Origin of the sequence: Chitinophaga sp. CF118 (genome assembly GCF_900112615.1) — a bacterium.
GTDB lineage: Bacteria > Bacteroidota > Bacteroidia > Chitinophagales > Chitinophagaceae > Chitinophaga.
Map to the genome: position 1 here is coordinate 1,326,441 of NZ_FOMK01000001.1, position 115,343 is coordinate 1,441,783.

At 41.6% G+C, this 115,343-nt stretch carries 69 protein-coding genes and 2 pseudogenes (1 of these 71 only partly in view); 22 read left to right on the forward strand and 49 right to left on the reverse strand.

All coding sequences use genetic code 11. From position 1 onward, the window contains the following. The 4 genes from BM176_RS05185 to BM176_RS05200 form a co-directional block, all read right to left on the reverse strand. On the reverse strand, positions 1–966 hold the 5' portion of the coding sequence (locus tag BM176_RS05185) for an outer membrane beta-barrel protein (protein WP_090100282.1). 1,644 nt of this gene lie to the left of the window's left edge; 966 of the gene's 2,610 nt are visible here — the first part of the coding sequence; the start codon lies at positions 964–966; its stop codon lies beyond the left edge, outside the window. Between the two features lie 122 nt (positions 967–1,088). After that, positions 1,089–2,282 (reverse strand): acyltransferase family protein, encoded by a 1,194-nt coding sequence (locus BM176_RS05190; RefSeq protein ID WP_090100284.1) that lies wholly within the window; start codon positions 2,280–2,282, stop codon positions 1,089–1,091. A gap of 98 nt (positions 2,283–2,380) precedes the next feature. Next, on the reverse strand, positions 2,381–3,019 hold the full coding sequence (locus BM176_RS05195) for a hypothetical protein (RefSeq protein ID WP_090100286.1): 639 nt from the start codon (positions 3,017–3,019) through the stop codon (positions 2,381–2,383). Between the two features lie 296 nt (positions 3,020–3,315). Next, a complete protein-coding gene (locus tag BM176_RS05200) occupies positions 3,316–3,696 on the reverse strand; it encodes an HPF/RaiA family ribosome-associated protein (RefSeq protein WP_090100288.1) in 381 nt (126 codons plus the stop codon). A gap of 194 nt (positions 3,697–3,890) precedes the next feature. Between BM176_RS05200 and BM176_RS05205 the strand changes: the two genes are divergently transcribed. Beyond that, complete coding sequence (locus BM176_RS05205) at positions 3,891–6,338, forward strand: glycosyl hydrolase family 8 (protein WP_090100290.1); 2,448 nt, start codon at positions 3,891–3,893, stop codon at positions 6,336–6,338. Between the two features lie 195 nt (positions 6,339–6,533). Continuing rightward, complete coding sequence (locus BM176_RS05210; RefSeq protein ID WP_090100291.1) at positions 6,534–7,421, forward strand: right-handed parallel beta-helix repeat-containing protein; 888 nt, start codon at positions 6,534–6,536, stop codon at positions 7,419–7,421. Positions 7,422–7,482: 61 nt separating this feature from the next. On the opposite strand, the gene BM176_RS05215 is transcribed toward BM176_RS05210, so the two are convergent. The 6 genes from BM176_RS05215 to BM176_RS05240 form a co-directional block, all read right to left on the reverse strand. Then, positions 7,483–8,322: an ankyrin repeat domain-containing protein gene (locus tag BM176_RS05215; protein WP_090100293.1), complete on the reverse strand. Its 840-nt coding sequence runs from the start codon at positions 8,320–8,322 to the stop codon at positions 7,483–7,485. 194 nt (positions 8,323–8,516) lie between these two features. Beyond that, entirely contained in the window at positions 8,517–9,047 is a 531-nt protein-coding gene (locus BM176_RS05220) for a hypothetical protein (protein ID WP_090100294.1), read from the reverse strand. 6 nt (positions 9,048–9,053) lie between these two features. Further along, a complete protein-coding gene (locus BM176_RS05225) occupies positions 9,054–11,327 on the reverse strand; it encodes a GH92 family glycosyl hydrolase (protein ID WP_090100296.1) in 2,274 nt (757 codons plus the stop codon). Between the two features lie 8 nt (positions 11,328–11,335). After that, positions 11,336–12,400 (reverse strand): phosphatidylinositol-specific phospholipase C1-like protein, encoded by a 1,065-nt coding sequence (locus BM176_RS05230; protein WP_090100298.1) that lies wholly within the window; start codon positions 12,398–12,400, stop codon positions 11,336–11,338. A 136-nt stretch (positions 12,401–12,536) separates the two neighbouring features. After that, the gene (locus BM176_RS05235) at positions 12,537–14,129 is read right to left on the reverse strand and encodes a RagB/SusD family nutrient uptake outer membrane protein (RefSeq protein WP_177230302.1); all 1,593 of its coding nucleotides are present in this window, start codon (positions 14,127–14,129) and stop codon (positions 12,537–12,539) included. A gap of 20 nt (positions 14,130–14,149) precedes the next feature. Beyond that, positions 14,150–17,149, reverse strand: coding sequence for a SusC/RagA family TonB-linked outer membrane protein (locus BM176_RS05240; RefSeq protein ID WP_218162149.1), 3,000 nt, complete (start codon positions 17,147–17,149; stop codon positions 14,150–14,152). 286 nt (positions 17,150–17,435) lie between these two features. Between BM176_RS05240 and BM176_RS05245 the strand changes: the two genes are divergently transcribed. The 5 genes from BM176_RS05245 to BM176_RS05260 all read left to right on the forward strand — a co-directional run bounded on the left by BM176_RS05245 (position 17,436) and on the right by BM176_RS05260 (position 21,286). Then, the gene (locus BM176_RS05245; RefSeq protein ID WP_090100302.1) at positions 17,436–18,293 is read left to right on the forward strand and encodes a PKD domain-containing protein; all 858 of its coding nucleotides are present in this window, start codon (positions 17,436–17,438) and stop codon (positions 18,291–18,293) included. An 85-nt stretch (positions 18,294–18,378) separates the two neighbouring features. Further along, the gene (locus BM176_RS05250; RefSeq protein WP_218162150.1) at positions 18,379–19,731 is read left to right on the forward strand and encodes an AAA family ATPase; all 1,353 of its coding nucleotides are present in this window, start codon (positions 18,379–18,381) and stop codon (positions 19,729–19,731) included. Beyond that, a complete protein-coding gene (locus BM176_RS32110; RefSeq protein ID WP_143097716.1) occupies positions 19,716–19,946 on the forward strand; it encodes an RloB domain-containing protein in 231 nt (76 codons plus the stop codon). Before BM176_RS05250 ends, BM176_RS32110 begins: the two co-directional genes overlap by 16 nt. Next, positions 19,898–20,407 (forward strand): RloB family protein, encoded by a 510-nt coding sequence (locus BM176_RS05255; protein WP_090100304.1) that lies wholly within the window; start codon positions 19,898–19,900, stop codon positions 20,405–20,407. Before BM176_RS32110 ends, BM176_RS05255 begins: the two co-directional genes overlap by 49 nt. A 315-nt stretch (positions 20,408–20,722) precedes the next feature. Next, positions 20,723–21,286 (forward strand): hypothetical protein, encoded by a 564-nt coding sequence (locus tag BM176_RS05260; RefSeq protein WP_090100306.1) that lies wholly within the window; start codon positions 20,723–20,725, stop codon positions 21,284–21,286. A 125-nt stretch (positions 21,287–21,411) separates the two neighbouring features. Here the strand turns inward: BM176_RS05260 and BM176_RS05265 are convergent, their stop codons facing one another. The 15 genes and pseudogenes from BM176_RS05265 to BM176_RS05325 all read right to left on the reverse strand — a co-directional run bounded on the left by BM176_RS05265 (position 21,412) and on the right by BM176_RS05325 (position 80,064). Then, positions 21,412–22,212 (reverse strand): DUF4249 domain-containing protein, encoded by an 801-nt coding sequence (locus BM176_RS05265; RefSeq protein WP_255373439.1) that lies wholly within the window; start codon positions 22,210–22,212, stop codon positions 21,412–21,414. A 1-nt stretch (position 22,213) separates the two neighbouring features. After that, complete coding sequence (locus BM176_RS05270) at positions 22,214–24,529, reverse strand: TonB-dependent receptor (RefSeq protein ID WP_090100308.1); 2,316 nt, start codon at positions 24,527–24,529, stop codon at positions 22,214–22,216. 67 nt (positions 24,530–24,596) lie between these two features. Then, positions 24,597–24,848: a P-loop NTPase family protein gene (locus BM176_RS05275; protein ID WP_090100310.1), complete on the reverse strand. Its 252-nt coding sequence runs from the start codon at positions 24,846–24,848 to the stop codon at positions 24,597–24,599. A 359-nt stretch (positions 24,849–25,207) separates the two neighbouring features. Continuing rightward, complete coding sequence (locus tag BM176_RS05280) at positions 25,208–26,194, reverse strand: acyltransferase domain-containing protein (RefSeq protein ID WP_143097717.1); 987 nt, start codon at positions 26,192–26,194, stop codon at positions 25,208–25,210. A 10-nt stretch (positions 26,195–26,204) separates the two neighbouring features. After that, complete coding sequence (locus BM176_RS05285; RefSeq protein ID WP_090100314.1) at positions 26,205–26,951, reverse strand: polyketide synthase; 747 nt, start codon at positions 26,949–26,951, stop codon at positions 26,205–26,207. Continuing rightward, the gene (locus BM176_RS05290; RefSeq protein WP_255373440.1) at positions 26,936–27,652 is read right to left on the reverse strand and encodes an enoyl-CoA hydratase/isomerase; all 717 of its coding nucleotides are present in this window, start codon (positions 27,650–27,652) and stop codon (positions 26,936–26,938) included. Before BM176_RS05290 ends, BM176_RS05285 begins: the two co-directional genes overlap by 16 nt. A 71-nt stretch (positions 27,653–27,723) precedes the next feature. Next, positions 27,724–28,968, reverse strand: a complete 1,245-nt coding sequence (locus BM176_RS05295) for a hydroxymethylglutaryl-CoA synthase family protein (protein ID WP_090100317.1) — start codon at positions 28,966–28,968, stop codon at positions 27,724–27,726. 10 nt (positions 28,969–28,978) lie between these two features. Continuing rightward, the gene (locus BM176_RS05300) at positions 28,979–30,226 is read right to left on the reverse strand and encodes a beta-ketoacyl synthase N-terminal-like domain-containing protein (RefSeq protein ID WP_090100319.1); all 1,248 of its coding nucleotides are present in this window, start codon (positions 30,224–30,226) and stop codon (positions 28,979–28,981) included. Continuing rightward, the gene (locus BM176_RS05305; RefSeq protein WP_090100321.1) at positions 30,223–30,465 is read right to left on the reverse strand and encodes a phosphopantetheine-binding protein; all 243 of its coding nucleotides are present in this window, start codon (positions 30,463–30,465) and stop codon (positions 30,223–30,225) included. The genes BM176_RS05300 and BM176_RS05305 overlap by 4 nt, the downstream gene beginning before the upstream one ends. 13 nt (positions 30,466–30,478) lie before the next feature. Beyond that, on the reverse strand, positions 30,479–32,707 hold the full coding sequence (gene fabD / locus BM176_RS05310) for an ACP S-malonyltransferase (protein ID WP_090100323.1): 2,229 nt from the start codon (positions 32,705–32,707) through the stop codon (positions 30,479–30,481). A gap of 22 nt (positions 32,708–32,729) precedes the next feature. Continuing rightward, positions 32,730–54,596 (reverse strand): non-ribosomal peptide synthetase, encoded by a 21,867-nt coding sequence (locus BM176_RS05315; RefSeq protein WP_090100325.1) that lies wholly within the window; start codon positions 54,594–54,596, stop codon positions 32,730–32,732. A gap of 1 nt (position 54,597) precedes the next feature. Continuing rightward, on the reverse strand, positions 54,598–57,729 hold the full coding sequence (locus tag BM176_RS33090) for an SDR family NAD(P)-dependent oxidoreductase (protein ID WP_369823714.1): 3,132 nt from the start codon (positions 57,727–57,729) through the stop codon (positions 54,598–54,600). After that, a pseudogene (locus BM176_RS33095) lies at positions 57,730–58,557 on the reverse strand (beta-ketoacyl synthase N-terminal-like domain-containing protein); the annotation flags it as partial. It abuts the gene before it with no gap. A gap of 21 nt (positions 58,558–58,578) precedes the next feature. After that, a pseudogene (locus tag BM176_RS05320) lies at positions 58,579–72,333 on the reverse strand (SDR family NAD(P)-dependent oxidoreductase); the annotation flags it as partial. 9 nt (positions 72,334–72,342) lie between these two features. Beyond that, positions 72,343–80,064 (reverse strand): SDR family NAD(P)-dependent oxidoreductase, encoded by a 7,722-nt coding sequence (locus tag BM176_RS05325; RefSeq protein ID WP_143097718.1) that lies wholly within the window; start codon positions 80,062–80,064, stop codon positions 72,343–72,345. A gap of 936 nt (positions 80,065–81,000) precedes the next feature. Here BM176_RS05325 and BM176_RS32870 point away from each other — a divergent pair. Both BM176_RS32870 and BM176_RS05335 read left to right on the forward strand, forming a co-directional pair. Next, positions 81,001–81,657, forward strand: coding sequence for a sensor histidine kinase (locus BM176_RS32870; RefSeq protein WP_255373441.1), 657 nt, complete (start codon positions 81,001–81,003; stop codon positions 81,655–81,657). Further along, complete coding sequence (locus BM176_RS05335; protein ID WP_090100333.1) at positions 81,654–82,376, forward strand: LytR/AlgR family response regulator transcription factor; 723 nt, start codon at positions 81,654–81,656, stop codon at positions 82,374–82,376. Before BM176_RS32870 ends, BM176_RS05335 begins: the two co-directional genes overlap by 4 nt. On the opposite strand, the gene BM176_RS05340 is transcribed toward BM176_RS05335, so the two are convergent. The 17 genes from BM176_RS05340 to BM176_RS05420 all read right to left on the reverse strand — a co-directional run bounded on the left by BM176_RS05340 (position 82,362) and on the right by BM176_RS05420 (position 99,320). Next, entirely contained in the window at positions 82,362–82,772 is a 411-nt protein-coding gene (locus tag BM176_RS05340) for an ACT domain-containing protein (protein WP_090100335.1), read from the reverse strand. The genes BM176_RS05335 and BM176_RS05340 overlap by 15 nt on opposite strands. A 75-nt stretch (positions 82,773–82,847) precedes the next feature. Next, positions 82,848–83,699 (reverse strand): NAD(P)-dependent oxidoreductase, encoded by an 852-nt coding sequence (locus tag BM176_RS05345; RefSeq protein WP_090100336.1) that lies wholly within the window; start codon positions 83,697–83,699, stop codon positions 82,848–82,850. 94 nt (positions 83,700–83,793) lie between these two features. Next, complete coding sequence (locus BM176_RS05350) at positions 83,794–84,234, reverse strand: SRPBCC family protein (RefSeq protein WP_090100338.1); 441 nt, start codon at positions 84,232–84,234, stop codon at positions 83,794–83,796. A 90-nt stretch (positions 84,235–84,324) separates the two neighbouring features. After that, a complete protein-coding gene (locus BM176_RS05355) occupies positions 84,325–85,761 on the reverse strand; it encodes an NADH-quinone oxidoreductase subunit N (protein WP_090100339.1) in 1,437 nt (478 codons plus the stop codon). Continuing rightward, positions 85,754–87,229: a complex I subunit 4 family protein gene (locus BM176_RS05360; protein WP_090100341.1), complete on the reverse strand. Its 1,476-nt coding sequence runs from the start codon at positions 87,227–87,229 to the stop codon at positions 85,754–85,756. Before BM176_RS05360 ends, BM176_RS05355 begins: the two co-directional genes overlap by 8 nt. Continuing rightward, entirely contained in the window at positions 87,226–89,115 is a 1,890-nt protein-coding gene (nuoL, locus tag BM176_RS05365; RefSeq protein ID WP_090100343.1) for an NADH-quinone oxidoreductase subunit L, read from the reverse strand. Before nuoL ends, BM176_RS05360 begins: the two co-directional genes overlap by 4 nt. 7 nt (positions 89,116–89,122) lie before the next feature. Next, positions 89,123–89,431, reverse strand: coding sequence for an NADH-quinone oxidoreductase subunit NuoK (nuoK, locus tag BM176_RS05370; protein ID WP_090100345.1), 309 nt, complete (start codon positions 89,429–89,431; stop codon positions 89,123–89,125). Between the two features lie 3 nt (positions 89,432–89,434). Then, entirely contained in the window at positions 89,435–89,959 is a 525-nt protein-coding gene (nuoJ, locus tag BM176_RS05375) for an NADH-quinone oxidoreductase subunit J (protein WP_090100347.1), read from the reverse strand. Between the two features lie 14 nt (positions 89,960–89,973). Then, the gene (gene nuoI, locus BM176_RS05380) at positions 89,974–90,489 is read right to left on the reverse strand and encodes an NADH-quinone oxidoreductase subunit NuoI (RefSeq protein ID WP_090100349.1); all 516 of its coding nucleotides are present in this window, start codon (positions 90,487–90,489) and stop codon (positions 89,974–89,976) included. A gap of 12 nt (positions 90,490–90,501) precedes the next feature. Then, complete coding sequence (gene nuoH, locus BM176_RS05385; RefSeq protein WP_255373442.1) at positions 90,502–91,449, reverse strand: NADH-quinone oxidoreductase subunit NuoH; 948 nt, start codon at positions 91,447–91,449, stop codon at positions 90,502–90,504. Between the two features lie 15 nt (positions 91,450–91,464). Next, positions 91,465–94,152 carry an NADH-quinone oxidoreductase subunit NuoG gene (gene nuoG / locus BM176_RS05390; protein ID WP_090100353.1) on the reverse strand — a complete coding sequence of 896 codons (2,688 nt, stop codon included), beginning with the start codon at positions 94,150–94,152 and terminating at the stop codon, positions 91,465–91,467. 9 nt (positions 94,153–94,161) lie between these two features. Then, the gene (gene nuoF, locus BM176_RS05395; RefSeq protein ID WP_090100355.1) at positions 94,162–95,439 is read right to left on the reverse strand and encodes an NADH-quinone oxidoreductase subunit NuoF; all 1,278 of its coding nucleotides are present in this window, start codon (positions 95,437–95,439) and stop codon (positions 94,162–94,164) included. Between the two features lie 5 nt (positions 95,440–95,444). Then, positions 95,445–95,909 carry an NADH-quinone oxidoreductase subunit NuoE gene (nuoE, locus tag BM176_RS05400; protein WP_090100357.1) on the reverse strand — a complete coding sequence of 155 codons (465 nt, stop codon included), beginning with the start codon at positions 95,907–95,909 and terminating at the stop codon, positions 95,445–95,447. Positions 95,910–95,924: 15 nt separating this feature from the next. Further along, positions 95,925–97,661, reverse strand: coding sequence for an NADH-quinone oxidoreductase subunit C/D (nuoC, locus tag BM176_RS05405; RefSeq protein ID WP_090100359.1), 1,737 nt, complete (start codon positions 97,659–97,661; stop codon positions 95,925–95,927). A 44-nt stretch (positions 97,662–97,705) separates the two neighbouring features. Beyond that, positions 97,706–98,344: an NADH-quinone oxidoreductase subunit B gene (locus BM176_RS05410; RefSeq protein ID WP_090100361.1), complete on the reverse strand. Its 639-nt coding sequence runs from the start codon at positions 98,342–98,344 to the stop codon at positions 97,706–97,708. Continuing rightward, positions 98,325–98,762, reverse strand: a complete 438-nt coding sequence (locus BM176_RS05415; RefSeq protein ID WP_090100363.1) for an NADH-quinone oxidoreductase subunit A — start codon at positions 98,760–98,762, stop codon at positions 98,325–98,327. The genes BM176_RS05410 and BM176_RS05415 overlap by 20 nt, the downstream gene beginning before the upstream one ends. A gap of 126 nt (positions 98,763–98,888) precedes the next feature. Further along, on the reverse strand, positions 98,889–99,320 hold the full coding sequence (locus BM176_RS05420) for a CBS domain-containing protein (protein ID WP_090100365.1): 432 nt from the start codon (positions 99,318–99,320) through the stop codon (positions 98,889–98,891). A gap of 254 nt (positions 99,321–99,574) precedes the next feature. Between BM176_RS05420 and BM176_RS05425 the strand changes: the two genes are divergently transcribed. Further along, the gene (locus tag BM176_RS05425; RefSeq protein ID WP_090100368.1) at positions 99,575–100,357 is read left to right on the forward strand and encodes an MBL fold metallo-hydrolase; all 783 of its coding nucleotides are present in this window, start codon (positions 99,575–99,577) and stop codon (positions 100,355–100,357) included. Positions 100,358–100,565: 208 nt separating this feature from the next. Here the strand turns inward: BM176_RS05425 and BM176_RS05430 are convergent, their stop codons facing one another. Further along, the gene (locus tag BM176_RS05430; protein ID WP_090100371.1) at positions 100,566–101,108 is read right to left on the reverse strand and encodes a DinB family protein; all 543 of its coding nucleotides are present in this window, start codon (positions 101,106–101,108) and stop codon (positions 100,566–100,568) included. 186 nt (positions 101,109–101,294) lie between these two features. Here BM176_RS05430 and BM176_RS05435 point away from each other — a divergent pair, with 186 nt between their 5' ends. The 3 genes from BM176_RS05435 to BM176_RS05445 all read left to right on the forward strand — a co-directional run bounded on the left by BM176_RS05435 (position 101,295) and on the right by BM176_RS05445 (position 103,106). After that, positions 101,295–101,567 (forward strand): DUF4242 domain-containing protein, encoded by a 273-nt coding sequence (locus tag BM176_RS05435; RefSeq protein ID WP_090100373.1) that lies wholly within the window; start codon positions 101,295–101,297, stop codon positions 101,565–101,567. Between the two features lie 100 nt (positions 101,568–101,667). Next, entirely contained in the window at positions 101,668–102,366 is a 699-nt protein-coding gene (locus BM176_RS05440; RefSeq protein ID WP_090100375.1) for a DUF2461 domain-containing protein, read from the forward strand. A 164-nt stretch (positions 102,367–102,530) separates the two neighbouring features. Then, positions 102,531–103,106, forward strand: a complete 576-nt coding sequence (locus BM176_RS05445; RefSeq protein WP_143097719.1) for a hypothetical protein — start codon at positions 102,531–102,533, stop codon at positions 103,104–103,106. Positions 103,107–103,243: 137 nt separating this feature from the next. On the opposite strand, the gene BM176_RS05450 is transcribed toward BM176_RS05445, so the two are convergent. Then, positions 103,244–104,185 carry an NADP-dependent oxidoreductase gene (locus BM176_RS05450; RefSeq protein WP_090100379.1) on the reverse strand — a complete coding sequence of 314 codons (942 nt, stop codon included), beginning with the start codon at positions 104,183–104,185 and terminating at the stop codon, positions 103,244–103,246. A 494-nt stretch (positions 104,186–104,679) separates the two neighbouring features. Here BM176_RS05450 and BM176_RS32380 point away from each other — a divergent pair, with 494 nt between their 5' ends. Further along, positions 104,680–105,165, forward strand: a complete 486-nt coding sequence (locus tag BM176_RS32380; RefSeq protein ID WP_177230304.1) for a helix-turn-helix domain-containing protein — start codon at positions 104,680–104,682, stop codon at positions 105,163–105,165. A 107-nt stretch (positions 105,166–105,272) separates the two neighbouring features. Here BM176_RS32380 and BM176_RS05460 read toward each other — a convergent pair whose 3' ends face one another. The 3 genes from BM176_RS05460 to BM176_RS05475 all read right to left on the reverse strand — a co-directional run bounded on the left by BM176_RS05460 (position 105,273) and on the right by BM176_RS05475 (position 109,467). Next, the gene (locus tag BM176_RS05460; protein WP_090100383.1) at positions 105,273–107,516 is read right to left on the reverse strand and encodes a pectate lyase family protein; all 2,244 of its coding nucleotides are present in this window, start codon (positions 107,514–107,516) and stop codon (positions 105,273–105,275) included. A gap of 348 nt (positions 107,517–107,864) precedes the next feature. After that, on the reverse strand, positions 107,865–108,800 hold the full coding sequence (locus tag BM176_RS05470; protein ID WP_090100387.1) for a hypothetical protein: 936 nt from the start codon (positions 108,798–108,800) through the stop codon (positions 107,865–107,867). 97 nt (positions 108,801–108,897) lie between these two features. Continuing rightward, positions 108,898–109,467, reverse strand: coding sequence for a Crp/Fnr family transcriptional regulator (locus BM176_RS05475; protein ID WP_090100389.1), 570 nt, complete (start codon positions 109,465–109,467; stop codon positions 108,898–108,900). A 182-nt stretch (positions 109,468–109,649) separates the two neighbouring features. Between BM176_RS05475 and BM176_RS05480 the strand changes: the two genes are divergently transcribed. Both BM176_RS05480 and BM176_RS05485 read left to right on the forward strand, forming a co-directional pair. Continuing rightward, a complete protein-coding gene (locus BM176_RS05480) occupies positions 109,650–110,075 on the forward strand; it encodes a MarR family winged helix-turn-helix transcriptional regulator (RefSeq protein WP_090100391.1) in 426 nt (141 codons plus the stop codon). An 8-nt stretch (positions 110,076–110,083) separates the two neighbouring features. Further along, positions 110,084–110,647 (forward strand): cysteine hydrolase family protein, encoded by a 564-nt coding sequence (locus tag BM176_RS05485; protein ID WP_090100392.1) that lies wholly within the window; start codon positions 110,084–110,086, stop codon positions 110,645–110,647. A gap of 11 nt (positions 110,648–110,658) precedes the next feature. Here BM176_RS05485 and BM176_RS05490 read toward each other — a convergent pair whose 3' ends face one another. Then, the gene (locus tag BM176_RS05490; RefSeq protein WP_090100394.1) at positions 110,659–111,468 is read right to left on the reverse strand and encodes an MOSC domain-containing protein; all 810 of its coding nucleotides are present in this window, start codon (positions 111,466–111,468) and stop codon (positions 110,659–110,661) included. 184 nt (positions 111,469–111,652) lie between these two features. Between BM176_RS05490 and BM176_RS05495 the strand changes: the two genes are divergently transcribed. From BM176_RS05495 to BM176_RS05520, 6 genes are all read left to right on the forward strand, one after another. Beyond that, complete coding sequence (locus BM176_RS05495) at positions 111,653–111,973, forward strand: ArsR/SmtB family transcription factor (RefSeq protein ID WP_090100396.1); 321 nt, start codon at positions 111,653–111,655, stop codon at positions 111,971–111,973. A 1-nt stretch (position 111,974) separates the two neighbouring features. Further along, positions 111,975–112,439, forward strand: coding sequence for an SRPBCC family protein (locus tag BM176_RS05500; RefSeq protein ID WP_090100398.1), 465 nt, complete (start codon positions 111,975–111,977; stop codon positions 112,437–112,439). Positions 112,440–112,445: 6 nt separating this feature from the next. Then, positions 112,446–112,835, forward strand: coding sequence for a DoxX family protein (locus tag BM176_RS05505; protein WP_090100400.1), 390 nt, complete (start codon positions 112,446–112,448; stop codon positions 112,833–112,835). Continuing rightward, positions 112,832–113,419, forward strand: coding sequence for a YdeI/OmpD-associated family protein (locus BM176_RS05510; RefSeq protein WP_090100402.1), 588 nt, complete (start codon positions 112,832–112,834; stop codon positions 113,417–113,419). Before BM176_RS05505 ends, BM176_RS05510 begins: the two co-directional genes overlap by 4 nt. Positions 113,420–113,488: 69 nt before the next feature. Next, positions 113,489–114,064 carry a DUF4256 domain-containing protein gene (locus BM176_RS05515; protein WP_090100404.1) on the forward strand — a complete coding sequence of 192 codons (576 nt, stop codon included), beginning with the start codon at positions 113,489–113,491 and terminating at the stop codon, positions 114,062–114,064. 142 nt (positions 114,065–114,206) lie between these two features. Then, positions 114,207–114,533 carry a DMT family transporter gene (locus BM176_RS05520; protein ID WP_090101667.1) on the forward strand — a complete coding sequence of 109 codons (327 nt, stop codon included), beginning with the start codon at positions 114,207–114,209 and terminating at the stop codon, positions 114,531–114,533. Positions 114,534–114,616: 83 nt separating this feature from the next. On the opposite strand, the gene BM176_RS05525 is transcribed toward BM176_RS05520, so the two are convergent. Then, entirely contained in the window at positions 114,617–115,303 is a 687-nt protein-coding gene (locus tag BM176_RS05525) for a hypothetical protein (RefSeq protein ID WP_090100406.1), read from the reverse strand. Positions 115,304–115,343 lie beyond the last annotated feature (40 nt).

Here is a 115,343-nt window from a genome sequence, read left to right on the forward strand (position 1 = left end):
GGTAACGGTCTGCACAGTGCTGGAAGACAGCTGGCTACTTTTACTATGTCCGATACCAAAGCCAGTGTTTATAGTAAATGCTTTACTGATGTTATTCCGGTAATTAACATTCCCTGCAGAGTTGGTCACTTTTCCCGTCTGAGAACTCGTGTTGTTACTATTGCCTATTAAAGAGAATTGTTGCTGCTCGCTGAAGTAGTTCGTCATAACACCCAGGTTATGCCTCCCATCGTTACCCGCACCAGCTATTGCCTTCCCCTGGTAAACCTTACTCAGGTCCGACTTGGTTTGTATATTAAGGATATGCTGAGGTTCCCCGGTTTTCCTGCCGGTAGCCCTTGCCATATCTCCATAATCATCGATCAGTTGTAGTTTATCGATTAAATCTACAGGTAACAGGCGCGTCAGGGTTTTGATATCATTCACCATAAAATCTTTCCCATTGATTCTGATTTTGGTGATCTTCTTGCCTAAAGATGTGATGTTTCCATCCTGGTCCACTTCCATTCCCGGCAATCTCTTTAGCAAGTCTTCCACAACTGAATTGGGCCTTAACTTATACCCATCTGCCCTATATTCAATGGTATCCTCTTTCATGATCATAGCCGACGCCTTTCCCTTAATGATCACCTCATTCAGGTTGTTCGTCCTCATTGTCATAGTGATTGATGGAAGATCGATAGCCTCACCCGCCTCCTTATAGGAGAATTCCCTGTACCAGGGGTTATATCCCATAACGGTAATGCGCAATGTGAAAATGGTTTGTTTTACCTTAGGGAAGTTGAATATCCCTGCTTCATTACTGGCGGTATGTAAAGTATCCTTCCCTGCGATGAGTAATATATTTGCCCCAATCATTTGCTGACCGGTACTATCCTTTATCACTCCTGAAACCTTATAGGTCGTTTGCGCCCACAGGGAATGCAGGCTGAACAGCAATGATATGAATAGTAAGACCTTTTTCATATGGGGAAATAAGATGCACAATGGAGATACTCCAAATTAGTATTTAAGAGTTTTTAAAATTCCACTACCGGGCGACCTGTAAATTATAAGTATCTGGGAGTACAATGATTCCTTCAATGAAATTAACTTTTATTAATGAGATCAACGTTTAAGAATGCGACAGGTTTAACAATATTACTTGTCGTTTTCTTGTATAAAATATAGTCCCTGATATGTAGAAATGGTTTTTCAACTGCATATCTCATCACTAATGCTCCTAATATTGTAGTAATCATGCAAATAAAAAACATCACATGTCCCTTCTCTGCTATTCCCCATTTGCTGCACAGCAGTTGAGTTAAATGGATCACTCCTTTATGACTCAGGTAAATGGAATACGATAAAATAGCTATGCGCGATGAAATCCTTGAATTAAGCCGGTAAAGAACACATGACGGGCTGATCGCGGCCATCACAATTGCACCATAAGCGATCGCGACTAAAGGAAATCCAAAAATGGTAGCGTTAAAAGATCCGGGATCCTCACATAAGAAGTATGCTCCTGCCAGCAACAACAATCCTATAATCAATATAACATTCCCATACCTGGTAACTCTTTCCCTGATTGCCGGCCAGAACTGGAATACCCCAGCGATACTTACACCTACCAAAAGCCCGTCTAACCGGTTATAAGTAGGATAATAGATCGCTCTGTACCAGGCTACCCAGGAATCGTCTGCCTCCAGGAATGGTACTACCAGTTTCACCCAACTGATGTACCTCAGCACAAATCCTGTAATAAACAATGCAATGATCAGCCATGCAGATTTGCGTCCCACTTTAAAATAGAGCAACGCTGTTATAATCAAAGGCAGTAATAAATAAAACTGTTCTTCTATACAGAGAGACCAGGCATGTGAGAATGTACCGGTCGTTTTGAGATTCAATCCCAGGTTCTGTGTGAATGTCAGGAACTTCCATAACGGAGGTAGCGCTTCCCGTTCTCTGAATACCGGAATACAAAAGTAAAGTGCCACCACAACCAGGTAAGCCGGAATTATCCTGAAGAATCTTTTAAGAAAGAACTCTTTTAAGGAAATGCCTTTCCCCTGTGCGATCTTGCTGAATAATTGTGCAGAGATTAAATATCCGCTGAGTACAAAAAAGAGATCAACGCCCGTCCATCCAAAAGCGAATGCCTGATCCATCCATTCCGGATGTTTAAAGATCCTATAGTGGAATAGGATAACGAAAGTTATTGCAAATGTTCTGAGGTGATCTAATCCTAATAGTTTGGTATTCTCCGGTTTGCCGGGCAATGATATTGATTGAGACATATACTGAGGAAGAACGCTTTCCGGGCGAAAAATACGAAATCCCCTATTCAACTATCAGCAAAGCTGGATGAAGCAGCAGTAATTTTGATAAGCGGAGTTTATTGATTTTGAATGACTAACGTTTCATGTTCGAATGTTAATACCAGGAGTTCACGTAATCTTAAATAGAACAGTTCTTCCCGTAAAGGGGATATAACAGGAGTATGCTTAAGTTCCTTTTGGAGGGCATCTAATTCATCCCAGATAAGTCCCTTATTGAAAAAGGCGGATGTTCCGGATTCATACTTATCCAGCCAATGTTGTGTTTGTGATGTTTCTTCTTCCAGTCTTTTAATGATTTCCATCGAATATTCGCAACGTTGAAGTTCATAAGTACCAGGTTGCAGGTATATCGTATGCATATCTGTGTTCATCAGATAAACACTATACTCCCCTTCATTGAAAGAAATTCGTTCCTGACCATTTAACTGAAATTCTATGTTACCAGATAACATACAATCAATAACACCCCTCGTCTTACTAACCGAAGTTAATAATGTTACAGGCTTTTTTACATAAAAAACGATGTTTCTCAGAGTACATCCTTTCATATAACGTTCGTGATACATGATATCAATAAAACTTGAAGTGAGCAACTGAGGTTTCGCAAACTCACTGATAAAACGGCAATAATTTAAAGGGATAACGTCGTTTAGTTTTAATGACTCACCGGGAATATCCGCAATTTTAAATTTCATTGTGTAAATTATTTGTGGAATGAGAAGGTTACTAAAGATCCTTAAATTGACTGAACTACTGCAACAGTCATGTTAAATTTTACAATTATTCTAATACCACCTCAATGTTAAGTTTTTGCTTCCACATCATTATAGCAGTATGAGAAACTATATTGGTAGTATGGTTTCGTAAAACAACATGAAAACAGTGGCTAACATTGATTGCTTCTACGATAAGAAAAATAATACCCTACATTTCAAATAACAAAAAAGCCTCCTGGCAGTTTTCCTACCAGGAGGCTTTTTTATCAAAATAATTATTTCACTACATCTTCCAGATCTACATCTTTATCATCTGGATTCTCTGCAATCATCGCATCCTGGATCTTCACCACATCGGCTTGCTGATTATGCACCTGTTTCTCTTTATTTTTATTTACCTGTTGTTTCAAAACATCCACACATTCATTTACAGATGTTTCGAACCAGGGACTATTTTTCTTTACGAACAGATCATGTCCCGGAATTTCGAGGCGGATTTCACAAAAGTTATTTTGGGGATCCGAATCAGCACCTTTAAACAATATTACATTTGCTCTTACTATTCTATCGCTCTTAACTGTCTTGAGTTTTTCTGTAATAAAACTCTCTATAGAATTACTGGCTTTAAAGCCCAGGGATTGAATGATTATATCCATAATAATACCTTTATATCTATAGAAACACTTATTATGCCAATATGTTTATGCCAAAAAATAATGGTTAAAAAGTATTCATAAAAATGTTCAATAATATTAGATTAATTAGTATTTTACAATTGATTGAAAACCTATAACCGGGAACCATATCATTTGTATTAGTAGAGAAACCTTACCCTTAAAATAGAACCATTATGAACAAGTTTTACGCCTTATTGGCAACAGGTGCCCTATGCGCCGTCAGTAATCTTGTGCCGGCTCAGAACAAGCCCTTCCCACAAGCCATTACTTACCCAAATTGTATCAAGCCCAACAATGTAACACAGGCAGAAATGAATGCCAGCGTGGCGAGTTATTACACCTACTGGAAAGCTACTTATCTTAATAACCACCTGGCTAGCTTGCCAGGTGGTTATTATGTAAGAGGAGAAATCAGTGGTGATGATGAAGGCTATACGCCGTTGGGTACTTCCGAAGGACATGGCTACGGTATGGTCATCACTGCTCTCATGGCAGGTTATGATGCGAATGCTAAAACTATCTTCGACGGATTGTACAAAACAGCCCGTGCCTATCACAGCTCTATCAACACAAACCTGATGGGCTGGGTTGTTGCTGATGCTTCCGGCGCACAAGGGCATTTTGATTCTGCTACCGATGGTGATATGGATATTGCCTATTCGCTCATTCTGGCTCATTACCAATGGGGTTCCAATGGAACAATCAATTACCTTGCTGAAGCTAAAAAGATGATCACAAACGGCCTTAAAGTGGCAAATGTGACCTCTACCAACCGCCTCAACCTGGGCGACTGGGACACCAAAAGCGCATTAAACACCCGCCCGTCCGACTGGATGCTGAGCCACATGCGCGCGTTCGCTCAGGAAACTGGCGATGCTTCCTGGACTTCACTTATCAATAACTTATACAGTGTTTACAACCAGTTCAGCGCTACCTACTCTCCATCTACCGGTCTGATCTCCGATTTCGTGGTGAAAAATCCTCCGGAGCCAGCTCCTCAGAATTTCATCGATGAAGGTCCGCAAACAAACGAGTATAATTATAATGCCTGCCGCGTTCCTTTACGAGTGGTAATGGATTACGCATTATATCAATCGTCCAGCGCATATACGATTTCTAACAAGATAGCTTCCTGGATCATCACTAAAAGTGGCGGTAATCCTTCCAGCATCAAAGATGGCTACCAATTGAACGGCACAATTTCCGGTTCAGATCCGGAAGCAGTATTCGTTGCTCCCTTTGTGGCTGCTTCTGTTGTGAACGCAAATAACCAGGCTTTCCTTAACAGCGGATGGACTTTCCTCAAAACAAAAAAATCCGGTTATTACAGCGATAGCTACAGCTTGTTATGCCAGCTGTTTATTTCCGGTAACTGGTGGAAACCTGATACGACAGTCGTGACTCCTGCATGCGACCCTGCAACTGCCAGCAGCGATGATGGTAACGTGGCTACGAATGTTCTGGATAATGACTTTACTACCCGTTGGTCCGCTTCGGGTGATGGTCAGTATATTCAATTCTGTCTTGGTACTGCATCTACTGTAACGGGTGTTGATATCGCTTTCTACAGTGGAGATACAAGACGTGCACTGTTCGACATACAAACCAGCACAGACGGTTCTTCCTGGACTACCGTTGCTTCCGGATTACAAAGCAGTGGTACATCTACAGCATTGGAAAGCTTTACATTTACAGCTACTACAGCTAAATATGTGAAGATCGTGGGACACGGCAACAGTGTGAATGCATGGAACAGCATTACTGAAGTGAAAATAAAAACAAATTCCACTTCCTCACAAACTACCTTAACTGCGTTAAAAGATGCGTATGTAAGAAATGGTGATTATGCTGATATAACTTATGGAACTACAGATCCGTTAGTGTTGGCAACCAAACTGAATACAGCGACTCCTACCGGTTATGACAGACAGGCTTACATTGGATTTGATCTGAGCAGCATAAGTGGAACTATCTCCAGCGTGGTTTTAAAAGTATATGGTAAACTGGAAGATCTGAGATCGACCAACATTCCTATCGGTGTATATTCTGTTTCTAATACTACGTGGACAGAAGCAGGACTTACCTGGAATAATAAACCCGCCGCCGCTACAACTGCATTAAGCACTGTGACAGTCACAGATTCTATTCCCCGTTATTATAACTGGGACATTACTGCTTATGTGAAAAGCGAAATAGCTGCTGGCCGTTCCGCTATCTCCCTTGCGTTGATTGATAATGCTATCAGTACGCCAAGGTTAGTGTGGAACTCTAAGGAGACTGGAAATAATGCGCCGCAATTAGTAGTAACCACTACTACAGCTGCTGCTAAAACAACAACGGCAATTACTACGCTTGAGAAATTAACAACACAAAAACTCAGCGTATATCCTACACCGTTTAATAGTAATGCTACAATTGCTTTCACATTGAAAGATGCGGGCTTTACTACTTTGGCAGTATACGATGTAAGTGGCAAACCGATCAACGTTGTACTAAAGGAAAACCTGGCAGCAGGTAACTATACAAGGTCATTCTCTGCAAGCAACATCCCAGCCGGTTTATATGTGTTAAAACTAATACATAATGGCACATTGACTACAAAGAAAGTGATCAAAAACTAACCAACAAACGCCTGATGGAGATAATCCGTCAGGCGTTTCCTGTCCTAACTATTCCAATATAGCACACGCAATCGTTGCCGGCATCGATTGCATAAATAAATTCTGTCCATACTATTAACTTCTGCTTATTTATCCTTGACCTTTGATCCCGATACAACTCAATTTTTGTTTAATCCACGTAAAATTCCAAATGTTATGAAAACTCCACTAGCGATCATGCTGTTGGCTGTAGTACTTTCCAGCTGCGGAAAAAACACTCAGCTTGCTCCTGAATTAACAGAACGCCCCCTTACAACAGCCGCACTTGTAAATGTTGCTGCTGTTAGCGTAACGGTCACTACTGAATCTGCATTAAAAGCTGCTATCGCAGCTGCAGCTCCCGGTGATATCATTACAATCAGCGGTACAATTAAATTAACAAGCACTTTGCAATGCCTCAAGAGTGGTACTTCCAGTGCCAAGATCAACTTCACCGGCGGTACACTTGATTGCTCCGGTATTACCTCCGCCGACTGGGGTGTGAAAGTAAATGGCAGCTACTGGAACATTACCAATATGACCATCAAAAATGCACCTGACTGCGGACTGGTATTCCAGACCGGTGGAAACAACTACGTGAACAACGTAAAAACCACGGGCAATAAAGATACCGGCATCCAGGTGTACAATGGGGCTTACAATGTAAGTGTCAATAATTGCACATCTTCCGGCAACAACGACTCTCAGAATGCAGGTGAAAATGCAGATGGTTTTGCCTGCAAATTATCCGGCGGTTCAGGAAACCAGTTCAATGGATGTACTGCTACCTCAAATGCAGATGATGGCTTTGATCTGTACGGACAACAATACCCTGTGAAAATAACAGGTTCAACTGCCAACAGCAATGGAATTGGCGCTAATGGCGATGGGAATGGTTTCAAACTGGGTAGCTCAGGATTGAGCGTTGCACATACAATAACCAGCTGTTCTGCAAGTAATAACAAACCAGGATGGGGCTTTACAAGAAATGGTAATGCGAAAGGTGTGATTAAATATAGCGGACTTACCGGTTCTGGAAATGGTGCCGGACTCAGCGATCTGTAATAGGAAGCATCAGCAATCTGTCATAGCATTAGGAGGTTGTACCAGAAGTACAGCCTCTTAATTATGATTTTGCACCTGCGGCTCTCAACAAAGCGGCTATCTCATCCTGCTTCCATTCAATTGCATTCTCCAACGCAGTTCTCCCATTATCATCTGTTATGTTATAATCTGCATTATTCGCCAGCAGTAATTTAATCATCTCTATCTCTCTGCTCCGGCAGGCGGCCATCAAGGCGGTATCACAGTATTTGCTCTTATCATTTACCATTGCTCCTTTTTCAATCAGATACTTTGCGACCCTTACATTTCCACGTGCAGCAAGGCTCATCAGGATCGTTTCATCGTCGTGGGTTTTAACATTCACATCGGCATGATGCTCCACCAACAGTTGAACTATTTCTAAATGATCATTTAACGAAGCATATGCCAGTGGTGTTAATCCTTCTTTACTTGCTACATTCACAACGGCATTTTTATCCAGCAACAATTTCACTATTGTCTCATCTCCACGACTGGAACTATACATCAACGGTGTTACTTTATCCCTGTTCACTGTATTTACGTTTGCATTATGTTTGATCAATAACACAGCAATCTCATCATATCCTCTGAAAGAAGCAATCGCTAAAGCCGTTTCTCCCAATTTATTTGTTACATCTACCTGGGCTTTATGGTCTATAAGAAACTTTGCCACATCCGGAAAACCCATACTCACAGCCCATATCAGAGGTGTATTACCTTCTTCATCTTTTGTATCAATGTTAGTACCGCTATTCAATGCACGTTGTATCCCGCTAAAATCTTTTTGTTTTGTAGCGCTGATCAGATTATTGTCACCATGTTTATTACAGGCGAAAAGAAAGAGTACAGCAATAAATGCCATTGATGAACGGATATGCATGGTTTTTCATTTTGGGTTATATATCGCTAATATATAGTATCTAGATGCGATTATTTCTCAGTGGGATGGAATAGAAAAGGTTTGATATCTGATGGGGGCAACAGGAAAGGGCTATATTATGCGGGAGTTCTATTTAAAAAATAATTTTTAATGTACTGAGGATCGATTAATCAATCCTCAGTACATTAAAACTATTACTTTACACTATTCAGCAAACAATTAATTCCAAACGGACTTCCCTGGATCTTACATACCAAAGGAAAACCCGGATCATTGAGAATCCACCATTCTGTAGTTTCATCTTTTGCCGTAACATGCAATACCTTCTGACCGGCTATCAAACTATCATCTTTAAAATCATACACAGTATTGTCATACATAAACTGGTGATCCTTTACCAGCTTCCCGAAAGCATCAGTCGAGATCAAAAAGAATGTTTCATGTTCCCCAAGCTGAATAACACCACCAGCAACAGGTTGTATAAAATTCATTTTATCTCCATGTTGCAATGCTGTTGGTACCATTGTATAAGTACCAGTTGCAAGGCCACGGATCTTCCAGCCCAACGTCAATGTATCTGTAAAACGTAACACCGAAAATTCAATGGGCACTGTTTGTCCATGCAGGTTAAAAGTATAATTAAAAGTAGTGCCTTGTTTTACCTGCTGACTATAAGCCTGCACAAAAAACAACTGCAGGATGAGTAAATAAATAATTCTTTTCATCGTGTATTAGTTTATAGCAGGAGGTAATATTGTTGTTCCCCATGAGGAAGGTTTTGCATCCATTTCAAAGATCAGCTCACCACCCTGTACAATATCTGCATGTTCTATCCAGGCCTGCTCCAGCTTCTTACCATTTAAGGTAACCGACTTCACATAACTGTTAGTATCAGAAAGATTTTTAGCAATGATCCTGAAATCTTTTCCATTCTCCTGATGTAAAGTAACAGATTGTAATAACGGTGCATTCAGTAAATAATAAGACTGTCCCGCATTTGGATACAATCCCATCATATGAAACGCTAACCAGGAAGACATCGCTCCGGAATCATCATTACCAGGTAATCCTATATGTGTCGTATTATAATTACTGCTGATGATCTTCCTGATTCTCTGGCTGCTCAGATCCGGATGACCAATCCAATGATACAAACAAGGGGTCAGGAAAGAAGGCTCATTCGCCACATTATAAAAACGTTTCTCAAATAAGGTATCCAGTCTGCGACGAAAAGCATCTGCCCCGCCGGATTTGGCGATGATAGCCGGTACCTGGTGTGGGATACTCAGCGAATATTCCCAGGAGGTAGCTTCATAGAAAAAGGCGCACCAATGACATACATACCAGGGAAATTCCCTGCTCAATGGGGAATAAACAAAAGTAGGATGCTGGTTTTTAGCCTCACCATAAGGAATAGAATCCAGCCATTTCCCGGATGCATCTTTTGGCATAATGAATCCCTTTGCACCATGATCTGTATAATCATCCCGCCATAGATTTTGCCAGTTTCCCGATTGTTTGATAAAACGGTCATAGATCGCTGGCTTGTTCAATCCTTTGGCCACCACAGCAATACAATAGTCATTATACGCATAGTCAAGAGTACGGTTACCGGATCTCGCAAAACTATAAGATACATAACCCAGGCGGTTGTAATCTGTAAGCCCGCCACGGCCTTCTTTTTCCTCATTACCTCCGGGAGGAACATTCGCATCCTGCAACATGGCATTCAATCCCTGTGTATAATCAATGCCTTTTAATCCTTTTACAAAAGCATCGGCAATCAATACCTCTGCATTTGAACCTCCCTGAGTGCGACCATTATAATTACCACTGCGTGAATCCGGCATATAGCCGTCATGTTTATAGATATTCAGCAGCGCATTTACAATCTCTACTTCTCTTTTGGGAGATATTAAAGTGATTAAAGGATTGGAGGAACGGTAAGTATCCCATATGGCATAGAAATCATCGTAGTAAGGCTGATCACTGATCCATAAAGGGTTTTCATTTGTTCTGTCCACAGGCATCAGCATGGTATGGTACAATGCTGTGTAGAACAACTTCTTTTGTTCGATGGTTGAAGCAGGATCAATTACGATACGCCCTAACAGATCTTCCCATTTTTGCCGGGTTTGCTGTAATACCTGTTCAAAGCTCCAGTGAGGAATTTCCGTAGTGATATTCTCTTTTGCTTTTAAAGAGCTGATAAAAGAAATGCCCACTTTTACTTTTAAGGAGTCACTATTATTTCCAAATGTAAGCAGCGCACCTGTTTTCTCACCGGAATCAAATTGTAGTTTCTTCCCTGGATAAAGCTGCTTTCCTTTCCAGGTTACATATGCGCTCAACGGCTGATCAAACACCGCATCAAAATAAACAGTATATGCCGCGCCGTTATTCCATCCTCCTCTTATTCTGCTATACCCTCTTACTTCATTATCCGATACCACTTCTATTTCAGATCCTACAAACTGTTGCGCTTCCCTGGCATCAGGAACCGGCTGTTCTCCTAAAAAGAAACCAGCATCTATCTGTAATGATTTCTTTTCTTTCGGCTGATAAGTGAAGCGGTAAAGGCTTACTTTTTCCGCAGCAGTGACCTCTGCTTTGATCTCGTGCTTTTTCAAAGTAACACCATAGTATCCCAATGTAGCTGTTTCATTTTCCCGTAAAGAAGACTGATCCAGTTTATCCGGATTTCCGGAGAAAGGCATAATAAGAATGTTCCCATACTTTGGTCCGCCGCCGGTACCGCTCACGTGTACCTGTCCGAAACCATTAACAGGTACCGGGGCGGGTAACCAGCCACTGTTGGGCTGGGAGCTGCAATCCGGACTGGGTTTGATCATCCCGAAAGGACAGGAAGGACCAATGAATACGCGGCCAAGTCCTTCCGATCCTATCATTGGATCTACATACTCATAAAGATGTTGCTGTGCCATTAACGTGGTACTTATAGAAAATGCCCCCGCTAATAATATGGCCCCTCTGAAAGAAAGCATATGCTGATTTATTTACTGAATACAGGATCTAATCTGAAATATTTACTATCACCATCAAAGCTGATCACATAATCTGATTTGAAATGCGTACTCTTCCTGTAATAATCTGTTGTAATGATTTGTGCACCGGAATTACAGGCAGCGATAAAACCGGACCTGTCATTTTCACGGGCTTCTTTGGTATCAGAATCTGCACGGGTGCGGATAATGTATCCTTTTTCTACCAGGGTTTTTATTTCCTGAAACCGCGGATTATTTCTGATCATCATAGCAGCTTCGGGTGTACCGGGATCTGCATTGGCAAACAATACACGTCCTTTTAAAGAAGGATGACCGGCTATATAAAGATCTCTTTTGTTTTTATTGTCGTCCAGCACGATCAGGAATTTACCTTTTGCTTTTGAAAGCGTAGGCCAGTTGTCGTGCAGTACAGCATCTTCCAATGTATTATATTTCCCTCTTACCATATCTGGTGTGAGCAACTGTGCTACTCCCAGATCTTCCCTGATTGTACTATCCAGCAGATCAAAAGTTGCAGCGGTGAATTTCTCTGGTACTGTCATTTCATGATTGGGTGCATCTCCATCTTTAGGTTCCATTGTAATAAATACAGGAGGATGACCGGGATGTTTTTCAGACCATGCTTTCAGTTCATGCAAACAACGTCTGAGTGTTAAACAATCACTGCGAAAATCCAGATCAGGCACATGTAATACTTTAAATCCAGGCTCGTTCATCACGCCTTCCGGATCGAATGGCGGCTGACCAGGAGCCCATTGTAATCCTTTGGGATGTGCATATTTTCCACCCTTTTCATCTGCATATACATCGATCTCCAGATTTAATAATCCCGTTTCCAGTTGTTCTGTTAATGAGATATGTTCATAGTCGATCTTGCTGGCAGAAACAGAATCCCTTTTACTGAACATGCTGAATAAAGCAGGATCGATAGCCTTCTTATAGCTGTTGTGCGAACCTATTACCTGTATTTTGTTGATGTGCACATTATCTGGTACACCTTTGTCCAAAACGGGTGTAACAACCATCAGTGTCAAACCTAATAATACTTTCATTGGATAAATTTTAAAGTTTGTTACGATTCTCTCTGATTAACACTTTAGCCCTAAATCAAAAAGAATTGATAATATCCTGTGCTGGTGAGCCCAGGACATTATCAATTCTTAAAACTAAATCATTCATCACTATCAGTTACTGGTCATATCCAGGATTCTGGATAAGGTTACCATTCAGTCTGATTTCAGTAATAGGTATAGGATAGATTCTTCTTCTGATATCTTTGTTCATGCTCAGCACATCATTTGGCAGCGGGTATTCCACTTCAAATTTACCAAAGCGGATCAGGTCATTCCTTCTCCATCCTTCCCATGAAAATTCACGGGCACGTTCATCTAATAATGTATCCAGTGTGAGATTAGTTACAGTAGGAGCACCAGCACGTGTACGCAATAAATTCACCAGGTATTCGGGAGTCTGTACTGCACCATTCACAGTGGTAGCAGCAGCGCCACGCATAATAGCTTCTGCTTTCATCAGCATTACATCTGCTAAACGGAATACAGGCACATCGTTTCCATTCAAACGAGTTAACTGGATGATCTGCGCATCAGGATAATATTTGATAGAACGTACACCGGATGCCTGACTTGCCTGGGTATTACCTAAGTCCATTGGTTTAGGTGGTACCAGAATCAGTGCTTTTGTGATAGTTATCTGTGTTGTACTGTTAGGATAATATACCGGCTGACTGGTAAAGCCACCAGCTCCATCCGGATAAAACTGTGGACCTACCAACCATGTTCTTGTTCTTGCATCACCGGCAAGATTAAAGCGGTCATAGAATTCCGGAGTAGTACTCATCGCAATACTTAAACCCACATTAAATCCATAAGCCTGCGCCAGGTAATAGTAAAAACCAAAACGGGTAAACTGATTACCGGCAATCTGCTGATCGTAAGGAACAGCAAAGATCGTTTCTGTGATCGCTGGACCATTATTCGGTAAGAAGATATCACGGTAGTTGGTATTCAGGGAATAGTTACGATTCGTTTGCACACTATCAGCCATGGCTACAACTTCAGGATAACGTGATACGCCTGTATATACTTCTGCATTCAGGTACATTTTAGCGAGCAATGCAAAAGCCATTCCTTTGGTAGGATGACCATACTGCAGCACATTTGTAGCTGCATTATCAGATTTGGCAGGTAACAGCTTTATAAGATCCAGCAATTCTGATTCAATATATTCAAATACTTTTTTCCTTGGCTGTGTACCTGGCAATTCATCTACAGGGAAAGTAGTGATCAGAGGAACGTTACCATAAGTATCCATCATAAAGAAGTAATATAAAGCGCGCATTCCTCTCACTTCTGCAATATCTGCTGCTTTAGAAACTGAATCGAGTGATGAAGCTCTTAATACGCTGATCAGGCGGTTACAATTATTAATACCACCAAAGCCCCACTGCCAGATACCAGTCACATAAGGATGATCGATAGTCCAGGTATGATAATGCATTTGACGGTACTGACCACCATCATCAAAGTTACCATCTCTTCCAGGGATGATAGCTTCATCTGTAGAAAGCTCCTGCATACGCCAGTAGTTGATGGCATAGTTGGAAGCAAGATTGGAATACATCGTTCCCAGTAACGCCGCATAATCCAGCGTTGTATTGGGGAAGTTACCGTTTACATACTGGGAGTCTACAGACACATCCAGTTTCCGGCAGGCACTAACAGTAACCAATACGGTCAAGGCTATTAAATATATTTTTCTCATGGTTGCAATCTTTAACTTAATTAAAATGAGGCATTCACACCAATAATGAACGTGCGTGTTTTAGGATAGAAATCTTTATTATCAATCCCTGGTGTTAAACCACCCATATTTATTTCCGGATCAATACCGCGGTATTTGGTGATTACGAAAAGGTTATTACCTGATACATAAAAACGAAGGCTCTTGATATTCTGTGTATGTGGCTTGATAGTATATCCAAGGGTAGCATTATCCATACGCAGATAAGAACCGCTCTCTAAGAAACGGTCGGAGATAAAGTATGCGTTGATATCATTGTAAGATTCACCTTCCGTAAAGTGGGGAATATTCTGAATCTTTGAATCTACCGGGTTATTCAATCCTGCCAGTGTAGCATTCAGAATCTTGTTACCCATAACACCGCGTACCAGGAAACTCAGATCAAAGTTCTTATAGTAGAAGTTGTTCGTCCATCCGTAAATCAGTGTAGGCTGCGCATTACCGTTAATTCTTGTATCTGTAGATAATGGTTGAACAGCTGTAGTAGTACCATCTGCCTTCTCATAAGTACTTACACCATTTGCATTTTTACCCAGGTAATGCCATAAGTTGAAAGTACCTAAAGCGTAACCCGGCTGAACGATCTGGCTATAAAGGAAACTCTGTCCTTTACCACCCAGTTGTGCTGTCTGGATATAATTAATCTTAAACTTATCGTTAGATAAATTCTCAATTACGTTTTTATTATGTGCTGCGTTAACAGATGTTCTCCAGGTAAAAGATTTTGTTCTAACAGGCGTACCGCTCAGTACAATTTCAATACCACTGTTTTTGATACTACCTACGTTTGCAGTATAGGTTGGTACAAAATACTGTGTTGTAGAAACAGGATACTGATCATAAATCAGATCGGATGTTTTCTTGATGTAGTAATCTACCGAACCACTTATCCTGTCTTTGAAAATACCGAAGTCAATACCGATGTTGGTAGTTGCAGTACTTTCCCATTTCAGATCAGGATTCTCGTTACGCACGGGACCGATTGCATTGGTGATATTACCATTGTATAAGAACTTGGAATTAGTAGCCGCAGAGCCATAGATGAGCAGGGAAGAGAACGCATTAAAACCTGCGCTGTTACCGGAAACACCATAACCCGCTCTTAATTTCAATACGCTGATAGCCTTAATTTTCTCCATGAACTTTTCACTACTGATATTCCATCCTGCAGAAATAGCAGGGAAATATCCCCAACGGTTATTTACACCAAATGCAGAAGAACCATCATTTCTCAATGAAGCCTGGAACAGATATTTTTCGTTATAAGAATACTGAATACGACCGTAGTAAGAAATCAGTCTTAATGTAGAAATAGGATTGTTATCAAAAGCTATCTGTGAAGTATTAGCCGGGTTTGATAAATACAGGTTGTTATATCCTAATGCATCATTTGAGAAATTCTGGGTAGTAATACCAAATCCATCATTTGATTTATCCTGCTGATAAGTATAACCTGCCAGTAATTTCATGCTATGCAATCCGAACACCCTGTCGTAGTTGAAATAAGATTCCAGTACACTGCTTGTATTCAGATAGGATTTTCTTGTTGCCAGTCCGTTAAAGTTCACTGCCAGACCGGATTTACTATTGTAATAGCTGTTAAAATTATTCTGATCGCGCTGTGTAGAAACTGATAAAGTATATTTCAATCCTTTGATGATATCTACCTGTGCTATACCGTTCACCATCGACTTACTATCGTCCGTTACCAGCTTGTTATTATCAACGAGAGACAGTGGATTTAAAGTACCACTACCAGTTCTCGCATAAAACTCTTTATAAGAACCATCTGCATTAAAAGGAGCTACGGTTGGCAGATAAAACAGTCTGTTAGATAATACATTCGTTTGCGAAATATCATCGCTTTTCGTATGACTGTTCGTGATAGTAAGACCCAATTTCAACCGATTGTTAAAGAAACGCTGATTAATATATCCTCTCAGGATAGTACGTTCCAATGAGGTATTCTTCAGGATACCGTCGTTCTTCAGATAGTTAGCACTGGCACCATAATCGGTAGTAGCAGTTGCGCCGCCATAAGAAACGTTGTGATTATGGGAATAACCTTTTCTTTCGGTCAGCTTTTGCCAGTCAGTATTTGAACCATCATCATTCAGAACGGGGATTAAGGTTTGTCCGTTTTTCTTGAGGTAAGCGCGCAGTTCATCGCCACTCAGCATATCGATACTTTTAGACACATTTTCTACGGCACCATAAGCACTGTAGGAAAGTCTTGCCTGTCCGGGTTTTGCCCTCCGGGTAGTAACGATGATTACACCATTCGCAGCACGCGCACCGTAGATAGCGGTAGCAGAGGCATCTTTCAGTACATCTATACTTTCAATATCAGCAGGCGCCAGCAGATCTATAGAAGCACCAGGCACACCATCTATCACATAAAATGGCTCCATTGCACCACCGGTAGTACGGATGGTAGAAGGTCCTCTCAATATAACAGCAGGAGCTGAATTCGGGTCACCACTTTTGGTTACATTCAAACCAGCAACCTTACCCTGTAAGAGTTCAGCAGGAGAGGTCAGTACACCCTGGTTAAACTCTTCTGATTTAATAGTGGTAATAGAACCGGTCACATCTTTTTTGCTGGATGTACCATATCCTATTACAACAACATCCTTTAACTGTTTGGTATCAGTAACCATTGTTACATTGATTACATTCTGAGTACCGGCTTTCACCTCTTTTGGAACTTCGCCCATAAGTGTAAAAGAGAGAATCGCATCAGGACTATTCACCACAATTGAATACGCACCATTGGCATTGGTAACAGTACCTGTAGTAGTACCTTTTACGGTAACGGTTACACCGGGCAATGGAGCATTGCTTTCGTCGGTAACGATCCCTTTAATGGTATTGCCTTCTTTTTGTTGGGCAAACGATGCTACAGCTAAGAGCATCACAAAAAGCCAGGTGAAAGCCGCTTTAGTTGTGGTACAACAAAAGGGTCTTAGTAAATTGTACATTTCCTTCATGTAATTTAATTGTTAAGGATTGCTGATGAAGTCTGAATTGCATTGTCTAATAGGGTATACGTTCGCCGGCCCCCTCTCCCCTTGCTCTTAACAATTAGTTCATATAAGGAGATTAAGGAGGTTGTGTCTTTAAACCAGGATTACGGCTTACGTGGAACTCTATCGGGCTACAGGGTTATCCTGGTATTTCACCTTTCTATTTGTCCAAATTACGGAAAAGCGATTGATTCGCAGGGTATTTCCTATTTTTGATATCTCTTGATAAGATAAGGTTATAATGAAACAGATTATATTAATTGCATTGGGGCTGATTACACTCAGTGCCTGCAAAAAAGACAGCCCGTCATCATCCGGTAATAAATATATCAGTAAAGTATTTGATTACCTTCCGGCTCCGGGCCAGTTCGTGAATGAAGAAGGTGCTGGTACTCCGGCAGCTGCTCAATTGTTGATTGGTAATAAAAATAATCTGGTATCCCTGGGAGGATATGGCGGATATATTGTATTCGGCTTTGATCATTCCATTGCTAACAGCGAAGGTTATGATATTGCTATTTATGGCAATGCGGTTAATGGTGCTTATGAATGGTCCGAACCGGGCATTGTTATGGTGAGTCAGGATACAAATGGCAATGGGCTGCCTGATGATAATTGGTATGAACTGGCCGGCAGTCAGTACGACAGTACCACTACGCTTAAAAACTACAGCATCACTTATTACAATCCCAGGGCAACTGCCGATGTAACATGGAAAGATAACAAGGGCAATACAGGAGTTGTGTTAGTTAATGCATCTCATCAACATTCTTATTATCCTTCCTTTGCTTCAAACCAGGATTCTATCACCTTTACAGGAACTTTGTTAAGAAGCACATTCACAAATAACGGTGGCATTTATATAAATTCCGGATTTGCCTGGGGCTATAGCGACAACTACTCCGCAAAAGATAATTACCAGGCTAATCATTACAACTCTTTTGATATAGACTGGGCAGTAGATGCAAACGGAAATAAAGTAACCCTCAAAACGGCAGATTTCGTAAAAGTATATACAGGACAGAACAACCAGGGGACTGCTGCTATGGGGGAAGTTTCAACGGAATTTGGCGGCGCAGCCGATCTGCATGTGAGATAAATTAAACAAAAAGCATACATAATTAGAGCCATCTGCATTCCGCAGGTGGCTTTTTTTGCCATAAAATGAGAGATTATCTCATTTTATGGCATTTTCAGTGTTTTTTAGTATATTTGAGAAAATATCTCAAAACAGACATATTATGTTACTAGAGTTCTCAGTTAGCAACTATTTATCTTTCAAGGCTAAAACTACTTTAAGCCTTGCTGCTACATCAATTAAAGAACACGTGGACAGTAATATCTTTTCTTCTGAACGTCAAAACCTTCTTAAAGGCGCTGTAATATATGGGGCAAACGCAAGTGGTAAAAGCAATTTTATAAAAGCAATGTCCACAATGAAACGTATGGTGTTGCAATCATTTGACCAATCATCTGCAGATGAGTTGGATATTACTCCATTTCTATTAAGTACCGAAACAGAGAAAGCACCATCCTCATTTGAAATCATATTTCTTATTGATAATATAAAGTATCGTTATGGATTTGAAGTAGACGATCATAATGTACATGCTGAATGGCTTTTTGAAACTCAAAAGCAAACGGAAAAGCCATTATTTATTCGCGAAAAAGATGGGATTGAGGTAATGGTAAAGGCATATCCTGAAGGAAAAGATTTGGAAGAACGGACAAGAGAAAATGCATTATTTCTTGCTGTAGTTGACCAGTTTAACGGGAAAATTGCCAAGCGGATTATGAAATGGTTTAACAATTTTATCACTATTTCCGGTCTAAGCCACGAGGGATATAAAGCGGTAACATTTGCTATGCTGGAAAATAAGAAAACGCAAAATCTCTTACTTGACTTTTATAGAAAGCTGGATATGGGATTTGATAATATTACCATTTCGAAGAATCCCTTTGACTCAAAAGAATTGCCAGGCGACTTGCCTGAAGGACTGCTTAAACAATTAATCACCGATTTGGAAGGTTCTTTCAGAATAGACATTAAAACCATCCATAAAAAGTATGATGCAAAAAATAAAGTAGTTGGGAATATAGAATTTGACATGAGAAGCCAGGAATCTTCAGGTACAAATAAATTATTTAATATTTCAGGCCCGGTGTTCGATGTTTTAAATGATGGAGGTGCACTTGTAGTGGATGAATTAGATGCAAGTCTCCATCCCTTGCTTACGCTGGCTATCACAAGGCTTTTTAATTCCAGTGAGTTCAACCGCAACAATGCCCAATTGATTTTTGCTACACATGATACCAATCTGTTATGCTATGGCAATTATCGCAGAGATCAGATTTATTTTATTGAAAAAAATCAATACGGTGCTTCTGAAATATATTCCCTGGTAGAATATAAAGAGGAAGGCAAAACCATTCGCAAGGACCGCTCTTTTGAAAAAGATTATATTGAAGGTCGTTATGGTGCTATTCCGTTTATTGGCAATCTTTCAAATATTATAACGGAATGGCAAGAAAAATAAAAATCCCCAATGAACGCTTAAAACGTTTTGAAAGAGAGGAACAGAAAAGAAAAAAAGATGTAAGAAGCAAAAGGAAATATTACCTCATTGTTTGTGAAGGAGCGAAAACTGAACCTAATTATTTTGAGGGTTTAAAGGATGATTTACCAAAAGGTGTACTTACTCATTGCCAGAAGATATTGAAGGAACGGGCAGAAATACACAGTCACTGGTAGATGAAGCACTTCGCTTAAAGCAATTATATGAAAAGGAATATAACAGGCCCGTTGACAGACTATGGACTGTTTTTGACAGAGACAGTTTCTCAGCAAGTGATTTTAATAATGCGGTGTTACGCTGTCAAAATTCGAAACCAGCAATAGGTTGTGCATGGAGCAATGAAGCATTTGAGTTATGGTATCTACTGCATTTTCATTATTATAATCATAACATGAGCAGAAAAGATTACCAGGGATTGATTGAGGATAACTTAAGACCGTTCGTTGGCGATGATTATAAATATCAAAAGAACAGTAAAGTGATGTATGACCTGCTCAAAGAACATGGGAGTTTGGAAAATGCAATTCGTAATGCAAAACGTCTGGCCGGTAATTTTGAGAATAGACAGGATTATGCCAATCATAATCCTTGTACAACAGTGTGGCAACTGGTGGAAGAACTAATGGAATTAAAATAATCATGTTTCCCCCCTTCTCATTATCAAACTAAAATAGACAACCCAAGGGTTAGATAATCCGGATCCTGGTTTACAGATCAAGAGCCATGGGAGAGCCAATCTGGTCCAAAAATCCTATATGCTTATATCCTGCTAAGCCCATTCCTATAAGGTTCTACCTAGGTTCCTATATGCTTAGCTTATAGGAACCATATAAGTAGCTTATAGGAATGTAGGTCGCACCTTATAAGAAATACCCGCAACCCCTTTATTTTCAATGGATTTTTAGTAAATTGTAATAGATATCTCTATTTTTAACCAAACTCTCAAAGAACCATGGCTATTGGAAATAACAATTTAATACTCAGCCACTTATCTGGAACTATTGGTAACCAGATAACAGTAAGACAAGTAGCAGGAGCTACAATCGTATCTAAAAAGCAAAAAAAGAAAACAAAGAGGTCTTCAGAGAAGCAGCTGGAAACACAGGATGTTTTTAAAGATGCATCCTATATTGCGAAACAGTTACTTCTGGATCCCGATCTGGAAGCATTTTACGCTTCTGTAGCAGGCCCCAGGCAAACAGCTTATAATATGGCATTGATGGATGCATATGAGCCACCTGAGATAACAAACATCACTACTGATCAATACATCGGGAATCCAGGTGACAAAATCATTGTCCGGGCTATTGATAAGTTGAGGGTGTACCAGGTAGTTGTGACCATCTATACTGCCGAAGGCACCTTGCTAGAGGAAGGGAATGCCATATTAGGCCGGAATGGTAAAGACTGGACCTATACCGCTACAAAAGAGCATGTGGTCTCTAAAGGGGCTAAAATCCAGACAATGGCAGAAGATATTCCCGCCAATAAGACTTACCGTGAGGTAATATTCTAAGAAATGAGGGTTATTATCAGCAAAAAGATAATAACCCTCATTTTATAACACTTCAACTAAAAAAAAATGCCCGACCCAATAAATTGGATCGGACATTTTTTATATACCTACAACTACAACGCTCTTTATGGTACTACGATAGTTCTTTCTTCTGTCGTATGTGCGCTGAAATATCCTAATGCGCCACCTGTAATATTAGTAACAGGGTTAGCTGGTGTGGCATTATTACTATTACCACTGGCGGCTTCTAAACTCGACCAGTATTTATACCCTGCAGGATCGATACATTCCATAACAACTCTTATGGTATCGCCTGTTTTTATTTTATTCTCGTCCTCATCATCGTCATCATTAAATGACAATAACGACGTAGTAATCTCATTACCATCTGTATAATCATCATTTCTCACAAATATGGTGCTTTCCCGCACGCCATTTTTGTACTGGATAAAATGATAACCATTACCCTTGCCCTCAGGATCTTTATACATTAAAGTAGCTACTTTTTTGACATCGCCGAACAAAGACTGATCATCTATGTAGATGCTGTCAATAGGCACCAGTACAGGTATTGTAGAAGGTGCGGTGAAAGTGAGGTCTCCAATATTTACAGTTAAAGTATATGTATGCCCGATAGTCCCATTGATGGCAGTTGTTTCATACACACCGGTGCTTGTTTCGGTTAATACTACAGGTGTTCCTCCATTATCGCTCACAGTAACTGTTGCGCCGCTAACACCCGGGAAGGTATTGTCTTCATCAAAATCTTTCGTCTGGGTAATCTTCACCTGGCAGGTGCCCGGTTCATTGGTAATATTCCCTTCTATCACATATTTCTTTGCTACACTATCCAGGTTTACATCAATAACCTTCTCACAGGAAGTAATGAATACCAGCAGTATTGCCATATTTATCAATAGCTTCATCTTATCTGAATTTAAAGTTGTAGGAAATGGAAGGAATAAATTTGAATAATGCCGTCTGCACAGCTTCTGTTTTAGAAGCGTCATCTTTATTGGTGCGGAACGTGATTGTATAAGCATTCTCACGACCATAAGCATTATACAGACTGAATGCCAGTTCTGAACTCCAGTGTTTCCTTACCTTTAATTGTTTTGTAGCACCGATATCAAGACGGTGATAATTAGGCATCCGGTAACCATTACGTTGTGTATAGTAATAATATACTTCGTTGCCCACTGTATACTTTCCACTTGGGAAGGATACAGCATCGCCAGTGTAATAGATCCAGTTAGCAGATAATGTCCACTTTTCATTCAGCTGATACATGGCAACAATTGCAATGTCATGCGTTCTGTCCTGCCGTGCATTGTACCAGGCACCACTATTAATACCGTCAATTTTCCTTTCTGTTTTGGATAAAGTATAACTAACCCATCCTGTCAGTTTACCTGCCTTTTTCTTCAATAACCATTCTACACCGTATGCCCGGCCTTTACCAAACAGCAATTGTGTTTCTATTGATCCATTTACAAATACATCGGCACCATCTCTGTAATCTATCTGGTGCTGCATGGTTTTATAATACGTTTCTACTGTCAGTTCATATTTATTACCCGCCAGGTTCTTATAGTAACCCAGTGATACCTGATCAGATATTTCTGGCTTGATGATATTCGTACTGGCTACCCATTTATCCGTAGGACTGGAAGTAGTTGAGTTAGAGATCAGGTGAAGGTTCTGCACATTACGAACATAAGATGCTTTTATGGAAGCACTGCTGTTTAACTGATAACTCATAGCCAGACGAGGTTCCAGGTTGAGGTAAGTCTTCACAAATTCACCGGACTTGTAATGCATAGTATCTTTTACATTACCATCCTTATCCAGGTTATAAAAATCACCTCCACCCAATATGCTGAATGCGGTTACACGCAATCCATAAGAAACATTAAATTTCTCTGTGGTTTTCCATACATCTGATAGGTACAATGCATTCTCCCATGAATATCTTTTCTGAAAGTCTTCACTGTTGAAGCTGGAGCCTGCCGAAGAAGTAATATCTCCGGGACGCATGGTATGATAGATAGAATTCAATCCAATACGAACGTTATGTTTATCACTGGCATACCATTGTATTTCTTCTTTGATATTCCAATCCCTTATCTGCGAATATAATTTCACATCATTGGCTCCATTTTTAATACTGATCTCATAACTATAATTACTGAAGATGAGTGATGTATTGGAGAATAATTTACTGTTGATGATATGATTCCAACGCAGTGTGCCTGTTCCATTTCCCCATTTCAAACCGAAGTTATCTCCTACTCCTAATTTATCAGCACCGAAATATCCTGACAGATAAATCTTATCACGATCTCCCAACTGATAATTTATTTTACCATTAAGGTCATAGAAATACAGCTTATTATTATTGAGTGTAGTATCGCTTGATAACTTCAGAAACATATCTGCATAAGTTCTTCTACCGGAAATCAGGAAAGAAGATTTACCTTTTTGTACAGGTCCTTCTACATTCAGTTTAGAAGATATCAGACCAATACCGCCACTTACATTATAGTCCTGATCATTACCATCATTCATTTTAATATCCAGTACAGAGGATAACCTGCCACCATATTGTGCAGGCATACCACCTTTATATACTGTTACATCCTTGATGGCATCTGAATTAAAAGTAGAAAAGAAACCTAGCAGGTGAGACGCATTATATACAGGAGCCTCATCCAGCAATATCAGATTCTGATCTGCAGCACCTCCACGAACAAAAAAACCGGCATTACCCTCCCCGGCAGATTTAATGCCTGGTAAAAGCTGTATTGCTTTCATTACATCCCTTTCGCCCAACAGCATCGGGATGTTCTTCATTTCTTTGGTTGTTAATTTCTCTATCCCCATCTGTGTGCCTTTGATACTTCTCCCCTGAGTAGTACCATTAATAACTACTTCATTCAGAGTACTGGAAGACTCTTCGAGTGCAAGATTGATGATAGTATCCCTGGTCAGCACAATATTTAGTGATGCAGTTTGCAGGCCCATTGAACTTATCTCAATAGTATGGGCTCCTTTAGGTAGGGTAAGGGAATAAAAGCCATATTCATTGGTAACGGTACCGGTGTTTTTACTCCGGACAGATGCCCCAATAAGGCTTTCTCCATTCTTACGGGCTTTCAAAGTACCACTGATGGTATGCTTTTGCTGGGCAAATGTGAACGTACCCGGTAGCAATAGCACTATCAACAGGATTAGTTTATTCATAGTATATCTGATTTGTTAAAGACTAAATTTATTTGTGCTTACAGTAACACCTTCCTGTAAATGTGATCTATTCGTTGGCTATGGCTATACGCTGTTGCTGGCCACTTGACAATTTGGAAGAAGGCTTTAACACCTGATCCTGTAAGCGCGGCAAAGTTAGTTTTTCACAAGCTCTTTCCTTTGTTTCTTTATAAGAATATTCTCTTAATCGTAATGCCGGCATCATCATAATGTTAAGATGGGTAAATCTTCTTTTAAGACGGATATCTCTGCGTAATATTGTAACTTTTATATTTTTTCTGACAATTCTTACTCCCATCGGGCATCAGGGCTGTTTATAACAAGTAATGCCCTAAAGATTTCTTCCATTATTCTCCGGTTATATCCTGTCTATACCTTCTGATAAGGATACAAAACTATTTTTTTGGCGGCCTGCCATTCCCGGAATTATAGCAAATGCACTAACTTTTATAGCAAACAGGGTCTAAGGCATAAAAGATTAGTATAATACATATCCACTTTTGTATAAAACAGCTATCTCTCCACTTTATATTTGTAGAAGCAGGTACTGCTGTGCGCAGCGGAAAGTTATGGGAAGACTATGATCTGAACAAACCAGCTTTAGGCAACACGAAACTTGAAACGTTTGCAAAGGAGTTTGCGGCTAAGTTTTAATCATTAGCAGGAGCTAATACTATTGGAGCTGCTCTCAAAGCTCCGTATTAGCTCCTGTAGTTTCTCCAACTGATCCAGTTCACGGCCGAAAGGGGTCATTAATGGTAAGGTTACAGACGATGACGTTTTGGATAGATTGTATTTAATAAAAGTAGCGGCAGTACCAGAAGGTCCAAGATCAATATAAAGGCAGGGCTGTTTACTTTCAAGAAACCTGACCATAACAGGAAAATTGGAATATGCACGCACAACTTCCCAAAAGTAATTATCAGGTATGACAGGCATGGGGTTACCTGTTATACCAGATATAAATCCTTTTTCAGGGGCCAGCAGGGAGATGCCCCCTGTATAGTAATCAAATCCATTCCGGCCACTGTCTATGAGTGGTGAATGGAAAGGATAGCTGACGGCTAAACGTAAATAGTTAATATCCTGCTTTTCCAGCAGCAACTGAAAACGATCAAGATCGGCGGCAGTACCTGATAATGTAAAGTGGCCAGGGAAATTATCAGCCGCCAGGTAAAGACCATGCTGCTGATAAAGGATTTTTAATGAGCTATCATGTTGATGAATAACAGCTATCATCCCTCCCTGCACATCATTTCTGACTATAGATCTGGCCTGCTCTATTGCCGCTTCTATTGCCATCCCGGCAGACCAGATTCCGCTGACTACTCCTGCGGCAAACTCTCCCAGGCTATTGCCGGATACAAAATCAGGTTGAATACCTATCTCTTTTAACACACAATACATAGCAATCTCTATTGCCACAATAGCCGGGTGTGTAATAAGCAAATCATCAAAGGGAGTACCTGTAAAATTATATAATTCATCCACCAGAGATCTTCCCAGCTGTTGCTGAACAAACAGATCACTTTGTAAAAGACTCTGCCTGAAAACAGGATTATGCTCAAAAAGCTGTCTTCCCATTCCACGGTAGTGACTCCCCTGACCGGAAAACAGGTATACTATCTTCATTTTATTTTCCACATCAGCAGATTTACTTCCCAAAAAGAGATTCGATCAACATGGGTACTTCCGGCTGTCTGAAAGTGATCTGATGCATAGCCAGCTCTTTTTCAATAATTCCGGGCAATATTGAATTGATGGTCTCATTTTTATGTGCCTTGAGCATCATGAGGGATAATCTTGTTTTTTCTGCAAGACAGAATGCCAGCTCTATAGCTTCCTTCAATACATCTGCTTTAGGTACTACTCTTAATGGAATACCACGTTCTTTCAATTCTGCCCCTCTGAAATTCCTGGCAGAAAATAACATTTCATTACCGATGGCTTCTCCCAGTTTTAATGGAACAATCATCGTGGCACCCATGCCCGGCGTAAAGCCGTATTTCATGAAATTAGTGGTGTAAATATTCTCTTTGCCAAGGATAGGAAAGTCTGCATATAAACCAAATACAAATCCGCCGCCGATACCATGTCCCTGCATTGCTGCAACAACGGGTAACTTACAATCCAGCGGCAGACTGGCAAAGTTGAGGTCATTGAATGTTATTTCGCCTTTACAGATCCGGAATAATTCACGTTGCGAACCTCCGCAACAAAAATAATTATCATAACCGGTAAGTACAACTACCTTATAAGTTGGATGTTCATCAATCTGTTTGAATACTTTGATTAAAGCTTCTATTAATTCTATTGAAAATACATTACGGGCTTCACGATCTTCCATTGTTACCTGGACAACATCATTTCCCAACTCTGTTAACCTTAAGACTTCTCCCATGGAAATTTTTCGTTTTTAATGAAGTTCTGAATATTTAGCTGCACCTTCTCAGAGCTTACCAGGGAAGTGATTTTATCAACAGCCAGTTGTTGCGTTTCTTCACTGATAATCCAGAGGGCAGACATATATTGTTTAAGCGACAGAATAGTGGCGGTATCCAGTCGTGTTAAACGCAACAGATTTTTCCTTACACTATCACTTATATTGGTAGTCAGTTCATCTGCCAGTCCAATCTGCCAGGCTCTCTCTGCCGTTACTCCCTGCGTGGTAAGGGTGAGCCACATCGCTTTCTGATAACCTATCCTCCTTATTAAAAAAGGCAATACGCAGGCTGGTAATAATCCGAATAGTGCCTCAGATAATCCAAAAGTAACTCCGGGATCAGCAATCACTATATCACTGGCTGCAACCAAACCAATTCCTCCAGCATTCACCTTACCTTCAACTTTAGCTATAATGACTTTAGAGCAACCGGAAAAATGTTTCAGTAAATTGTAGTAGCCATTAGGGTCATTCCCTACAATTGCTTCCGCCGAACCTTCGCTTGCAGCATTAAAGTCCATGCCTGTGCAGAAATGATCCGGCAGCCCTTCCAGCACCACCACTTTTACCTCTTCATCTGTTTCTACCAGTTGTAATACCTCCATCATTTCCTGCATCAACAGGGCATTCAGACTATTATTAGCTAGGGGTCTGTACATTTGAAGATATAATACCCCTTTCTGGGTACGTATTTTAATACAGCTGTATGTCTGTTCCATTAACTGCATCATTATACCCATTTATATATTCTGTGATAATTTTTGATCTCAGTAAAGATGAGACGGCCTTTGCCTTCCACATGACTGAATGCGCGGGGAAATTGAGAGGAATCTATTTTAAGATCCCTGGTTCCGAATTTTTGTTCTCCATTCGTTTCAAAGGTATGATGATACTCATCCATTGATAACATGTAACGATCATTCAGATGTTTGGTTAAATTAGATTCACGCAGTTTTTCCTGTGACTGTGCAGTAACAATACCGCTGTAAAATTCTGAAGAACAGCCGGAGCCATAAGAGAATAAGCCAACCCTTTTAGGCTTATCAAAATCTCCATTATCAATTGTACTTGCCAATGCAAGATGAGCTGTTGCCCCCATGATATTCCCTACCCGCTGACAATAAGCCAGTGATGGCTTTACTCTTCTGTTAAAGTCTGCTTCTATCTGCTCAGTAGCAGCCCGTTTAAACTTACGCATATTGGAGCGATGTGCTCCTTTTACCATTCCTCCAAATGGAGTGTGAAAAGCAAGGTATTCGAAAGTAGAAACATAGTCAGCTCCTTCTACTCTTTTCTGATATTCCCTGAATGCATTTTCACAACAATCCAGATAAGATAATAATGAAAGATCAGCATCTCCGGCTTCCTGATCCGGAACCGGCCTGCAGGTATCCATTACTTCATAACCGTAATAACCGTTGGCTCCTTTATCAACCTGGAAAATAACAGGATAATCACTGATGAGCATAGCTACTGCCCCAGAGCCGGTGCTGGGTTCAGCAAAAGAAGCTTCCATAGAACCATCTACAAGACTCATCCTGGAAATATCTGTACAGATAACCAATACTTTTCTTCCCGGAGAAACCTGGGCATAGATAAAGTTGAGCGCCATCTGAAAACCTGCCGTTCCGGAGTAGCAGGCATTCTTAATCTCTATTAAACGGCAATTCCTGTTCAATCCTAAATAATGATGGATATAGGTACTCATAGACTTTCCAAAGTCTATCCCTGATTCTGTGCAGGTGATCACCATATCGATACGATCTCTCTCTTCCTGTGAAAGTTTATCAATAATTGGCTTTGCAGCATTTACACCATTGGATATAGGGTCCTCATAAGGCATAGGCACCGTTTTTTCTACCATCAGCAGGTTCTCAAACCTGTCGATATTTAAATTCCTTACCTTCGCCAGTTCAACAACATTCAATGCTGCAGATCCGCAATAAATATTCATAGCCTCTATTCCAGCTTTCATAACTTTTATTTTATCTCTTAATAATAATGGATGTATTTATACCTCCGAAACCAAAGCTGTTATTAACAGCATAACTGATATCTGCAGAAACAGCCTTTTCTCTTACCCAATTAATCTGAGAGGAAATCGGATTTGTAAGGTTATTATTTACATGCAAAAAACCTTCCTTCATCTGGATAAGGCAGCTGATAGCCTCCACCAGCCCGGCAGCAGACAAAGCATGTCCAATTAAAGATTTGGTACTGTTGGCGCTTACGCCTTCCAATCCTACAGCCAGTAAGGCCGCTACTTCCGCTTTATCCCCTGCCAGAGAAGCGGTACCATGTGTATTTACATAATCAATCTGAGCAGCTGTAAGTCCGGCAGATTTCAATGCAGCTTTCATTGCCTTTTCCTCTCCGGCAGCAGCAGGTTCTGGTCCTCTGCTGGCATCCAGATTTGCGCCATAACCGGCAATGGTTCCATAAGCCTTTCTTTGTCTGTCAGCTGCATGCCGGGCAGATTCAAGTATCAGACAACCGGCAGATTGTCCATATACAAAACCGGCATGCCCGGTGTCAAATGGCCGGCAAATCTGTTCGGGAAACTGCCCCTCATTTATAACGGCCATTGCACCTAATGCGGTAAATCCCTGCCATTCATAAATGGATAATTCCATGAAGGGGGCTACAACTAATACGATATCATATTCTCCACTGCCAATCAGCCGGCAGCCCTGAATAATACCCATATTACCACTGGCAGAGGCGGCACTGATAGCATGACCTTCTCCGGAGATCTTTAGTATAGCAGAGATAGCACTCATGCAGTCTGTATCAAAGAAATTGAATCCATAATTCGGATTCATGAATTGCAATTTCTCTCTGCATTTATCCCGTACCACTTCCAGTGAAGCCTGTTGCGTATTACTGCCCGCCGATACAATAGCTATTCTGTCCGGGCTGATGCCTGCATCCGCCAAACCTGCATCTGCCCACGCTTCCAGCGCACAATACACTCCTGCAGATGCACTCCCGGAAATATGCCGCAGACCCTTTGCTTTATCAATCAGTGTTTTATCAAGATTGAGTTCATCAAGTGAAAAATTCTCCATTCCTTTCGCCACAGGAAATCTGAATAAACGGTTGCCCTGTTCAAATGTGGCTATTGAGAAACTGGTTGTTCCTTCCCTTAAAGCATCTGTATAACGGCTCACTCCTATACCAACGGGCGTAATCACCCCCATGCCGGTTACCTGCACCTCATTACCTTCTTTCATCGCTGCTGCTTTTGAATAATCAGATCTGCCAGTTCATTAACGGTCTGTGCACTTACAAATTCAATGCGGGAAACTTCAAGATCCAGCCGCTCCAGCGTGAGCATGATCAATTCTGCACGGTCGATAGAATTTGCTCCCATGTCTACAAAAGTTTCATCCAGTGAAACGGATCCTTCTGATAGTTCCGGAATAATTTCTACCAGGTTTCCGACAATCAGTTTTACAATTTGTTCTTTCATATGGTTCTATTTTTTACGCGTTAATAATAGCAAGCATTCCTTTTAATAATTGTGCAGTATCTTCCATCATCTTTATACCAATTTCATCCACATGACGGTTGCGCCAGTTTTCCAGGGCAGTCCCTTTAACCCATTGGTTAAAAGCGCCTAATGCAGGACCGGTATGCACCTGAAAATCCACTTTATTTTCTATATTACCATCAAACGCAAGCCTGCCGCTATAACCAAAGTACCAACGGAAAACCAATGCCATCTTAATTCTTCCCTGCTGTTCCGCTTTGATAATCTCAGCATTTTCACCTTTACTGTTATAATACTTTTTCGTTTCCTCCCATATCTCGGCAAGGCTCCTTTTGAAATAATTCTTTTCCAGTTGCTGAATAACTTTTTCAGGAATTTCTTCTAAAGAATTATACTGATTATAAAGGGCATATAATTTATTGGCTCTCACAGGAAACAATACTCCTTTCTTCAACACCTGAATCTTTGCTCCAATCTCAAACATATCACCCGCAGGTGCATAATCAGTATCCTGCACATTCATATCCTGCAGTATATCTTTTACAGCATCACTTGTACCTGCTTCTACCGTGCACTGATTGATAGAACCGGAAAGAATAAAATCTGCCCCCATTACATAAGCACAGGCGGCTGCCTGTGGTGTACCAATTCCTCCTGCCAAACCAACCCTGATCTTATAACTATATTCTTTTTCAATTTCTTTTCTCAGCTGTTGAATGGCAGGTAACAACACCAGTGCAATTCCACCATCTGTATGTCCACCGGAATCAGCCTCCACACAGATATCATGACTAACAGGCACAAGCCGGGCAAGCACAGACTGTTCTTCTGTAATTTGTCCATCATCCAGTAATCTCTTCACCAGTTTTTCCGGCGCAGGACGCATAAATACTTCCGCTACTTCCGGTCTTGAAATTTTGGCGAGTATCTTATGATCACAGATCACTTCACCATTGATTCCTTTTCTCAACCCTTTCAGCCGGAACAGCACCAACGCAACTGTAATCTGCATAAATGCCGATGCCTCTATATTTTTGATTCCATACTCCATGAACAGTTGAATCGTTTTCAATTCAAAAGAAGGATCATTCAGATTATGAAGCATATTCATTCCATATGGCTGACCGTTTTTCAACTGTGCCTGAATTTCCCGGATATTCTTTTCTATCTCTGAAAGAGACAATCCTCCTGTACCCAGAAAGGACATCATGCCGGCATTTCCCATGCGGATCACCAGCTGGCTGGAAGCAATTCCTCTATACATCGCGCCCGCGAGATAAGTATATTTTATACCATAATCTTCCCGGAACATTTTATTACCCAGGCGCATTGCCAGCGGTACAGTATTATCATTCACAGGTGCAGCCTTTTCTTCAACAATAGGGGTACAACTACCTGCAATCTCATTTACCATTTTAGTAAGAATCACACTCCCGGTTTCATCATAAGCGGTTACACCTTTTCCCATCAGAAAACGTATCGTATCTGTCCATTGAACGGCACTTGAGATCTGTACACTCAGCAAGGATGCTATCTGATCATTTTCGTATGGCCTTGCCGTTACGTTTGAGATTACCGGAAGCTGTAAAGGAGAAAATGCAAAATCTTTCAGGAAAACGGCAAATTCTGCAGCAGCAGATTCCATATACCTGGAGTGAAAAGGGGCACTTACAAATAACGGAATAATCTTAATCCCACGGCTATCAAAATCCTTTACCACTTTATTAATATCGGCTTGCTGACCAGAGATCACCACTTGTGTGGGTGTATTATAATTCGCTACGTCAATGCCGGTGTATCCACCATCCGATAACATTTTCTTCAGGGTTTCTACAGTACATCCCAGAATAGCAGCCATACCTCCTCCCGATGCGGCAGCCATCAGTGCGCCTCTTTTCTGCACCAGCTTAAGGCCTGTTTCAAAATCAAATGCACCTGCTGCTAAAAGCGCATTATACTCTCCCAGACTATGTCCTGCCAGGTAAGCTGCATCATTATTACGATGCTGATTATAATATTGCAAAGCATTCACCACAAATAATGCAGGCTGTGTATAAGCGGTATTACCCAGCTTACGTTCCGGGTCTTTTACACAAAGTTCTTCCAGATCATATCCTAACAAAGCGGAAGCCTGCTCCGTTTCCCTGCTGAATAATTTAAATAACTCCTTACCCATTCCTTTATACTGTGATCCCTGCCCGGGAAACATAATAGCTTTCATATACCTGATGACTTTAGTGAATTTATAGTTTTGCAATCCATGATGAGCACCAGGGTTCGTTGATCATTGAGAAATGATCTCCCGCTGATGAAACCATCGTGACTTTATTAAAATAATTATACCAGCTGGTATCCCCATTCTGTTCCCATTTTCCTCCAAGCAATTGTGAGTTATCCGCTTTTACAAAGCGTAATGGCTGATCCAGTTGTATATCAGGTGTATAATGAGCTGACAGTGATGTATTATACACTTCCCACATATTCAGAATCATCTGTGCAGGTAATACATTCACTATACTGCAGATGAAAGGCAAACGCTCTAACACCGGCCTGGCAGTCATTGTAGCACACAATTGTTCAATGGCTTTTTCATCCGTGGAAATACCACTGAAACTAATCAGACCTTTGAAGTATAATACCATCCGAACAATCTCTTCTTCATCTGAAAGCGTAAGCGGATTAGTATAACAATCCAGCAGTGTTACCATATCAACACTCCCGATGTGTTTAAGCATTTCATAAATAACAATTCCCGCATAACTGTGCCCCATCAGTTGGATCTTTCCATTAACAGGTACCTGCGCCATAAGGCTAATGTTATGTTGTGCCATCTCCTCTATAGTCTTATAAGCAGGTGCATCTCCATACATTCCTTTCATCTGCAAACCATACACAGCACCGCTTCCCGGCAACTGTGCAGATAAATTAAGATATGCTTCAGTTGCCCCAAGTGCTCCCGGTATAATAAAAGTGACAGACTCATGATGACCTTCGCGGAGTAAAATAATGTGAGGATCCCTGTCAGATATAACAGTTACTCCCTGTTGCCTTTCTTTGATCAGCAATTTCATTTGTGAGATTGTATTACGCTTCATAATATCTATGAGTTGTAATGCAATTCCTTCAAATTGCCTGTTAATTCTATCTGCCAGCTGTATCATCAATAATGAATTACCTCCCAGTTCGAAAAAGTCATCCGTTACCCCAACTTTTTCTGCACGTAAAAGTTCCTGCCAGATAAGAGCCAGTTCTTTTTCTATTTCATCCTGAGGTTCAACATACCTGTTTACGTTCAGTGAATGCTGATCAGTTGCCGGTAATAAACTCCTGTCCACTTTTCCATTTTCCGTAAGTGTGATTGCGTTGATGGGAATGATCATGGATGGAACCATATATTCGGGCAAATAACATTTTAAATATTCCCGTATAGCCTCTTTATCAAATTCATGTTCAGGAACTACATAACAAGCCAGTCGTTTATTACGGTTGCCATCATCAATGGCCAGCACTACACATTCGCGTACCAGCGGCGATTGTTGCAATAATGTTTCGATCTCTCCTAATTCAACCCTGTATCCATTAATTTTAACCTGACCGTCCTGCCTGCCAAGAAACACGATATATCCGTCAGGATGTTGAAATCCGCGATCTCCGGTTCTATACAATGGCTGATTGAGCAAAGGATGATACATAAAACTTGCAGCCGTTTTTTCCGGGTCCTTATGATATCCCTTTGCAACACCAATACCCCCGATGTAAATATCTCCGGGTACATTCAGCGGAGCCGGAGACAGGCTGCTATCAAGAACATACATGGACTGATTACCTAACGGATATCCATATGGGATACTTTTCCAGGAAGGATCTACTTTATCTACCGGATAATAAATAGACCATATTGAACCCTCTGTGGCACCACCAAGACTGATCACCTTACTGCCAGGATTTAATCTGCGTATCCTATCCGGCAGATCAAGTGGAATCCAGTCTCCACTCATAAAATATAAACGCAAACCGGACAGATCATTTCCTCCTTTTGCCTCCTGATGATCTATTAATAATTTCACCAGTTGAGGAACGGAATTCCATATGGTTACTCCCGCATCGGCAACATAACGTGACCATGCAGCCGGCGTATATCTTTCACTTTCAGCAGGCAGCACCAGTGTTGCACCACATGCAAAAGTGCCGAAGATATCATATACAGACAGGTCAAAATTGAGATCTGAAATACCAAAAATCTTATCGTTTGCCGTGATCCCAAAACGTGCATTCATATCATATAACGTATTCACAGCACCCCGGTGATCAATCATAACACCTTTGGGTTTACCTGTAGAACCTGAAGTAAAAATGATATAAGCCAATGCTGTATCCTGCGTTCTGACAGGTACATATTTCAACTTCTCTCCGGCAAACACCTTTTCATCCAGCAGGATCAATTTAACACCGGGTGGACAATCCACCTTCTCCATATACTCTTCCTGCACTAAAACAAACTGCGATTCTGTTTGTATAATCAATTCATTTAACCTTGCAACAGGGAGATTACCTTTAACAGGAATATAGTGCCCGCCGGCCATTAAAATGCCCAGCACGCCCCATATTTGTTCCAGACTTTTATGTGAAACAATGGATACCGGTGCATTTAATGGGAGCCCTGCCTTTTTAAGATAATTAGCTAAGCGGCAGGCCTTATTATGTAATTGCCTGTAAGAGATCTTTTCTCCGTTATATACTACCGCAATATGGTCAGGTGTTTTTTCTACCTGCTCATCAAATAAACTGGTGAGTGTTTTATGCTGGGGATAAACAACCGCTGTATTATTCCTTTCTACCAACAGATGATGCCACTCTTTTTCCGGTAGCATCCGGTAATCCTTCAATGCTCCTGTTGGTTCTGACAATATACCGGTAAGCAATTCATGGAAATATTGAAGATGCCGGTGGATAGCAGTAGAGGTAAATGCACCCTGGTTATATTTAAGTAAAATAACCAGTTCATCGCGCAGATCATGTACCTCCATTGCATATACGAATGCAGTTTCCTGGTAAGGTTCATCCAGTAGTTCAACATCGGGGTGAACATTCAGTACGGTATCAAAGATATTCAGATAGGAATAACATACCCCAAACAACTGCTCATCCCCATATCGCTGACTCAGATTCAAAGCTGCAACCAGCCGTGGAAAAGGATAGGCTACATGATCTATACTGCTGATGAATGCCTGTTTCATTTCTTTCACCAGTTCATCAAAATGCATAGCAGGCCGGATTTTTGTCCGGCTTACCATCATGTTCACATAATAACCGATACTGCGCTCATGCTCTTTTTTAGGTCTTCCTGCCGTAGGGCTCAGCGTTAGAATATCTTCATTCCCACTCAACCTATAAAGCAATACATTAAAAATGCCCTGCAATAAAATAGAAGAATTGATATTTAATTCTTTTGATCTTTTTTTAAGTAATATCAGTTCTTCCTTTCCCAGCTGAAGCCTTTCACTGCCAATTCTTCTGTCGGGCGCATCCTTTACAGGATATAGATCATAGGGTAAGGATAACAACGGCAGGTTCCCCGCCAGCATAGATTGCCAGTATGCAGCACTTTGGTTTCCCTCCCTGCTTCGCAGATATGCCTGTTCCCATGCAGAGAAATCAAAACAGGCCATATCAGGTGTTAATGGCTGAATTGCAATACCTTTTTCCAGGCTCTTATACTTATCAAAAAATGAAGAATGGAATAAGGTAGCGGAGATACCGTCAAATATAATATGATGAATAACAAAAAGAATATACGTTTTGTCCATTGACTGATCATACCTTGTATACGCTCTTACCAAAAGGTCCCGCTCTAAATTAAAAGGTATTCTCAACCACTGCTGAAACATTGTTTTTATATCCTGTGTTTCGCCCAGTGTTGCATGATCATAAGATAAAGATGTTAGCTCTTTTTTTATTTTATACGTCAGCACACCCGTCTGCGCATCACGAACAATATTAGTGTTCAACACGGGATATTCCTTCAATAACAACGAGAGGGCTTCCCGGAAATTTTCAGGCGACACTTTTCCTGACAGCGTAAATGCAACAGGTACATTGTAACTCGTATTACCGGGTTCCAGTTGTTGAATAAACCACAACCCCTGCTGCCCTTCGGACAAAGGATATACGGGGAAAGCATGATCTTTCTTATTGTTCCATGCCCCCTCCAGCAAATCAAAGAAGGCTCCGAAATTATCTGCACCAAATACCTGCCCTATTCTTATATCCAGCTCAAGGGTTTCATTAACTTCCCGGATAAAACGAATCACTTTTACCGAATCAAAATTATAATCTACTGGAGATAAAGTCCTGTCAATGTCTGTTAGCTCTATATCAAATATTGTTTTTACAAGCGCTGATAATTGAGCCTGATACCCTGGTGATGTGGCAACAGTATCCGTTACCGGTATGTCTGTAACTTCCGGTTGTTTAACCAGATCCGGGATACTACCATTCGCTGATTTGTATTCTTCCAGGATGATGTGTGCATTCACACCTCCTACTGCATAACTATTCAATGCAGCCCTCCGGGGATAACTACCATTTTTCCAGTATACAGCGTCCTGCTCCAGTAACATTGCATGCCCGGGATCCAGTTCTTTATTAACAGCTGTCAATCCTGGAATGCCCGGGATTGTTTTATGCTGAAACGCCTTTATTACCTTAATCAGAGAAGCCATTCCTGAAGCCAGTTCGGGATGCCCTACAGTAGGTTTCACGCTGCTGATCCGCCATTTCTTATCCGGATTAGTGCTTAATTCACTATATGCGTTACTGATAGCACCTACTTCAATAGCATCAGCCATACGGTTTGCAATACCATGTGCTTCTACATAATCAATAGTTGCCGGGTTAACTCCTGAGTTAGCAAAACTTCTGCTGATCGCTTCTTTAATACCTTTAGCGCTGGGGGCTTCAAGTGAAAATCCTCTTCCATCATGATATACCGCACTTCCTTTTATAATGGCAAGAACATGTTTATTATCTTTCTTTGCCTGTTGCAGGGATGTTATGATCAATACTCCGGCACCTTCGCTCCTTACAAATCCGGCACCATTATCACAAAAACTTCTTGTCAGCTCATCAGGGCTTAACAAGTCCGATAATCCTATAATGGCGTTACCCTTGTAATCTTTTTCAGATACCACATTCACACCACCTATAATAGCCTGTTCACACTCACCTAAACGAATACTTTGCAATGCTCTGTGCAATGCTACGTATACGCTTGTACAGTAGGTGTTGATCATTTCACTGGGGCCCTTAAGATTCAGCTGGAAGGAAATTTTGTTAGGGATCAGGTAAGCCATATGACTGTCATGGCGCAAACGATCCAGATCAGCGTCATCCAGAAATACCTGTTGTGCACCGATAAATACTCCTGTAGTAAGCGCACACAGACCAGTGCCTGTAATATTATAAGTGTGCATTGCCTGTCCCAGCGCACTAAAGATCAGTTGCTGCTGACGGCTCATGAGCATAAATGCCTCAGGGGTTATGCCCAGCTTTTCTTTATAGATGTCCTGATAAGTAGCAGAGACTGCTCCATATTGGAAGGATGTTCCAATGGGAGCCCCTTTCATAGATGCGCCTGTTTTTACCTTATTCCAGAGTTCATCCGGATGTTCAGCTTCTGCAAAAAGTCCTCCCAACGCCACAATGGCCATATCACTGTTATCTGTTATTACCTGCTCTTCAGGGCTTGCAAATCGTACAGGTGTTTCAGTTATTATATCAGGCACCTGATTACTGCCCGATTCAACCGCCCTTGCTGCTAACGACAGGATATCCGGATAATTAAAAACATCTATCACTACCAGGGCTGTATGTAAACGTTCATTAATCCTGTTTACCAGTTTAACAGCCACGATAGAATCCATCCCATATTGCTGAAAGGGTGTATCTTCTTCTATTCTATCTAAGGGGAGTTTTAATTCATCTGCTAATATTTCCCGGATCATTCCTACTGCAGCCAGCTGTTGTTCATCCTGCTCGTCTTTATTCCCTGCAGGTATTGTTCCTTTTCCTGGTTTGCTATTGAAACTTTCAGCCGTTATACCGGCTTTTCCATAAGCCACAATGCCCTGTTGAAAAGTACTTTCCAGTAAAATATCAAAAGCCAGGAGGCCCTGCTGAACTGGTAGCGGCAGGATACCCCATCTGTGTTCCATTTGCTGCTCATATGCAGCGTCTACCTGCATACCTCCGTCCTTCCATAAAGGCCAGTTAATGCTCAACGTTTTACCCTTCCGTTTTCCCTTTGTTCTTTTTTCCTCACGGGAAAAAGCAAAATTATCCAGCCAGGCATTGGCCGCAGCATAATCCGCCTGACCAATATTTCCTATTACACCTGCTACCGAAGAAAAAACCACCATGAAATCCAGCGCGTCATCTTTTGTTACTTCATCCAGATTGGAAGCACCTGCAATTTTAGGTGCTAATACCTCACTGATCTCTGCGTTGGTTTTATTTATAATAAAGCTATCACGTGTGGTACCTGCACTATGGATAATACCATCCAGCTGGTTGTAATTCTTTCTGATAGTATTGATCAGTGCCTCTACTGCTGCTTTATCTGTAATATCACAGGAATAGTATTCAGTATTGGGTATTTTAGCCAGTGCTGCCAGCTTCTCTTCTGTAAGCCTGCTCCTTCCTGTAAGTATGATACGTGTGTTTGGAATGCGGCTGATATGAGCAGCGAAAATCAATCCAAGTCCGCCGGCACCACCTGTTATCAGGTATACCCCTCCTTCTTTTATCTTCACACCTTTTGCAGCAGTACTGTTTGCCGGAATTGCCTGAAGTGTTTTCACTTCCCGTATTCCATTCCTGTAACGGACTTCTCTGTCGGGCGACTGCAATTCCGCTTCCAGTATATTTACCAGTTCTCCAAGGTGAGCTACAGATAAATTTTCCACACCAACAACCGTTCCCGTTACTGATGCAAACTCCTGCGTTGCAGTATTCAGTAAACCCGTAATGAATCCGTATTCAGCGTACTCTGTTGTGTTGCAGACAACCAATATCCGGGTAGCACGTTTGCTCATTAAAAGCGCCTTCACCTTTTCCATCACGCTAACAAAATATATTTCCGCACTACCTTCTGCCAATACATCCACTTCAACTCCCATCATGGCCTGTAGTTTATCTGATAGTCCTATGGGAGCCCCTACCAGCAATACCAATGATGATGCAGCATTATCTGTAGCTGTTATTTCACGTGCCTGCCAATTATTCCCAAACATGTGAGTAACGGCCATGCCTGTATTATCCGCAGGCAGACTTACAAAATCTCTGAAGGATAACAGCACTTCTCCTGAAACATCCAGCAAATCAATATCATAACGGCCACTCATTCGGCCTGCCGGGCCCTCCGGTCTTCTCACATAACACCAGCAGGTATCCGTCAGCTCTTTGTAAATAGCTATTTCCTTTATACCAAAAGGAAGTAACAATGCCTGCGACCCCTGTGATAAACTAAGTCCGGCACATGTTTGTAATGCAGAATCAAGGATACCAGGTGTTAATACATATCCTTCTTCCCTTGACAATGATATCCTGGATAATACTTCTTTATCACTGTACCAAAGTCGCTCTATGCCCTGAAAACTACGACCATGCTCTATCCCGCTGCTACGCAGTAATTCATACAATTGCAGACCGCTTACAGACTCCTGCAGACGGGTACGGATGGCCATAATATCCTGTGCAGCAGGAACATTTTGAACACCAGTACTCAATGTGCCTTTACTATGCACCACTTTAGTTCCTTTATTGCGGGTATATATTTCATAACCTGTATCACTACCCGATGGGAATAACCCGGTAAATACACTTTCAGGAGTACCATTTACATGTAAAGGACGTAACCATGTAATATCTTTTATCAGTGTAACAGGAGCCCCGATGGAATATTTTCCTGCAGCCCTCGCCAACTCGAGATATGCTACACCTGGAAATATCTTTTCTGCTCTCACTTTATGATCATGCAGGAAAGATTCTTTACCTGAATAAATACTGGTAAACTGCTGCTCCTTTAGTGTGGAAGTATTTTCATGCAATAAAGGATGAAGTTTATTAACATCCCCTGTAGCAGCCATCTGCACAGCTGCCGGTATCCAGTAGCTTTCTTTTGCAAAAGGATAACCAGGCAAACTGATTCTATGAGGAGTATGATCAGGGTATAACAATGTCCAGTCTACCGCTACGCCCCTTACCCATAATTGGGCCAGTGAGGAAAGCTGTTGATTTTTCAATGCAGAGATCACTTCATTTTCCAACAGTTGGTCTGCCCGGTATTTTCTAACATTGCCGGTAAACAGCCCGGCTGTTTTATTCTGCAGGTAACTATCCAATTGAACCAACAGTTCATTCCGGTCTTTTGCAATGATTCCCAACCGCTCTTCCAGCGCAGCTCTGCCAATTTGTAAAGTATATGCAAGGGCAGCAGGCGATACAACAGGATTGCTGTGTAAATAATCACGCAACCGCTCCACCTGTTCCTGTAGCCTGTTTTTATCTTTCGCAGACAATACAACTAACACCGGTTTCGTACTCCCGGCATTCATTGTTTCCGAAGTATTGAACTCTTCAATCACCACATGGGCATTGGTTCCGCTAAAACCAAAACTACTGATCGCAGCCTTTCTTGGCATCCCATTTATTGTTTGCCAGTCCTTTAAGGAGGTATTTACATAAAACGGAGTATTGCTAAGATCCAGATGTTCATTAAGCAACTGATAGTTAAGCGTAGGCGGTAACTGGCGATTCCGGAGAGATAACAATACTTTAATCACAGCTGCTATACCGGATGCGGTAAGTGTATGTCCTATATTACTTTTCACACTTCCAATTCCACAATAACCAACGTTGTCATTACCCGGACTAAAAGATGCTATCAGTGCTTTTACTTCTATTGGATCCCCCAGTTTTGTGCCGGTACCATGCGCTTCTACATAATTGATAGATGCAGGATCAATTCCAAACTTTTCATAAACACCCCGTTCAAGTATTACCTGGGCATCTTTGCTGGGCGCAGTAATTCCATTTGTAGCACCATCCTGATTTACACCCCAGCCTTTTATTACACCGTAAATATGATCACCATCAGCCACTGCCTCATCCAGCCTTTTAAGAATCACAACACCAACACCTTCTGCAGGTACAAATCCATTGGCACGGTTGTCAAACGTATAACATTTTCCATCCGGACTAAGCATACCAGCTTTACTTGCCATGATATGCATTACCGGAGTAGAGAGTACACTTACTCCGCCAGCAATAGCCATATCACTATTACGCATTACAAGGCTGTCACATGCCTGTGCTAATGCCACCAATGCACTTGAGCAGGCAGTATCAATAGATACACAAGGACCTTTCAGATTCAACAGATAAGAGATACGGGCACTTAAAATAGAACTACTTCCTCCCGTCATAACATGCGCATCCAGGTTATCATATGCCAGTTGCTGACCAGTATGATAATCGCCGGTGGTAACACCTGTAAATACACCACAACGTTTGTTAGCCAGTCCTTTTGGATCATACCCTGCATCTTCAATCGCCTTCCAGCATTCTTCCAGGAATATCCTTTGCTGGGGGTCCATCATTTCGGCTTCCTTTGGAGAGATATTAAAAAATAAGGGATCGAACTTATCGATATCTTCCAGTACGCCCATCCACTTACAATAGGCTTTACCTTTTGCACTTGTATCTTCACTGTAATAAGATGATTGCGGCCAGCGTGTGTCAGGAATTTCCGTCACACTATTTTTACCTGCTTTCAGATTCTCCCAAAAAGCAGTGGTATCCGGAGCTCCCGGCATTCTTGCAGCCATTCCCACTACTGCAATATCAGCGTAGTCAATATGTTTTGCCGTTGCAGGCACCGCATGACTCACAGCTGTCCTGGAGCTTTTAAAAGAGTGCGCATTCCGTTGCTGTGCCTGTAAACGTTGTTTCAGTTTCCCACTCAGATCATCGATTGTAGTTGCAGTATGACTGATGATCACCTTCCCGATATGTGCGCCTGTTTCTACAAACGCCATTGCCTCTCCAATAGCAGATAATGGATAGATCCGGCTTACTACCGGGTACACTGCACCCGATTCAATCATCTCCACCATAGTAGTTAATGCTTCCTTCACAGTATACATACCGTTACTGCCAGAAAGGAACAATCTTCTGAGATCAATACTCTTGATCTCCTGGTTATCGGTTAAGCGGGACAAATCAAGTTTACTACTTGTTTTCAGCCCCTGCACCGCCAGTTCCGCATAACGTCCGCCGGAAGCTAACAGGTTAAGTCCCGTCTGAATCATACTTCCGGATAACATATTTAATACAACATCAAAACCTTTGCCCTGTGTATGCTGACGCATATCCTGTTCAAACGTTTCCCGTTTGTAGTTTCCTGCATGATACACCCCAACATCCCGCAGAAATGCCATCTTCTCCTCTCTACCGGAAGAACCATAACTGATTGCCCCCAGCAGATTTGCCAGTTGTAAGGCCATAAGCCCACAGCCACCCGCCGCTGTCTGTATCAGCAGTTTTTCGTTTTCTTTTAACCCTGCGTGTTGCAAAGCATAATATGTTGTAATGAAAACAACCGGTAAACTACAGGCTTCTTCAAAAGAAATATTCGCGGGCTTTTTCACAACAAGTTCTGCCGGTACATTCACATAACTGCAATGCCCTCCCATATTTTTACCTGTCAGTGCAATCACGTTAATCCCGGTTTCAATACCGGCTACATCCTTACCCACCTTCATAACAGTTCCGGATACTTCAAAACCCGGGATAAAAGGATAAGGAGGAATAGTAGGATAAAACCCTTTTATACACATGATATCCGGAAAGTTGATGCTGGAAGCCATCACCTTTATCTGTACTTCTCCTGCTGCAGGATCGGGAATAAATACCTGTTGCAAAGATGTCATATTGATATCCTGTACTCCGTTTACCAGGTACCCGAGCGCATTACCATTTTTTATAACAGGCGCAGGTTTACTTTCTGCAACAGGGGCAGTTGCCATCTGTTTTAAGGGAACCGCATTCTTTTCTTTTGCGGATGTACCTGTTAACTGTTTCAGCACAAAGTCTGTCAATGCAGCTACTGATGGATGATCATACAGGTCTGTTGCAGACATATTAATCCCGAATGATTTGTTGATGGCTCTTACATATTCTACTCCGGTAATAGAATCCAGTCCGTAATCAATAAATTTCCGGTCCATCTGTATTTCCTCGTCGAGATACAATGCTTCCTGTAGCAGTAAAGCCAGCTGTGGCCCTACTTCCTGTTTCATCAATGACGGCAAAACAGGAGACACTTCAAGAACATCTGCTACTTCCTCTTCAGCAATGTCCGGCAGATATGATGTTTTCACCAATGGCTCAACGTGGTTCTCTGTAACTGCTGCTGTTGTCTGATATTGCAGTACAAATTCCGTTAAACGCGTAACAGTTGGATGATCATACAGATCTGTTGCAGACAGATTTATCCCAAATGCCTTATTGATACTTTTAACATACTCCACCGCTGTAATGGAATCAAGTCCATAATCATTGAACTTCGTTTCCGTACCAATTTCTTCTTCCAGATATAGTGATTCCTTTAAAAGGTCTGCGAGTGTATTCCGTACTTCAGCAGCTGATAATTTATCAGAAAGTGTAGCCGTAATAGTTTTATTCATTGTAATGACGGGTAATGGTAATGGAGCAGGTACTATGAAAGGTTCAGGAATATTCACCACCTGCTGCTGCCAGATATTTTCAAGGACGATCTTTGTTTCAGGTTTATTTTCAGGACTGAACAAATCATCTTCCAGCTTTATCTTTCCTGTTGACAATGCAGGCGGAGCAATGATCACTTCCGGAGCCGGAGGCGCAATAGCAGTATGAACAGGAGTAACCGGCTGTTTTGTATGATTATCAAACCAATAACGGTTCCTTTCAAAAGCATAACCCGGTAAACTAATCTTACGCGGATGCGGGCCCGTATAAATGAGATTCCAGTCCAGCGTTACGCCTGCACACCATAAATCCGGCAGGGCTTCATAATGACCTTCATTTATAAGTTTGCTCACCAGTTCTGCTCCCAGCATTCCCTGTAATAATTGCAATTGCTTTTTACCTGAGGTTACATTTCCCCTGGTCATACCTTCATTTCCCTGAAGATATTCCCTGAGATATTCCTGTAACTGCTCCACACTATTTACCGTAACGCTCAGTCGTTCCTCCATGGCTACACGTCCCACTTGCAATGTATAAGCCATATCATACAGATTGGTATCAGGATGATTGTTCAGGTACCGGGATAGCTGCGCCACCTGCTCCTTCAGACTTGATTCATTACGGGCAGATAATACAATTATTGCGGGCACCTCCATCGTGTTATCTGCTGAAACAGGTGGCTGATATTCTTCAATAATCACGTGTGCATTAGCGCCACCAAATCCAAAACTACTGATACCGGCTATACGGGGTTTATTATGAACCGTATTCCAGGATGTTGTTTCCTGTTGCAGGTAAAAAGGACTGCCTTCCAGTTTAAGATAACTATTGGGTGTTTTTAAATGAGGATTTCCTGGTAATACCTGATGTTGCAATGCAAGTAATACTTTCATCACACCTGCTATTCCGGCAGCTGCTTCCAGATGTCCGATATTAGACTTTACACTTCCTAAAGCACAATAGGGGCTTTCCGGTTGCGGCAGTTTATGATCTTTATATAATTCCTTAAATGCCAGCTTCAGTGCTTCTGTTTCAATAGGATCCCCTAACGGAGTACCAGTGCCATGCGTTTCAATATAACTTACATCACGCGGATCTACTCCTGCATTCCTGTATGCTTTCAGCAATAGTTCTTTCTGAGCTACCGGGTTAGGAGAAGTAAGGGTATTGGCTTTACCTCCATGATTTTCCGCAGTACCGCGGATCACTCCGTAAATATGATCCCCGTCTTCAATAGCTTTATCCAGTGATTTTAAAATAATGATACCTACACCTTCTCCTCTAACATATCCATTTGCATCCTGATCAAATGTTTTACAACGACCATCCGGGCTCAACATTCCTGCCTGTGTAAGTGGCAATAATGTTTCAGGAACCAGATCCAGACTTACTCCACCTGCAATCACAATTTCACAGTTTCCATAACTGATCTGTTCCACAGCCCTGTGAATAGCTACCAGGGAACTGGAACAGGCAGTATCTACCGGCTGACTGGGGCCATGTAAATTAAAGAGATACGAGATACGGTTAGCCAGTATAGAATGTGAAATACCTGTAGCCAGTAATGCTTCATGCGTTAAATGATGATGCTGTACCAGCGAAGCATAATCATTAAAATAAGCACCTATGAATACACCGGTATCTGAGCCCGACAATTCTTTTATATTAATACCAGCATCTTCCAGCGCATGATATACTGCTTCCAGTGTGATCCTTTGCTGAGGATCCATCAACGTAGCTTCCTTGGGCGAAATACTGAAGAATAGTGGATCAAAACTATCTATGTTATCTATAAATCCACCCCATCTTGCCCTTGTTTTAGATTTATCCTGCTGTGGATCGCCATCATATTTTTTCCAGTCCCACCTGTTAGCCGGAACTTCCACAACCAGGTCCCTATTAGCTTCCAAATGCTTCCAGAATGTTTCCAGATCTGCAGATCCGGGGAAACGTCCATTCATTCCTATCACAGCTACAGCCTTTCGTGAAGACTGCGATTGAGCAACAACAGGCTGCCTGCGTACCACCTGAGGATGGACTTCATTCAATACCTGTCTGCCTGCGGATGTATGCCTGCGCTCTGCATTTTCGCTATGTTCTTCCACAAGGAATGCAGCAAGATCTGCTACAGTAGGATAATTATAAAATACAGTAGGCGTTAATTCCAGTTCGTAATATTCATTCAGCCGGGCTGTGAATTTCGTTAGCAGGATAGAGTCTAACCCATAACTGCCCAACTCTTCATCCGGTTTAATACTGCTTACAGGCAGCTTCAGTAACTGCCCCACCATCTCCTGTAACTTCTGTGCCGTTTTCCCCTGTAGTATGGTTCTATCAATGCCTGTCTTTTCTTTCTTTGAACGCGTAAATGATTTTATTAAGCGTTCCTCCTGCCCATACAATACAATGATCTGCTGATGCGCCAGTTCCAATATTTTCTCAAAAGCCAGCATCCCTTTTTCAACCGGCAGCGATTTAAGTCCCCATACACGTTCCATCCAGCTATCGCTGTCCTGGTGATACATTCCCCCTTCTTTCCATACCGGCCAGTTAATGCTAATGGTCCGTCCTTTTTTCAAACCAGCAGCAACTTCCATATTACGCTGCTGTGCATATATATTCAGCCAGGCATTAGCGATGGCATAATGTGATTGCTCTATTCCTAATACACCATCCAGCGTACCTGAAACTGAAGAAAAATAAGTAACAAAATCAAGCGGTTCATCCTTAGTGGCCTCATCCAGATTAACCGTTCCCGTTATCTTAGGCAGCAACACAGGAGAAGTTATCAGATCATCAATATGAGTTAGTACGGAACTACTGAAAGAAGGTGATACGCCTGCTGCATGAATAATTCCATTTAAAGAACCGTATTCTCTTTTAATCATGCTGATCAACGCTGTCACATCCTCCTTATTACTCACATCGCATGGATAATAAACAGCGCCGGGTATAGCATTTATCCAGGTCTTTGCTGCATCCGCAGCACTTCTTCCTGTAAGAACCAAACGAATGTTCTTATTTAACCCGGACAGATATGTTGCAAATATTTTACCCAGTCCGCCACTACCTCCGGTGATCAGGTATACACCTTCAGTTTTCAGTGGCAATGCATGGATCGTTGGTTCCTTTGTTGTTACTTGCTGTAATACTTTCGCCTCCCTGCTGCCATTCAGATAACGCACTTCAATATCCCGGCTACCAATTTCTTTTTCCAGTATAACATTCAGGGATGCTACCGGCATGTCATAACTATCTATCCCAAGTACCTGTCCACTTAACGGGTGATTTCCAAGCTGAAAAGTTCTGAATAATCCTGCTGCAAAACTACAATTACCGGCATTCGCATTTTCATGCAATAAGGTGATACGGACAGGCTGTTTATAAGTGATTGCCTCCTGAACGATCTTATATAAAGCAATCGTGAATGCTATTGGAGACAGGTTTTCAATGACATGTAATCCTGTTCTTTCAGGGAACAGTCCTGAAGCCGTCACTACGATGATCTCACGTACCGCTTTTGATACCTGGCGGGACTGTACAGGCATTATTTCCCATTGTGCAGAAAGTAATACCAACTGATCCGGAAGGGTATGGCGTTCTTCCATATGGTATTGAGGCAGTTCATCTTCCTGGTCAGGCACCCAATATCGCTGACGGGCAAACGGATAACCCGGCAGACTGATTTTTTCCGGTTTATTATCCGGATAAAGCAGATTCCAGTCTATCTTCCCTCCTTTTACCCATAATTGAGCAATAGCAGAAAGTTCTTTGTTCTCTATAGCATAATTTATATAAGCATTACCGGCACCTCCTTTTAACAGAAAATCAGTTTTATCTCTTTTTACATTACCTGTAAATACATCTGCTGTTTTACCACTGAGATATTCCGTTAACCGTTTTTCCAGATCATTTTTATCATTCACTACTATTGCAAAACGTTCTTCCATTGCTTCCCTACCCACCTGTAAAGTGTATGCAATGGAATGGATATTTACAGCAGGGTGAGCCTGGATATAGTCCAGTAAATGTTTGGCCTGCTCCTTCATCTGATCCTCCTGTTTTGCAGAAAGCAGTATGATAGCCGGTGATGTATTCACAAAGGCAGCTGTAATTGCCTGTTGATATTCTTCAATAATGATATGCGCATTTGCACCTCCAAATCCGAAGCTACTGATCCCTGCAATTCTTGCCTGATCACTATTGATAGTCCAGGGTGTAGTATTTTTCCGCAGATAAAAAGGGCTGCCTTCCAATTGCAGATATTCATTTGGAACCTGCAGATGAGGATTACCGGGTAATGTCTGATGTTGTAATGACAACAACACCTTCATTACACCCGCTATTCCTGCAGCAGCTTCCAGATGTCCGATATTTGTTTTTACACTCCCGATACCACAATAAGGTTTTTCGGGCAATGGCAACTGACGCTCTTTGTATAATTCTTCAAATGCCAGTTTCAATCCTTCAGTTTCAATAGGATCTCCCAATGGCGTACCTGTGCCATGTGCTTCTATATAACTCACATTTCTGGGATCTATGTTCGCTGTACGATAAGCTTTCAATAGCAGGTCTCTCTGTGCAAGCGGGTTAGGAGACGTTAATGTATTGGCCTTCCCACCATGATTCACTGCGGTACCACGAATAACACCATAAATATGATCTCCGTCTGCAATGGCTTTACTGAGTGGTTTTAAGATCACAATACCAATTCCCTCTCCTCTCACATAACCATTGGCCCGCTGATCGAAAGTGCGGCATCTGCCATCCGGACTTAGCATTCCGGACTGGCTAAGGGGCATCAATGTTTCAGGAATAAGATCGAGACTTACACCTCCTGCAATAACGAGATTACAGGAACCATTATGGATGTTTTCTACTGCCCGGTGAATAGCTACCAGGGAACTGGAACAGGCAGTATCTACCGGTTCACTGGGGCCATGCAGATTAAACAGGTATGAAATTCTGTTTGTAAGAATAGAATGTGATAATCCTGTAGCTGCCTGAGCTTCCTGGATACTGTTATTACGTTGAATGAGTGATGCATAATCATCAAAATAAGACCCGATAAAGATTCCTGTGTTGGTGCCTGAAAGACTTTTCACATCTATTCCTGCATCTTCCAGTGCATGATATACAGCCTCCATTGTCAGGCGTTGCTGAGGATCCATGAGTTCAGCTTCTTTAGGAGAGATGCCAAAAAACAAAGGATCAAACTTATCTGTATCATGAATAAACCCGCCCCATTTTGCTCTTGTTTTACCTTTATCTATCATCGGATCTCCATCATACTTTTTCCAGTCCCATCTTTCTGCCGGTACCTCTACAATCAGGTCCCTGTTGGCTGCCAGATGTTCCCAGAAATCATCCAGGTTCTTTGATCCCGGGAAACGCCCGCTGATACCAATTATAGCTACACCTTCCCGTTCAATGACCGGAGATATTGGTGCGGCAGAAATAATACGCTCCTTAACAGGCGCTGGTGATAGCCTTAACGCAGTAACAGCAGGATGCCGCAGTAATAGTTTTTCTGCATGATTTCCCTGCAGAAAAGTTATCAGCTCTTCCAGCGTGCGGTAATTATAAAAGACCGTAGGTTTCAGCTGAAGACCATAATAATCATTCAATTCAGCTGCAAACTTTGTTAATGAAACGGAATCAAATCCGTACTCTCCTAATTCTACAGTGGGATCAATATCATTTACCGGTAGTTTCAGCAATATAGAGATCATCTCCAGTATCTTTCCTGTTACCTGCCTGGACAAATCAGGAGAAAGTTGTTCCTGTTGTCCTTCATTGATTGCTGCAAAAGAACTGATCAATCTGTCCGGTTCTCCGTATAACACCATTACCTGCGCTGCATCCTGTTGCATAATAGTTTCAAAAGCCGCTAAGCCTGTTTGAGCAGATAATGATTTTATGTCCCATACCTTCTCCATCCAGCTATCACTGTCTTTGTGATACATGCCACTATCTTCCCACACCGGCCAGTTGATGCTTATGGTCCTTCCTCTTTTTATGCCATTTGCAACTTCTCTATTTCTCTTATGCGCATAACTGTTCAGATATGCATTCGCCAAAGCATAATCTGCCTGGTTTGTACCAATTACACCATCCAGTGTACCGGATATAGATGAACAGTACATAACAAAATCCAGTGGTTCCTGTTGTGTAAGTTCATCTAACAAAACAGTACCTGTTACTTTTGGTAATAGTACCGCGGATGAAATCATATCCTGCTGTTCCAGTGCGGATACTTCAAAAGAAGGAGCTACACCGGCACAATGCAGTATCCCATTTATACTACCATATTTTTGTTTGATAGTTTGAATCAGTGTACGCAGTTCATTTACATTACTCACATCACATGGGTAATATTCAGCACCGGGTATACTATCAGTCAATGCACTTTTTTCTTTTGTAAGGGGACCTCTGCCTGTCAGGATTAATTTAAGCTGCTTATGTTTTGCGCCGAGCCAGGATGCAAATATTTTCCCTAACCCACCGGTGCCTCCTGTAATTAAATAAACACCTCCATCTCTGACTGTCAATGGAGCCACCGCGGGTAAAGAAAGCACCTGTAAAACGTTTACTTCTCTTTTCCCTGAGCGGTAACGGACTTCTATATCTTTGGAGAATACTTCAGCAGCCAGTATGTGCCCGATATCGGCCCGGAGGGAATCTACCCCCAGCACCTGTCCGCTTAGTTGCTGATTTCCCAGCTGAAAAGTTCTGAATAAGCCAGTCGCAAAGTTGCAGTCAGCAGCCATCCCATGTTCATGCAACACTGTAATACGTGCAGGTTGTTGCTCCCGGATTACTTTCTTAACCAGCTCCAGTAACTGAACACAATAAACCATTGGGTCATCGGCCTTCCAGTTAAATATTTCACCTTTATAATTATCTGCTATTACATCTCCCTCAGTTGTTCCTATCTTGATCAGATACTGACGTATTTCTTTTAAACTATCCTTTGCGGTAATAACTGAAGGCAGCCATTTTGGCGAAAAAAATACTGTTTCGTTTATACTATCCTGTTTTAATGGTGCCACTGTTTTAGCTGCCCAGTATTGCTGCCGTGCAAAGGGATAAGAAGGCAGACTAATCTTTTCCGGTCTGTTTGCCCGATATAAAATCGTCCAGTCAATATGCACGCCTCTTACCCATAACCGGGCCAATGTAGCCGGGTCTTCCATCGCAATAGCCCTGTCTATTGCAGGCCCCTCCAATAACAGTTCAGCATCCTGTTTGCGGATATTACCTGCAAAGATGCCGGTAGCAGTACCAGATAAATAATGTGTTAACTGATTAATCAATTCATTTCTGTCTGATACGATCACTACCAATCGTTCTTCCATTGCTTCGCGGCCTGTCTGCAATGTATATGCGATATCTTCCAGACGGCTGGCAGGTTTATTTTCGAGATATTTTTTCAGGTTGTTTACCACCTCTTTCAACCGGGTTTCATTCCTTGCAGATAAGGGGATGATAAAAACACCGGTATGCTGATAAGGTACGCCGGCAGGTGGTCTGTACTCTGCTATAATAAGATGGGCATTACTTCCTCCTGCACCAAAGCCGCTTACACCAGCTATGCGTAACTTATTATTTTCTGTAGTCCATTCTTCCAGTGATTGCTGCACCAGGAATGGGCTATGTTCAAAATCTATTGCAGGATTTAGTACCGCTGAATGCAGAGAGGGCACCAGCTGCTGATGTTGTAATTGTAATAATACTTTTGTGATGCCCGAAATACCTGCCGCAGATTCACAATGGCCTATATTCGACTTCACAGAACCAATGCGGCAATATTGTCGCTTATCTGATTGGAAAGCCCGTGTAAGACCCGCAATTTCTATAGGATCTCCAAGACTGGTGCCAGTACCATGTGCTTCAATATAACTGATATCTTCTGCTGAAATACCAGCCTTCGTAATCGCATTTTTGATTACAGCTGCCTGTGACCTCGGGTTAGGAACAGTATAACCGTTTGCCTTGCCACCGTGATTGACTGCGGAGGCTTTGATCACACCATAAATGCGGTCACCATCTGCTATTGCATTACTTAAACGTTTCAATACCACAGCACCCACTCCTTCACCCGGTATGAATCCCTCTCCTTCACTACCAAAACTTTCGCACCTTCCACGACCTGATAAGAAGGTTGCCTGACTTAAGAGTATGTACTTATTGGGATGTATACTCACGTTAACGCCACCAGCTATAGCTACATCGGTTTCGCCTAAACGCAAATCATTACAGGCAAGATTAATTGCTGTCAGTGATGATGAACACATTGTATCCACCGCCATACTGGGGCCGTTAAAATCACAGAAATAGGATACTCTATTGGCAATACTGCTGGGGATAGCACCTAAACCGGGGCCTGTCAACGGATACTCTTCATACATGACTCCCACATAAACACCCGTACGCACCACCTTTTTTGTTGCCCGCTGAGATAATTCACTAGCGGCATAACCAGCATCTTCAATGGCAGCCCACACAGTTTGCAGAAAAAGTCGTTCCTGCGGATCTATTAATTCAGCTTCTTTAGGTGAGATATTAAAGAACAAAGGATCAAACTCAGCAACGCCATTAATAAAGCCTCCGTAACGCGTATTAATCTTCCCTTCTTTTCCCTTACGGGCATCATAATACACATCATTATCCCATCGCTCAGCAGGAATTTCCGTAATACTGTCTTTACCTGCTTTCAGGTTTTCCCAGAAAGCATCTATGTTATCTGCGCCAGGATACTTACCACTGATGCCTATTATAGCAATATCATCGGCTTCTGCATTCGTATGGGAGATAGCCGGCACAGTATTTACTTCCGCTGTTTTACTTATTCCGTTAAAATGTTCCGGATGCTGTATTGCAAAATATTCTGCCAGTTCACGGATATTTCTGTATTCAAAAAAGGTAGTGGCCGGAACAGGTCCAAATTCTTTTGAAAGTATCCTGGATAAAGAGCCTATCAGAATAGAATCTATTCCCAGCAATTCAAAACCTGCAGTTACATTTAAACGTTGCTCATCCAGTTTTAAGATCCCTGCAAATACTCCTTTCAGGTATTTCTCTGCCTGCGTCTGAATATCACTATCTGCAATAGTTACTTTTTCAGCTTTTGCTACTTCAATGCTATTACTGTTTAAAATAACCATTCCGTCACTAACGCTTGCAATCACCTGTTGTGGCAAATGATTTCCTCCCGGATAAAAGCAAACTTTACCATACCCGGTTTCTGTCAGTACTATCTGCCAGCTGGCAGGAGCTAATGCAGGACTACCAGTAATTCTCAGGGCGGCATCTTCATATAACCACCAGCCATCCAGCAGTCCAAAAGTGAGGGTAGTAAACAATTCCGTACGGACAATTTCATTTAATAGCAGCATTCCGTCTTTCTTCAGCAACACTTTTATATCAGACAGTGTATCTGCTATATTTTTTGTTGCATGTACTACATTAGCAGCTATTACGATATCAAAACTACCAGGTAAAAACCCTTGTGCAGTGGCTGATTGTTCTACATTAAACAAGGCTGTTTCCAGGTAGGGGGCTATCCCTTTATAAGAAGCTTCTGCGTGTAATAAAAAACTTCTTGAAATATCTGTATATACATATACTACCTGATCTTTAAAAGGCAATAACTTTTTAAAGATCAGTTCACTTGTACCACCGGTACCGGCACCTGCTTCCAGGATCCTTATTTTCTCTCCGGGCATCAGGTATTTCACACTGGCTGCAATACTTCCGGCAACAGTCTCTGCTACTAATTCATTAAAATAATCAGACTTATAATTCCCCTTATAGAGGTTAAGAATATTATCGAGTTTTCCTTCAGGAAACAGGACTTCTGTTGCCAGTACTTTCCCTGTCAGTATATTCCTGAACGAAGACAAACAAAGTGTGAGGAGATGAATATGTGCATCATAACCCTGACATGTTTCCTTCAACCGTTTTAATTCCGGCGCAGCCTGAAATCCCTGCAATGATTCACGCATTGCCTCCGGGATTATAATATTGTTTCCCTGCAGTTGTATAAATCCTGACACATCCATACAGCGGATCAGTTCTTCAAACAAACGTGTATACCGCTCTGTTATCCCCATCTTTTTCCTTAACACATCCAGAGAAGGCCATGCCCCCGCTGTTAATCCCAGTTCCAGTAAAAACTGCAGCACTGCCTTTTCACATATCAGATTCAGGGTCGATTCTGTATCAAGGTCATTATTATAAACAGGTGGCAAAGGGGCTGATTGCTTTAACACAGAAATACTGTCTATTTCAACTATTTTCCTTCCCTTTTTAATTATTTTCATCTTAAACAAATTTTAAGGCAGTTACCTGATTTGGTTTATTGGACAATACAGCTTCCAGGATGTCCATTCCTGCAGTAGTAGAAATACTGCCTATTCCCATATATTTCATCTGTTCCCTATATTCTTCTGAGGATACAATACCAACCTCTCCCCAGTACCCCCAGTTAATGATATGAACAGGGATCTTTAACGTATCCTTCAGTTGCAATGCATAACTGTCTTTGTAGGTACATCCTGCAGCATAATTACTCTGCCCGGGATTATTCCATTGAGACTGTACAGAAGAATAAAAACAGATAAAATCAAGGGAATCATTACAGAAAACATCTACAAAGTGATGGCTGCCGGCCGATTTAGGCAGGAAGGATCTGAGGAAGTCATCTTCACTCATGTTTTTTATCAGCATATCGTTCAACACAATAGCAGAATGAAACAGACCATTTATATGAGCATGAGATTTCTTAATAATCCGGAAAGCATCTTCCATACTATTTCTGTCATTGGCATCACACTGAACATATAAGGGTTTTACGCCCAATTTTGCTACAGCATCTATATCAGCACTGATTTTCATATTCAGCGCACTCCGGCCCAGCCAGATCACCTTTGCCTTGTATTTCTCAACAAGGTAACGGGTAGTGGCTATACCTATCCCTCCTGCTCCTCCAAGAATAACATATGTTCCGCCTTGTTTTAACCGGCTGACTTTACCGGCCAACAGTTCCATTTCAAATAGATCCCGCTGGTAACTGAACCCGTTACGATAAGCAGAAAGCACTTCTTCCTTATCATATGGTGTTGCTAATACGCCTGCTATTCCTTCATCATTTAAAACAGGTTCACTTACATCAATTACACGGATATGCCAGTGTGGTTGCTCTTTTGCCAATGAGCCAATCAAACCGGTGATTCCACTTCCTCCCGGCGTAACAATATCTGAAGCGATCACTTTTTGCGTACGCAGTGTTAACACCGTAATGTGCAATTCTTTTTCCCTATAATCAGATGACAATAATTCCCTGATTATATTGAACACCGCAAGTTCTCTGTTTACATATCCCTGTTCCTCTCCAACTGCCGCAAGGCCCTGTAACAGGTATATGTGTGAAATACCGGCTGATAAATGCTGTAATGAAGACACCTGATGCACATCTTTATTGCTGCCCAGCAATACACGCTGCAAATCCTTTCCGAACTGCATTTCTGGTCCACTAACAATAAGATGCTTACCCGTTGACAATGATGTCTGTTTTGAGGATACTGACATGCGATTCCATACAGGTGTATATAACTTCGGCATATCGGCCTCCTCAGCTGGGGGAGCCTGCAATACGGCAAAGTCCCTGAAACTGAGCAGTACGGCTCCGTTATCACTCAACAGGTCAACATCATAATATGTGAGTTTACTATCTGTTCTATGACGAAGATTTTTCCTTGCATAACTCCATATTGTAGCGGGAAGCGTTTCATAAATATTTACTTCACTTACACCAAAAGGTAATTCAAGTACTCCACGCCCTCCGGCCAATTGTATGCCGGCACAGGTTTGCAATGCACTGTCCAGTAAACCGGGCATAAGAAGATATCCCTTTTCTTCCGGTAGTGTAATGCGGGCTAATGCTTCATTTTCGTTATAATAAAGAGTAGAAATTCCCTGGAAACTTGCACCATAATTCAATCCGAAGGTTTTAAACAAATTATAACAATCAGTTCCCTGTTTGGAATGCGTTAACCGGGAATGAATAGCAGTAAGGTCAAATGGTTTTATGGCAGGTAATATACCAGTACCAAGTATCCCTTTACTATGTGTTTCACCTGATGCAGGAGAAACTACTTCAAAACCAAGTACACCATCTGACAGCTGAAGATTAATATTTACTTTTTCAGGAGTTCCGTTTACTGTTAACGGACTTAACCATGTTACATCCTTTAAATGAGTTACTTTTTCTTCAGTAGCCTGCTCTCCCGCAGCCCTGGCCAGTTCAAGATGTGCCGTACCCGGAAGCACCTTTTCATCACCGATCCGGTGATCCAGCAGGAATGATTCTTTACCGGTATAAATACTTGTAAACTGTTGTTGTTTAAGGCTGGAAATATTACGGTGCAGTAAGGGATGTAACTGTCCTTCTTTTGATACAGGTGCTTCCAGAGACAACCAGTAACGTTCACGTGCAAACGGATAAGCAGGTAGACTGATTCTCAGTGGCGGTCTGCCGGGATATAACAGTTTCCAGTCAACCTGCGCCCTGTTCACCCAGGCCTGTGCAAGCACCGGAAGATCGTTATATGTGATCTTTATATTAACCGGATTATTATCGCTGACAAACAAACCTGATAATTCATTTTCAAGATATGCGGAGAGCGCCGCAATACAGTCCCTGCTGTTTGTAACCGTGAATGCCAGCCGGCATTCCATAGCTTCTCTGCCTGTTTGCAAAGTATAAGCCACTCTTTTAAGCAGTACATCCGGATGTATCAATAGAAAATCTCTCAATTGTAATACCTGTTCCTCTAGTCTTTCTTTATCCCTTGCAGATAATACGATTAATACAGGGGTATTATCCTGAACAGATGAAGAAACAGGTGCTATATACTCTTCCAATACCAGGTGCGCATTTGTTCCGCTGAAACCAAAACTGTTTACAGCCGCCCTGCGGGGCTGATGTCCGGGAACATCCCAGTTCTTCAATGACGTATTTACATAGAAGGGACTATCTCCAAAATTGATAAACTCATTCTCTTTGTTAAAATGAATAGTGGGAGCAAGTTTACCCGCTTTGAACTGTAAGAGTATCTTTTCTATGCCAGCGACGCCTGCAGCGGCAGATGTGTGCCCCAGGTTACTCTTCACGGAGCCTATTCCACAATATCTCTTTTTATCTGTGAAGGCCGTAAATACCGTCATTAATGCTTCTGCTTCTATAGGATCACCTAGTTTTGTTCCTGTGCCATGTGCTTCCACATAACTGATTGTAGCAGGATCGATAGCAAACTTTTTATAGATATCAGTCAGCAGATTGATCTGGGAGTTTACACTTGGCGCAGTGATGCCATTTGTTTTTCCATCCTGATTAATACCCGATCCAAGTATAACACCTCTGATATCATCGCCATCACGAATTGCATCCTGCAAACGTTTTAAGATCAGGATACCAACACCTTCGCCAGGAACAAACCCATCTGCACTATTATCAAAAGCCTTGCATTTACCATCCCTGGATAACATACCCGCAGCACACATCTGTTCGTAAGGAGCAACACTAAGATAGAGCGTTACCCCACCTGCAACAGCCATATCAATCTCTCCATTCAGCAATGCCTGACAGGCGAGATGAGTAGCCACCAGCGAGCTGGAACAGGCTGTATCAATTGCGATTGCAGGGCCTTTCAGATTCAGCAAATAAGCCATGCGGGCTGCAAAGATTGAGTTCGCATTCCCCGTCATCAGCTGAGCCGCATTACAATCAATACCCGATTGTTTAACAAGATAAGCGTACTCATTACTCATGATACCTACATAGGTTCCACACTTCATTCCATCCAGCAACACTTTGTTATAACCAGCATCTTCAAGTCCTTTCCAGCATTCTTCCAGGAATACTCTTTGTTGCGGATCCATCATCTCCGCTTCTGCTGGAGATATATTAAAGAATAAAGGGTCGAACTTATCAATGTCTGCCATTTCTCCCAGCCACTTGGAATAGATCTCTCCCGTAAGTTCTCCTCCTGCTACATAGTGAGCAGCTGTATTCCACCGGTCTGCAGATACTTCTGTTACACAATCCATCCCCTTAGAAATATTATCCCAGTAAACTGCTAAATTCTCTGCTTTGGGATAACGGCCGCTCATTCCAATAATAGCTACCCGGTTATCTTGTTGAGCATGCATTTCAACAGGCGCAACTATTTTTTCATTTACCGGAAGCTCCACATCTGTAACCGGGAATGTGGTTGCCGGCATTAATTCTGCTATATATCCGGTTAATGTTTTAAGCGTTGGATAGTCATATAATTTCGTTACACTCAGACTTATCTGAAACTGCTCATTAATCGCCTTAATCAACTCTACACCAACAATAGAATCTAATCCCAGCTCCTGGAATGCACGATTTTCATCAGGATCACTTTCCAGGTATAATGCCTCTTTTAATGTTTCTTTCAGTTGCTGCAGAATAACGTTGTTATCACTGACCGGAATAGTTTTTACCGGCTCCGGTACAGATACCTGAATTGTTTGGGGAAGTAATTGCTGAATATAAGCAGCTAACGTAAAAAGTGTGGGATAGTCATATAGTTTAGTAACAGCAAGACTAATATTGAACCTTTCATTTATGCTTTTCACCAACTCTACACCTACAATAGAATCTAAGCCCAGCTCCTGAAATGCACGATTTTCATCAGGGTTATTGTCAAGGTATAATGCCTCTTTTAATATTATTTTCAACTGACCAGATACCTCTTTCACTTCCTGGAATAAAGAATTTGCGACAGGGAGATGCTCCGGATATTCTGTCTCTTTCAATATTGTTTTCAAAGGCACAGGCGTTTCTGCTACTGGTTCATAAGTGAGTAGTCTTGTCTGGACATTTTCAACTGAGGGCTTTACCAGCATCAGTGAATCCTGCAGATCGGTCAGCAGCACTTTCGCAGATGGCACATCAATCAATGGCAATGCCGGAGTAGCTACAGGTACTCTGTTATCAAACCAGTAACGTTTCCTGTAGAAGGGATATAATGGTAAACTAATCCGTTGAGGTAATGCTCCGGTATATAACAGCGGCCAATCAACTGGCATGCCTTTGATCCATAAATCAGCTATTACTGGTAGCGCTTTCTTATTCACTGCATCCCTCAGCTGTTCTTTCAGATCAGGCTTTGTAGTAAATGACTGAATGTTCCCGGTAAGAAATGCGGCTGTATCTCCATTCAGATAAGCATTCAGTTTATTCAGTAAGTCGGCTTTATCAGCAGCCACAAATGCCAGCCGCTCTTCCATCGATTCTCTTCCAACCTGCAAGGTATAGGCAATATTATGCAACCGGCCACTCTCCTGCTTTTCCAGGTACTGTTTCAGATTCAGCACCTGCATTCGCAAACGGTCTGCATCCCTGGCTGATAATACAATTATAGCGGGACCATCTTCCGCAGATCCCATTAACGGTACCGGCAAATATTCCTCTATAATAATATGCGCATTACTTCCTCCTGCACCAAAGCCACTGATACCTGCCAATCTTGGCTTGTTATCCATAGCTTCCCACTTCTCAACTGTTTGCTGTACCCTGAAAGGAGTGTTGCTAAAATCTATATTGTGATTCAGTTTTGAGGAGTGCAGGGAAGGCACTAACTGCCGGTGTTTTAATTGTAGTAATACTTTTGTAAGACCTGAAACACCTGCCGCAGATTCACAATGACCAATATTAGATTTTACAGAACCTATATTACAGAATTGCTTTTTGTCTGTATTAAAAGCGCTTACAAGACCGGCTATTTCTATAGGATCTCCAAGACTTGTGCCGGTACCATGTGCCTCTATATAACTGAATTGTTCCGGTGTAACTCCTGCCTTTTTCATAGCATCTCTGATCACGGCAGCCTGCGCATTGGGATTAGGAACAGTATAACCGTTCGTTTTTCCTCCATGATTAAGCGCAGAGCCTTTTATCACGCCATAAATCTGATCCCCATCTGCGATAGCCTGACTCAGCTTTTTCAACAACACAGCACCTACTCCTTCTCCGGGTACATAGCCTTCTCCCCCTTCTCCAAAACTTTCACATCGTCCTTTACCAGATACAAATTTTCCCTGGCTGAGTAATAAGTATTTATTCGGATGGATGCTCACATTTACTCCACCTGCAATAGCCATTGAGGTATCGCCGGATAAAATATCCCGGCATGCCAGATGAATAGCCGTGAGAGAGGATGAACACATTGTATCTATAGCGATACTAGGGCCATGTAAATTTAGAAAGTAAGAAACCCTGTTGGCAATACTTCCGGGGTTTCCCAATAATGGAAGCGGATTTCCTTTTAAGGTTTCTTCGGCGCCAAACAATTGGTACTCTTCGTACATCACCCCTACATACACTCCTACATTCCCTTCCATCCCGGTTATTCCTTTCCTTGCATATTCATTCAGGCGGGACCGTGTATATCCACCATCTTCAATAGCCTCCCATGCTACCTGCAGGAATAAACGTTCCTGCGGATCCATCTGCAGCGCATCCCTTGGAGAAATATTAAAAAATGCAGGATCAAATTTGTCTACATCATTTATAAATCCTCCCCACTTGCTATAACTCTTTCCTTTTCCCTCTCCGTAAAAGCCAGCAACATCCCATCTGTCTGCCGGAATCTCAGTGATACAATCTTTACCTGCCTGCAGGTTATTCCAGAACTCATGGATATTATCGGCACCCGGGTAACGGCCGCTCAGCCCAACGATAGCAATTTCTTCCACCCCGGTAGCTGGTTGCTGTTTTTCTACTTTAGGAGCAGGTGTTGTTGCAAAACGTTGTACAACTGACCGCTCTGCCGGCACTATTACAGGTTGGGGTGTACTCAACTCCCTGATTTTACCAGCATGCGCCCCGGCAAAATAACCAGCCAGTTCATTCAGTGTACGATATTCAAAAAACAATGTGCTGGGCACTCTTCCAAACAAAATATCAAAACGATGATTGAGACGGGTAATCAGTACCGAATCAATACCGTATTGTTCAAATGGTGCGGAGGGCTCAAATTTATCTATAGCAATCTTCAACTCATCTGATAATATCTCTTTCAGGAAATCGACAGTAACATCATGTAATTGCGTGTCGTTTCTATTAAGATCAGCCTTATTACTTTGCAACACACTTTCTGATAAAGGAGCAATTGTTGTTACAGCACTTTCTAATACATCTTCCCGTGAAATGGATGCTGCTATTGCCTCCTGCCTGCCATACAGGATGATGGCATGCTCATAATTATTATTAAGTACACTTTCAAATACCCGAACACCTTCTACCGTTGGTAAGGGTAACATGCCCCAGTATTTTTCCAGGTAAGCGATCTTTTCTACAGGTACCTGCATTCCTCCTTCCTGCCACAACGGCCAGCTGATGCTGATAGTTTTTCCGGATCTGTTACCCTTTGCTTTTTCTTTATTGCGATACTGTGCGTAATTATCCAGGTAATGATTTGCTGCCGCATAATCGGCCTGTCCTGGATTACCCAATACACCCGCAACAGCAGAAAAGAATACCATAAAGTCCAGCGGAATATCTTTTGTAGCTTCATCCAGGTATTGCAAACCTGTTATCTTGGGTGCACCAACTGCTGCAATTGCTTCTTTTGTTTTGTTTACTATAAAACTATCTTTTACAACACCAGCACTATGAATAATTCCATCCAGTTTCCCTGCTGTAGCCAGCACCTCTTTGATCAGCGCTATCGTAGCTGTTCTGTCACTGATATCACATCTGTGGTATGTGCTATTGGGTATTCCGGAAAACAGCGCAACTTTCTCTTCTGATAACTGGCTGGTACCAGTAAGTATTATCCGGGTACCGGCTGTCTTACTGATATGTTGTGCAAAAATCTGCCCCAGTCCGCCGGCACCACCGGTAATCAGGTATACACCTCCCTCTTTTATTATAGGGAGATGTTCTTTCATTACAGGTGATGATGCAGGTACAAGACGCTTTACTACTCTTTTTCCATCCAGATATTGCACCTCTGTATCCGTGGTAAACTGTTCTGTTTCAAGTATGCTGACCAGTAATTCCAGGTTTTTTACAGACAACTGATCTACCCCAAGTATCTTTCCTGTAATACGGGAATTTTCTCTGTTGGCAGTTTTTAGTATACCAGCTACAAAGCTATATTCCAGGTAATCCGCATTACTGCATACGATGATAACATGCCGGTCGGTTACAGTTTTCATCCTTTCCATTACATCCAGAAAATATGCAATGGTGGTGGTCTGTGGCAAAGCTATTACAGATGTTTCCAGGCGAACAGTAAGCTTATCTGCAAGATCAGCAGAACTTCCTGCAAGCAGGATCAATGGAACAGCATTGATGGTATTATTTATTACTGCTGCTTTTTCCTGCCATAACGGAAGATAAACATGAGCAGATGCCTGCGATCTTTTTACATTACCACCATCAGGAGATACCATAACCAGATCATTGAACTCCAGCAGAACTTCTCCTTCCTCGTTTAACACAAGAATATCAAAATGACTGATCCCCTCTTTAGGACTTTGATACAATGTGCTCCGCCTAACATAACTCCATACCGTAGTAGGCAGATCCTGATAAATCTTTATTTCTCCAATACTGAAAGGCAGTGCCAGGAAATGATTCTCCCGCGCAAAATTCAGTCCCGCACAGGTTTGAATAGCGCTATCCAGTAAACCGGGAGATAGGATATACTCTTTTTGTGCAGACAATGTAATACGCGACAATGCTTCTTCTTCACTGAACCATAATTGTTCTATACCCTGAAATGCCGGTCCGTAATCCATTCCCATTTCCCTGAAAGCATGATAACATGCATCCTTACTCATTGAACGGAATAACCGCTTTCTGATACCATCCAGATCTAACATTTCAGGTACTGCCAATGGTTGTGTATATAACTTACCCTGAGAATGAACAGTTTCCTGATCATTCTCACCAGTATACACTTCGTACGTTATATTCTCTTCCTGCGGCAGAAGACGGATCTGTATTTTACGGGGTATAGCCCTTACTGTTACAGCCTGTTGCAGGCTTACATCTTTTAGCAGGGTAATTTTATGACGGGTCGCTTTCTCACCTGCAGCAATGGCCATTTCCAGGTAGGCGACCGCCGGCAATACCATCTCTCCGCGTACTTTATGTTCCCGCAGAAACAGCTCTTTTCCTGTGTAAATACCTGCATACTGCTGTTGCAGCAGATCTGATTCATTGACATGTAAAAGAGGATGCAACCTGTGAATAGCTGGTATCTCTTTATTCACTATTTCCGGCAGCCAATAGCGTTCAATGGCAAATGGATAAGCAGGCAGACTTACCTTACGGGGAGATTCCCCTTCATAGAGTAAAGTCCAGTCAATCTGAATTCCTTTCACCCATAATTGCGCAAGTGCAGTCACTTCCCGATGTAATATTGCATAACTGATGTATGCTTTTCCGGCACCGCCTTCCAGCATAAAATCATTCCCATCCCTCTTCACATTTCCTTTAAATACCGGCACGGTACTACCTTGCAGCCAGGCTGTAAGTTTAGATAACAACTCTTCTTTACTTTCCACTACCAGCGCCATCCTTTCCTCCATTGCCTCCCTGCCCGTCTGCAATGTGTAAGCGATATCATGCAAATTGATAACGGAATGTACCAACAGGTGATTTTTCAGATTCCCCACCATCTCCTTTAACCTATCCTGGTTCTTTGCAGAAAGTAATATTATAGCAGGAGCATTGGACTGATATGCAGTTTGTGGTACCGGATTGTATTCTTCAATCACCATATGCGCATTCGTACCACTGAATCCGAAGCTACTGATTGCTGCACGTCTTGGAACACCATCCTCCGGCAACCAGTCTTCCAGTTTCAACTGAATTTTGAATGGACTATTTTCAAGATCTATCAGCGGGTTACACGTTGTGTAATTAAGGGAAGGCGGCAGTTGCTTATATTTCAGCGCCAGCAATAATTTGATTACACCGGCTACTCCCGCAGCAGCAAGGGTATGCCCGATATTCGTTTTTACACTTGCCAGTCCACAAAATTGTTTTTTATCTGTAAAAGCCCTGAAGGAAGCTGTCAGCGCGTCAAACTCCACGGGGTCACCAAGGCGGGTACCAGTGCCGTGTGTTTCTATGTAGCCAATTGTTTCAGGATTAATATTAAACCTGTTATACACTTCTTTTTGTAATGCTATCTGCGACAGTACATTCGGCGCTGTAATACCATTACTGGTACCATCCTGATTAACAGCACTGCCCCGGATTACACCATAAATATGATCTCCATCACGCTCTGCATCTGCCAGCCTTTTCATGATTACTACACCCACACCTTCACCAGGCACAAATCCATCTGCCCGCTGATCAAATGTGTAACATTGCCCCGTAGGAGATAACATTCCTGACCTACTCGCAATTGTATAGAAATCGCGTGTGTTCATCACATTTACACCACCGCTGATTACAATATCGGTTTCCCCGGACTGTAAACTTTTATATCCCATATCCATGGAAACCAGCGAGCTTGAGCAGGCAGTATCAACAGCAATTGCAGGGCCACGCAGATCCAGTAAATAAGAAATTCTGGAAGCGAGTATCGCATTGGAATTGCCCCACATTGCCGAAGCGGCTCTATCATTTATATCATTCACATAATCTCCCGGGGCAGCCCCTACATAAACACCACAGCGGGCGGAAGCCAATTTACGCGGAGAGATACCGGCATCTTCTATTGCCTTCCAGCAATGCATTAAAAACAACCGTTGCCGCGGATCCATCAACTCAGCTTCACTACCCGAGATCCTGAAAAACAGCGGATCAAATTTGTCTATATCCTTTAAAAAACTTCCCCATTTACTGTAAGATTTCCCTGACTGATCAGGGTCAGGACTATAGTGTTCATCTATATCCCATCTCTCTGCCGGCACTTCAGTAATCATACTTCTGCCATCACGTAAAGCAGACCAGTATTCATCTGGATTTGAAGCATCTCCAAATCCGCAACTGATACCAATAACGGCAATAGCATCTGTGGCAACTGAAGCAGCAGGAGGAGTAAAACGGTTGTCCCGTTCCTGGGTGGCTGACTTCAGATAAGTGTGCTGAATGAAATCGGAAAGACGGGAAATATTGGGATAGTTATAAATATCGGTCGGCTTCAACGTGATATTGAATGCTGCATTAATATTCTTTACCAATGTAGTACCCAGAATAGAATCAAAACCATAGTCCCTGAACTGCCCTTCCACATCAAGTTCTTTTTCAGGGATCATGATAGTACCGGCAGCAATGGTGACCAGCCGTGCAGTCAGCCAATCTTTATTTACAGCTTTTTCAATTACAACAGGAACAGGTGTTTTTTCCTGCTGCCCCTGCAATGTTTTTACAACTATTCCATCACTGCAGGCTAATATGATCTGCTGTGATAATTTGCTATTTTCCGGATAGGATTTTACCTGTTCATAACCTGCATCTGTTAACGCAGTATACCAGCCTTCTGCTGATAACCCGGGACTTCCGGGCAACCTTAAGCCAGCATCTTCGTACAACCACCAGCCATCTAATAATCCAAAAGTAAGTGTAGTAAATAACTCTGTACCGGCAATTTCATTCAACAATAATAACCCTCCACCCTTCAGCAGACCTTTGATATTAGATAGACTTGTACTGATATCTTTAGTTGCATGTACAACATTTGCACCTATTACAATATCATGACTACCCACTGAAAAGCCTTGTTCTTCCGGTGACTTTTCGATATTAAATAAAGCTGTTTCCAGGTAAGGAGCATCTTTTCTGAAAGTCTCTTCCGCATACAATAAGAAACTACGGGAAAGATCTGTATATACGTAGGTGATGTGTTCTTTATAAGGTGTTAACTTCTTGAAGATTCTCTCAGTGGTTCCACCGGTACCTGCTCCTACTTCCAGTATCCGGATTTTTTCTCCCGGCAGAAGATCCTTTACACCCTGCGCTACACTCGCCAATACAATATCGGCCAGCAGATCATTAAAGTAATCTGATTGATAATTGCCTTTATAAATATTGCTGACATAATCAAAACTGCCACCCGGGAAAATAATGTCTGTGGCATTTTTCACTCCCCTGAGTATATCCTGAAAAGCGGATAAACAGATCTGCAGCAGTTGACAGCGGGATGCAAACTCCGGTTGTTCACTTACTAGCCGGGAAATTGCTGAAGTTAAATGGAATGTTTCCAGTTGCTGCGTGGTTCTTTCCGGAATTGCCCATTCTCTTATATAATGATGTTTTTCCAGCAGTTGGCATACAGTAGTAAAAAGCCTGTCGTACTTTTCTATGATCTGTAATTTCTTTCTTACTTCGGCAACTGTTATTCCAGCTACCGCAGTTTTGTCAATATTCATCAACAGCAGCACTTGCAATATTCCTTTTGCACAAAGATCAAGGAATGCGGCTTCTGCATTTTCCGGACTATCATACACCTTTATAACGGGGTCATGTACACGTAACAATGACTCCGCACTGATCTTTACCAGTGACCTGTTTCCTCTTATAAAATGGATGAGCGTATTACCTGTTCGTTTCATTGCTACTACCTGCCTGTGCTGGCCAGCCAATACACATTCAAGCATTTCCATCCCCTCTGCAGCTGTAATACTGCCAACTCCCATCTGCTCCATTTTTCTGCGATAAACATCCGTAGCTACAATACCCACATCGCCCCAATATCCCCAATTGATAGTATACACCGGCAAATGCAATTCTTCTCTTACCACTTCTGCATAACTATCCTTATACGTACAACCTGCTGAATAATTCGCCTGTCCTGCTGCATTCCATTGAGACTGCAGGGAAGAATAAAAGCAGATAAAGTCTAATGATTCATTTTTGAAACTGTTAATAAAATGATGACTGCCTGTTGATTTGGGAGAAAAAGACTTTAAGAAATCGTCTTCAGTCATATCTTTCAGCAGCATATCGTTTAGAACGATGGCTGCATGGAATAAGCCATTAATTACAGGGTGAGCAGTTTTAATTTCCAAACGGACATTTTCCATATCCGTTCTGTCATTTGCATCACATTGTATATACAATGGTTTTATACCCAGCTTTTCTATTTCCTGCTGTGCATTGCTGATCTGCTCATTGATTTTACTTCTGCCAAGCCAGATCACCTGTGCCTGATAATGTTTTACAAGATAGGCAGTTGTTACTTTGCCAATACCTCCGGCACCTCCCAGTATTACATAAGTACCCCCTTGCCTGATCCTGCCTGATTGGGGCACCGGTAACTGCAGGGAATATAATGATCGCTGGTAAAAAGACTGATGGCGATAAGCAATTACACCTCCATCTTTATCATAAGGAGCTGTCTGCAGCAAGTCAATATCTTTGCTTGTAATATCTCCTGTTGACAAATCAATTACACGAATGTCCCACAGGGGTTGTTCCTTTGCCAAAGAACCCATTAAACCAGCAATGCCACCACCATTTGCATTTACTTTATCAAAAGCTGATACTTTTTGTGTCCTGTACGTAAATACAGTGATTTTTAGATTCTTTTCCCTATAGCCGGAAGACAGTAATTCTTTCATTGTCCTGAATATTGACAAGTCAGCATTCATGACACCAGCTTCCGCTAATCCGTCCAGCAGATATACATGTGTGATTCCAGCCGGAAGAGGCGATAAACCGGTAGGCAGTTCTACAACGTTACCCGTTTCTTCCAGTGTATTTTTTAGCGATCCGGTTAAAGTATGTTCCTTTCCGTTAGCGACCAATAAATATTTACCGGTTAATGATTTAACAGAAGATGGTACTGTGATACGATTCCAGACAGGCACATGTACATCACAGATTCCTTTTTCCTGCGGAGGCAGTACATGACTGATCTCACTAGGGATCCAGTAGCGCTGACGCAGAAAAGGATAGCCCGGGAGACTGATCCTGGAAGGTTTTCCTACTGTATATAATGACGACCAGTTAACAGGTATACCCTGTGTCCATAAACGGGCATTTTCGATAGGAGATCCTGCATCTACTGGTTCACCTGGTTTATCTTTCCTGACATTGCCCGTAAAAACAATATTGCCGGATACAGTAGGATAAGCGGCCAGTTGCTGCATCAGGGTTGTTTTATCCGCTACGATCATTGCCAGTCGCTCCTGCATATGTTCCCTGCCTGTTTGTAATGTATAGGCAACATCATAAAGATCTGTATCAGGATGTTGCACCAGGAAACGGTGCAGATTAGTTACCTGTCCGGTTAGCTGTTCTTTACTTTTTGCAGACAATACAATAACAGCCGGGGCATTATCTGTATATCCTTTTTTAAGCGGAGATAAATATTCTTCCACAACCACGTGCGCATTTGCACCACCAAATCCAAAACTACTTACACCTGCTATTCTTGGTTTACTATTTTCTGTTTTCCAGACTGACGATTCTTTTTGCAGATAGAAAGGAGTATCTGTTAATTTTAAATACCTGTTAGGAGTTTTCAGATGAGGGTTACCCGGAAGTATCCTGTGTTTTATAGATAAAAGCACTTTAAGCAAACCGGCGATGCCAGCAGCGGCTTCCAGATGACCGATATTTGTTTTCACACTTCCAAGTGCGCAATAAGGCGTTGCTGGTACAGCAAGATCAAAATCCTGATACAAAATATTGAAAGCCTCTTTTAATCCTTCTGTTTCAATAGGATCTCCCAATGATGTTCCGGTACCATGTGCTTCAATATAACTTACATCCCGCGGATCAATACCTGCCAGCCTATATGCTTTCAGCAGCAGGTCTTTCTGGGCAACAGGATTAGGAGAAGTAAGTGTATTTGCTTTACCACCATGATTTTCTGCAGAACTGCGGATAACACCATAGATATGATCTCCATCAGCCTCTGCCTGTTGCAGTGATTTCAAAATAATTACACCCACACCTTCCCCTCTCACATAACCGTTTGCCTCCTGGTCAAAAGTTTTGCAATGCCCGTCTTCACTCAGCATTCCTGCCTGTCCAAACGAAAGCGTCAATACTGGTGAAAGGATCACATTTACTCCTCCGGCAATGGCTATTTCACAATGACCACTACGAATACTTTCTACCGCTCTGTGAATAGCCACCAGTGCACTTGAACAGGCTGTATCAATTGGTACACTTGGTCCATGCAGATCAAGCAGATAGGAAATACGGTTCACCAGCATGGCATGTGCTATTCCGGTAGGAAACTGTGCTTCACTTGTTAAGTCAGGCTGATGTTGCATCAACCAGGAATAATCCATATTGGAGACGCCAATGAACACGCCTGTATTACTACCTTTTATACTACCGGGAGAAATTCCGGCATCCTCCAGTGCATGGTAAACAGCTTCGAGTGTAATGCGTTGCTGCGGATCCATAAAGGCAGCCTCTTTAGGAGAGATACCAAAGAACAACGGATCAAATTTATCAATGTCATCTATAAAACCACCCCATTTGATCCTTGTCTTATTTTTATCCCTATCAGGATCACCATCCAATTTTCTCCAATCCCATCTGTTAAGCGGTATTTCTGTAATCAGGTCTTTATTAGCGACTATATTATTCCAGAAAGAAGAGAGATCCGGAGATCCGGGAAAGCGCCCCTCCATCCCTATAATAGCAATCGGTGAAAGCCCCACAGGAGCAGTGAGTTGCGGGGTCTCTTTTGCGGGCGCTGAAACAATTGGTAAAGATGGAACAGCAACATGATATTTTATTATGCTGTTTTTATGCTCTTCCAAAAGATAAACAGCAAGATCTTCTACTGTAGGATAATTATAAAATACAGTAGGCATCAGTTCAAGATCATAACAACTATTCAGCTGGTTGGAGAATAAAGTCATCAATACAGAATCAAATCCATAATCCCCTAATTCCTGATCTGTTTCTATATCGTTAACAGATAATTTAAGCAGAGCTGCTGCTATTTCCCTGATTTTACCAATCGTTTGTTCCCGCAAATCAATCAGACTTGTATCAGCAATAATTGTCTCTGCGACAGGAAATGCTTTAGTCGCAAAAAGTTTTTTTCTGAGGCGATCCTTTTTACCATATGCCACCAATACCTGACCGGCAATATTATTCAGCAATATGTCAAATGCCATCAGTCCTTCTGCTGATGGCAGCGGTAACATGCCTGAATGTTTCTCCAGTAACTGTTCGCTTTCCCCTCCTATATTCATTCCACCTTCTTTCCATAAAGGCCAGTTAATACTTAACGTTTTACCAGATCGCTTTCCCTTTGCCTGTTCCTGGTTACGATAACAGGCATAGTTATCCAGCCATGCATTGGCTGCTGCATAATCTGCCTGTCCTACATTTCCATACACACCAGCAACAGAAGAAAAGAATACCATAAAATCAAGTGGTACTGTTTTCGTTGCTTCATCCAGATTTATTGCACCCTCAATTTTAGGTAACAACACCTGCCTGATCTCTTCTCCGGATTTATTAATAATAAAACTATCCCGGATTATACCAGCACTATGAATAATACCATCCAGCCGGTGATAGGTAGTGCTAATCATACTGATCAGTGCTTTCACCGCTACCATATCTGTAACATCACAGGAATGATATATTGCTCCCGGTATTTTTCCCAGGGTTTGTGGAGGTACTATACTTCTGCCTGTCAGCACTATTGTAGTCCCTGGCACCTGGCTAATATGTTCTGCAAATAACTTTCCTAATCCCCCGGCACCACCTGTAATAAGGTATACTCCGCCTTCTTTGACTGGCAGTCTTTCCGTCCCACTGACAACAGGTACCGGCACTTTTACCATCCTCACTCCTTCTCTGTAGCTTACTTCAACATCTGCTGTTTCCCGTTCTGTTTCAAGTATCTGTACCAGGGCAGACAGTTGCTTAACAGATAGATCATCTACCCCGATTACCTTCCCACTTATTTTTCTATTTTCAAGTGCAGTAGTTTTTAATAATCCGGAAATAAATGCATTGTAATGGTAATCCGGATTATTAAAAACAACGATCACTTGTGTAGCACTCTGCGTGGTAAACAGTTTTTTCAGCCTGTCAAATACTGCTGTAAAAAAGGTAATAGCATCCCCTTCCGGAAGTGATACGACTTCCACGCCTAATATGTCCTTCAGTTTATCAGCAAGATCTGAAGTGCCACCAGCCAGCAAAATCAACTGGGTTTCATCTGTAGCAGTCAAAACCGGCAATTTTTCTTCCCATACATAATGATACAAATGGGTAGCCGGCTCGTCATCCGTTTGTTCTTTTTCCGGAGACAACATCACGATATCTGTAAAGCTGAGCAATATTGTGCCTGCATCATTTACGATATCTATATCATAACCGGTAATCGCATTATTAGCATTTTTATATTTACTTTTCCGCGCATAACACCAGATTTCTGCGGGCAACTCACTATAGATATTTACCTCTCTGACACTGAATGGAATTACCAGATTATAATCCTTTGCAGCGATCCTCATACCCATGCTGGTCTGCAATGCACTATCCAATATGCCGGGAGTTAATACAAAACCTTCTTCCGGGGGCAAAGTAATTTTAGATAATGCTTCCTCTTCACTATAATACAATTTTGATATTCCCCTGAAGCTAGTTCCGTATTGCAGGCCACGTTCAGCGAATAACCGGTAACAGTCAGCGTGTTCTTTTACAGCAGATAACCTATGCCGGATATCATCCAGATCATGGTTTGCCGGCGCATACAGTTTACCCGTTCCCAATCGTCCCTGGTTATGTAACTGTTCTTCTCCCTGCTGTGAAAAAATTCTGTATGCAATTTCTTCTCCCGCCGGATAAACGCTGATATGTATTTTTTCGGGTGTACCATTTACCCGTACAGGGCTTAACCAGGTTACACCTTTCAGTTGGGTAATCTTCTCTTTTACAGATACTTCGCCTGCTGCCCTGGCCATTTCCAGGTAAGCGACACCCGGTAATATTTTTTCCTCTCTTATCTTATGATCTGCCAAAAAGGATTCAGTACCGGTATAGATGCTCGTAAATTGTTGCTCTTTCATCATCCTTTTTATTTAATAAGAAGTGTGGGCTTTTTCCTGTTTATGAAGGAGGGGATGGATACTATTATTATCCTCCCGGAAATGTAGTAAGGGATGTAATTTTTCAACCACATGTATCGGGGATTCTTTTATTTCAGGGATTCCCGGCACCCAATAACGCTGACGGGCAAACGGGTATACCGGCAGGCTGATTCTATCCGGTTTGGTGTCAGGATACAACATTTCCCAGTTTATCTCCATTCCCTGTATCCAATAACCAGCCAGCAATGGGAATGCTTTATCAGACATTGCCTGTTTGATCAGTGCCTGTCCATCACTGCCCTTAAGCATACTACCTGTTTTGTTCTTTTTGGTATTTCCTGTGAAGAGTTCCCTGGCGGTTCCCTTTATGAAATCAGTCAGTTGTTTTAATAATGTTTCTGTATCTGACACTACAATTGCGAGCCGCTCTTCCATATTTTCCCTGCCCACCTGCAGTGTATAGGCAATATCATGTAGCGAATAAACAGGGTGTTGCACCAGGAAATTCCGAAGGTTGGATACGAGTTCCATCAAACGTGCTTCATTCTTTGCTGATAATATGATAATAGCAGGATCTGCACTATGGTAAGCCGGACGGGAAATAGCTTTGTATTCTTCAAGAATGACATGCGCATTTGCACCACCAAAACCAAAGCTGCTGATACCTGCAATCCGGGGTTTGTGATCCGGCGTTTTCCATACAGTTGTTTCCCGTTGCAGATAAAAGGGACTCCCTTCCAGTTTCAGATATTCGTTAGGACGTTTTAAATGAGGGTTTCCGGTTAACATTCCATGTTTCATACACAACAGCACTTTTATCACACCTGCAATACCTGCACCGGCTTCCAGATGACCAATATTGGCTTTTACACTACCTAAGGCACAATGAGCAATTGCAGATTGCGCCATATTCTTATCCTTATATAATTCTTTGAATGCCAGTTTCAACCCTTCCGTTTCAATAGGATCTCCCAATGATGTTCCTGTTCCGTGTGCTTCTATATATGTTACATCCCGGGGATCGATATTAGCACCACGATAAGCTTTCAGCAACAGATCCCTTTGTGCCAGCGGGTTTGGAGAAGTGAGTGTATTTGCTTTTCCGCCATGATTTTCGGCAGTATTACGGATAATACCATAAATATGATCACCGTCTGCCTCTGCCTTACTTAAAGATTTCAGGATAATAACTCCAACTCCTTCTGCTCTCACATATCCATTTGCAGACTGGTCAAAACTTTTGCAACGGCCATCCGCACTTAGCATACCTGCCTGGCTAAACGAAAGTGTAAACCCTGGTGATAAAAGAGAATTTACGCCTCCGGCAATCGCCATCTCACAATTGCCATTCCGGATATTCTCCACAGCTTTGTGAATAGCAATCAGAGAGCTTGCGCAGGCTGCATCTACCGGTTCACTTGGACCATGGATATTTAACAGGTAAGAAATACGATTGACAAGTACTGCATGCACAATACCGGTTGAAAATTGTGCTTCACTGGCCAGATCAGGTTGTTTGTTCAATAACCAGGAATAATCAGAACTGCATAATCCCATGAATACACCCGTATTACTACCTTTAATTCCTGCTGGTGAAATACCAGCATCTTCCAAGGCATGATATACTGTTTCCAATGTGATGCGTTGCTGGGGATCCATCAGTTCTGCTTCTCTGGGAGAAATATTGAAAAACAGCGGATCAAACTTATCGATGTCTGCGATAAAGCCGCCCCATTTAGATAATGTTTTATTCTTCTCTTTTTTGGGATCTCCATAATATTCACGCCAGTCCCACCTGTTAGATGGTATCTCAGTTATAAGGTCTTTACCTGTGCTTATATTATTCCAGAAAGCTGCAATATCAGGAGAACCCGGGAAACGGCCACTAACGCCAATGATAGCCACCGGAGCAGGCCCTTGTTCTTTTTCGGATATTGGTATAACGGGGCTCCTTCCCTGCCGCACACTTCTTTCTTTCCATATGCCGGTAACAGGTATTTTTTCCTGTTGCCCTCCGGTATGCCTGCTGATCAGTTTATCAGGAAAATCAGTTGCTATAAAAGTAACAACATCTTGCACTGCCGGGTAATTATAGAATATAGTGGGTGTAATGTCGAGGTTATAATAGGTATTCAGTTCATTGGCTAACCTCGTAAATGAAATGGAATCAAATCCATAATCACCCAACTTTTCCTCCGGATCAATATCATTCACTGATAGCTTTAAAATAACAGCCGCCATCTCCCGGATCTTTTCTGCAGCCAGTTGTTGCATTTCAATCATATCCTGACTAGCTGCAATAGTCGTGTGAGAAATAACTTCTCCATACAATTTCTGCTTCATCCGCTCCTCCTCTCCATAGCCAGCTACAACATGCCCTGATGCATTATTCAGTAAGGAATTAAAAATGCTGATTCCTTCTTCAGAAGGCATTGGTAACATCCCCCATTGCATTTCCAGTAGTTGTCCGCTTTCTTTGGTAAGCTGCATGCCTCCATTCTTCCAGAGTGGCCAGCTGATACTAAGCGTACGACCATCTTTGTTCAGGAAAGCAGCATAACCGTCCAGGAAGGCGTTGGCAGCAGCATAATCTGCCTGTCCTGTATTACCCAGTATACCAGCTATGGAAGAAAAGAAAACCATAAAGTCAAGTCCTTCATTCCTTGTTGCTTCTACCAGGTTTTTAGCACCTTCAACTTTAGGTAATAATACCTCTCGTACTTCTTCAATTGTTTTATTAACAAGAAAGCTATCGCGGATTACACCAGCACTATGAACAACACCATCCAGTTTTCCATAACGTTCCTTTATATTGCTGACCAAATCCATCACAGCGGTTTTATCAGTAACATCACATGGCAGGTATATAATTCCGGGTGCTAATTCCAGCATTAATTCTCTTCTTCCGGTAAGAATCACTTGTGTATGTACTGTCTGACGAATATGGGTTGCCAGCATTTGTCCTATTCCTCCGGCACCTCCTGTAATAAGATATACACCTCCTTCTTTAATATTTATAGATGGAGCAGTTGCTACATGAGGAGTAAGTTTTCTTTCTTCTCTAATACCATCCACATACCGGATCTCTCCGGATGCAGCATATTGTTCTGTTTCCAGTAATGCTGTTATTTCCTGTGCGGTCATTAATTTAACACCCAACACATTCCAGCTAATCCCCGGATGTTCCCGTGCTGCTGTTTTTAACAATCCTGATACAAAACCATAAGAATGATAATCGGACTGTTTACAAACAAGAATGATACGGGTAGAGACTTTACTTTTAACCTGTTCCTGTACTTTATTTAGTACGTGTATAAAGAATTCAGTAGTGGATGTTTCCTCTACCGCAATTGTTACATTCCCTGTGAGCTCCTGCAGTTCTCTTGCCAGCCTAACACTAGCTCCGGCAAGTATTACAAGCCGTTGAGAAGAAGAAGATGGTTGCGAAGAAACAATCAGTGGAGAGGGGATCCAGTCATAATTAAACAGTAAAGATTTTTCCCTGGATTTTCCAGATGCTCCATTTACAGGCAGCATGGTTAATTCACGGAAGTTGCATAGTACTTTCCCTGTGTTATCCAGCAATTCAATATCATAAATGTTCAAACCATTTTCAGAGATGTTGCTTTTCTTTACATAACACCAACAGGTATCAGGCAATACTTTATCAATCATCACTTCTTTCACACCAAAAGGCAGCATCAGGCGTGTGTCTCCATTCAAAGCATTCAATGCCACACAGGTTTGTAAAGCATTGTCCAGTAACCCGGGATGAAGTACATATGCTTTATCCACAGATAATGAAATCTCTGACAATGCTTCCATTTCATTATAGTACAGATTTTTTATTCCCTGAAATCCGGGACCGTAATCAAATCCTTTATCCCTGAACAACTGGTAACAATCCTCACCTTTTACCACCTTTGTTATCCGACTCCTCAAACCGGCCAACTCTCTCTCTTCCTGCCGCAATTGAGGATGCATACTTACTATACCTTCACTATGCAGCACTTCTGCACCATCTTCCTCCGTATACACTTCATACTCCACTTCATCTCCCACTGCATGTAGATTTACATGCATACTGACAGCGCTTCCATTCACTTTTAATGGTCGCAGCCAGGTAATATTTCTGATAGCTGTTACCTTTTGCGAGACTGAATGTTCGCAGGCCACCCGCACCAATTCAAGATAGGCCACACCGGGTAAGATCATTTCCTGCATCACCTTATGGTCTTTCAGGAAAAACTCCATTCCGGTATAAACACTGCTGAATTGCTGTGTGAGAAGATTAGAAGTATTACGGTGTAATAAAGGATGAAGTTTGCCAACGCTTTCTTTTTCTGATACACGTGTTATCCAATGGCTGTCTTTTGCAAAAGGATAAGTAGGAAGTAAAATTTTTGATGGCTGTTTATCTCCATATAATAAATGCCAGTTCACTTTTGTGCCATAACACCAGGCTATTGCATTCTTTTGAAGACTGCTACCGTTCTCTTTATTCGTGGGTTGAACTGCTTTTGCATTTCCCCTGTGCACCGTTAATGTACCAGGGTCTTGTATATAATCCTTTAATAACCTGGTTAATGTTTTTATATCCGGAAAGGTGACGGACAGGCGTTCATCCATTTCTTCCCTTGCAGTCTGCAATGTAAAACATAGGTCGGCCGGATGCAGGTTTTCATTTTTCTCAAGATAGGGCACCATTAATTTTACATAGGCCATCAATCTTTCCGCATTTTTTGCGGATAACACAAACAGGAAGGGGCCTGTTATATTACTTTTTGAAGACAGCACTTTCTCACCAAAAGATTCTAATACAACATGTGCATTAGCCCCTCCAATTCCAAAGCTGCTGACACCCGCTCTTAATGGCATCCCTGGTAATATGGGCAACCAGGCAGCTTGTTCATGCTGAATATAAAACGGACTACCGGCAAGATCAATCTTTGGATTTAACAGTTTAAAATTAATGGTTGCAGGTAATTGCCGGTATTCCATAGCCAGTAGCACCTTTATAATACCAGCCATACCAGATGCAGCTTCCAGATGTCCCAGATTCGTTTTAACAGAACCGATGCCACACCATGGAGCCTGATGTTTTCCATGCAACCTGTTAAATGCAGCTGTCATTCCTGCTATTTCGATGGGATCTCCCAACATAGTGCCCGTTCCGTGTGCCTCCAGATAATTTACAGTATCAACTGTTACATCGGCATTGGCATATGCTTCTTCCAGTAGTTTACGCTGTTTATCAGGATTGGGTACTGTTAAGCCTCCTGATTGTCCGCCATGATTTACGGCTCCTCCTTTTATGATTCCCTGTATCCTGTCGCCATCTGCTATTGCCTGTTCCAAAGGTTTAAGCAATAATAATGCAGCTCCTTCTCCTCTCACATAACCATCTGCATCTGCATCAAATGTTTTACACCTGCCATCTTTACTTAGCATATGAGATTGATAATAAGAAAGGCTTCTCGTTGGATGACACATCAGATGAATACCACCGGCCAATGCCTGCGTACATTTACCCGACCTGATAGCAGTTACAGCTTCATTCACGGCCACCAGAGAGGAAGAGCAGGCAGTATCTATCAGCATACTTGGCCCTTCAAAATCGTAAAAGTAGGATAACCTGTTAGCCAGTATTGATAATGCAGTACCTGTACCGGTTAAGTTATCGGCACCTGTTTGTTCCGCAAGTAAAAGTTCATAATCACTTCCGCTGGCTCCTATGTATACACCTGTTTTACTTCCTTTCAAAGCAGAAGGTTTATATCCTGACAGTTCCAGTAGTTCCCATGTCAGCTCCAGCAGTACTCTTTGCTGAGGGTCCATTAATTCAGCTTCCCGGGGAGAGATTCTGAAAAATGCTGCATCAAATTCATCAATCTGGTCAAGATAACCACCTGCATTAATTCCCTGATGTTTATTAACCAGGTCTATCCATTCCGGCCAGTTCCAACGGGAATCAGGTGTATTAATAATTGAATGCTTTCCGCCGGTAAGAATATCCCAGAATGCTTCTTTATTACAAGCTCCCGGAAAACGGAAAGCTGTACTAATCACCGCGATATCATGCTCTCTGCCTTCACTAACAGCCTCTATACTTTTCCCGGTTTCTTCCACTGGTATTATCTGTGCAGATAATTGACTGACTACCTTTTGAATGGTATTAAATTCAAAAAAGAATGCGCCAGACAAGGCAACGTTATAGGTATTACCAAGGAATAATCCCAACCCCATCAGATCACCAGAATCCAGTCCCATTTCCATTAAAGGCTGTTCATCATCCAATGGCGCTGCTCTGGGCAATAATCCGGTTATATGTTTTTTTATCACATCAGCCAGTTCCTCTTCATTAAACCGGGGCAATATTTTTTCTTCACTGGCAGTTCCCTGATAACGCTGACGGCTATTCACATCATAGCTGATTAGTATGCCATTACCCAGGTTCTCTTTATCTCTGATACGATATCCATGTACGATACCCTGCAATGAGGCTCCATGCAACTGATGGAACCTGATGATGGGATCAACATAATAACCATATTCGTCTTTCTGATGTATATAAGCTGTATAATCTTCTATTGTTTTGCCTTTAAAATCACGGCTTCTTGTAATAGCACAAACAGTTTCCACCTTATGCATCAGTACTACGCGGTGATGTATAAATTCCAGCAGCTCATCTCCCAGTCCACGGCTCTGTTCCGCAGGAAAAATGTTTATTGACAATAACTGTATAATTCCTCCTTCTGCACGATGCAATTCTCCAACAGTACTAACATCCTTTTTATACAACATTTCCATTTCCCGGATACGTTGCGAATAAATAACACCTAATACTTTCCCGTTCTCTTCAATTACAAATTGTCCGCCTGGATAAACAGTTAATCTTCTGTCAATCTCCTGCCTGGGCAAACGAAGTCCGGCAGGCCAGCACGCCTTCTCCAACTCCATTAATGTTTTCAGATCTTCTTCTTCAGCATAACGGATACTATAACTTCTTTTATGATATTGCCCCAGTGTTACGCGGGTAAATGGGAATACCTCACCGGAAGCTGGTGTTGTTAAAAATATGCCAGACCTGGCAGCACTTAACAGTAAAACCTCTGATACCTCCAATCCATGCCGCAGATATTCATCTGCTTTAGTAACTAATATTTTGCCGGCATCTGATAATACGGGATGTCCACCCGATATTACCATCCATTCTCTATTTAAAAAAAAGTCTGTTAACGGTTTATGTAAGCGTGTATGAAAAGATGCTGCTGCGAAAATATTTTTCTCAGTCAATGACTGTTGCAGACGTAACATTACCGGCAACAGCAATATTCCGTCAAGCATTGATCGCAATGATATATTATTTATGTGCCATTTTGCGGATGCGGCATACAGCATTTCCAGGAAAAACACTACACGCTCTTCCTGCGCATCCTCGCTAATACAATCGTCCATGAGAAGCGCTGTTATATTCAGCGGTATAAGTTCTTCACTATATTGATCATGCAATTTATACCTGCCATCAGCCGTTTTCTTAAGCCATTTCTCAGATAATAATACACGAATAGCAGCCTGAGGGTAACACTTCTTATTACTCTTTAATAAATCATCAAAGGAGACTTCACTATCTGAAGTAATATTTTTCCTCAAAGATATAAGCATAGGAAGTCCTATGAAGCCATAGCTCCATACATACAATAACTTTAGCAAAACAATATGTTTTAATTCGGGTTTACTATGACCTCAGATATGTACGAACATAAATAGGAATCACCATTATGTACAATAAATACAATTGTTTAAAATAGAAAAGTAATGAGTCGTCATCAGGATATTTTGAGTTTTAAATGGTTATTAATGAGTGTCGTCTTACAAATTACAGTTGCGGTGAATATTTATTATTAAATAAGCAGCATAAAACGGTGATCAAATTAATTACTTTCCTCCAACTAATTTTTTTTTTTCACATTTATTAATATAACAGTAACATGTAGTACTGATAAACCATCTGATTTCGAAAAGAGATTAGGTTATCCAATATGAGTTACACATGTTTGTAGGTCTTCTGTATAGTGAGTCGTTTGAAATTATAAATAGTACCTTCTAAAAATAAAATAAAATGCACTAACTTTTATAGCAAACAGGGTCTAAGGCATAAAAGATTAGTATAATACATATCCACTTTTGTATAAAACAGCTATCTCTCCTCTTTAATGTACTTACCTTTGATTGACAATTAAATTGCCAGACGTGGATCAACAAATTGACATACAGCAGAATAAATTCCTCAGTTATATATGGCTAAATCCCAGGTATAGAATATACCGGCATCTTTTATCGTTATTGTTATTAGGGACGGTCGTTTTAAATTCATTTACTCCCTATCCCGAACCATATGCCTTTTATGTAAAGATTTCAATCTTCTGTTTCCTATTATTCGTATTTTATACAAACATGTATATACTGGTACCCAAATTTCTGTTTCGTAACAGGTACAGGATGTATATATCAGGAGTCGTTGTTCAGCTCTCATTATCTTTCATCACCGCTAACATAATCAGAATCAAATTATTTCCCTACCGGGCTTTACCCTATCCCCCCAAGCAAGAGGGTCTTAAGGTAGGAATCTTCCTTTTCAGTATAATAATGATTGTAGCGGCATCTACTGCTATCAAACTATTCCAGCGTTGGATCAGAGACACAGAACGCATCAATGAACTGGAAAAAGCAACCATGCAGTCAGAATTAGAGCAATTGAAGACCCAGATCAATCCACACTTTCTCTTCAATATGCTCAATAATGCCAATGTACTAACGCAGAAAGATCCCGAAAAAGCCTCCCAGGTATTAATGAAATTAAGCGACCTTCTCCGTTATCAATTATACGACAGCACCAGACCCAAAGTATTACTGACAGCAGATATCCACTTCCTGGAGGATTTTTTAAATCTTGAAAAGATAAGACGGGATAATTTTGAATCTATTGTAAATAAACAAGGAGATATAAGCGGTGTACAGGTAGCCCCCCTGTTATTCATTATCTTTGTGGAGAATGCAGTGAAGTACAGCATGGATACCGAAAAGAAAACGTTTGTACACCTGCATTTTGAAGTAATAAATGATGTGCTGACTTTTAAATGTATTAATTCAAAGTCCTCCAGCATGATGATTAAAAGTGATACCAGCGGACTGGGTCTTACAAACGTAAAACGAAGACTGGAGTTACTGTATCCTGGTAAATATATATTAGATATAAAGGATAAGACAGATGCCTTCACTGTAACTTTAAAAATAATACTATGACCTGTATTATAGTAGATGACGAACCACTGGCAAGAGAAGCCATCCAACTACTGGTTGACAGGATTAAAGATCTGAATCTTCTGGGTAACTTTAACAGTGCAATGACAGCATCAAAATTCATGCAGGATCATACAGTTGATCTTATCTTCCTGGATGTGCAGATGCCAGGAACAAACGGTATTGATTTTGCCAGAACAATTCCTAAAGAGACACTGGTGATATTCACTACTGCGTTTAGTGAATACGCACTGGACAGCTACGAAGTGGAAGCAATTGATTACCTCGTAAAACCCGTACAGAAAGCACGTTTTCAGACCGCAGTCAATAAGGCATTATCCTATAGCCAGCTGCTGAAATCAGACAACGAAAAGAATAATATTGAAACAGTTGCGGCAGACTATTTCTTTGTAAAGGCAGACAGGAAGATCTTTAAAGTTTATTTTAAAGATATCCTGTTTATAGAAGGGTTGAAAGACTATGTGATATTACATACTGCCGAACAAAAGATCATGACGGCAATGAACGTTAAAACGATCCATGAACAACTGCCACAGAGTGTATTTGTGCGTATCAGCAAATCGTATGTTGTTAATGTACAGAAGATAGAATCGTTTGATAATAATACCATCTTCATTCACAAATATGAAATTCCTATCGGGAATACTTACAGGAATTATTTCTTTGATGAATTTGTATCGAAGAAGTTATTGAGCAGGTAGGGCCGGCTTTGAAAAATTAAGTAGAATATCCATTGCTTTAGCAGCATCTTTCTTAGCTACAAAAATATGGTCGTGATAAAACGCAGCTACTACATTACAGCTAATATCCTCATCTGATAATGCTTTCGAAAATGCAGCCGTCAGCCCAACAGCTTCCAGAGAAGAATGGATAGTCAACGTGATCCATGATGCGATGAATGAATAACTAAGATCCAACCGATCAGCAAGTTCCTGTTTTATGATCACAGTTAAACCTTCCTTTTCTCTGAAGGTGCAGATCACATTCTTAAGATCAATATCAGTATCATCATTAATTGTGCAAAAAACATAGTCCCCTTCATTTAGCAAGGGTTTCATGGATGCTAAAAGGGTTCTTAAATTAGTTTCGCCGGTCATTTTATTTTCATAATATCTTATAATAAATCAAGGCAGAATAAAGAGAGGGCATATCACCTGCCCCCTTTATATCCTTCAGACTACACTATCCTTGCCTATCACAGTCCAATCCTTATTTCCATATCCTTTTTCAATCCAGCGATCCATTTCAGCAGCTATTGCTGGTATCACAGCTAATTTCGTTCCGCCCTTTGCTGCTGCGTCCATAAATAACCCTGTATCCTTACGGGCCATATTCAATTCCCAGGAAGGATTGTCATAATCACCCGAACTCAATTTTTGTAACCTGGTAGGGAATGTTGCCGCAGGGCTCCAGGAACCAACTAATGTAGAAATATCATCAACAGGGATATTCAGCGCTTTGGCAAGAGAAAGCATATCCGCAATTCCGGCAGTGAAGGTTACAAGGAAAAGGTTACCAAGCAATTTCACGCCTGCAGCCTTCCCAGCCTCTGTTCCAAAATTAATCAGCTTACCTGTCATTCTGGATAACTCAGGCTCCAGTTGACTAATAACAGCCTGATCGCCGGATACCAGCATAAAGCCGGTGCTTTCCAAAGCATTCTGCGGCCCCATAAATACAGGTGCATGCTGATAGGTAAATCCACGTTCTTTCCATTCCTTTGTGCGCTGTGCTGCACCTTCTGCAGATGTAGTAGTATGATCTATAATGATAACACCCGGTTTAAATGCCTTACTTGCTGCTTCGAGAACTTCATTAACAGTTCCATCGTCTTTCAGTGCAACATGGATAATATCCGCTCCTTTTACAGCATCTGTAACATCCGCAAAAGCTTTTGCTCCATATGCTTCCAGGGCTATTGCCTTTGACGATGTTCTGTTCCATACCTGCACCTGGGCCCCTTTGTTTATCATAGCCCTTACAAAATTTGCTCCTAAAAGCCCCATACCTAAAAATGCTACCATGATCCTGTTATTTTACATAAAGGTAAGATTTTTGAATTTTCATTATATACCCGTTTGAGTAATAATAACAGGAATGCTTACCCTCTGTCCGGGACTATTTTTTCTCTGCTAATTCCTTCAGTTTCTGTAAAGCTTTGGGCCAGGCATCCATAAAGTAGTCTTTGAATTCCTGCGATATGTCTACACCTCCCATATCAATCTTCAACTCTGTTTTTCCATCTACAGTACGGAGTGTATAATTTTCAAAGCCGCCTGCCCACTTCTTAGCTTCCTCACTTTCCAGATCTTCCACTCCATCTATAACATTCCCAAGATGTTTGATGGACATAAATTCATTGGGAATATTTTCAGCAATAGTAGAAACCATGCCACTATTTTTTTCACCGAGAAACAAGGCTTTGCTTCCTTTTTTCCAATCCGTATCTGCCCATGATCCCTCAGCGAAAGCAGAAGTCCATTCACGGTATGAGGCATCGTCCCAAAGTGCATTCCACACTTTTTCCCTGGGTGCGTTAATTGTTATTTTAAATTCCATTGTTTGCTTTTTTAGTACATGATAAAGATCCAATACTATTCAAATAGATCCGGGGAGCAATCGCGACAATTATAGGGGGTAAATGAGACGTTAATGCAATAACAAAAAGGTTTTTATACCCTGGAGTATAATACCGGGAAAAACGCCCAACCAGGTTAGCAAGCCCGTCATAATGATCAGGGCGGCGTAGGTAGAGATATAGAAGAAAGGATGAAGTGTTTTTGGTGAAGCTAATGTTGGCAGGGGTGCTGCAAACATGGTACTGATAATCCGGAGGTAATAGTATAAACCGATCACACTGGTAACTACCAAAACAATCAGTGGGAGCCACATATGTTGCTGTACGCCTGCTGCCAGTACAAAGAATTTTGCCAGGAACCCTGCTGTTAACGGAATGCCCGCCAGTGAAAACAAGGCAACAGACAAAACCGTAGCAACTACAGGTCTTTTCCATATCAATCCCTGGTAGAGAGACAGATCTTCCGCATCACCCTGACCGGTAGACAAAAGGATGATTACGCCAAAGGCCGATAATAAAGTGATAGAATATGCCAACAGGTAAAAAATGGCCGCTTCTGTCCCGGCACTGTTTCCCGGCATGAATGCCACAAGTAAATAACCGAAATGCGCAATCGAAGAATAGGCCAGCAAACGTTTAAGTTTCTGTTGCCGCAAAGCCAGGACATTACCCGTTATCATGGAAGCGATGGCGATAGCAGAAAAAATGGATATTGCCAGTGGATAGTGCTGTAGCTGGATGGTTTGTGCAAAACGCAGCAGCACGGCAAATACTCCGATCTTTGAAACAGTTCCAATAAAAGCAGTAACGGGAGAAGGTGCTCCCTGATAAACATCGGCCGCCCAGAGATGGAAAGGAACCAGCGCCAGTTTAAAACCAATAGCCACTAACATAATTCCCAATCCCATAATAAACAGCGTAGGAGATGTTGTAGTTATTTTTTTTGCGATAACAGCAAACTCCATATTACCGGTTTCCATATAAATGAGCGCCATTCCAAACAGGAGAAATGCGGATGTAAGCGCCGCCAGTACCAGGTATTTCATACCAGCTTCTACCGCGTTGTTCCGGTTGCGCAGGTAAGCTATCAGCGCATATAAACTTACACTTAACAATTCCAGTCCTATGAACAAGGAGATAAAATGCTGACTGATGGTAAGTATGGCAGCACCCAGTGTTCCCAGGAATAAGAGAATATAATATTCCTTGGGATTTTCTTCCCTGTCTTCAAAATAAATATAGGAAAACAAACCTATTGCCAATACTGAGAAAATGATCATTCCTGTGAACAATGCGCCCTGGCCATCCACAACAAAGAGTGGTGGTATTGCCTGTGGCAATGTATCTTTTACGTACCATGTGGCAAAAACTACCATGCACATCATCAGGAATCCCACCACCTGGATAACAGTATGACTTTGCCGGAAAGCGATCAGTAATATTACGACTATCGATGCCGTAGCCAGCACAATGAAAGGTAACAGCGCTAATAATTGTAATTCATTCATGTAGTAAGGGGTGAATGGTGAAAGATAAATGTTGCACTGTATCCATTACTGGCTGGGGATACAATCCTAATGCTACAATACTGATGCTTAAGGCTACCATGATAATAAGCTCCCTGGCACTAATATCTTTTACAGTTGTTGTTGTTGCGGGTTGTCCCATGAATACCTGTTGCATCATCCGTAAAGAATATAGTGCTGACAGCACTAATCCCACACTGGCAATAACGGATAAGGTTGTATTAATATTAAATGTTCCCAGCAGAATAAAGAACTCTGCAATGAAATTACCCAGCAGAGGCAATCCTGATGAGGCCATAGTGAACAGAATGGCCACACCTCCCATTGCAGGCATGGAGGTCCATAATCCACCCATCTTCGTAATATCTCTTGTATGTAATCTTTCTTTCAGCATACCGGCCATAACGAACAAAGCTCCTGTACTGATACCATGAGTGAGTATCTGCATCACAACTCCCTGCATTGCTATTTCGTTAAAAGAAAAGATCCCCACGAGAACAAAGCCCATATGACTAACAGAAGTATATGCAATCAACCGTTTGAGATCGGTTTGCGCGAAAGCCAGCAGAGCTCCATATACAATACCTATTACTCCCAGCAGCATGGCCCACCAGGCAATGGAGGCCGCAGCTTCCGGGAACATAGGTAATACAAAACGGAGTATACCATAAGCTCCTGTTTTTAACAGTAACCCGGCCAGTATCAGACTACCTGCCGTAGGTGCTTCACTGTGAGCATCGGGTAGCCAGTTGTGAAAAGGTATCATGGGCAGCTTGATCACAAATGCGATAAGAAATCCCAGCATGATCCATTTTTCCGTAGTGGGTTCGAGAACCGTTTTCAATAAACTGAAGTAATCAAAAGTATAGTTATTCGTTTGTTGCCCATGTATAAAATATAACGCCAGTATCGCCAGTAGTAAGAATAAACTGCCTGCCTGGGTAAAGATGAAAAACTTATAGGCTGCATAACGGCGATTGGTATCTCCCCATATGATGATCAGGAAATACATTGGCACCAGCATAATTTCCCAGCAGAAATAGAACAGGAAAAGATCCATTGCAACAAATACGCCGCTGATCCCTGCCAGTGTCCATAAAAGATTGAAGAAATAAAAACCTGTCTTTTCCTTTATTTCATTCCATGAGCAGAGCACGGCTAATATGCCAAGGAAAAATGTGAGTAGCAGTAATACTATACTAAGACCATCCAATGCCAGATGTAAACTGATACCCAGAGACGGGATCCAGTTCACCTGGTAATCGATGAACCAGGAATTGTCTGAATGCGGAAATGTCTTGTATACCACAAAGAACGTACAGGCCAGAGCCATATCAGCTATTACCGTTAGTAAGGCAATCCATTTTGCCAGCACAGGAAACCATTGCGCTGCCAGCCAGCACAATATACCTCCTGCGAGTAATATGCCTATCATCCATATCAGTATCATAATAATAATTGTAAAGTAATGATGAACAGGATACCTATTAGTACACCTACTACATACCACCGTAAGGAACCGTTTTGTGAAATCGAAAACAACTGATTCAGATGCAGGTTAGCAGAAGCGATGCCATTATATATTTTGTCGAATGCATCGGATTTGTTGGTACTGGTGATGAACTGGAAAGGTTTTACGATGATATTATTGTACAACTGATCAAATTTCCATCCGCTGAAGAAAAACTCCCGTATCTCCACCAGGGCACTTCTTTGTTTCCATTGAAGGATAACTTCCGGTTGCAGATGATATAATAAATATCCGGTGTAAATACCTGTAAGGGTGATTATTGCGGCAATCAGCTGAAAGAATATTTCTCCATGAAGATGCGTTTGCAATATAGTAGCCGGTAATACATGCTGGATATGCTCCGAAAATAATGAAAGGTGTAAAAGATTATGTGGCCATTCTATCCATCCTGCGGTTATCGAAAAGAAAGCCAGTATGATAAGAGGGATAGTCATGGTTTTAGGAGGAAGATGACTGATGGATGTTTTCATTTCTCCCCAGAAAACTACAACGATCAACCGTGTGGAATAAAATGCAGTGATAAAAGCTCCGCATAACGCTACTGCCCACAATACAGGATGACCATTGCCGGCACTCCACGCATACCACAAGATCTGGTCTTTACTAAAAAATCCGGCGGTGACAAGCGGCAATGCTGCTAATGCTGCTGCTCCTGCCACAAAGGTCCAGTAGATGACCGGCATTTTATTTTTCAGTCCGCCCATTTTAAAAATATTGTGTTCATGGTGCAACGATTCAATTACGGCACCAGCAGCCAGGAACAACAGTGCTTTAAAAAAAGCATGAATGAAGAAATGGAAGATAGCTGCACTCCAGGCACCTATACCCAATGCCAGGAACATATAACCTATCTGGCTGATGGTGGAATAAGCCAGTATTCTTTTGATATCTGTTTGCACCATAGCACTGCAGCCTGCTGTAAAAAGGGTGATAGCCCCGATTATGGCGGTGACCTGCATGGCAAGCGGAGAAAGTTCAAATATAGTATGCATTCTGGCTATGAGGTAAACACCTGCGGTAACCATAGTAGCTGCATGGATCAATGCGCTCACCGGCGAAGGGCCAGCCATCGCATCGGGCAACCATGTATGGAGCGGAACTTGTGCGGATTTGCCCATCCCTCCTGCCAGGAGTAATAATGCTATCAGCGAAATACCTGTAGCGCTGGTGGCAAAATGTTCAGGAGCCAGGTGCAGGATATCCGCGATATTCAATGTACCTAATTCTTTAAACAGAAGGAACAAACCGATGATCATGGCAGTGTCTCCTATGCGGGTAATCACAAAAGCTTTATTCGCTGCCTTATAGTTGGCCGGTGTTTCATACCAGAACCCGATGAGTAAATAACTGCATAATCCCACTCCTTCCCATCCCAGGTATAACAGCACTAAATTATTTGCCATTACCAATATCAGCATCGCACATACGAACAGGTTCATACTCGCGAAAAAACGGGCATAGTCACGATCGTGGCGCATGAAAGCAATAGAGTAAATATGGATCAATGCACCAATGAAAGTTATAATGAATATAAATGCCAGCGAAAGCGCATCTACACGCAAACTGATATCTACAGACAGGTTGCTGATATGGAACCATTGCCATAACGTTTGTTGCCAGACACCTGTTTCCGGAGGCGACTGCAGGAATTGAATGCCGAGCAGAATAGTGATAACAGCTGTTATACAGATACTGCCAGCACCTATGCCTGCGATGAGGTTGGCAGATAAACGCCTGCCTGCCAGCGATAATGCCAGAAATCCGGCTAACGGTAATGCGGGTATGAGATACAGGTATTGTTGCATATAAAACCTAATCTTTTAATTCCTTTAGCTGTTCCACATCTAATGTTTTATGCTGGTGATGAATCTGGAGCACCAGCGCCAGTCCTACAGATACTTCCGCCGCAGCCATCGACAGGATGAACAGGAACATTACCTGCCCATCAGGTTGCTGCCATTTTGCCCCTGCCGCAATGAAAGCCAGTCCGGCTGCATTGAGCATGATTTCAATGGAGAGCAATATGAAGATGACATTCTTCCGCGTCAGTACACCCACTAATCCCAATACGAACAAGATGGAAGCCACTATTAAAACTGTATGTGCATGAATGGACGACATCTGTTAATGATTATTTTGTAAAAACCTGTGCAGGTTTCTTTTCGTATGCTTGCCAATATGGGCTGCTCCTACAATACCTGTCATCAGCAGAAATCCTCCCAACTCTACGGCGATGATATATTCACCGTAAAGTGATAATGCTACCTGCCGGGGAGTAACCACCGTCACCAGCATCTTTTCAGATGGCGGTTCTAAAAGCAGGAGAATCATCTCTATCAATAATACCAGCGCCAGTATAGAGGGTCCTATCCATACTTTGGGTTGCAGCCATTTCTTTTCCTGTAATGCAGTTTCTTTATCCAGGTTCAGCATCATTACCACAAAAATGAAGAGTACGATGATGGCTCCTGCATAAACGATCACTTCCAGCACAGCGGAGAAAGGCGCGCCCAGCGATAAAAATATCATGGATATTGCCATAAAGGATACTACCAGATATAGCAATGCATGAATAGGCTGATGGCGGGTAATCACCATGATAGTAGCGAGTATGGCTACGATAGACGATATGTAGAAAAGCAGTGACATGTTTATTATATATTTCAGGGCAATAAACTTTTTATATCTACCGGTTCTTCCTCATTATCTCCTTTTCCTTTTTCTTTCACACCTGCATCAAGACCAGCTACTTTATAAAAATTATATCCGGGGTATTTTCCCTGGCTGTCAATGAGCAGATCTTCTTTTTCAAATACCAGATCCTGACGTTTATATTCCGCCATTTCAAAATCGGGGATCAGTTGGATAGCATATGTAGGGCATGCTTCCTCACAGTATCCGCAAAAGATGCAGCGGGAAAAATTGATCCGGAAAAATTCCGGGTACCTCCGTCCGTCTTCATCTTCAGTAGCTTGTAACGCAATACAGTCTACCGGGCAAGCCGCCGCACAGAGATAACAACCAACACAGCGTTCACCACCATCCGGGTCTTTGGTCAGCACAATACGTCCCCGCCAGCGTGGATGCAGCTGTATTTTTTCTTCGGGATATTGAATGGTTTCTCTTTTATGAAAGAGGTGCAAAAAAACCAACCACATTGTTCGCAAGTGACTGAGCATAATATATGTTTTTTAAGATTTCAACCATAGTGCAATTGCCCCGGTAACCAGTAAGTTGACCAGTACCAGTGGTAGTAAAATTTTCCATCCGTATTCTATCAACTGATCATAACGCGGTCTTGGAAGAGAAGCCCTTAACAGAATAAACAGACCGATAAAGAAAAATGTTTTCAGGAAGAACCATAATACAGGAGGCAGGAAAGCCGGACCAAGCCAGCCGCCAAAGAACATAGTGACCGTCATTGCCGATATGAGTGTAATGCCCATATATTCGCCGATAAAGAACATACCGAATTTCATACCGGAATATTCGGCATGGAACCCTGCAATCAGTTCACTTTCTGCTTCCGGAATATCAAAAGGCAAACGATGTGTTTCTGCAATACCGGCAATAAAAAAGATAACGAAACCTACCGGTTGAGTTACAACGAACCAAACATTTTCCTGTGCTGCTACAATATCTATCAGGTTAAAAGACCGGCTCAACATCACCACTCCCATTACAGACAGTCCCATGAACACTTCGTATGCGATCATTTGTGAAGCTCCACGTAATGCTCCCAATAATGCATATTTATTATTGGACGCCCATCCGCCAAGTACAATACTATATACACCAAGAGACGACATTGCCAGGAAGAATAACAACCCGATATTCAGATCCGCTACTACGATGCCCGGAGCAAAAGGGATGATTACAAAACTCATCAGCACACTACCTACCACAATGGCAGGCGCCAGAATGAAAACCCATTTATCTGCGAAAGGAGGGATCCAGTCTTCTTTAAAGAATAGTTTCAACGTATCCGCAAGTACGATAAAGATTCCCAGCGGGCCTGCCCTGTTGGGTCCCAGCCTGTCCTGCCACATCGCCAGCAACCGGCGTTCCACCCAGATAAGTCCTGCAGCTATATTCAGGAGTACGAAGAGTACACCTAAAACGATCCATATATGTTGCATTACAGTCATCCTGTTTTATTTTGTGATGTTTACCCATGCACCCCAACTCCATACATCCATCCCCTGCAATCCCGCAGGCATTAGTACAATACCATCCTGCAGACTTTCCTCTATAATGAGAGGGAACGTATATATTTTTTCATCTGTTTTTACAGAAAGAAGATCCCCCTTTACTGCACCTAATTGTTCCGCATCCCACTTTGACAGCGTGATATACGGTTCCGGAGAACGTTCCGCAATTCCTTTGGTATACATGCTTAATTCGCCTGTACCGAAAATATGATGTTGCGGTAACAACAACCATTTGTTTGGCCGGGGAACAAATGCATCAGGAATATCCCTGGAGAAAACAGGTGTTGCCGTTGTTTGTTCAAATAATCGGATACCAGGATCTCCACCCTTTAATGGTCCACCTACTTCCTGCTGATACTTGTTCACTGCCTGTCCGGAATTCCATCCGGGAGCCCAGAAGGAAGGAATGAGCGGAGCAGGTGGCATCCCTCTGTAACCCTCCATAGTAAAGCTTAATGGGGAATCATCATCCTGCAATGGTTTGGGTTCACTAACTGCAAGATTAGACAACATAGCTGTGCGACCACTATAACGATGCGATTCGCGGGGAATAGCGGAGCCGTGTATACGAAAATCACGTGGCGGGGCAACTGCAGAGATTCCTGCAAATTGTGTGAGACTGGATTCCAATCTTGCCAGTAATTCGTCCGGATGTTTTTCTTGCCCGTTACTTGCCGATGTTAATAATGCTTTTATTTCCCATAGCCATTTAAAGCTTTCTTTTATGGTATTGATGGCAGGCATAAATACCTGGCAACTTCGTTGTGCCCGGCCTTCGTTATTCACGAAGGTCCCATCTGCTTCTGCAAAGGTGGCTGCAGGGATCAGCACATGTGCTTTTTCTGTAGTACGGTTATGCAGCGCATCCAGTACAATAATATTTTTACACTGCCGAAAGAAAGCGTCTGCCTTGGCAGCCGGAATCCTGCGATAGAGGTCGTTTTCCAGGATAACAACAGTTACGTTGGGCGTATTTTGAACTCTCCCTGCTACTTTTTCTAAGGAAGGTGCACGCATCATAGCCAACCCCATGCTATTACATTCCGGCAATACAAAAGCCAATCCTGGTTTCCTGTCTTCCGTTTTCAATGCCACTGCAATATCATAAGCAGCACGGATAAGCCCATCATTACAACCGCCGGTACCAGTAATGATTACAGGACGCTTTGCGTGTTTTAAAGCCTCAGCAATGATGATCGCTTTTTCCATAATCACTCCTACCGACGGTAATGTTGGATTAAGGATATGAGCAATCCCAAATCCTAGTCGGGCCATATCATCAGGAGCACCCTGCATGGAGCAGGCTGCTATTTCGTTGAGGGGTGAAGGTAGTACCGTTACATTTGCAAGGAATCCTTTCGCCTCCTGCACCAGTTCTTTTACTGCCACATCATGCCAGGCAGGGAGCGGTACTTGCTCCAGACTTTCTGCTGCCGCCGTTTTCATAACAGACTGGCGGACTGCCAACGCCATGATGGGCGCTGTATTCCAGATATCTTCTCCCAATACCAATACCGCATCAGCCTCTTCAATTTCTTTCAGAGAAGGAGTATGTACACAACCGGATTGCAGTATATCTACTATTTTTTGTTCAAGAAATACCTGGTCGTCATTCACCCCTTGGTAAAAGTTTTCTTTACCAACCAGTTCACGCAGGGAATAATTGCTTTCAACGGATGCTCTCGGCGAACCAATACCTATGAGGGTCTGACCGGGAAGCAGCATTGCCAGATGTTGAATCAGCAGATCATGGCTAACTGCTTCGATAGTACGATTACGGATGATAGGTTGTGTGATACGATTTTCGCTATTGACAAATTCATAACCAAAGCGGCCTCTATCGCATAGGAAATAACCGTTTACCTCACCATTATAACGATTAACAATATTGCGCAACTTACCATACCGTTCACCAGGGATGGTATTACAACCCAGGCTGCAATGCTGGCAAATAGAAGGAGCAGTGGTAAGATCCCATTTGCGGGTGTAATGTTCCTTCAATGTTTTATCTGTGAACACCCCTGTAGGACAAACTTCCGCCAGGTTACCACTAAAAGGGCTTTGCAGTATGCCATCTTTTTCTCTTCCGAAATAAACATGATTATGTGCAGAGAAAACATTTAAATCATCTCCACCGGCATAATCCCTATAGAACCTTACACAACGGTAACATTGTATACAGCGGTTCATTTCATGATGGATGAACGGGCCTAAGTATTGATTGGTGTACGTACGTTTTTTATATTCAAAGCGCCGGTAGTCATGCCCAGTCATCACTGTAACATCCTGCAGGTGGCAACTTCCCCCTTCGTCACATACCGGGCAATCATGCGGATGGTTAGTCATCAGCCATTCAACCACCTGGGCCCGAAAGGCTGTTGCCATTTCATCGCTGACGGACATACGTAATCCCTCTTTCACGTTTTCCATACAACTCATCACGATACGTCCCTTTGTATCTTCTTCATCTTTAAATACTCTCACAGCACATTGCCGGCAGGCCCCAATGCTTCCCATAGCCGGATGCCAGCAGAAATAGGGAAGATCATAACCCAGGCTCAGACAGGTTTCCAACAGATTCTTACCTGCTTTTACATCAAAAGATTTGTTATCAATATAAATTTTAGGCATGGTAATATATTATTTGCCGTACGGACATTTCTTATGGTCTATATGTTTATCAAAATCATCTCTGAAATATTTCAAGGCGCTTTGCAACGGTTCCATTGCTCCCGGAGCCAGTGCACAGAAGGTGTTACCGGGACCCAGGTATTGCGTGTGCATTTCCAATAATTCGATATCTTCCTTTCGCCCCTCTCCTTTCTCGAGAGAGAGTAAGATTTTTTCTACCCAGGGTAACCCTTCGCGACAGGGAGTACACCATCCGCAGCTTTCCTGTGCAAAGAAATGTTGCAGGTTATGTACAAATCCAACGGGGCAGGTAGCATCGTCCATCACTATCATGGTTCCTGTACCTAAGCGGCTGCCTGCCGCAGCAACGGATTTGAAATCCATTTTAATATCCAGGTGCTGGGTAGTCAGAAAATCGGTAGACGCTCCTCCGGGTAACACACCTTTAAGCTTAAGTCCGGGTTTCATTCCTCCGGCATGTTCCTCTATCAGTTCCCGCATTGTAACACCCATCGGAAGCTCCCATGCACCAGGCTTTTTCACCTTACCACTTACCCCATACACTTTTGTTCCACCATCTTCACTATAACTTAAACTTTTAAACCAGTCGGCACCGTTATTTACGATATGAGGAACACAACAAAGCGTTTCTACATTATTAACAATAGTAGGTTTGCCAAATAACCCGCTGATTTGCGGAAAAGGAGGTTTAGCCCTGGGCGTAGCACGTTTCCCTTCAAGCGCGTTCAATAATGCGGTTTCTTCCCCGCACATATACCGGCCCACACCTGTATGCAGATACATTTCCAGATGAAAGCCACTGCCCAGTATATTTTTTCCCAGGTATCCCGCATCATAGGCTTCCTGGATACTTTTTCTCAGAAAGGTGGCAGCTTTATGGTAAGCCCAGCGCAGAAATACATAAGAGATATCCGCCTGTATAGCATATGCCGCCAATATCATTCCTTCTATCAGCTGATGGGGATTACCTTCCAGCAGCAGCCGGTCTTTAAAAGTGCCCGGTTCCATTTCATCCGCATTCGTAATCAGATATTTTGGATGAGGCGCATTTTCGCCCATTGGTACCAGGCTCCATTTCATGCCGGTGCTGAAACCAGCACCACCACGGCCTTTCAGGTTGCTGTTCTGCACCAGCTTTTGCAGGTCAGCCGGCAGCATATCCTTGAGAACTTTGCGCAGGGCACCATATCCTCCCGTCATCTCATATTCTTTGAGATTAAGCGGCGGACGATCCGGATGAATATTACTGGTAAGCGGACGTTCCATATTTATTAAGCGTATTTATTTAACATGTCATCCAGTTGTTCAACTGTTACATCTCTATATAGATCTTTATCAATTATCAAAGCAGGTGCATGATCACAGCAACCAAGGCAAACGTTGGGTAACAGTGTGAACCGGTTATCGCTGCTTGTTTGTCCAAACCCGATGGACAGTTTATTTTGCAGTGCATTATATAATAAGCCGTATCCCATTATATAACAGGAGATGCTATCGCACAACAGGATTATGTGACGCCCTACCGGTTTGCGGAAAATGAGGTTGTAAAAGGTAGCCACGCTATCCACCTCCGCCGGACTAATTTCCAGGTGAGCCGCAATAGCTTCCACACTTTCATCACTTATCCAGCCGCGATGTTCCTGTACAATTTTGAGTGCTTCTATCACTGTTGCTTTTTTATAAGGCACCAGCGATATCTCGTGATCGATAGCCTGAATTTCTGTTGCTGTCAGCATAAAATTTATATTTTATTACCTGTCTATATCGGCCAGTACATAATCAACACTTCCCAGTATGGAAAGTAGATCTGCCACCGTATAACCTTTACTGATATATGGCACCATCTGCATATGCGGGAATGAAGGAGTGCGTATCCGGGTGCGATAAGACATGGTATTACCATCGCTTATCAGGTAATAACTGTTCGCACCTTTTGTAGCCTCAATGCAGCTCATCGCCTCACCGGGAGGGATTACGGGGCCCCAGCTCACATTCAGGAAATGGGTTATCAATGTTTCAATGTCCTGCATGGTATGTTTTTTTATCGGAGGAGTTGTTAAGGGATGATCGGCCTTATAACTCCCTGCCGGCATATTTTTCAGACATTGTTCTATAATACGCAGGCTTTGCCGCATTTCTTCTACTCTAACAACGGAGCGATCGTAGCAATCGCCATTCTGTGCGATGGGGATATCAAAGTCAAACATCTCATATCCGGAGTAAGGGCGTTTTTTGCGGAAGTCCCATTCGAAGCCGCAGGCTCTTAAGCCAGGGCCTGTTACGCCCCATTCGATAGCTTCTTCGAGGGTATAGATTCCTATACCTTTGGTACGCGCTTTAATAAGGCTGTTGCGCAGCACCATATTATTATATTGTTTGAGTTCTTTAGGGAAGTGGTCAACAAATTCTTTCACGAGTACTTCCCAGCCATTGGGCAGATCCTGTGCTACCCCACCGATGCGGAACCAGTTGGGATGCATACGGTCGCCGCAGATGGCTTCGATGATATCGAATATTTTTTCACGCTGGGTGAACATGTAGAACACGGGGGATAATTGTCCAAGGTCTTGCGCAAACGTACCGAACCAGACCAGGTGACTATTGATGCGGAACAATTCGCATAACATCACTCTTATTACTTTTACACGATCGGGCACTTTGATACCGGCCATTTGTTCTACAGACAGCAGGTAGGCCAGGTTATTCATCACACCACCCAGGTAGTCTACTCTGTCTGTATAAGGAATATAAGTATGCCAGCTTTGGCGTTCTCCCATTTTTTCTGCTCCGCGGTGATGGAAACCAATTTCCGGCACCGCATCTACAATTTCTTCTCCATCCAGTTGAAGGATGATACGTAATACGCCATGAGTACCGGGATGTTGTGGGCCTATATTAAGGAACATGAAATCGGCATCATCGCTATGTTGTTGCATTCCCCATTCTTCAGGTTTGAAGCGGAGAGCTTCCTGTTCTATATCATCTTTCTCATCCCAGTATTGAAACGGCCCCATTTCTGTAGCTCTCGCAGGATGCTCTTTACGGAGAGGATGACCTTTCCAGGTAGTTGGCATCAGGATGCGTTTCAGATAAGGATGGCCATCGAAGCGGATACCGAACATATCAAATACTTCGCGTTCGTACCAATTGGCATTTTTAAAGATGGAGGTGATGGAGGGGAGAGTTGGGTATTCTCCAAACAATGCAACTTTTAAGCGGATAAATTCATTCTGTTTAAAAGAAAAGAGGTGATAAACAACGGAGAAATCTGCCGGTGGCATATTCTCTTTTCGTGCCCGGTCCCGTTCGTCTATGCCACATAGATCGTACAGGAAAGGATGGCTTGATTTAAGGTGTTGGATAATTGACACGATGCTGTCTTTTCCGACCCACAAGGTGAGTATTCCATCAACAGTAGGTTGCTGTTGGAATGCATCATTGCCGAATCGATATTGAAGATGCCCGAGTATGCTATTAGCATCCTGCATATGTTGTATCAGTTTTTAGGGTTCGTACTATACGTGAATTATATTTATACTTCGTCTATTCCTTTAAAGTTGACCATATTCATTCTTTCTTCACGTTTTAGATCTTTCATAGATGGCTGATGAGGTTTTATTACACCTTGTTCGCCTATGGTCCAACTTAACGGACGTGCTTCTTTACCAACTGAATTACCGAGTAACATGAGGCCCTGCATAAAGGCATCAGGTCTTGGGGGACAGCCAGGCACATATACATCTACCGGTAAGAATTTATCCACTCCCTGCACAACGCTGTAGATATCATACATTCCACCGCTATTGGCACAACTACCCATAGATATCACCCATCTGGGTTCCATCATTTGTTCGTGTAGCCGTTTTATGATTGGCACCATTTTAATAAAGACGGTGCCAGCTATCACCATTACATCTGCTTCACGTGGAGTACCCCGGATCACTTCTGCACCGAATCTTGCCACGTCATATTTACTGGTGATACTGGTAGCCATTTCGACGAAGCAACAGCTAAGTCCAAAATGAAAGGGCCACATAGAATTTTTACGGCCCCAGGCCACAAGATCCTGTACAGTGGTTAACATAATGCTTTTGCTGACGGTCTCTTCCATGCTACCGCTTCCTGAGATGTGTCCGGTTTGGTCACCAGGGTTACTTAACCACCATTTCATTTTTATCTTGTTTTAGTTTGTAAGCTTTTAGTATTTTTTTGGTATCGGCGCCAATGTTCAATGCGCCTATTCCCCATTCGTAAACCAATACTACAGCCAGCTGACCGATGAACAGGGCAGCACCTAAGTAACCAGGCCATCCTAATTCATAAAATCCTACAGCCCATAACATAAGGAATACTGCTTCCACATCGAAGATCACAAAGAGCATAGCTACCAGGTAGAATTGTGCGGAGAACCGGAGGCGTGCAGTTCCTGATTGTTCAATACCTCCTTCGTAGGGTTTATTGGTAGCCCGGTCATTATGATGTTGTCCAAGTACATAGGACAGTAAAAGGATGGCGCCCAAAAGTATTACTACCAGGCAAGCATATAGCAATAGAGGCCATAAGGGAATACCGTGAATTTCGTTTCCCATAACGCAAATATTTTCTTGAGATGAATACATGCGTATTCATCTTTCATGCAAAAGAGAAAATGATTTCAATTCCAGTCTGTTGATAAATTGGGCGCAGATTGAGTACAGTCTTTCGTAATAACGTGCTTAGCTAACGATGTAATGTTCCAGGTTCTTAATAATAAAGTCTTTATTGTCGTTTACATACTTTACGATATCACCGATAGAGATTATACCTATCAGTTTATCGTTTTCCATAACGGGGAGATGGCGGATGAACTTATTCGTCATCAATTGCATGCAGTCTTCAATTTTTGTATCAGGAGCAACAAATACCGGGCTGTCAATCATAATATCCCGTACCAGTGTTTCTTTAGATGAGCGTCCTTTTAAGACAACTTTGCGTGCATAATCCCTTTCAGTGAATAGACCTTCTAATTTTCCAATTTCGTCTACTACTACCAGTGCGCCTAAATTCTTTTCTTCGAGTAATTCTAATGCTTCGTACACAGTGCATGTGATGCAGATTGTGTAAATCAAATTTCCCTTTAATTGCAGGATATTTCTAACCGTATCCATAGCAAAAGGCTTTTAGTGAAGAGTTCTATTAAGTTAGGACTATTTTTGTTAATAACCTAAGTTTGGCTGCGGAAAGCAAATTTTATTAGGCACTCTTGTCCTTTCTGTTGCTAATTCCCCGGTCGATAATCTACTCCTTTAATTATACATACAACGAATTCCTTTGTTTATCCATTGAAATATATTTTTTTATAAAATAGCTTTGGAGTGTATACATAGTCGCGATACAAAAAGTAATTTCAGATTTTAAAATTATGAATATAACTGTTACCCATATTGACACCGCCTGTATTCTATTGGAAATTGATGGATATAGAATAATGACCGATCCTACCCTGGACAATGCTGGCCAGTTTTATTATCATGGTTACGGTGCTGCATCCCGCAAAACAGAAAATCCCGCTTATCCTATTACCGGAATAAATAATATCGATCTTATACTATTGAGCCATCATCAACATAAAGATAATTTCGACAACAATGGGAAATCCTTTACGAAGAATGTAGCCAATGTAATTTCTACAAAAAATGCCAGTAAAGCATTATCCGGAGTTATAGGATTGGACAACTGGCAAACACAAAAAATCGAAACTGATAAAATTAAGAATTTAAGGATAACCGCTACTCCGGCCCAACATCATCCCGGGTGGATACCGGAATTTATCTCCGGTAAGGTTATAGGATTTATAATAGAATTTGATGGCCAGGAAAATGGAGTTATTTATATTTCCGGAGATACTGTTTATTTTAAAGGTATAGATGAAGTTGCCAAAAGATATAAAATTGATGTTGGTATTTTCCATGTTGGTTCTGTTCAATTCCGTTATCTCACAGGATTTGGACAATATACCATGGACAGTAAAGACCTCATAAAAGCTGTTAATGTTTTAAATCCGAATAAAGTAATCCCCATACATCACAAAGGATGGACCCACTTTAAAGAAAAAGAAGCCCGATTAAGAGAATCCTTACTCACAAATGTTTCTACCAGGGACAGGACGATATTCCTAAAATCAGGAGAGCCTGCGGGAATTTAAAATAATACTTAACTCCCGGAAAGATATAGGACAGTTCTTAGTAAGAAGCACCTTGCGCCGGAGATTGACAGGTGGTTGGTAGGGGTTTGGTCAGATTTGCCTGATCTAACACCGACCAACCACCTATCAACCACCTATCAATCACCTATCAACCCTGGAAGTCACCCCGAACTCTCCCCGAAGTTAATATCAACTCTCCTCTCACTTACTACTTAACTCCTTTGGCAGAATCCCAGTTTCCTGCCAGTTTTCTAATGTAGAGAATTTGGCCCGTATGGTAGGCATTATGGGCGCTTATATGGGCAATAATAGAATACCACGATTGCAGCTTTGCTTCATCTGCCTGTTTAATGGCCTCTTCCCAATCTTTCATAACCTGATCCAATTGCTGAACGGTACCAGTCCAGGAAGCTTCGGTAAAGGCAACGAATGTTTCATTATTGTTTCCATCAAAGGCTGCTGGTTTTCTTCCATAAAACTTATCCAGCTCCTGCTTGTTCCAAAATAACAGATGGTAAGCCAACTGACCAATAGAATGGCTGGAATCTGAAGGCTTCCACATAGCCTCCTTCGCTGTAAGACCTTCGAGACCTTTCATAACAGGAACAAACCAGTCCTGTTGATTCCAGGTAGTCTTTAACTGTTCCAGTAATATGGATTTAAGCGTAGGCGGCGGCGTTGCCGGGCTATTGACCTGCCCGCTGGCAGTCAGGGAGCACATCAGGCTGAACAGGAGAATGTACTTTGGCATATACAATGGTTTAAATTTTATACCTACTAAAGATAACCTGTTTACACCCGGATTTAGCCTGGACTGAACTTTATTAATCAGCTTTTGTTTTTAAGTTAACAGCAGATGTGTGGAGACCAGCAACCACTTAAAAAACGGGGCGCACCGAAAAGCCATACGAGTAGGAGAAAGTTAAACTTATAAATTATGCCTAAATATGTAATTGAACGGGAAATTCCCGGAGCAGGAAAATTTACTGCCGAACAATTAAAAGGCATTTCTCAAACTTCTTGTGGAGTGCTAAGTAATATGGGGACACAAATTCAATGGGTCCATAGTTATGTAACAGGCGACAAAATTTATTGCGTTTATATTGCGCCAAATGAGGAAATGGTACGTGAACATGCAAAACAAGGAGGTTTTCCTGCAAATTCTGTAAGTGAGGTAGCTGCTATCATTGATCCTACAACGGCAGAATAAAGCATGTAAGTTCCTTTAGTACTGATGCTAACTTATTTTTAAAACAGGTAGTATATTTGTCCCGGAGTATACGCTTCTTTAAAGATAACCACACTGGCATATGACAAAGCATAAAGGACAATCACAGATACAACAATCAGGCTTCGACTTTTTAAACTCATTAAAGCAAAATAATGACAGGGATTGGTTCAATGCCAATAAAGCAGTATATCAAAAAGAACTGGATCTTATTGAAGTCTTTGCGGAAGCATTACTGCAGGAGCTCAGCGCCCATGATGTGATAGAAACCCCTTCGGGGAAAAACAGCCTGTACCGCATTTACAGGGATACACGTTTCTCTAAAGATAAAACTCCTTACAAAACACACTGGAGTGGGAGTTTTAAACGTGCCACCAAATATCGCAGAGGCGGATATTATTTTCAAATAGAGCCAGGCAACACCTTTATTGCAGGTGGCTTCTGGGGACCAAGCACAGAAGATCTGAAACGTATCAGGGAGGATATTGCCTTTGATGCCGCACCATTGAGAAAAATATTAAACAACAAAATATTCATATCTACATTTGAAACATTGCAGGGCGAACAATTAAAAACCGCACCCAAAGGTTTTGATTCAGATCATGAGGCAATTGACTTATTGCGCTACAAACAATTCCTGCTTGTACGGAAGTTTTCAGACAAAGAGGTGTTAAGTGAGCAGTTTTTAAAGGAGGCAAACCAAACGTTTAAAAACATGCGTCCATTTTTAGATTACATGAGCGAAGTACTAACTACCGATATTAATGGGATGGAGATATAATCTAAGCACCTGGGATTTATTTTTCACTTCATTTGGCAAGATTCTTTGTTGGGTGTTGTGGGTCAAATACTCTATCCCGTAGACAGATGCCCTCAAAGCAGGTAATATTTTATCTAAATCGCAGAAATTTGCTTAAGTTAAGGGCTGATTTTAACAACATCATTATGCACCTTCGACTCAGACATTGCCTCCTGCTTCTTATTGGCTTGCCAGCTTTTGCTCAGACACCGCGGACCGATCTGCATTTTACCAGCAGCAAACAACAAAAAATTACGGTGTACAAAGGCACCATCTTCGTGAATGGAAACCGGGCTTACCAATTAGCGTCCGATGCTATCGTATACACTAGCAGACGTAACCGCCTTGTGGAAGACAACGGTAATGTTTTTCTATTTCTGGAAGTAACAAAAACTCCAAACAAGAACAGACTTTACGTATTCGGTATTAATAATTCAAAAGCAGATTCGCTGATGGATGCCATTAGTTCAGATGTTAAAGACATGGACCATGATGGCTTCCTTGAGTTTGGAGGTAGTGATATAACGGCAACGTATCCTTCAAATGATTCGATGTACTACATACCGGCAAAATACTATGAAATCAAACGCGGACTGATAACTTTCGACGCAGCTTACACAGAAAAAATGGACAAAAAGGTAAACGGAACTTATATCTCTGAACCATTGGATAAGAGCGGAAATTGCTGCAAAGTAATTCCGAAGCCCAAAAGCCATTACTAGTCAGATCTTCCCATAAACGCACTCTATTGAAACAGGCTGTATCATAAGTACGATACAGCCTGTTTTTATTCAGTCACTGTTGGAGACGATACGCTACTTAAGCAATCCTCAAGCCTTTCACTGGGTAAAACGTTCATTTAAATTGTAACTATCACCTTACCTCTTGTTCTTCCAGACTCCACCTGTAAATGCGCAGCACCCATTTCGTCAAAGGAAAAGGTTTTGGATACATGAGCCTTTATCTTACCAGCCTGCATGAGTTTTGCCAATTCGTTCATATCATTTCCATTAGAGTTGACCATGTGAAAGAAACCTTCCATTCCTTTGGCTTTTGCTTTATCTATATCGGTTTCATTTACCGCGAGTATAGTAATCAGTGTTCCTCCTTTTTTTAATACATTTAAAGAACGGTGAAAGTTTTCGCCTCCCAAAGCATCAAAAACAAAGTCTACATCGCTTACTACCTCCTCAAAACGGTGTGCATTGTAATCGATATGTTCATCTGCACCTAAACTCAGAATAAAATCTTTATTAACTGCAGAGGAAGTCCCAATTATGTAAGCACCTAAATATCTTGCTATTTGAACTGCAAAATGGCCAACACCACCCGCTGCAGCATGAATCAATATTTTGTCACCTGCTTTTATTTTCACTCGGGTAACCAGGCTCTGCCAGGCAGTTAAAGCTGCTAATGTTGCTGCTGCGGCCTCCTCATGAGAAACATTTGAAGGTTTTAATGCTATTTGCGAAGCAGGGGCAGCAACATATTCAGCATAGGTTCTTCCACTGCCCATGAAATTAATCATACCAAATACTTCATCATCCTTTTTAAATGCTGTCACATTCGTCCCAACTGCAACTACAATACCTGAAACATCCCAACCTAAAATTTCCGGCCTTTCACCATTTGTTACCCAGGCAAGTACACCTTCATTTGCCCGGGCTTTAACATCTACAGGATTAATACTAATTGCCTTTACCTGTATCAGTACTTCATCTTTTGAAATTTGAGGTATAGGAACTTCTGTTATAACCAGGTTTTCAACCCCTCCAGCCTCTTTTATCAGTATAGCTTTCATTTCTTATTTTTTAGACTACAAAGCTAATCCGGCTTATACTGTAAAGAGTAGTGTAAAAATTGGAAAAAACAGTAAAATAATGGGATTTCTAATTGGCAAGAGCATTTTTTATTACTTTCGCTCTTATGGATTTCATGCACGAACCCTTCAGTATAACAGTAACTGAACTTGATTTCTGGGAAAAGAGAAACAGGAAGAATAATTTCTTTGAAGTAGTATATATTCTAGATGGCGAAGGTGATCAATGTGTCAACTATACACATTATTCCTATGCCAGAAACAGTATACTTTTCTTGCCGTCCACTGATTGCCATATGTATGTTATTAAGAAAAAAACCAGCTTTCTATTTATAAGATTTACCTATCAGTATTTCGTATCAAACAACAGTAACATAATTGATTACAGCAGCTGGTTCAATCGACTCAATTATATTATAGGTCATTACAACAGGGCATCAGGAGAACTTATAAAAAATGAAGCTGATCGAAAAAGTATGATATCACTGTTTGAAATAATCATGATAGAGAATAAGAATCCGGATGCACATGCCAAATTTATTATACGAAGTAGTATGGCTTCGATTATTGAAATCATTGCGCGGAATATTGAACCGTTCGCTTTTCCCAACCATGCCTCCATTGATAGGAAGTTTGCAGACTTAATCCATTTTATACAATATAATTTACTCGATGGGGAGAAAATAACTGTTAAGTACCTGGCCTCACAATTTAATGTTGCAGAAACCTATTTCAGCGAATATTTTAAACGGAACTCCAATGAGACATTTCAGGATTATATATTAAAATCAAAACTGAAAATAGCAGAAGCAAGAGCTTTTTATACCAGCCAGTCATTTAAAGAAATAGCATATGAGCTGGGTTTTACGGATAGCAGTCATTTAAATAAAATGATGAAGAAGCATTACAACCTGGGAATGAAAGAAATCAGAAAACACAGTTTGGAGACTCAGAGCACGTAAATAAAGATAAAGAAGAATAAAGGAAAATACGGACCTGAGAATGGATAAAAACAAAAGAGCCGCTTTATACAAAGCAGCTCTTTTGTTTTTAATGAAGTTATATTCTATTACTGTACAAGTAGTTTGTTACTGGACTTTAATCCTTTGTCACCTGTTACGACCACATAATATAATCCTGGTTTTTTGCCATTCAGATTGCAGTGTATCTGTTGTGTACCTCCTGTAAGTGACCTGATAGTACCAAGATTATCTACCATACTACCCTGTGTATTAAATACCCTCACAATAGCCTGTTCATTCTCTTGCAAGAATACTGTTATCGTGGCTTCGCCTGTGGTTGGATTGGGATAGATAGCTGCAAGATTGGGGATCATTCCCATAAGCACTGACACTGCCATTGTGGACGGACAGCTTGCCGCTGAAGGTGTTTTTCCTGCAATTTCAATCCAGTCAATATCCGCAGTGGCAGAAGATGCTACTGATTGCAGGCGGATGGTATTATCACCGGTATTTAAAGATACTGTTGTTATTGCATTTGCAAATATAGTGCTGCCACTCGTTTTAGGGAACGGCTGTGCACTGTTGACGGTAGTCCCGTTTACGACCAGCGCCATGGTGTAAGTGTTGCTGCTGCTGCTATTTACATAACGCCAGTTAATGGAGTATGTACCGGCTGCAGGCACATTTACCCTCCAGGTAACCCCTTTACCGGAAGCGTTGGACAGGTTAATTACCTTGCCATTGCTGGCGCCACTGTTGGCGCTGATAGCACCGTCATAACTACAAAGCCCTTGTGCGGTGGTTGCATTATCTTCTATCCTGATGGTAGTAGTAGAATCCCCCGTACCGGTAGAGTCGCCAGTGTTTTGCAACTGGAAGTTTGCTGTAACAGATTTATTATTGTTCATCGTTACAGTAATTGAAGCGTAAGTACTTGATGTATCACCGCTCCATCCTATGAAATTATATCCTGTAGCAGGTGTAGCCGTCACTGTTACTACCTTACCTGAATCATAAGTTCCAGCTCCGGTTATGGTACCACCTGTAGTTGGTACGGCCGTAGTACTGAGCGTGTAAGTTACGGGAGTGCTAACAGCCTGAAAGTTTGCTGTAAGGGATTTATTACGATTCATAGTTACAGTAATTGAAGCGTTAACACTTGATGTATCACCGCTCCACCCTATGAAAGTATATCCTGTAGCTGGAGTAGCCGTTACTGTTACAACTTTAGCTGAATCATAAGTTCCAGCTCCGGTTATAGTACCTCCTGTAGTTGGTGCAGCTGTAATGCTAAGGGTGTAAGTTTTGGGAGTAGGAGGATTACTTCCGCAGGAGGGACTTGTTAACGTTGCACCAGCAGCTGCCATAACCAGGCTTTTTACATTTTCGGCAGGTGTTATGGTCAATGTGTAAGGAGGGGTGAATGCTGTGCCGCTGTTTGTGGCATCGCCAGTAGTATTGGTAAAAATATTATTCCTGGAGGTCACCGCAGTAAATGTATTATCCATAGTGGTGATGGAATTATTCACATTTTCGAACACATTACTTTCCACCAGCAGATCTGCTTCAAAACCTGCCGTCACACATTTTGATGCAACGGTACTATTAAAAAAGTTATTGACCATATGTACTTTTCCAAACCGTACCCTTGGCATACGTTCTTTGCAACCCTGTGCCCACCAGCAATTTTGCATGGTTATACGCAGTTTTCCTCTATCACCTGTAGCGCCATCACTGGAACCAAACAGATCAGAAAACCGATGATCGTCCGAACCACCCGGGCCGCCTGGAGTAGGAGCTTTATTGTAGATAAACTTGCACCAGGTTACAGTAATATAATCGGCTGCATTTTTAATATCCAGGTTGCCATCCATTCCATCCTGGAATTCGCAATGGTCTACCCACATATTGGTGGTGTTGTCGATAGTCATATTATCCCAACCGTCGGTGTCATAAGCTCCTGGTCCTTCTAATGTGACATTTCTGAAAATGATATTCGAACATCTTTTTACATACAGTATACCTGAATTATCTTTTGTCTGATCATTTGACACCAGTTTAGAACCTGGCAAGCCATAAATTGTCTTTCCTGATTGGTCCTGTAAACTGATGCGGCCTCCGGAGGGAATGGTGATGATCCCTGATATGTGGACCACCTTCACAGAAGAAGAAGTAATGGCGGTTTTAAGATCGTTGTAATTAGTAACAACTGTAGCTGTGGCTGTTCCTCCACCTGTTACACCACCGTTTTGGCTGGCCCAGCCAACTACTGTACATTGGCTCTGTGCAAATAAACTTGTAAGGCATATTACAGCACTTAACACCAGGGATAAGAACCAGGTTTTTCTCATAGGTTTTCTATTTTATCGTAAATGGTTAAAAATGAATGGTGTAGAATAACGTTTACGTTACCGGGGTTTCCGGTTATCATTGTTCACGACACAAAATCCTGATTTTTTTTGATTTTTTATACCATTAACAATAATTTTTTTATGCAAACGTTCCCGATTCTGTTTGTTATAAACAATAAGAGCCTGTATCAGAAGTCTGATACAAGCTCTTTTAATTCGTATACCTGATGGAGGTATAGCGAATCTCCAGTCCTTCATTATTTTTAATTCACCACCCTCTTATTAGTTGAGTATTTCTAATTTATCATTGGAAGATCTGGTCAGATTGAAAGGAGACAATCCTGGTGATCAGAAAGTTATTTCCTGCAATAAAAAGTCAGCAGTTTTAGGAGCCTTAGGATCAAACAACTCACTGAGCTTAGCATTTAAAACATGGTATTTCCCATTTACTAAAACCCCTGTTGTAGGAAATGGTAAAATGCTTTCTTTAGAACTGATGATACTGGCAGTTGTCCAATTATCAGTTGATTTCACCTGAAAAATTCTGGATGATGAATTAGATACAACTACCAGTTCATTTTTACCGTTAAGTATCAGCCCATCAGCACCTTTTAGTTCATCAACTTTAATTACCTTAACATCATTGGGGTTCTTAGTGTTAATCTTATATAATAAGCCCTTGTTAGACTGAGCCACTATCAGATAACCATCCGGATGATAAACAATTCCATTTAAGTTAAAACCATCCCCAGTCCATGCTTTATCTTGCACAAAGATAGATGCATGATGGTCCTTATCTATTCTGAATATTATAGGAGAAATACTATTCGTTACATATAGGTTGCCACTATTATCCAATGTAAGGTCATTAATAAAATTAGGATGATCTGGATTTAGTTTCCCTAAATCTATTTTAAACTTACGTTTGCCGGATTTCAGATCGTATCCGATAACTTCAGATAATTTGTAGGCCTTTGCAGGGTTAGTTTTAACTGCTGCACCATTATCAATATTTGTAACAAATAAAGTATTGTTCTTTTCATCAGCCAGAATACCAACCGATGCGATCAAATCCGGATCTTGTGTGAATGGCGTGTAATTGCCTTTAAAATCCAGCTTGCCGACCTGGCCGATATTAACTGAACTTATAAAGAAAACGTTTTGCTTTTTACTGTATGCTGTTCCTTCAGGGTATAGCCTGTCAGCATGTATTGAAATATTTTGTCCGAAAGTCAGGGAGCTTATTCCCATAAGGATACCGATTGTGAATGCACTTCTTTTCATTTTGTTTAATTTTGCGTTAATTGCTAATGCAAAATTCTACAATTACAGCAGGGCTGAGAGAGGCATTTATCACTTTGATTTTGTGACAAAAGTCACATCAGAAACGGTACAAACGGCTTAGTGTTTCACGGGAGACACCGAGATAAGACGCTATAAATGACTTAGGAATACGGTTAATCAGATGAGGATATTGCTGAATAAAATTTTCATAGCGGTCCTTTACACTCCCCATAATCATCAATTGCAATCGTTTTTGCAACGATATATAACCCAGGTTAGCTTTCACAGCCACGAAATGTTCGTACTTCCGCATTTCGGCAACTAATTTTTCCCGGTTCTCTAATGTAATACCAAGTACTTCGCTATCCTCCAGACAATCAATATTTATAGTAGCCTTTGAACTTTTAAAGAAGGCTTCTCTATCAGTAATCCACCAGTCCTCTACGCCAAACTGATAAATGAATTCCTTTCCGGTATCGTTATCTGCTATATAAGCTTTGAGGCAACCCTTCAATACAAAATATTCGTACTTCACATAATTACCTTCCTGTACAAGAAAGGAATGTTTTTTAAGTTTCTTTAATACAAAATGGCTCAGGATATAATCAAATTCTTCATCTGATAATGGACTTATAGCTTCTATATGATTTCGGAGTAAATGAGACACGGATTAGTTTATAAATAATTAGCTCTTGAAAAATATGCATAACCAGCATTACAATAAAAGTAATGATTATATTAATTACTACATAAGAATGGCTTATCCTATTATCAAAGATAGGTGAACAGTACTTAAAAAAATGATTGATAGTATCAACCAAATTCCTTATTTTCGTCCAATAAACGAGTATGGCAGGTAACAAAAAATTTACGCCGCTTATTTCAGGGATAGGTGCTCTGCGATTAAAATTGTTGCGTGAGTGTGACAGACTTTTCCGGGAAAAGAATTTCCCCCTGGATATGGATCAGGTATCGGTACTCAGGTTGTTATATGGTTCACCAGGCCTCACGCAAAAGGAGATTGGAACCCAATTGCAGCGTGATAAAGGTTCTGTTAACAGAACCATCTCGGTTTTTAGCGAGAAGGGTATTGTGAAGGTTATAATGGATAAACAGGATAAACGAAAGACCAGGATTGAATTGACAATTGAAGGGAAGAACCTGGCGAAACAGACTGAGATTGTTCTGGTAAAATATGAGAAATCCCTTGCTTCGCTTTTTAGTGAAGAAGAATATCAAACATTCAACCTTCTGATGAATAAACTTCTTAATTAGAATTTTAAATGGACTCAAACAATCACAACACTGCCCTCCTTGTAATGGATATGCAATTAGCAGTTATTCGTAGTCTTCCGGATTACAATGAAATCGCTGGTAAAGTGGCAGAAGCCATTGCATATGCCCGCTCCCAAAACATACCTGTTCTTTTTGTAGTGGTCGGTTTTCGACCAGGAATGCCTGAAGTTAGCATGAATAATAAAGTTTTTTCAGCAAGCAAAGAAAGGTCTGCAAATAAAAGCATAGGTGATTTGATGAACATTGATGATACTGTCGCTCCAATACCAGGCGAAATCATCATTACCAAACGTCGTCTTAGTGCATTTACAGGAAGTGATCTTGAAGTTGTTCTTCGGGCGCAAGGTATTCAGGACCTCGTTCTTACCGGCGTTGCAACCAGCGGAGTTGTATTATCAACTTTGCGTGAAGCTGCCGATAAAGATTATCGTATTACTGTATTATCAGACTGCTGTACCGATAGAGATATAGAAGTACACAATGTTCTTACTAATAAAGTCTTTCCATTTCAGGCATCTGTACTTACTTTGGAAGAATGGTGCAATAAATAAGATTTTCCAGGCTAAGATATGTTATCTCGAATGGTAATGGTATCGCCAATGCGAATAGTTCCTGCACCTTGAAACAACAGATTTTGGCCGAAATAAATTTTATTGTTTTTAGCACGGTAAGTACTAAGTGTTTTCAAAGGTTCTTTTCCTTTTATACCGGATTGCTGATCAATGGTAGTAATAGTACAGCGAGCGCAGGGCTTAACACCAAAAAATTGTATATCGCCAATACTAAATTGTTTCATGTCGTCCTCCTGAAATGGAATTCCTCCGGTAAATACAATATTGGGCCTGAAGCGGTCCATCAGTAAAGGGGAAGATAATCTGCTGTTCAGATCATCAAGTGAAGCCTGACCGATAATCAATAAAGGATATCCATCAGAAAAACTGGTGATTTCTTTATTGTGTGCATAAAACTCATCTACTTGTCGCAGGCTACTATCCGGCATATAAACCAGCCGGCAGGAAATATCCAGTTGTTCACTAAACCAGGCATCCGCTTCAGCACTTACGCATTGCGCGATGCAGCTGTCGTTCCATACAGTAACCCTAATTGTTTCTGTATGGAAAGGTTGAAAGGGAATCCGGTAAAAAAAATCTGATTTACTGATATTTATAATCAACAAGCCATCCTTATGCAGGCTTACCTCTAAACAAGCCATAGCAGGGACTTCGCGTTGTGAGAGGAAACGGTTGTTTTCATCTATCAGCATCCATCTTCTGTCGTATTCAAAACCGCGATCGGTAAGAGAAGCCGCAGGCAATGCGATTCCACCTAATGATTTAACAGGATAAATATATAATTCGCTAACTGTAAGCATAGGCGCTAAGGTACGAAATAGTAAAAAGCGATCCTTCAATAACGAGCTGCTTCTACTTCTAAAGGAATTGGAATGTGTGGAAATCAAACAACAAGATAATTACCGGTATAAATGGCTGGCTGGATTCAGAAAAATTTGTGTAGTTAAATAACTACACTTATATTTGTAGTCAAATAGCTACACAATGAATTTAAGACGAGATGTATTTCAAGCCATAGCAGACCCGACAAGGAGGGCTATACTCCTATTGGTAGCCTCACAATCCATGACAGCAGGTGCAATAGCTGCAAACTTTGACACTGCCAGACCGACAGTTTCAAAACACCTGCAAATACTCACCGAGTGCGAATTACTTAAACAAGAGCAAAACGGCAGAGAGATTTATTATAATATAAATGCAAAAAAAATGAAAGAGGTAGCCGACTTCATTGAGCCATTCCGCCAAATGTGGGACGACCGGTTCAATAAATTAGAAGCAATAATGAAAAAATATAAAAGCAAATAATATGGAGCAAAAAACAAAAATTAATGCCGAAGACGGAAAACAGGAATTAGTGATAACAAGGGAATTTGATTTGCCATTGGAATTACTTTTTAAAGCGTACGTAGAGTCCGACATTGTTGAGCAATGGATGGGAACGAAAGTGCTGAAGCTTGAAAATAAAAAGCACGGCAGTTACCAATTTGAAACAACTGATCCTAAAGGAAACAAACACGGGTTCAGTGGGACAATCCACGAGTTTAGCCCGAACCAGAGAATCACACGGACATTCGAAATGGAGAATACGCCTTTTTGCGCACAGCTTGAGTTCCTGGAATTTGAAAAACTCACTGACGACACCAGCAAACTCAATATGCATATAGTATATAGATCAGTCGCACTCAGAGACCAAATGATGCAAATGGGTTTTGCTCCAGGCATAAACATGGCACATAACCGATTACAACAAATAGTAAACAAATTAAAATAACATACCATGACAAAGAGAAATAAAATTATCTATTGGATTTCTACTCTCTGGCTTGCATTAGGAATGATATCAACTGGAGGAGTACAGTTATTCAAAGTGAAAACAGAAGTAGATTCTATTACACGTCTAGGCTATCCTATCTATTTTCTGACAATACTGGGCATTTGGAAAATTCTGGGAGTTGTAGCATCTCTTATTCCTAAATTTCCTTTACTAAAGGAATGGGCTTATGCAGGCTTTTTCTTTGCCATGTCGGGAGCGATATTTTCACATATCGCATTTGGTGATCCAGTGAAGGAAATATTCCCCTCATTACTATTACTAACCCTGACCATCGTATCCTGGTATTTCAGACCTGCGGACAGAAAAATCATTTCAGTTAATTCTAATAAATGAATAAAATGAATCCCAAGGTTGATTTTTATTTTAGTAAAGCCGAAAAGTGGCAGGAAGAACTGGAGCAATTGAGAATGGTCGTTCTTGATTGTGGGCTGACAGAAGAATTGAAATGGAGAGTTCCTTGTTACACATTTCAGAACAGTAACATAGTTTTAATACATGTGTTTAAAGAATACTGTGCACTTTTGTTTTTCAAAGGTACCTTACTAAATGATCCCAATGGTATTCTAATTCAACAAACGGAAAATGTGCAGGCGGCGCGCCAGATCCGGTTCACCGGTATTCAGGAAATAGTGAAGATGAAATCCATCCTCAAAGCCTATATTTATGAAGCTATTGAAGTGGAAAAATCCGGTTTGGAAGTGAATTTTAAAAAGACCGCTGAATTCGAAATTCCTGAAGAATTTCAAAAGGAATTGGATAAAACCCCTGCCTTGAGAACTGCTTTTGAAGCATTGACACCAGGACGGCAAAGGGGATACATTCTTTATTTTTCTGCACCCAAACAATCCAAAACCCGGGACTCGAGGATTGAAAAAAGCATGCAGCAAATTCTCGAAGGAAAGGGACTAAATGATTAGTAGTATTTCAGGCCTGCAGATAGGCAATAAAATGTTTAACATTCTATTCAACAGAAATAATATAAAAGTATGAACAAATCTAAAAGCAATAAAAAGGAGTTGTCACTGGAACAACGTGAAGAACTGCTCAGGACATTGAAAGTCCGTTTTGAGAAAAACATGAACCTCCATAAAGATCTTAAATGGGCTAATGTAGAAGCAAAGCTGGAAGCTAATACTGAGAAGCTATGGTCACTCTATGAAATGGAAGCAACCGGTGGTGAACCAGATGTTGTTGGTCATGATAAAAAGACGGGCGAATACATTTTTTACGATTGTTCAGCGGAAAGTCCTAAAGGCCGCAGAAGTGTTTGTTACGACATTGAGGCTCTGGAGTCCAGGAAAGAACATAAACCGAAAAATAACGCTATTGATATGGCAGCCGCCATGGGCATTAAAATTTTAACGGAAGAACAATATCGGGAATTGCAGGAACTTGGAGATTTCGATACGAAAACGTCGAGCTGGGTACAAACTCCTACTAATATTAGAGAACTCGGCGGAGCCTTCTTTTGTGATCGCCGTTACGACCATGTTTTCTTGTATCACAACGGTGCGGAGTCTTACTATGCCGCCAGGGGATTCCGTGGCTCGCTAAGGGTCTAAAATTTGCGTAGACAGCGAAGGTATGATGCAGGTTAGTTTGAGCAGGATCAGGACTGAATTGAAATAGATGGTTTAGTTTTTATCATTTGTAAAATTTTCACTTCTTACAATGTGCGAACTTGCTGTCATAAAATCAAACATTATGAACTGGATCATTTTAATCATCGCTGGCTTATTTGAGGTAGCTTTTACCTCCAGCCTCGGAAAAGCAAAAGAATCGATAGGCATGGCCATGTATTTATGGTACGGCGCTTTCCTGTTCTCATTAGTGGCCAGTATGCTTTTACTAATGAAAGCCACACAATCCCTGCCCCTGGGAACAGCCTACGCTGTATGGACCGGCATTGGCGCAGTAGGGACTGCCTTGATGGGTATCTTTATTTTTAACGAACCTGCTCATTTCTGGAGGTTATTCTTTATAGTAGCATTAATAAGTTCTATCGTTGGACTGAAAGCTGTATCACACTAATGCAGCCTGGCTAACTTCCTGGCATATCGAAGCAAAATTGACAAAATAAGCCATTACAGCCTGGAAGCTAGCCAGGGCTCATATTATGGCAACAAGCTCATCTCTGGTTTATACAACAAGGTTTCTGAACGTATACTATTTATTACCTTAACTTCCGATGCTATTTCCAGGGCAGCAATTTCCTCCTGAAAATGTGCAGTTTTTCCAAATTCTTTAAAGCTGTTACACCCTATTAATATGATCAACTGATTAAGATCACCACCGTCTACCATTTTGTAAATTTGAAACCCAAGGATGCTATCCATCTCTCTGTCTTTAAGTTTTTCCATTAGCTTTAATGCAGCGGGTAGTTCACTAACCGAAAGGGAAATCAATCTTAGCAGCTTTGCGTTTAATACTGAACTATCCGGAGTGCTTAAATGAGGCAACTTTTCAACTTTATATCTCCATAGAAAATCGCCAAAGGGAACTGTATGCAATTCATTGTCTGCTCCATCCTCAGCCGGACTAACAGGTTTATCAAAATCCTCCCATTTATGTCCAAATGTTGCATCTATAAAGCAACCATCCTGTGGTCCTGACACCACATACCATCCATACCAGTTCCAGGTATCTCCACTGTTTTTATGCCATAATAGGTGCTGCTTATAACCATTTTCAAATTTCTTTTCTAAACCGGGTTTCGGTTTCCAAACCGCAAATTGGGCAATATGTTGCTGTGCCATCATATTACTGCTAATCAGCAGTAATACACCTATTAATAACTTCATCTTTTTATTGTCAAAGCTACCTGGGGGAAATCAGAAAAAA

Excerpts from the sequence above, each read along its gene's own strand:
- BM176_RS05190 (WP_090100284.1), bottom strand. The coding sequence starts at position 2,282 with ATGTCTCAATCAATATCATTGCCCGGCAAACCGGAGAATACCAAACTA.
- BM176_RS05195 (WP_090100286.1), bottom strand. The coding sequence starts at position 3,019 with ATGAAATTTAAAATTGCGGATATTCCCGGTGAGTCATTAAAACTAAAC.
- BM176_RS05200 (WP_090100288.1), bottom strand. The coding sequence starts at position 3,696 with ATGGATATAATCATTCAATCCCTGGGCTTTAAAGCCAGTAATTCTATA.
- BM176_RS05205 (WP_090100290.1), top strand. The coding sequence starts at position 3,891 with ATGAACAAGTTTTACGCCTTATTGGCAACAGGTGCCCTATGCGCCGTC.
- BM176_RS05210 (WP_090100291.1), top strand. The coding sequence starts at position 6,534 with ATGAAAACTCCACTAGCGATCATGCTGTTGGCTGTAGTACTTTCCAGC.
- BM176_RS05215 (WP_090100293.1), bottom strand. The coding sequence starts at position 8,322 with ATGCATATCCGTTCATCAATGGCATTTATTGCTGTACTCTTTCTTTTC.
- BM176_RS05220 (WP_090100294.1), bottom strand. The coding sequence starts at position 9,047 with ATGAAAAGAATTATTTATTTACTCATCCTGCAGTTGTTTTTTGTGCAG.
- BM176_RS05225 (WP_090100296.1), bottom strand. The coding sequence starts at position 11,327 with ATGCTTTCTTTCAGAGGGGCCATATTATTAGCGGGGGCATTTTCTATA.
- BM176_RS05230 (WP_090100298.1), bottom strand. The coding sequence starts at position 12,400 with ATGAAAGTATTATTAGGTTTGACACTGATGGTTGTTACACCCGTTTTG.
- BM176_RS05235 (WP_177230302.1), bottom strand. The coding sequence starts at position 14,129 with ATGAGAAAAATATATTTAATAGCCTTGACCGTATTGGTTACTGTTAGT.
- BM176_RS05240 (WP_218162149.1), bottom strand. The coding sequence starts at position 17,149 with ATGTACAATTTACTAAGACCCTTTTGTTGTACCACAACTAAAGCGGCT.
- BM176_RS05245 (WP_090100302.1), top strand. The coding sequence starts at position 17,436 with ATGAAACAGATTATATTAATTGCATTGGGGCTGATTACACTCAGTGCC.
- BM176_RS05250 (WP_218162150.1), top strand. The coding sequence starts at position 18,379 with ATGGCATTTTCAGTGTTTTTTAGTATATTTGAGAAAATATCTCAAAAC.
- BM176_RS32110 (WP_143097716.1), top strand. The coding sequence starts at position 19,716 with ATGGCAAGAAAAATAAAAATCCCCAATGAACGCTTAAAACGTTTTGAA.
- BM176_RS05260 (WP_090100306.1), top strand. The coding sequence starts at position 20,723 with ATGGCTATTGGAAATAACAATTTAATACTCAGCCACTTATCTGGAACT.
- BM176_RS05265 (WP_255373439.1), bottom strand. The coding sequence starts at position 22,212 with ATGAAGCTATTGATAAATATGGCAATACTGCTGGTATTCATTACTTCC.
- BM176_RS05270 (WP_090100308.1), bottom strand. The coding sequence starts at position 24,529 with ATGAATAAACTAATCCTGTTGATAGTGCTATTGCTACCGGGTACGTTC.
- BM176_RS05275 (WP_090100310.1), bottom strand. The coding sequence starts at position 24,848 with ATGGGAGTAAGAATTGTCAGAAAAAATATAAAAGTTACAATATTACGC.
- BM176_RS05285 (WP_090100314.1), bottom strand. The coding sequence starts at position 26,951 with ATGGGAGAAGTCTTAAGGTTAACAGAGTTGGGAAATGATGTTGTCCAG.
- BM176_RS05290 (WP_255373440.1), bottom strand. The coding sequence starts at position 27,652 with ATGTACAGACCCCTAGCTAATAATAGTCTGAATGCCCTGTTGATGCAG.
- BM176_RS05295 (WP_090100317.1), bottom strand. The coding sequence starts at position 28,968 with ATGAAAGCTGGAATAGAGGCTATGAATATTTATTGCGGATCTGCAGCA.
- BM176_RS05300 (WP_090100319.1), bottom strand. The coding sequence starts at position 30,226 with ATGAAAGAAGGTAATGAGGTGCAGGTAACCGGCATGGGGGTGATTACG.
- BM176_RS05305 (WP_090100321.1), bottom strand. The coding sequence starts at position 30,465 with ATGAAAGAACAAATTGTAAAACTGATTGTCGGAAACCTGGTAGAAATT.
- fabD (WP_090100323.1), bottom strand. The coding sequence starts at position 32,707 with ATGAAAGCTATTATGTTTCCCGGGCAGGGATCACAGTATAAAGGAATG.
- BM176_RS05315 (WP_090100325.1), bottom strand. The coding sequence starts at position 54,596 with ATGAAAATAATTAAAAAGGGAAGGAAAATAGTTGAAATAGACAGTATT.
- BM176_RS32870 (WP_255373441.1), top strand. The coding sequence starts at position 81,001 with ATGATTGTAGCGGCATCTACTGCTATCAAACTATTCCAGCGTTGGATC.
- BM176_RS05335 (WP_090100333.1), top strand. The coding sequence starts at position 81,654 with ATGACCTGTATTATAGTAGATGACGAACCACTGGCAAGAGAAGCCATC.
- BM176_RS05340 (WP_090100335.1), bottom strand. The coding sequence starts at position 82,772 with ATGACCGGCGAAACTAATTTAAGAACCCTTTTAGCATCCATGAAACCC.
- BM176_RS05345 (WP_090100336.1), bottom strand. The coding sequence starts at position 83,699 with ATGGTAGCATTTTTAGGTATGGGGCTTTTAGGAGCAAATTTTGTAAGG.
- BM176_RS05350 (WP_090100338.1), bottom strand. The coding sequence starts at position 84,234 with ATGGAATTTAAAATAACAATTAACGCACCCAGGGAAAAAGTGTGGAAT.
- BM176_RS05355 (WP_090100339.1), bottom strand. The coding sequence starts at position 85,761 with ATGAATGAATTACAATTATTAGCGCTGTTACCTTTCATTGTGCTGGCT.
- BM176_RS05360 (WP_090100341.1), bottom strand. The coding sequence starts at position 87,229 with ATGATACTGATATGGATGATAGGCATATTACTCGCAGGAGGTATATTG.
- nuoL (WP_090100343.1), bottom strand. The coding sequence starts at position 89,115 with ATGCAACAATACCTGTATCTCATACCCGCATTACCGTTAGCCGGATTT.
- nuoK (WP_090100345.1), bottom strand. The coding sequence starts at position 89,431 with ATGTCGTCCATTCATGCACATACAGTTTTAATAGTGGCTTCCATCTTG.
- nuoJ (WP_090100347.1), bottom strand. The coding sequence starts at position 89,959 with ATGTCACTGCTTTTCTACATATCGTCTATCGTAGCCATACTCGCTACT.
- nuoI (WP_090100349.1), bottom strand. The coding sequence starts at position 90,489 with ATGCTCAGTCACTTGCGAACAATGTGGTTGGTTTTTTTGCACCTCTTT.
- nuoH (WP_255373442.1), bottom strand. The coding sequence starts at position 91,449 with ATGCAACATATATGGATCGTTTTAGGTGTACTCTTCGTACTCCTGAAT.
- nuoG (WP_090100353.1), bottom strand. The coding sequence starts at position 94,152 with ATGCCTAAAATTTATATTGATAACAAATCTTTTGATGTAAAAGCAGGT.
- nuoF (WP_090100355.1), bottom strand. The coding sequence starts at position 95,439 with ATGGAACGTCCGCTTACCAGTAATATTCATCCGGATCGTCCGCCGCTT.
- nuoE (WP_090100357.1), bottom strand. The coding sequence starts at position 95,909 with ATGCTGACAGCAACAGAAATTCAGGCTATCGATCACGAGATATCGCTG.
- nuoC (WP_090100359.1), bottom strand. The coding sequence starts at position 97,661 with ATGCAGGATGCTAATAGCATACTCGGGCATCTTCAATATCGATTCGGC.
- BM176_RS05410 (WP_090100361.1), bottom strand. The coding sequence starts at position 98,344 with ATGAAATGGTGGTTAAGTAACCCTGGTGACCAAACCGGACACATCTCA.
- BM176_RS05415 (WP_090100363.1), bottom strand. The coding sequence starts at position 98,762 with ATGGGAAACGAAATTCACGGTATTCCCTTATGGCCTCTATTGCTATAT.
- BM176_RS05420 (WP_090100365.1), bottom strand. The coding sequence starts at position 99,320 with ATGGATACGGTTAGAAATATCCTGCAATTAAAGGGAAATTTGATTTAC.
- BM176_RS05425 (WP_090100368.1), top strand. The coding sequence starts at position 99,575 with ATGAATATAACTGTTACCCATATTGACACCGCCTGTATTCTATTGGAA.
- BM176_RS05430 (WP_090100371.1), bottom strand. The coding sequence starts at position 101,108 with ATGCCAAAGTACATTCTCCTGTTCAGCCTGATGTGCTCCCTGACTGCC.
- BM176_RS05435 (WP_090100373.1), top strand. The coding sequence starts at position 101,295 with ATGCCTAAATATGTAATTGAACGGGAAATTCCCGGAGCAGGAAAATTT.
- BM176_RS05440 (WP_090100375.1), top strand. The coding sequence starts at position 101,668 with ATGACAAAGCATAAAGGACAATCACAGATACAACAATCAGGCTTCGAC.
- BM176_RS05445 (WP_143097719.1), top strand. The coding sequence starts at position 102,531 with ATGCACCTTCGACTCAGACATTGCCTCCTGCTTCTTATTGGCTTGCCA.
- BM176_RS05450 (WP_090100379.1), bottom strand. The coding sequence starts at position 104,185 with ATGAAAGCTATACTGATAAAAGAGGCTGGAGGGGTTGAAAACCTGGTT.
- BM176_RS32380 (WP_177230304.1), top strand. The coding sequence starts at position 104,680 with ATGATATCACTGTTTGAAATAATCATGATAGAGAATAAGAATCCGGAT.
- BM176_RS05460 (WP_090100383.1), bottom strand. The coding sequence starts at position 107,516 with ATGAGAAAAACCTGGTTCTTATCCCTGGTGTTAAGTGCTGTAATATGC.
- BM176_RS05470 (WP_090100387.1), bottom strand. The coding sequence starts at position 108,800 with ATGAAAAGAAGTGCATTCACAATCGGTATCCTTATGGGAATAAGCTCC.
- BM176_RS05480 (WP_090100391.1), top strand. The coding sequence starts at position 109,650 with ATGGCAGGTAACAAAAAATTTACGCCGCTTATTTCAGGGATAGGTGCT.
- BM176_RS05485 (WP_090100392.1), top strand. The coding sequence starts at position 110,084 with ATGGACTCAAACAATCACAACACTGCCCTCCTTGTAATGGATATGCAA.
- BM176_RS05490 (WP_090100394.1), bottom strand. The coding sequence starts at position 111,468 with ATGCTTACAGTTAGCGAATTATATATTTATCCTGTTAAATCATTAGGT.
- BM176_RS05495 (WP_090100396.1), top strand. The coding sequence starts at position 111,653 with ATGAATTTAAGACGAGATGTATTTCAAGCCATAGCAGACCCGACAAGG.
- BM176_RS05500 (WP_090100398.1), top strand. The coding sequence starts at position 111,975 with ATGGAGCAAAAAACAAAAATTAATGCCGAAGACGGAAAACAGGAATTA.
- BM176_RS05505 (WP_090100400.1), top strand. The coding sequence starts at position 112,446 with ATGACAAAGAGAAATAAAATTATCTATTGGATTTCTACTCTCTGGCTT.
- BM176_RS05510 (WP_090100402.1), top strand. The coding sequence starts at position 112,832 with ATGAATAAAATGAATCCCAAGGTTGATTTTTATTTTAGTAAAGCCGAA.
- BM176_RS05515 (WP_090100404.1), top strand. The coding sequence starts at position 113,489 with ATGAACAAATCTAAAAGCAATAAAAAGGAGTTGTCACTGGAACAACGT.
- BM176_RS05520 (WP_090101667.1), top strand. The coding sequence starts at position 114,207 with ATGAACTGGATCATTTTAATCATCGCTGGCTTATTTGAGGTAGCTTTT.
- BM176_RS05525 (WP_090100406.1), bottom strand. The coding sequence starts at position 115,303 with ATGAAGTTATTAATAGGTGTATTACTGCTGATTAGCAGTAATATGATG.